Raw genomic sequence first — 96093 nt, 5'->3', positions numbered from 1 at the left:
AAAAAAACAAAATGTATATAGCACCGCTAATTTTTTCAATAATTCAATCACATAACCTTATTCTTATATCGAGCTGAGGTTAAAAAAGAAACGCAGGCCACTTTGGTTGGAGCTGTGATTTTTCCAACTGGTTCCAACAGCAAAATCCCGCCTACCGGCAATGGTTCCCCCGGCATCTTCGCCGGTGCGACTTTTAACCAAACATTTGTGAACTGGCTTTGGTTTGCCTCTCCCGCCCTGATTTATGTTGTCCCTAAAGGCAATAACCAGGTTGGAACGCAGTACCTTTATCAGATGGGTATTGGCCGGATTATTTCCGCGAAAAGCGGGCAGTACATCTTTTCAAGCTTGCTGGAGTGCAATGGAGAATATACCGAAAAAGATAAAATTGGCGGCGTTCCTGACCCTAATTCCGGGGGCAATATAATATTGCTTACGCCTTCTTTATGGTATTCAAATACCCATTTGACATTGCAACTCGGCGTTTCCTTGCCGGTTAGCCAACGTTTGAATGGCGAACAAAACCAAAATGACTACACCCTCACGGCCACGGTTGCCTGGTTATTTTCATGAAAGCCTGCTGACAAATGCCGTACCTATATTGCTATAGGCGCCTTGATAGCGGGGTGAGATTGATAATTTTCTATCTCGATGTCGTCAAACTGATATGCAAACAAGGATTCAGGCTTGCGTTTAAAGCGAAGGCGGGGCAAAGGTAATGGCTCGCGCGCAAGCTGTGTCTTCGCTTGCTCTATGTGATTGAGGTATAAATGGCAATCGCCGCCTGTCCAGATAAATTCCCCCACATCCAGGTCGCATTGCTCGGCTATCATGTGAGTCAGCAGAGCGTAAGAGGCAATATTAAACGGGACGCCGAGGAAAACGTCAGCCGAGCGTTGATAAAGCTGGCAGGACAATCTATTGTTTGCTACATAAAATTGGAACAGGGCATGGCAGGGAGCCAGTGCCATATTGTCCAATTCCCCTACATTCCAGGCGCTGACCAGGATTCGGCGCGAATCGGGGTTCGTTTTAATTTGCTGCAGAACAATCGACAATTGATCAATGGTTCTGCCGTCCGCTGTGGGCCAACTGCGCCACTGCCTGCCGTAAACCGGGCCAAGATCGCCATTTTTATCTGCCCACTCATCCCAAATGGTCACGCCGTTCTCATTTAAATAGGCGATATTGGTATCGCCTTTTAAAAACCACAGCAGTTCATGAATAATGCTGCGTGTATGCATTTTCTTGGTGGTCAGCAAGGGAAAGCCGCAAGCCAGATTAAAGCGCATCTGATAACCAAATACTGATAAGGTCCCCGTACCGGTGCGGTCGCTTTTTTCCACGCCATTTTTCAATATATATTCAATCAGTTGCAGGTATGTTTTCATTTCTTTTGATCCACCATAAGATAATCCCCAAAAGCAGCATGGGAATAGATAATAATTGCCCCATAGTTAACCAGCCAAAAGCCAGATAGCCGATTTGCGCATCAGGCTCGCGGTAAAATTCCACAATCAGGCGTGACAGGGCATATCCGATTAAAAAAACAGCAGACACACAGCCAGTCGGACGGGGCTTGGAGGCATACCACCATACCAGAATAAACAAGGCAATTCCTTCAAGACCTAACTCATATAGCTGGGAAGGGTGCCTTGGCTGGTTATCCACATGAGGAAAAACCATGGCCCAGGGAACATCAGTCGGTCGGCCCCACAGTTCTCCATTAATAAAATTGCCTGCGCGTCCGGCTGCCAAGCCGAGAGGGACGAGGGGGGCTGCAAAATCGGTAACCTCCAGCAAGGATTTAGCGGTTTTCCAGGCAAAAAGCCAAAAAGCAACCACTACGCCTATCAATCCTCCATGAAACGACATCCCGCCTTGCCATATTTTAAAAACCATCCAGGGCTCTTGGATAAACTCCGGGAAGTTATAAAAAAGCATATAACCCAAACGGCCGCCGATAATCACGCCGAGGGCGCCAAAAAAAATCAAATCGCCAATTTGTTCTTTGCTCCAAGCGAGCTTATACCGCCTAACCCGCCAAAGCGCCAATATCCAGGCGGCAATAAACCCTAGTAGGTACATCAAGCCGTACCAGTGCACCCGCACGGGGCCAAGGGAAAAAACAACCGGGTCAATATGAGGAAAAGCTAATACAGGCATTTTTTACCAATCCTTGTCAATTACGCATCATGATTCAGTTAATATACCATGTTATGACTTGCCGGCACGGATCAATCCGCCAAGCCCCTCATCAGTAAGCACTTTTTGCAAATGCAGCCTGATTTCATCCGCATGTTCAAATTCAAGAACTTCGGCAAGAATCTTGCGCGCATTAGCCAGCGAAAAATTGCGAATCACCCATTTGATGCGGGGCAGGCTAAACGAGTTCATGCTGAGTGTATCAAATCCCATAGCGAGTAACAAAATGACTGCCAGAGGATCGCTTGCCATTTCTCCGCAAATGCTGACCTCAACTCCTGCCGCATGCGCTCCTTCGACTACTTTCATCAAAGACTGCAGCATGGCAGGATGCAATGGATCATACAGGGAGGCAACTCTCGCGTTGTTGCGATCCACAGCCAGCAAATACTGGGTTAAATCATTGCTGCCAACAGATAGGAAATCAACCCGCTTAGCCAATTCTCGGGCCTGATATACCGCAGATGGCACTTCAATCATTACGCCGATTTGTGGCTTTTCAATGATGCACCCTTCTTCAAGCAGTTCTGTATAGGCCTGGTTTATCAATAAAGACGCTTCATCCACCTCGCACAAGGAGGAAACCATAGGCAGCATGATCCGTAAGTTGTTTAATTCTTCATTAGCGCGCATCATTGCCCTGACTTGCAGCAAAAAAACATCGGGGTGATCAAGCGTGATACGTATGCCGCGCCAGCCGAGATAAGGATTCTCTTCCTCAATGGGGAAATAAGACAAAGTCTTGTCCCCGCCAATATCCAGGGTGCGCATGGTAACCCGATGCGGCGCAAAGGCTTTAAGAATCTGGCGATAAATAATGTATTGCTCATCTTCAGAAGGAAAGCGGTCACGGCTCATGAAAGGTACTTCCGAGCGATACAGGCCGACACCTTCCGCGCCAACGCTCATCGATAAACCGGCATCCATGGCAAGTCCTGTGTTGACTTGCAAGGAAATGCGGTGGTTATCCAATGTTTCCGCCGGTTTATCCCGGAGATTAACGAGGCTTTGATTGAGTTCATCTTCTTCCTGAGCCAGTTTTTTATACTCGGCCAGCAAGGGTTTGGATGGAGAAATAAATACATGGCCGTAATACCCGTCTACGATCACCGCTCGGCGCGATAATTGATCGATATTCAATCCCCGCACACCCATAACGGTTGGGATGCCCATGGCACGAGCAAGGATTGCGACATGGGAATTGTTAGACCCTTTTCCTGATACAATGCCTGAGAGCTGACCTTCCGGGACTTCGGCAAGCTGGGCTGCGGTAATTTCATCGCCAATTAAAATGGTGCGTTGCGGATAGATGATTTCTTCCTGCTCTGAGCTTTGCAGTTCAGCAAGCACCCGCCTGCCGAGATCGCGAAAATCGCTTGCGCGTTCGCTGAGGTAATCATCTTTCATGTTTTCAAATTGAAAAACATGCTTTTTAATCACTAAAGACAAGGCTGTCTGCGCGCTGAGATGCTCAAGCCTTATCACTTCCTCCACTTCAGCGCCAAGACTATCTTTTTCCAATAAACGTAAATAAACATCAAATAGTGCCCGTTCATTTTCAGCCACGGTATTTTTCATGCGGCGGCTTAAACGCAGCATGTCATCCCTTGCGGCTTGCAAGGCATCGTAGAATAAGGCAATTTCTCTTTCGACATTATCTGTGCTGCGCCTTGGCACGGCATCGATATCAGCCGGTGGATAGATAACAACCGCAGTGCCAATCCCAACGCCTGGAACACTGCCGATTCCGGTCAAAGCAATTTGTGTCACTTCAGGCCGTGCAAGCCCAATGGATTGCGGCTGGGTCAACTGGGCAAGCTCACCTGTTGCTTCCGCATGAGCCAGGATGCCGCCTAACTGGGCAGCCAGAGTAATTAAAAAAGCTTCTTCCGCATCGTCAAAAAAGCGCTGTTCGGTACGCTGGGCTGCCAATACCCCATATAGCTTGCGATGCTGAATGATGGGCACCCCAAGAAACGATTTGTATTCTTCTTCTCCCAGCAACGGATTTTGATGAAATTCCGGGTGAGCGGGGGCATTATCAATATTGAAGGGTTCTTCTCTTCTGCCAACCAATCCAATCAAACCGCTGTTTAGAGGCACACGAACTCTTGATTCCGCCTTTTTGTTTAACCCTTCTGTCGCGATTAATACATATTCAGCATGTTTAATATCAATTAAAAAAACGGACACAGCATCAGCCACAACAGCTTTACGAACCTGGTGCACAAGAATGCCCAGGGCATCTGCAAGCCGATTGGCAGTGGTTACATCCTGTACGATGCGCTTGAGTACTTTCAACATCTAAAAACTATGATTACCTCGCTTGCGGCGTTTACCAAAGGGGGTGCGGCGCTTTTTCAGAAATTGCTCTAATTCCTTAAGTGCCTGCATATATACCTGTCGCTTAAAAAAAATAACCTGATTTTGCGGCTCGTAGTAATCTATCCAGCGCCAACTATCAAACTCCGGCGAATCGCTTAAATCCAGGCGGACTTTTTGTTCACTGGTCAAGAGCCTTAACAAAAACCATTTCTGCTTCTGGCCGATGACCAAAGGGTCGCTGCCCTGGCGCAAATACTGCTTGGGTAGCCGGTATTTAAGCCAACGGCGGGTTACGCCCAATATTTCTATGTCTGTGCGCTCCAAGCCAACTTCTTCCCGCAGTTCACGGTACATCGCTTCAAGCGCCGTTTCTCCCGTACTTAACCCGCCCTGGGGGAATTGCCAGGCATCATGACCATGCCTTCGCCCCCAAAACACACGGCCAGACTCATTGATCAAAATAATGCCGACGTTTAAACGATAGCCGGCGCGATCAATCACCATATTTTTACTGCTTACACTAACCATTCATGCTCTGATTTTTTCATAAAAGGCAAGAGTTTGGCAAATAAAACTCCTCTTTAAGTATACTATATTGAAATCTTGTCTGGCTTGCGTCAATATTTAAACTCTTTGCTTGTATTTTTTGCATATCAATAGAGCAAAACCTGAAATATTCCTGAGGCAGGCATAGCATGTAATAATATTCATGCCTTGAAAAAATGTTTTGAAAACTATGAAAAAAAAAATTTTAATCATCAATACCGGCGGCACGATAAGCAGTATTAAAAGCGATCACGGCTATCAGCCGGCAGTAGGCTATGTAGAGTCTGCATTGGCGAAAATACCCGCACTGTCTCACGAAGCGATGCCCGATTATGTCATCAAGGAATATAAACCGCTTCTTGATTCTTCCAATATGACTGTTCATGAATGGAATAGAATTGGCGAAGATATTGCCGCCGAATACCAGCATTATGACGGTTTTGTGATTTTTCATGGTACCGATACCATGGCTTATACCGCATCTGCCTTATCCTTTATGCTGGAGCATCTCGACAAGCCCGTGATTTTGACTGGTTCACAGATACCTTTGTCTGAAGTTCGCAATGACGCACTCGAAAATATCATTACCTCATTATGGCTTTGTGCCCATCAGCCGATTAAGGAAGTGTGCATTTATTTTAACCAGCGTTTGCTGCGCGGTAACCGCGCTCAGAAAGTGAGCGCGCAAAGTTTTAATGCGTTTGACTCGCCGAATTTTCCCCATTTGGCCACAGTGGGCATTGATATCGAGCTTCATCGGGAACTGTTATTGCAAGAAACGCAAAAGTCATTCCGCCTGCAAACCATCAGCCCGCATTTCATTGCCAATTTTCGTCTTTTTCCTGGATTTGCAACGGATGTTTTGGCATTTATTTTAGAGCAGCCTCTTCGCGGCCTGGTTCTTGAAACCTATGGCAGCGGCAATGCACAAAACAATGATCCACGCTTTTTGCAATTGCTTGCAAATGCCTGCAATCGCGGAATAGTGATCGTGAATTGCAGCCAGTGCCAGCATGGACGGGTCGAAATGGCCCAATATGCCACAGGCTATACGTTAAAAGAGGCGGGATTAATCAGCGGCCAGGATATGACCCCTGAAGCTGCCCATTGCAAGCTGCTGTATTTGTTCAGCAAATATTCTGATATCTCTCAAGTCAAGTCGCTTATGGAAGAAAATCTATTTGGTGAGCTGACTCCCTAATTCGTGCTGTTCGTTCATGGCGCTCTTAATGATCTTGGATGCCTGGGACATAAGCTCATATAATAGGCCAAGCCCCGGTTTATAAAACAGCGATTTTTTTTCATAACAAAATTGCTGATTTGACTTTAAAAGCTCCTCAATCGAGCGCAGGACGCATTTCCTGACATTCAAGTCATACTCTTCGTGTTTTTTATCCAGGGTATTTAATTCCTTTTTGCAGGATTTGATTTTTTCCCACAACAAACTTTCTTTTAGATGGGCTAACTCATTCACGCGTGAGATATTAGGATTGCTCACCAGGGACTTAACAACACCCGTTGTGTTTTTTTCTGAAATTTTCTTCGCAATGTACAATGCGGCAAAAAAATAAAACACATTCAATGGTTGGTTGTCGTGCGGAATATTGAGCAACTCCTGTTCCTCCAGCGTTTTATATATGGTGTCTATGCTCTGGATCATCAGCAGTAACGCAAAGCCCGTGTTGCCTCCATTGTATCCCTTTTTGGTGCTTTCTTCTTTTGCCTGTTTAAGTGTATTTTCAATGCATTTTTTGATGGTCTGGAGGGCTGTCGCATCATTCTTATCATGAATCGATTCAATCTCTTTTTTTAGCACCTCAAGCAAGGTGCGTTTGGTATTTGATAATTCAGGATTTCTACCCAGGCCAAATGTGGTTAAAGAAAGATTCATCACGGATTGATCCTGGTCAAGAGAATTCTTGATTATTGTGTTAACTTCTTCAACAATAATGGTTTTGGCAATATCCAGAAAAATTGTCATTATATGACTCCTTAAAATTCACTTTCTTAACTATTTTCAAAATACTTCAACATATTTTTATACAGGGGACTATTTATACCATGTCATTACATATTGTCATTCTTGCCGCGGGTCAAGGCAAACGCATGCGTTCCAAAACGCCCAAAGTGCTGCATTCCCTTGGTGGAAAACCTATGCTGATGCGGGTCGTCGAAACCGCCTTACTGTTAAATCCGCAAAAAATTCATGTCATCATCGGCCATGAAAGCGAGGCCATCAAAAAATCCCTGCCCATGTTGCCAGTAAACTGGGTCTATCAGGAACAGCAAGCCGGAACGGGCCACGCCGTTCTTCAGGCCCTTCCCCATATACCGGATGACAGCTTTGTTTTAATCCTGTCTGCTGATGTTCCTTTAATTCAGGCGGATACCTTGCAATTGTTAATTGACCGCTGCCAAGCCTCAAGGACGCAAGCCAAGGCTTTGGGCTTGTTGCTTGCCCTCGTTCCTGACCCTACAGGACTTGGACGGATCATCCGCAATCACCGCCATGAAATTCAAGCCATCGTTGAAGAAAAAGATGCCACGGAAATGGAACGGCAAATCAATGAAATATATAGCGGCATTTGCTATGTGGCAGTCAATGATCTTAAGCGGTGGCTTCCCAAATTAAATGGCGATAATGCCCAGCAAGAATATTATTTAACAGAAATTATTTCCATGGCTGTAAGAGAAAAAAAAGAAATTATTGCTGTCCATGCGAAAGATTTTGTTGAAGTGCTGGGCATCAATAACCGCCTGCAACTTGAAGAGCTTGAGCGCGCCTTGCAAACCCGGCTTGCCGAGAGTCTCATGCTGTCCGGCGTAACAGTCGCTGATGCCGCAAGGCTTGATATTCGCGGGGAATTGATTTGCGGAATCGATGTTTTTATTGACGTCAATAATGTTTTTATGGGAAAGGTCATGATAGGAGATGGCAGCTCCATAGCGCCTAACTGTTTGTTAAATAATGTCATTATTGGTGAAAACTGTGAGATTTTAGCCAACAGCGTTCTTGAAAACTGTCAAATTGGCGATAACTGCCAAGTGGGGCCTTTTGCTCGAATAAGGCCAGGTACCCAATTAGGCCGGGGCTGCAAAATCGGCAATTTTGTCGAAACGAAAAATGCCATTCTTGACGAAGGCAGCAAAGCCAGCCATTTAAGTTACCTTGGTGATGTCACTATTGGCAAGCACGTCAATATTGGTGCCGGAACCATCACTTGCAACTATGATGGAGCCAATAAGCATCACACCGTGATAGAAGATGAAGCGTTTATCGGCTCAGATACCCAGCTTGTCGCGCCTGTAGTGGTCGGGCGCCGCGCCACCATCGGCGCCGGCAGTACCATTCGTAAAAATGTACCGCCCGATGAGCTTACCTTATCTGAATCAAAACAAAAAACAATCACAGGCTGGAAAAGGCCACAAAAAAAAGAGCAGTGAGTTCAATCCTGCACCCTGCATCCTGGCTTATTGCCTGGGTTAGGCGCTGCCTGATCCAGGATTTCCAGGATCCTGACTGCGGGTCAGAATCATCAATGTAACGGTTTTATTGAGCCTTGGTTTTATCTGGGTATTCGCATAAATCATTAATGAGGCATTGAGGGCAGTGGGGCTTTCGGGCGGTACATACATAGCGGCCGTGTAAAACCAGCCAATGATGGATGTTTGGTAAAAATTCTTCATCCACAGCGTTTAGCAGCTTTTTTTCTACTTCAAGAGGGGTTTTTCCCTTGGCGAGGCCCGTGCGGTTGGCCACACGAAACACATGGGTATCTACCGGTATTGTGGGTTGGCCAAAGGCAGTATTCAGCACCACATTAGCCGTTTTGCGCCCAACTCCGGGCAGTTTTTCCAAGGCTTCGCGTGTTTCAGGAACTTGACCCCCATGTTCTTTGATAAGAATTTCACAGGTTTTAATGATGTTTTGGGCTTTGCTGTTATATAAGCCAATGGTTTTAATATAAGCTTTTAATTTTTCTTCACCAAGATTAAGTACTTTTTCCGGCGTATTGGCTTTGGCAAACAATTTTTCTGTGGCTTTATTGACGCTGACGTCTGTTGCCTGCGCCGAGAGGATGACTGCGATCAGCAATTCAAAAGGAGTATGATAATTGAGCTCAGTGGTTGGATTTGGATTTTGTTGGCAAAACCGCTTGAAAATTTCATGCCTTTTCTGCTTATTCATTTGCATTCGCCTGAGCTGATTGGGCTATCCCTTTTTTTGCCTTCACTCTTGCCAGGGCTTGCTCTATATAATTCTGTTTCGCCAACCTGTCTGCCGCCGCATCAGAATGGTTCTGAGCCAGTTGCTTTTTTTTCCGGTAGGCTTGCTGCTTGTCCTGGGCTTCGCGTAAAAGCCGTACTTGCTTGGCCTTAAAGCGCTCGCGGGCTTTATCTTTATCGTACCGTAATTCAGGCAGTTCAACCATTTCGATGCAATCAACGGGGCAAGGCTCAACGCAGAGTCCGCACCCTGTACATTCCTGGTTAATAATATGGTGCATGGCTTTGGCAGCGCCGACGATGGCATCCACAGGGCAGGCCTTAATGCACTTGGTACATCCTATGCATTCTGTCTCCTGAATGACCGCCAAAGCGGGTTTTCGGGTTTTGGCTTGCATTTCTTTGAGGAAGGGGGCTACATCCTGATTCAGGATGTTACCCAGAGCCTTAAGCGTATCTACCCCGCCTGGCAGGCAGCGATCAATTGGTGCTTTTTTTTGTGTCAGCGCTTCTGCATATGGCCTGCAGCCAGGGTAGCCGCACTCGCCACATTGCGTTTGTGGCAGCAAGGCATCGATTTCATGAACCCCTGCCATCAGCTTGTCCCTTTAAGCATGGCCTCAATGCTGCTTTTCTCCACCCGCAGCATCAACGGGGTAAATGGGTTGATCCGATGATTGAGTAAAGGCGTTTTCATATTGTCCCAAGTGAGAGGCGCGCAATTTAAAAAGGTTTCAACGGCCTTGGCCATTGCTGGCAAAACCGGCTTCAAATAAGTCATTAAAAGGCGAAAAAGATTTAATCCCATGGTGCAGATTGCCTGCACTTGCGACAGTTTTGCTTCTTCCTTGGCTAACGTCCAGGGCTTATGGGCATCAATATACTGATTCACCCTGTCTGCCTGTTCCATGATGATGCGGATTGCGAGGGCATAATCGCGGGACATGTAAGCATCAACAATCTCCTGACGCTTGCCCAGTACTTCGGCAAATAAGGAGGCATCATGCAATTCATCTGATAGCCGGTTTTCAAAGCGCTTATTGATAAATCCTGCACAGCGGCTTGCGATATTGACTATCTTGCCTACCAAATCTGCATTGATGCGGTTTTGAAAATCTTCAAAATTCAAATCAAGATCATCTACCCTGCCGTTGAGTTTGGCAGCAAAATAATAGCGCAGGTATTCGGGGTTTAAATGCTCAAGATAGGTACGGGCTTCGATAAATGTGCCGCGTGATTTGGACATTTTTTGTCCATTGACAGTCAAAAATCCATGGGTAAATACAGCGGTTGGCATGCGATGATCGCTGGCAGCCAGCAATGCGGGCCAGAAAAGCGCATGGAAATAAACAATATCCTTACCCACAAAATGATAAAGCTCGGCACTTGAATCCTTATCCCAGTATTCGGAAAAGGATAAACCCTGTTCCTCACAGTACTTTTTGAAACTGGCCATGTAGCCTATAGGGGCATCAAGCCAGACATAAAAATATTTATCTTGTGTGCCTGGGATGAGAAAACCAAAATAGGGTGCATCGCGGGAGATATCCCACTGTTTTAAGCCGGAAGCAAACCATTCATCCAGTTTGTTCGCCACTTCTGGCTGTAGGTGCCCCTCTTTAATCCAGTTTTTTAAAAGATCAGCATAGCGCGGCAAATCAAAAAAATAATGCACTGACTCCTTTTCTATTGGTTTTGCCCCGCTGATGGCAGAGACGGCATCCAGTAAATCCGTGGGCGAGTAAGTCGCGCCGCAAGCCTCACAGTTATCGCCATATTGATCAGGTGTTTTACACCTGGGGCAGGTACCCTTCACATAGCGGTCAGGTAAAAACATTTCCCTGGCCGGATCATAAGCCTGGGAAATGGTTTTTTTGATGATATCCCCATTTCGCTCAAGCGCCTGGAAAATATTCTCCGCCAAAGCTTGATTTTCCTTAGAGTGGGTCGTGTGATAACAGTCATAGTCAATATAGAAAGCTTTAAAATCGCGCTCATGGCTTTCTTTCATGCGGGCAGTTAACTCTTCAGGGGTGATGCCAAGCTGCTCGGCCTTCAGCATGATTGGGGTGCCGTGAGCATCATCGCCGCATACGCTGATGCATTGATGTCCTGCCATTTTATGGGTACGTACCCAAATGTCGGTCTGGACATGTTCAACAAGATGGCCAAGATGCAGATGGCCATTGGCATAAGGCAAAGCGCTGGTTACCAAAAGTCTACGAACCATAGTCATGAATACTTACCGAAATAAAAAATGATAAATTATAACTCATTTGCAATGAATGACACACCCCGATAATTCTATTTTCTTCCGGCATCTCATCGTTTCCGCTGACCGGTACAAAATATATTTTAATCATATAATGCAATCGCCGCATCGTTTAACTGGCTTTGGGCTTGGTTGCCAATGGGCAGGTATTCATGTGCTTGGCACCCAGATGCTCAGCAAGTTTTGCCAGGGCTTGTTCATTATTTTTATAAAAATGATGTTCACCCAGCTGTTCATAAAGCCCGCCACTTTTTAACGCAGCAAGCACGGGGTGGCGAAGTCTTGTAAACCATAATTCGATCCCGGCATCTTCCAGTCGTGAACATATGCTGCGCAAAGTTTCCAGGCCGCTGGCATCCAGTTTATTGATGCTGACGCAATCGAGAATGATATAGTGCAATTTCTGTTTGGCAGAAATCAGCTTCAATATTTTTTCCTCAAAATAGGCGGCATTGGCAAAATAAAGCGAACCGTTGAAGCGAACAAGGCTTATCAGGTAACAAGTGTCCAGCTCACTGTCCTCTGTTACTTCAACCAGCTCCCCGTCTGGATTCCGTGTTAGTTCAGTAAAACGAGGCCGCATGGTTTCATAAAGATAAACTCCCAGTGATAATGCTATTCCTAATAAAACGGCAATGGCGAGGCTTGGCGCGAGAGCCAGGGTTAAGATAAAAGTCGCGAGCGATACCAGCCCTTCCTGGCGGCTAATTGTCCAAATATTCCACATTTTTTTAAAATCCACCAAACTTAAAACCCCAACCATAATCAATGCCGCAAGCGTTGAATAAGGCAAATGATAAAATAGCGGAGTCAACCAGAGCAAAACCGCCATCACCACAAGTCCCGTGATGATTGAGGAAAACCCCGTTTTTGCGCCGGCATAGAAATTAACCGCAGTACGGCTGATTCCGCCTGAAACGGGCATCGATTGAAAAAAACTGCCCACCGTTTTGGCTAATCCCTGGCCAAATAATTCCTGGTTGATTTTTAGGTCCTGTCGGCTTTCGGTGGCAATGCGTTTTGCTATCGTGATGGCTTCTGTAAAACCAATCAGGGCGATCACCAAGGCAGCAGTGAATAATTTGGATATTGCATTCCAGCTGAAGGTGATGCTTTGGAAGGAAGGCAAACCGCGTGGCACCTCACCGACTACTTCTCCGCCTGCTTGCAAAATGAGCCGTCCATTTTCCGGAAAGCGCTTAATCCTCCATTCATATCGGCCTACCTCGCCAATCGGCGTCATTTGTTCGCCTACAAAGAAGACGATGTTATTGTCGCGGGTCTTCAGGCGGTGAAAGCGCAGACGGTTTAGCTCCCCAACTTCAAAGTTATGCCTTGTGATGAGCCGTTCAAGTTCCCACTGTGCCTGTGTGGCTTCGCGGATAGCAGCATCAGTTTTCTGGGCATTGACTCCCGCTTGATTAATCGTTTTTTTGACAATGTCATTCTTTTGCTCTACTTCACTTATCAGTTTTTTTAACTCTGCCGGATAGCGTTGATAATTGGCAAGCATTTGCTGTACCGGCAAATTGATAATTTGCTCAACGTGTATGGTGACGAGTTTTTGATAGCCGATAAGCCAGGATAATATTGTGGTAATAACCACAGCAATAATGGTATGAGGCAAATTTGGCCATAACCATCTGCCCCCGAGAATGATGGTAAAAGTCAGCGATGCCATGGCGACTGACGGCCAATGGGTATTGATCACGGCATCTTGGATTAACTGGGATATAGTCTCATAATAATGAGGGGCGGGGGCAGCATATACCCCAAGTAAATTGCCCAGCTGCATTGTGGCAATGATGATGGCAATTGCGTTAATGAAACCTAAAATCACAGGTTGCGAAATGAAATTAACCACAACGCCAAAGCGTAGAAAACTCAAGGTGAGTTGGATGATGCCGGCAAGAAAAGTTAACAATAAAACAAATTGGATATACTCAGGCGTACCAATGGCAGCCAAAGGCTGCATGGCCACAGCGGTCAACAAGGCGGCCACTGGCACAGGGCCGGTGGATAAAATACGTGAGGAGCCGAATAGGACTGCAATGATAGGCGGAATAAAAGCAGCATACAAACCCATATGCACCGGAAGCCCTGCAAGGTGTGCATAAGCCATGGATTGAGGGATCATCAGCATGGCAACGGTTATTCCTGCGATGATGTCCGCGCGCAAAATACTCATCCGGCGCAGTTCAGGCAGCCATTCCAGAAAAGGAAAAAAACGCGCGATATCCACGCGATAATTTAGCAAAGCCCGCATTATGGCATACATTTAATCTTTTTCCCCTTTTACAAAGCGCTCTCATTTGTCCGGATGTCTGCATATCAAGGTGACATAAAAAAGTGCATTCCATAAAAATTTATTCTAAAAATCTTTTATAATTAAATTAAAAGACATATGGAGGAGTCTATGTTAAAGCGAGTTGGTTTGTTTTTGCTGACGAATCTCGGCATCATTATTGTTATCTCCATTATCTTGAGTTTATTGAATGTAGGTCCTTATCTCAATCAGTATGGTTTAAATTACCAGGCTTTGTTGATTTATGCGCTTGTGATTGGATTTACCGGATCGTTTATTTCCCTGTTTATTTCCAAATGGATGGCCATTCATGCATTTGGTGTGCAATTAATTGACAAGCCCGGCAATGAGCTCGAATCCTGGCTTTTTAACAAAGTGAGCACTTTGGCCAGGCAACGCAATATCGCAATGCCTGATATCGGTATTTATGAAAGCCCCGAACCCAATGCTTTCGCAACTGGATGGAATAAAAATAAGGCACTGCTTGCGGTTTCCACAGCGCTTTTGCAAAGCATGGATGAAGAGGAAGTCGAGGGAGTGCTGGGTCATGAAGTCTCGCATATTGCCAATGGGGATATGGTGACGCTGACTCTGATTCAAGGTGTGGTTAACACGTTTGTTATCTTCTTTGCCAGAGTGGCTGCATTTATCGTGATGCAATTTTTAAGAAAAGACGATACGCCTGTTGAAGGTGGATTTGTGTATTATGGAGTGGCCATTATTTTTGAGTTGCTGTTTGGCATTTTGGCTTCGCTGGTTGTCATGTGGTTTTCAAGGCAGCGGGAATTTCGCGCCGACGCGGGGTCTGCACGTATTGTAGGCAAAGATAAAATGATTAAAGCGTTACAACGTCTGCAACAATTGGAAAACCAAACTCCGGAAGATGATCGTGCGCCTGCATTTAACAATATGAAGATATCCGAGAGAAGCCGTTGGCTGGCGCTATTTTCAAGCCATCCCCCGCTTGAGGCCAGGATTAAAGCCTTGCAGGGGCAGCGTTAAGAGGGTTAAAGAGGCGGTGATATTCGCTAAAAACATGCCGCGGCAAGGCATGGGATTCACAATTGCTTCGGTGTGATCGCTTGAGTGAAGTCCGGGAGCATGCGCTCTAATTCCAATGCCAGTTGTAATAACTGGGCATCATGGCCCTGGGCTGCGGCAATCTGCACAGAGACGGGCAGATGATGATGAAACTGTACCGGCACAGTCATTGCCGGCAGGCCCGCCTGGTTGAAAAGAGAGGTAAATGGCGAGAATTCAACATTTTTTTGTAAATAGCTTGAAAACTCATCATCTGTACGCAGGCTGCCGATGGGCAGCGGTAATTGCGCCAGTGCCGGCGTCAAGATCATATCGGCTTCTTTTAACAATTGGTGTACCGGCCAGGTTAACTGGAAGAGTTTGTTTCTTGCCGCTATCAATTCGGAAGCGCGCAGCGTTTTGCCGCGCTGATAAAATTCCAAGGTGACAGGTTCCAGTTCATTTTCTTCAACCGTACGGCCAACCATCTGCTCTCCGCGTTCAATTTCAGCGCAGGTGTTGGCTGCGATGAGCGTCAACGTACAATCGCCAATCGCTTCCAAATCAAGAGATAAAGTCCGCGGGATTATTCGGTGCCCGGCTTGCTTTAGCAAATCAACCATGATTGCCATGGCTTCAATATAGGCTTTATCCACAGGTACAGGCGCAAAAGCCCCTTGCAACTGAGCGAAGGTTAGGTTTTTTTTGGCCAAGGGCTGAAGTTGGCCGTGAAACCTGTCCTTTGTAAATTGAGAAAAAATCTGTGCTGAATCCCGAACACTGCGGGTTAAAACATGCGCCGTGGCCAACCCGGACCATGATTCTCCCGCCCAGGGTCCGGAAGGAGTAAGTCCAGGCGTTGGTTTGAAACCAAATAAGCCGCAGCAAGCCGCTGGGATGCGAATAGATCCGCCGCCGTCACTGGCTGTGGCAACAGGGGCAATGCCAGATGCAACACCTGCTGCCGAACCGCCGGAAGAACCGCCCGCAGTGCGCCCTAAATCATAAGGGTTGCGGCAAGGCCCAAATAAAACGGGCTCTGTGACATAGGATAATCCAAGTTCAGGGGTATTGGTTTTTGCAAATGGCACAAAACCGAGTTTAAGGAGCTTGTCAATAAACTCTGAATTTTGCGGGGTGCGTGAGCGCGCAAAAAAACGCGATCCCGAGCTGTCGCGAACTTCAGCCAGGGCAAACCCCAGGTCTTTAACGAGTAAAGGCACCCCATAAAACGGTTCATCGCCACGCATTTGGCTCAGGCAACGATAGGCAAAATCCCGGCAATCGGTCACTACGGCATTCAGTAATGGGTTTACTTCTTCCAGGCGGGCTATGGCACAGTCCAGGGCTTCTTTGGCCGTTATCTGGCGAGATTGAATCAGATGAGCCAGGCTATGGGCATCGTGTTGAATATATTCGTTAGTGTTCATAATAGATCGTTACGTACTCCTGACAATATAAACGAGAAGCGTTACAAAACCGATGAGCAATAAAGCCAAAACGCCGAGGGTAGAAAAGCTTTTGGATAAATTCTCACGGCTTAACTCTTCGGGTTTCGATTTTATATAACGGTAGAGCACCCCAACAAGCAGGCCTGCTGCTATTATAGCCATAATCTGATAAAAAATTTCCATGTAACCTCCGGAAATTAACAGTCAATCAATTTCTTCAAAACTGAAGGCATCGGAAAATAAATTTTCCTTTTTTGCACCTGCAGCAACCAAGGCATCCCGTGTGGCATAAACCATATCAAATGGACCGCCAAGAACAATTTGCCAATCCGCCAGATCAAGAAAATGTTGCGACCGAACCATTGCTGGGAGGGTTTCTTCCTTGGCAACAGAAGAAAGGCGGGAAAAAAAGCGAAAGTGTGAAACGTGCTTCTGCCAGTTCATCACGAGCTCATCAAGGTATAGATCACTTTGCGAGCGCGCGCCCCAATAGAGTTCAAAAACACGGGGGTCGCCGTCGGCAAGCAATTGTTCAATCATAGCTTTTATTGGTGCAAATCCTGTCCCTGCGGCGATGAATATTATTGGCTTGTTTTTATGCAAGCGGTTGATGTGACAGTCGCCCTGGGGGAGACGAAGAATGACTTCTCCCTTTTTTTTTATTTCCTCTAACATGGTTTTGGTTGCAGGATTATCCAGGCTGTGGCGAATGTGCAATTCATATTTATGCGATCCGAGCGGGGCGTTAGCAATGGAATATGAGAAGGCTGCGCCACTAGAGAGAATCTGCAAATATTGCCCTGCCGTATAATCAATATAAACTTCAGGTGTGAGGATGATTTGTAAAATACTGTCAGTTAAGGGTATGGCGCTTTCAACCCAAGCCTTGATTTCTTTCATCTTCATGCATTAAGTCCCAGGTTTTCCCAATACCCTTCAACGCGTTTTAATATATCCTCATCCATGGCAATCGCTTTTCCCCATTCACGCCGGGTTTCGCCTGGCCACTTGCTGGTGGCATCCAGGCCCATTTTAGAACCAAGCCCTGATACCGGGGAAGCAAAGTCAAGATAATCAATGGGGGTGTTGTCAATCATGACCGTATCGCGCAACGGATCCATACGCGTGGTCATAGCCCATATCACATCCTGCCAGTTGCGTGCATCAATATCCTCATCACATACAATGACAAATTTGGTATACATGAACTGCCTTAAAAAAGACCATACCGCCATCATGATGCGTTTTGCATGTCCCGGATATTGCTTTTTGATGGTGACTACAGCCAGACGGTATGAACAGCCTTCTGGCGGAAGATAAAAATCGACAATTTCTGGAAACTGTTTTTGCAATATGGGAATAAATACTTCATTTAAGGCGACGCCAAGAATGGCCGGCTCATCAGGAGGCCGGCCTGTATAGGTGCTGTGGTAAATCGGCGCATCGCGGTGGGTAATGCGCTCGACGGTAAACACTGGAAAGTTCTGTACCTCATTGTAATAACCGGTATGATCCCCGAATGGGCCCTCCGGCGCCTCCAAACCAGGCTCAAGATACCCTTCGAGAATAATTTCTGCATTATGGGGCACGTGCAGCTCATTACCTATGCAACGCACCAGTGAGGTACGTTCACCACGCAGCAAGCCTGCAAAGGCATACTCTGATAAAGTATCCGGAATTGGCGTAACAGCGGCCAGTATGGTGGCAGGATCTGCTCCCAAGGTCACCGCAATAGGAAAACGTTCGCCAGGATATGTTTTTTGCCATGCCTGATAATCAAGGGCCCCGCCACGGTGAGATAGCCAGCGCATGATAAGCTGGTTTTTATTAAGGACTTGCTGGCGGTAAATGCCGATATTTTCCCTGGGTTGCGAGGGACCTTTGGTGGTAACCAATCCCCAGGTAATTAAAGGGGCAGCGTCTTGAGGCCAGCAGGTTTGAATAGGCAAGGCTGTTAAATCCACCTTTTCTTTTTCCAGAATATGGGTTTGGCAGCTTGCTGAATTGACATATTTGGGTGCCATTTTAAGCGCCTGCTTTAACAGCGGCAGCTTGCTGAAGGCGTCCTTAAAGCCTTTCGGCGGCTCTGGCTCTTTTAGCGCAGCAAGCAGCCGCCCTACTTCCCGAAGCGCCTTGACCGAGTTTTCCCCCATGCCGAGAGCCACCCGTTCAGCCGTGCCAAACAGGTTTGTCAATACGGGAATATCATACCCTTTAGGATGAGTGAACAATAAAGCAGGCCCCTGGGCACGGAGTACTTTATCGCTGACAGCGGTCATTTCCAGATAGGGTGAAACCGGATAGTCAATGCGCTTTAGCAAATTCCGTGCTTCAAGCTGGTCGATAAAATCGCGGAGATCGCCATATTTCATGCCAATTTATTCCTGCCGTTTCATGGCCTCGAAAAATTCCGCATTGGTTTTATGGTTTTTCATGCGTTCGAGTAAAAATTCGATTGCATCACATTCATCCATGGATTGCAAAATTTTACGGAGAATCCAGGTGCGATGCAGCTCTTCCGGACTCAGTAACAAATCTTCGCGGCGGGTGCCGGAACGATTGATGTTAATGGCAGGGAATACCCGGCGCTCGGCAATGCTGCGGCTTAAGTGGATTTCCATGTTGCCTGTGCCTTTGAACTCCTCGTAAATCACTTCATCCATTTTGGAGCCGGTATCCACCAAGGCAGTGGCGATGATGGTCAGGCTGCCGCCTTCTTCAATATTGCGGGCAGCGCCGTACAAGCGCTTGGGGCGTTGCAGGGCATTGGCATCCACGCCTCCGGTTAATACTTTCCCAGAGGATGGAATCACTGTGTTATAGGCACGTGCCAGGCGGGTGATCGAGTCTAACAAGATGACGACATCCCGTTTATGTTCAACAAGCCTTTTTGCTTTTTCAATGACCATTTCTGCAACCTGCACATGGCGGTTGGCCGGCTCATCAAAAGTACTGGCAACCACTTCTCCTTTCACAGAGCGCTGCATTTCTGTGACTTCTTCCGGACGTTCGTCAATCAGCAGCACAATGAGGTAACAGTCGGGATAGTTTTTTTCGATGGAGTGAGCAATATTTTGCAGCATTAAGGTTTTGCCTGCTTTGGGCGGGGACACGATCAAGCCACGCTGACCACGGCCAAATGGGGCGCATAAATCTACCACACGGGCTGTCAAATCTTCTGTGCTGCCATTGCCTTGCTCCATGATCAGGCGCTCGGTGGCAAAGAGAGGGGTCAAGTTCTCAAAGAGAATTTTTCGCTTGGCGCTGTCTGGCGTTTCATAATTGATTTTATCTACCTTTAATAAGGCAAAATACCGCTCATTGTCTTTAGGCGGGCGGATTTTGCCGGAAACAGTATCGCCTGTACGCAAGCCAAACCGCCTGATTTGACTTGGCGATACATAAATATCATCAGGCCCTGCCAGATAAGAGCCGTCAGCTGAGCGTAAAAATCCAAATCCATCAGACAGGACTTCAACCACACCGTCGCCATGAATATCTTCGCCTTTAAGCGCGTGGGCTTTTAAAATGGCGAAAATAATATCTTGCTTGCGCATGCGGGAGGTGTTTTCAACGCCCATTTCCTGAGCAATATTGACGAGATCAGCAATAGGTAACTGCTTAAGTTCACTAAAATTCATACGTCTCACTTGATGTGTTAGTTAAATGAAATGAATATCCAGGATAGTTTCATGGGAAGGACAGCCGAGAAGCTGCTGCCTAATGGCCACCCCCAAGCTGTTCAGGCGTTGAGTAATGATGCCATGGTGATTTTAGCTTACCATAAGTTCCCTATGAAATCCATCTATATTTTGGGGCAAAAGTTTTAACCCGAGGTGAAAGAAAGCTTGCCAAGTTGCAGCCTGGCGCCGCTTTCATGCCTACGAAGTGACGCACTCATGCCCTGCCAAAGAATCCAAATTAAAATACTGTGAAGAATTAATTACAATAATGACCAAAGAAATTAAAAAAGACAAAAGTTCTATTTTTGTGATGTCTTATTAAAACAACGAGCAATATATATTAATTATAATCTATTTTTTTCAGAGCCTGGCTGTTTTTAATCAAGTTGACAGGCTCACCCGGCATGGCTCAGTATATTTTAATTGTCTGCCTAGACATTACTGTCAACAAATGCACTCAGCTGGGATTTAGATAATAATCCCATTTTTACCGCTTCAACCTGGCCATTTTTAAATAAAATCAGGGTTGGAATACTCATGACGCCATATTTGGAAGGGGCTTGCGGATTCTCATCAATATTAATTTTGGCAAAGATCACCTTGTCACTGTGATTGGCTGCAACTTCTTCAAGAATGGGACTTAATGCGCGGCATGGTCCGCACCATTCGGCCCAAAAATCCACTAAAACTGGTTTTCCTGCCTGTAAAACATCCTGCTCAAAACTATCATCAGTTACTGTTTTAATGTGTGCGCTCATGAATATAACCTCTATTGTTTAAATGAATTGACAGGTGCCATTATAGATCACCACCCACAGCTTGCAACACGCTGAGTGCTGTAATTGCAGCTGTTTCCGTACGTAAAATTCTAGGTCCAAGGCTTAATGACTGGAATTGGTGTTGTTCGGCAAGTGCAATTTCCGAGTCGCTTAAACCGCCTTCAGGGCCAATCAATACAGCAATATCGCCTGGAGGAAAATCATAGTCGCGCCAGGATTTGGACGCCTGAGGATACAATACAAACTTTAGTACAGCCTGGCATTGTTGTAAATACGTGGGTAATGAACAAGGCGGGTGGATCGCGGGGATCACATTTCTACCGGATTGTTCACAGGCTGAAATGGCAATGGCTTGCCATTGGTTTTGCTTTTTGGCCAGCCGCTCGGCATCAAGCCGCACGACAGAACGTTCCGTTAACAAAGGAGTAATGCTTGCCGTTCCCAGTTCGACCGCTTTTTGAATGACCATCTCCATGCGCTCCCCCTTGGAAACAGCTTGTGCGAGATGTATGGCGCGAGGGGATTCCCGGTTGATGAGTTCGACCGAGCTTATCTTAACCTGTACTTTTTTCTTATCGCAAGAACAGATGACGGCGTTATATTCATGGTTATCGCCACAAAACAATCGGATCTCTTGTCCTGGTTGCATGCGAAGCACCAAGGCAACATGGCGGCTGGCTTCAGGGGAAAGATCAATAAACTGGTTCAGGGTATATTCGCCCGGTTGGTAGATTCGTACGCTTCGCACAATTGATGAATGAAACTGCAAAATAGACAAAGTATATCGTTTTGTACAAACCTCGGCAATCGAGATTTGCCCCGGCAGGGCGAGATCATACCATTTTGACCAGTAATTATCATTTAGTATGATTTTTCAGTAATTTGTGATCAAATACTCATTTTTGGGATGACAAGAAATGAGCTTTGTAGAAAATTTTTCCATGCTTAAAGATCCTCGTAGCGAAATAAATCAGCGCCATAATCTGCTAGATATCTTATTTTTAGCAGGTACTGCAGTGATGTCTGGGGCTGAGGGATGGAAAGACATAAAGGATTTTGGAGAAGAAAAGCTTGATTGAACCTAGAAAAATTATTCGTTAAGTATGATAAAGATCCTACCGTAGAAACAGCATAGTCACGAGCCCAAAACTTTTTCGCGATTAAAGTTCCTTTTTCCGACCAAATAGGTTTAATCATTTAATTCCACTTTGCCTGATGTTTAATGACTGGTTCTGTCGAGGATGATTGTTGATCTTTTTTCAATCGAATGACTTGATAGCTGCCAATAAACGTTAGGAGGATACCAATCATTTGTAATCCATCCAGGGTACGATAACAAAATAGAATATCAGTGATAATTGCAACGATCGGATCAATATAACTTAACACCGCGATCAAAGTCAGATTTACCTGATTGAGTGACTGATAATAAAGCAAGTAAGCTAATGCTGTATGAACCATACCAATAATCAGAATATTACCCACGGCCTGAGAGTTCAGATGGGTGATATCCGATAAATTCATCATGGGCAATAGTATGAGACACCCAGCACACATCTGAATCAATGTAATGAGCGCTGGCGGCATATCTTTGATAAATTTGACAAAAATAGTTGCGAAGGCATAAAGCAAGCCTGCACTAATTGCAAAACAGGTGCCTGCAATCAGTTGCTGGTCCGGTTCTAACGTACCCAAGTGGAGATTACTGGTTAGCATGACTCCTATCGTGGTTAACAGAATGTAAAACCATTGCTTTCTTTTTACCGACTCACGGAAAAACAAAATACCAAGCATCACCAGAAATACCGGCTGTAAGTAATAGGAAACATTCCCGATGGTGATGGATGCCAGCTGAAAGGATTTAAATAAAAATATCCAGTTTAATACAATAAAAAGACCGCCCGCAAATGAATAGAACAGATTGTTCATATTAATACTAGGATGGTTGAAATATTGTTTTTTCCAACAATAGCCACTGAGAGCAACTGAGCCAATAAGACAACGATAAAATGTAAGCTCAAAAGCCGATAATCCGGACCAAAGAGCAAAAATACCCAGAGTGCCCCAGATTGTCATGGCTAAAACTAATTGAATCATGATAATTTCCTTGCATTCACTGTAATATCCATCTTACTTCCTGCTGATGTTGCCATTTTTTCTTATCAACTAAAATTTTTTTAGGATTGTGCTGCATTTTCTGCAACCATATTGCCTGTGTTTAGTGCATCATGTTGTGGCAATTTTTGCACAATTATACTTGATATCATGTAACAAAGAGGCAGTAAGATTAATCCTGATTGATAGTTTGCTAATGAAAACTCATGCGCACCATGTGTTTTAACCAAATCGAGAATGAGGCCTATACCAGGCTCCAGTATAATACCCACCAAACCCTCACCAGAGTTAATTAATGCTGTTGCAATGCCCATCATAGCAATACCGTTGATTTGCCGACAAATTTCAAAACTGAGCATAAAGCAACCAACTGCAAAACCAAAAAGAAACAGCAAGACCAGAGCCTCTGTATAAGAGACCGGCATATATAAAACGAGGCTGATACTTGAAAAAGCAACCGCATTTGCTATAAGCATCAATCTTTTGCGGTTATTAATGCTGGCATTTATTAAAGCCCATACTGGCGAACCCACTGCATGACCAATAAACATGGCTGAAATTAATGATGCCGCAGAACTTGCTGTGGTATGATATTTCAACTCCAAAAAAGGAATACCCCATAACCCGCCCATAATGATAATCGGTGAAAAAGTGATGCCACTATAAACCAGTAACCATATATTGGACGGATTAATGGCAATCTGTTTCATACGACTGATGCTTATATTCTGGGCGTCAGATTGTGTCTGCTCCACTCTTATAAAAAACACACTCATAAGACAAAGACAAAAGCCTGCATAAGCAATGTAAGCCAATCCATCATGCCAACCCGTTTTTTCAAAAATCATTGCTATTGGCGCTGCGCCAATAGCAGCACCAAGCATTGTAGCCGTTGCGAGTAAAGAACTGACAAAACCAAAGGTTCGATCAGATGTATAAGTTGCAGCGCATTTTAAATACAATGTTGTTGCGAAAGAACATCCTATTCCCATTAATGCTCGATAGACACACATTAGAAAAAAGCTATCAGCCCTGGCAAAACCCAGAATAGCAATAGACGTTATCAAAATGGCTAGAGAAGCAGACGCTTTGATCGAATACTTATCCAGCATAATTCCCGCAAAAATTTGCATTATGGAATAAGAATAATAGTAACTAGACGCCAAAATGCCGACCTGTATTCCGCTTAACTTGAATTGTTCAAGCAGAGCATCGCTAATCAGGCTTGGAAAAAGTTGTGAAATGTATTTATAAAAAAGAAATAATCCACAAATACTGAGTAACCCGATCGCCTGATATTTTTTTTTCATAATTCCTTTCCTGTAGTCCAGCCGCCATCACATACCATGATGGCGCCATTTATATAATCATTTTGCAAACAAAGATCTAAAACCGGCATGATATGCTCTGGTTTCCCCCAATATCCTACTGGCGTTGATTTTCGGATTAATGCCGCTTTGACTTCATCCTTGAAATAGTCCATGGTAAGTGGTGTTTCAATAATGCCGGGAGCGATGGCGTTTATGCGAATTTGTTCAGGACCATACTGCATGGCTAGTTGTTTGGTTAAGCCATGCAAAGCAAATTTACTGCTGACATAAGCAGCCCTCTCAGGCTCAGCTTGCAGTCCGGATATACTGCTTACAAACACAATATTAAGCTTCCGCTTATTTATTCGGGCATCTTGGATACAGGACTGAGCCAGTAAAAACGCTGCCGTAAGATTTACATTTAAAGTGCGCTGCCAAGTGTGTAATGGCAAATTAACCGGCTCACATATTTCTCGAGTACCTGCTGCATAAAACATCGCATCAAAATTAAATCGGAAGGTTTCCATAAACTTTGCCAACGCATCAAGATCACTCAAATCGATTTGGTGCCAATCAAAATCACCTTGAGGAGGCCGATAGTCAAGGCCGGTTACCTCCCAGCCTTTTCCCTGTAAATGATATGCCGCTTTTTCACCAATTCCAGAGCTTATTCCAGTTATTAAAATTTTCATTTAAATGACTCTCAAGATTAAGCAGCCATGACTTGGGTAACTTCAGGCTCTACTGTAAACAAGATAATATCGCGTGTAGCCAGATATCCTCTTGAGCCCAAAGGTGTGACTGCATGATAACAGTTGTTATTTAAAACAATCGTATCCATTGGTTGTTCCAATCTTATAACATGTATAATTTCTTGATCGTCCAATCGTGCAATCAGGTTATCTCCACAGTGAGCAGGGTTTTAAAAAAAACGAATTGAAACCATGGCAAAAACGGGAATGGTGTATTCCACCAGCATCAAACGCAGAGTTTGTATGTAAAATGGAAGATATTTTAGACGTTTATAAACAACCCTATGATGAGAAACGACCGGTTGTTTGCATGGATGAAACAAATAAGCAGTTGATTAAGGAAACGCGAAGCCCTATACCAATAAACCCCGGGGAGTCGGTGCGCTATGATGCAGAATATGAAAGAAATGGTGTGTGTAATATTTTTTTAAGTTATGAACCACTGAAAGGGAAACGAACAACAAAGGTAACTGACCGACGGGAAAAAACAGACTGGGCGTATTTTATCCAGGGATTAGTAGATAATGATTATCCTGATGCTGAAAAAATCGTGTTAGTAATGGATAACTTAAACACTCATTCTGGCTCTTCCTTATATGAGACATTTGAGCCAGCAGTGGCTAAAAGAATTTTAGATAAACTGGAGATTCATTATACGCCCAAGCATGGCAGTTGGTTAAATATGGCAGAGATTGAACTAAGTCATTTGAGTAGGCAATGCTTAGATCGCCGTATTCCAGATAAAGAGACTTTTATACATGAAGTTTCCAAATGGAATGAAGAAAGAGATCGAGAAAATGCGACTGTGGATTGGCAGCTTACAACTACAGATGCTCGAATTAAATTGAAAAAATTGTATCCGTCCTGCAGCCAACAGGACAGAATCAGTGAAACGTTGTACTAGGTTCAATCACCACCTAAATTGAGTAAAATGAAAAAATCCGCACACTGGTTTTTTCACAATTTCAACGGAATGATGGTCAAATGACAGCGCGGTATGAATTAACAACGGAGCAGTGGCGTAAATTAGAGCCATTGCTTCCAGGGGAAGTGACAGATAGGGGTCGAACAGGGACAGATAACCGTTTATTTGAAATGGCTGTTTATGGGTGATCCGCAGTGGAGCAATGTGGCATCATTTGCCGGAAAGATATGGGCCATGGAAGCGGACGTACAATCGTTTTCGGCGCTGGGCACATGAATGCAATCACTGGGTGTTGGATGTGACCTATAAAGAAGATGACTCAAGAATATGCAGAGACAATTCAGCAGAAAATCTAGCCTTGCTTCGTAGGTTTGCCCTCAATCTGGCTCGGCTTCATCTCCAGAAAAATAGCATGAAGGGAAAATTAAAAAAGGCTATTTGGTCTGATAAATCTAGAAGTGAACTCTTGTCTGGGCAAATTTAGTGCAAAATATGATTTTGCCCTGTTGACCCGGCAGAAACGGTCAATCCAGATTTTTGGAGACTTCTTCTCTGTGCTAAACTATGGCGGGCCGAGCATAAAAGTCATTGCTGCTTTTATGGCGCGAACGAACCTTATCAGATAAAGCTTGTTGCTATAAGAAATGCTTATAACCAACGCACACTCAACCAACGTTTAAAAAAGAGAATATAATGAATAAAACTCGGACAGAAACAGACAGCATGGGGGAGATTCAAGTCCCTGCCGATAAATATTGGGGTGCTCAGACCGAGCGTTCTTTGCACCATTTTAATATTGGGGGCGATATTATTCCCCGCGAGGTGACCCATGCCTTCGGCATCCTAAAAAAAGCAGCGGCGCTGACCAATTGCGAACTTGGGAAACTGCCTGAAGAAAAAGCAGTTCTGATTTGCAAGGCCGCAGAGGAAGTCAGCCAGGGCAAGCTTGATAATCATTTCCCTTTGCACGTCTGGCAGACCGGCAGCGGCACCCAATCCAATATGAATGCAAATGAAGTCATTGCCAACAGGGCTATAGAGCTGGCTCAAGGCAAACTCGGCAGCAAGACTCCCATTCATCCGAATGATCATGTCAATATGTCCCAATCATCCAATGATACTTTCCCTACTGCCATGCATATTGCGGCGGCCGTAGCTTTTAAGAAAAAACTGTTGCCCGCCGTGCAGGCGCTCCGTGATAGTCTTGCGGCTAAAATGGAGGAGTTTAAGGGCATTGTTAAAATTGGCCGGACTCACTTGCAAGATGCCGTGCCATTAACGTTGGAGCAGGAATTTTCAGGCTATGTTGCACAGCTTGATGCCTGCATCGCTCGCATTGACCTCATCCTGCCGGAACTTTATGAACTGGCTTTGGGAGGCACGGCTGTGGGTACAGGTTTAAATACCCACCCTGAATTTGCCGAAAAGGCGGCCGCACATATTGCAAGCCTGACTGGCCTGCCTTTTGTGTCAGCGCCCAACAAGTTTGCAGCCCTTGCATCGCATGATGCGTTGGTCATGGCTCATGCAGTATTAAAGACCCTCGCTTGTGCATTAATGAAAATAGCAAATGATGTCCGCTGGTTGGGATCAGGGCCGCGCTGCGGCATTGGCGAGCTTGTTTTGCCAGAAAACGAGCCTGGTTCTTCCATCATGCCCGGCAAGGTTAACCCTACCCAATCTGAAGCAATGACCATGGTTTGCGTACAGGTTATGGGAAATGATACTGCGGTTACTGTTGCCGGCAGCCAGGGAAATTTTGAGCTTAATGTATTCAAGCCGGTTATTATTTTTAATGTTATTCATTCGCTTAATCTGCTTTCTGATACCTGTCGTTCGTTTAGAGAATTCTGCGTTGAAGGATTAAAAGCGAACAAGAAGCAAATTGAATACTATCTGCATCATTCTTTAATGCTGGTGACAGCGCTGAATCAGCATATTGGCTATGACAAAGCAGCAAAAATCGCCAAGACTGCCCACCATGAAGACATTTCCCTTAAGGAAGCAGCGGTAAAGCTTGGGTATCTTACAGCTGAGCAATTTGATGAATATGTGAAACCAGAAAAAATGGTGTCGCCTGAATAATATCAAAATGGCCAAAACCAAGGCATTGTTGCTAACAGCAATAATGCCTTGTCATCATGCCTTGCATAATTGCTGTAAAGAATGACTCACGGTCCCTGCATCATCGGTAAAAAGATAAGTCAAACCGCGATTGAGCTCCCGGTATAAGCTGTATTTTGAATTGATGAACCCAACGCCTGCGATTTGTTTTTCCTTTCTTAGTGCGTTAATTAATGAATTGGACAGCAGGAAATAATGACCCAGCACCCCTCCATAGCCTTTTTGAATGCTCAGATTGCAAAATTCACGGACATTGTGCTCAACCGGCACTAATAGAAACGATTCCCGTGGGAAATGGGTTAAGGAGGAAAAAATCTCTTGCTCAAGGCTCAATAGATGATAATCTTCACATGGATTTAAGGGTTTCAATACTTCTGCCAGCTCATCTACGGCATAAAAAGGCGCTTTTAATTCAATAAATAAATGCATGGATTTGCCATAAGCTGCAATGACCGAAGCAAGGGTTGGGATTTGTGGCGCCAAAAGCTCAATGGTTGTGTAATCGCATTCCGAAATCGTTGCATTCTTGTTCCAGAGGCGTTTTAGGGTTGGGTCGTGATTGACAATGAGCACACCGTCTTTCGAAGCGTGAATGTCAAGTTCTATGCCCCAGCACTGAAGTGCTTGCGCTCTTTTGAAAGCCGCATGGGTATTTTCTATTATCTGTAACTTTTTGTTGTGCGCGCCGCGATGGGCGATGAGCCGCGCGTTTCGCGCGATTTCACAAGCAGGTTTTGGCTGCGGAAGCAGAGCAAACCAGGCATCAAGTGATTTTTCCAGAAAACGAATCAGCGACATAAGCAATACCGTAGGGTTAGGTAGAGTAAGTGTACCCGATATTTCGTGCCGGTGTACTATTTGTTAAAAAACAGGACAACTGACTCATAAATATATTGAGAATCCCATAAAAAGCGCGCAGACTAAATTTTTTCAATCTTTATCTAGAATGCTGCACTGTGCAAGATTGTATATTCCCAAAAAACTAAAAGAATTGAATACTTTTGAAATTTACATAGCCAAAGTTTAAATAATGATTGACAGTTTAACTATTCTTGAGTAATTTAGCGTCACATGCCGAGATGGTGGAATTGGTAGACACGCTAGCTTCAGGTGCTAGTGGGGGCGACCCCGTGGAGGTTCGAGTCCTCTTCTCGGTACCACTCAAATTCAGCAACCCATCAGTTTCACTGGATTGCTAACGGGTTTTTTCCTTTGCCATTTCGTAATAGCTTTGCAGTTCAAAGTCGATATAATTTTCAAGCATTTTTTTGATTTCATGCTCTGCGCCCGAATACGACTCATATTCTGTATGAAATTTAACGGGGGCAAAGGATTTGGGTTTGTGAAGCAGGTAGGTAACGCTTCCGTCCGCCTTATAGAGGTTTCCTCCGCCTGCAAGTTCGAGTGATTCAACGTTGTATGAAATTTTAAAACCTTTATAAATGTATTCCGTCACTTTACGCTCCTGGCAATATAAGTGGATTATGAAAAAATTACCGAAGCATGATGCTAAAATCAACCAGCAATTTTTGGCATCATTCGTCTATTCTTAATTTATAGTATAGAAGCCTTGATTTGCTTGTCCATGTCCAATTGCAGGGATCCTAATGCTTGCCCAAGACGAATTTTTTCTCCTGCCTTAAGATCTTCTTGCCAGCGGACTGCGTTGCTGTTTGCGAATAAAACGATGACCGTAGAACCGAGTTTAAAGTATCCGAGCTCTTCACCTTTAGATAGGTTAATGGCCTTCTCATCTTGTGGATAATCAAAGGTAACTTTCTTTCGCCCGCGCACGATATCGCCGTGCCAGCTGGTTCCAATTCCGCCAACAATCGTGGCGCCAACCAACACCATGGCCATTAAGCCTGCATCTGTCGCAAAAAAAACCACCAGGCGTTCATTACGGGCAAACAGGCGGGGAATAACACGGGTGGTTGCGGGCTGGACAGAAAAGAGCTTGCCCGGCACATAAATCATCTCGATGAGCTTTGCGGAAATTGGCATATGCACGCGGTGATAATCTTTGGGAGACAGATAAAGCGTAGCAAACAATCCTTCAGCAAATTGTGCCGAGATGTCTTGCTGGCTTGCCAACAGTTCATGGATAGAGTAATACCAGCCTTTTGCCTGTAGCAGTTTGCCTTGGCTGGCTTGGCCGATTTCACTGATAAACCCGTCTACTGGCGAAATAATGTCCGCTGAAGAGAAAGGGCGGCACTCAGGTTTAAGGCGGCGGATAAAAAAATCATTAAAGGAGGCATAATTTTCCGGGTTTTCTTCCAGCGCTTCACTCATATCAACCCCGAAGCGGCGAATAAAATGGCGAATCAGGCGGTTCTTAACGGAGGGATTTTTGCTATTGGCTAAAAATCCTGCAAATGTGGTTAAAGTTGTTTTGGGAATAACATATTGTGGGAATGTCTTTAAATAATCTGAAAACATTTCTGGTTAATAAAAATCAAGGTTAGAGCATCATACCGGGGAAAAGAAACATCTGCCAGTAAAAATAGAAGCTTGAAAGGAGCTTCCTGTGCCAATTTCTGAGGATCTTTTGCTTAATCCAGCTGTTTCCGGTTCAGGCTGATGATGGTGAAGGTAACAAGCGCTACCGTGCTCACCATAAAACCAGGCAGCCAGTAGAGGTGAAACTGTTTGACTACATGCTCTGCAACAGGAAGAAAAAGTGCGCCAAGGCTTGCGGCCAATGCCCAGATGGTAGAGACTCCCTGACAACGAAACTCAACCGGCAGTTGCTGATAAAGAAAAAAGAACAAGGCAGCGCAGATAAAGCCATTTCCGAGAATATAGCCCATGAGCGCAAGATAAACGTAAAATTCGGCGTGAATGGCTGTTGTGTAAAACAGTACAGGAGCGCTTATGAACAGAAACAGCATGCTAAGCTGGAGCAAGCGCCGTGTAGATTGGGGGTTACTGTAACAAGCAATCGGCAGAGCAATCAAGGCGGAAGCGAGCTGTGCCAGCGAACCAGACCATGCAACACGTACATTGCTCCATAGATGGCTATCGATAGCATAAGACAGCCAGTATACATTACACAGATAAACCATCACGCTGACATATGCGCCTATTGCCGCAATATTCACTAACCCTCGCCAGTGGCGTTTGAGCAACTGACGGGTTAATCTTTCTGACGCAGGACGGAATTCCGGAGATTCGCGCAATTGTTTGCGAAGGCCGCAGACCAATAAGGATATGACGCCGACTAACGCAAACAACAAACGCCATGCCCAGGTCATGGCGGCATATTGTAACATTGCGGCAATGGCGCCTCCCAGGAATAATCCTGCAGCGCCGCTGGCTGCAACGAGACTTCCTGCCAGCAGGGGTTTTTGCGGGTGATGTTCGATTAAAAACATGCCTGAGGTGTTGATTTCCCCGCCCAGAGCCAAGCCTTGGCCGATGCGCATTGCCAATAACAGCCAGGCTGCAAGCGAACCTATCTCGGCATAACCTGGCAGAATGCATATGCCAAGAGTCGATATGCCCATGAGCAAAGCAGAAAAAACCATGGGTTTTCGCCTGCCATTTAAATCAGCTTCGCGGCCAAAAAGCCACCCGCCTACTGGCCGAGCCAGGTATGCAGCAGCAAATATGGCAAAAGTGAGGGTAAGGCCAAGATTCGATTCAGGAAAAAATTCTTTTGAAAATATCGGCTTGGCTAAATATAAATACAGGCTGAAATCCAGCCATTCAATAAAAATCAGGGCAAGAACAATCAATAAAGCGCTGAGTTTCATATGCATGCACAGTACAACCCAATGGGGTTTTTAATGGGGTAAACAAGGTATTTTAACTGACGAAGAGAAATTATGTAATAAAAATTTACTTTCTGTAAGTTGCGCTGTCAATTAAATGCATACCGCATCGGCTCTTTAAGTCAGAAATTTGGTTCGCAAGCATCAGGGGAAGTGGTAGGATAGTTCGCGTGAACTTCCAAGAGGTTAATCATTCATGCTGAATCTTCTTTATGCCATTCTCCTGCTTGAAGGATTTATTACCATTTCCATAGAAGTTCTTACTATTCGTCAGTTGCTGCCTTTCTTTGGGGGAAGTGTACTCATAACCAGTATCATCATTGGCTTTTTTTTGCTTTTTCTGGCTCTGGGATACTGGAGAGGCGGGGTGTATCAGGACAAGTTTTTTCAGCAGCTCTGCCGCAATTTCTCACTCAGCATGATCTGGATTGGCATCGGCTTAAGTTACAGCTTTATAGCCCTGTTTTATTATTTAACCGCCTTTCAGGCCAATATGCCTTTCTTATTGAGCCTTGGGCTTTATCTCTTGCTGGTTTTGGCTCCCATCGTTTACTGGCTTGGCCAGACAGTGCCGATCACCACGAATCTCTTCAGCCGGGAGCAGCGTGTCAGCCGGATCAGCGGCAGCGCTTTATTTTTAAGCACCATCGGTTCGTTTCTGGGCGCCATCCTCACGTCTTTATTGCTGTTCCATTACCTGGGTGTGGCATGGACTGTGGCTGTCAATTGTATTTTGCTATTTTTACTGGTGTTGCTCTTGTACCGCAAGGAGACTTTCTCTTTTATGCGGCTGGCTTTGCTGTTTGTGGGACTTGTGTTTATTTTATTTTTAAATGTGGATATTGAGCGTCATACCTTTATCCGCACGAATAACTATGGCAACTATCGAATTATTGAGTCTTCGGTCTTAAGCCGTGTATTACAAATTAATCAATCCAGCAGTTCCTTGATTACTCCCGATAAAATGGCCTATCCCTATATTGAGATGATCCGTAAGATTTTGTTTGAGGATTTGAAATTCCGCCATAAAAAAATTCTCGTCATAGGGGCTGGCGGATTTACCTTTACCGCGGCCGGAACCTATAACAATGCCGTAACATATGTGGATATCGACCCTGATATCAAAAAACTTGCGGAACAATATTTTCTATTAGAGCCGGTGAGAGGCCAATTTATTGGCCAGGATGCGCGGCGCTATTTGCAACAGACCAGTGAGCGCTATGACGCGATTGTTTCTGATGTTTACAGCCACCAGGCAACAATTCCCCAGGCTCTGCTTACGGTTGAATATTTTCAATCATTGGCAAGCCATCTGAGCGAGGGCGGTTTGTTAATCGTCAATATCATTGCGGATCCATTATTTCAGGACGAATATAGCCAAAGGGTTTACAATACCATTCATGCGGCATTCCCATTTTGCGCAGTATCTCCATTAAACTGGTCCTATCCATTGGCAAATATTCTCTATATCTGTCCAAACCTTGCAAAAGAACCCACCCTTTACCGAGATGATTTAACTACCTCTACAATCGATTTTTTCAAGCGTTCACATTTGCGATGATGAGCAACTGCGCTTCTGGAAGGTTTGCGCATCTATTTTGCTTTTTACAATGAAATGTTTTACCGCATATTCAGCCTAAGCATTCACCTTCGCATTCCAGAAAAGAATATGCTCAGGCTTTACTGTTTTATTCAAATGTTCCAGAGCCACTTCCACTTTATCTTTTTGATCAAAAAATTCAATTGTCAAGGGCAAATCAAGGGATAAATCTATTAGTGATGCTACATGATTACCTGTTTCTCCAAATCCACTAACAGCCCGAAATACGCTAACCCCTCTAATTTTAGCCTCAGTTTTCAAGTAACTGACAAGTTTATTGAGCAAATTTGATGATTCTGTAATATAAATTCGAACAACAATAACATCCAATGTCCTCATAATTGCCTTCCCAAAACCATTCCTAACCACGTCAGAACAATACACATAGTGATACTGAGCAGTATATTTAAACTTGCACCAAGCCAATCCCCGCTTTCATATAAATTGATTGTTTCTATCGAAAAGGAAGAAAAAGTAGTATATCCACCCAGAAAACCAATTAATAATAGTGCGCGTAATTGCTGCCCTATATCATTAAACCTATCTAAAATAAGAGTAAACAATAACCCCATTAAAAAACAACCAGTTGAATTAACAATCAGAGTTCCATAAGGAAACTTGCGCCCTAAAAGCCAATAGAATCCACTGGACATCCAATAGCGACATACACCACCAAACCCTGCGCCAAAGAAAATCAACAATGCATTGCTCAATTTATCCTCTCAAACTTTTAACTCATGCTCTAGCGCCTGCTTAACAAACTCATTGAGTTTAATCCCTCTTTCGGTAGCTGCAATAGCGGCTCTTTCGTGTAGCGATTCCCCGACACGAACATTGAATGTGCCCTTGAAGGGTTTCTCAGGCTTGATTCCTTCCTGTTTGCACATGGCCAAATAATCATCAATAGCTTCTTCAAATGCCTTTTTTATCTCAGCAGCACTTTCACCTTCGTAACTGATCAAAGCCTTTATAAACTCAACTTTTCCATAAAAAATAAGATCATCCTCATCAAGATGAATTGAGCCATAGTAACCTTTGTATTTCAGCATATTTTTCATAACAGATCTTCCTTTTTTGTCATTATCCATGCCAGATGTTTTTAAATTAGCATAGCGATAAAATTAAATATTAGCAACTACTTTTAGTTGCATTAAGTTTGGATGGCATGCATTAACTAAATTTTTTCTAACAAGAAACTGAACCCATAAACTCTATTTAACTAAGACATCCTATAATTTTTAAAAAAGAGGAACTCATTAATGCTGGTAAGAGTTGTAGACGATACCGGTTTTTTTGGCTTTGGAAACAGCCATTTTTTATATAATAATTAGGCACTAATAGGAACATTGATGCCGCGAGAAGGCAAAGCGAATGTCTTAACGGAGGTGAATTCAAACGACTGCCAATTGTTGCAAAAAACTCACAACTTCCGGAAAGAAATATGGCGCTTATTTATTGCTCATTTGGTTTGGGGTTAAGAGCGAAAGAAATTGCGTCTTTGAAAACTTCAGATGTCAGTCAGCCTCAAGCGGCTCGCAGTTTATCGATTAATCCGAATATGCTTAGTCTCGGGATAAAAGAACATGAAGCAGATGAAAGTCATTGGGCGTGGTTTAAATTATTAGGCTGCTCTGCAACCTGATTATGCACAGAAAGTGTTAAACGGCTTTTTTGAACACCCATGCGCTTGTCCTGACTTGCGATGATATGAATTAGTTTTGATATAAGGCATAAACATGATGAAATTTAATATTATAGGCGCCGGCAAATTAGGCATCAATCTCGCCTATGCGCTGCAAGCCAATCGACTGGCCCAAATCAATGCCATCTATAGCCGAAGCTTCAAGAGCGCTGAAAAAGCGATCGCAGCGCTTGGCGCAGGCCAGGCTGTTTCAGCGTTAAGGGAGCTCCCGCAAGCAGAGCTGACTTTGATTACCACTTCCGATGATGCTATAGCGTCTACTGCGGCAATGCTTGCTGAAAATAATCAACTCCCTGTCAATTCTATCGTTGCCCATTGCAGCGGCGTTTTAAGCGCCGAGGCGTTAAAGCCGCTCAAAAACCAGGGCTGCCATATTGCAAGCATTCATCCGTTAAAAGCATTTCTAATCAATGCGCTTTGCAAAGATGTTTTTAAAAACTGCTATTGTGCGGCAGAGGGCGATGCCCGGGCAGTTGCTTGTCTCACCGCTTTATTATCCAGTTTGGGCGCAAGGGTCGTGACGGTTTTTCCTGATAAAAAAGCGGCGTATCATGCAGCTGCTGTCATGGCTTCCAACTATCTTGCGACACTGGCCCAGAACGCCATGGAATTGCTGATAGGCTCGGGGTTAACTCATAAGGCCGCACAGGAAATGACGACCCAATTGATGCACAGCAGCCTTACAAACCTGCTCAATAACCCAAATCCCCGGGAAGTGCTAACCGGTCCCTTGGCACGCGGTGATTTCAATACCATTAAAATGCATCTTGATGCAATCAAATCCCCGGATGCCAATCATCTCTACAGAGCTGCGGCATTGGCGACTCTGGGCTTAACTTCCCTTGATTCAGACATGATAGCGTCGCTTAGGTCTCTTCTTGAAACCTAACCAGCCGGCTTTTGACGCGAAAATCGTTCTGTTTATAAAATTGGGCAAGCTGAATCCGGTCTTGTGCTTGCCTTGCCTTCTTGCTCGCGGGAAAAAAAACCATGCTGATTAGAAGCCATGTGCAATGAGGATCCTATTCGGGGCAAATGAATGACTTCGGCATTTTTGTCGTGAAGGGCAGCTTCCAGCAGAATATCCGACCAGCCCAAAACTGGCGGGAATTGCAGGCTTTCTGGTATAGGCTTGTCATACTCCATCAAGGCTGAATGAATAATGGCCAAAACAAATTCATGACAGCTGATTTCAGTTATTGCCGGAGGCGTCGGGTTAAAAATTTGCGCCTTAAACGCCGCCATCTTATTTTGCTTGCATCGTGAGAATGGATCCCGGCTGCTTAGGGATTTGTTGTATTGCCGTTCAAGAAAAGCCGGGCTGATGGTTAGTTTTTGCGCTTCATGCGCGGCAACCGCCATGTCAGCTATTTTTTGACGAACTTTATCATCAAAGGGATAACGTACCAAATGCCAATCCTTGCCATGCTTTATGGCTTCTATTTTCAAACCGGGAGGATGAAAGGTCATGTGGGCAACAATCGGACATTTGTTCTGCGGCTGCGTATCAATCACCACCATGGCATGATGACGGGTATCAAAAATTGTCCCTCTCGCAAATATCGCCCTCGTATCCACTTTCAACAAGATATCGCCTTTTTGATAAATCATCATCTATCCCTGATTAAATTTTCTGAGCTACATGGGTTTATTAAGATAGCCATTATGCATCATTTGACAAGTGTTAAACTGCCTTTGCCAGGGCCTACGCATGAAAATCAAACTTGAATCAGATGAGGTCAACTTGACTCCTATTTCTGTGTCCCGCGACTTGTTCGCGGATCCAGCATTTGATTCAGAATCACTGGATTTCGCGGATAAACTGCGGAACGTGGAAGTCAATAGTTTTCCATGCGTAAGCCCTGCTGCCTTTGAGAGCTTCTCTTGGCAGAAGCAACAATTCCAGTTAGGATACTATTTTTTGCATAGGGCATGATGAATGGAACAGCTTGACCTTTCTTCCTCTAACGAAGTGCAACAAGATGTATTGCGATTAAGCCAATATTTGAATTCACGGATCCTTGGGCAAAAGGATTTGATTTCAAGATTGCTGATTGCGTTGCTCGCAGATGGGCATTTGCTGGTCGAAGGTGCCCCGGGCCTGGCCAAAACACGTGCCGTAAAGGAATTGTCCCATGGGGTTGAAGGGAATTTTCACCGGATTCAATTCACTCCAGACTTGCTGCCCGGTGATTTAACCGGTACGGATGTTTACCGCCCTGAGGATGGTTCATTTATCTTTCAACCCGGCCCCATTTTCCACCATATGGTATTGGCTGATGAAATTAACCGCGCGCCAGCAAAAGTCCAATCTGCCCTGCTGGAAGCGATGGCTGAGCGGCAAGTGACCATTGGCAGCAAAACTTATCCTCTGCCCGAGTTGTTTTTGGTGATGGCAACGCAAAATCCAATTGAACAGGAAGGGACTTATCCTTTGCCGGAAGCCCAGCTGGATCGCTTTTTAATGTATGTAAAAATTGATTATCCAGATATTGCTGTGGAACATGACATTCTGAAATTGGCAAGGCGTGAGGCAGAGGCGGGTACGGTGACTGAAATTTCAGCAAAAAAACCGGAGAACAACATCCATCCTCTGAGTCAAAGCCGGTTGTTTGCCGCACGCAAACAAGTCCTTCAGGTTCACACCAGTGAGGCTTTGGAAAATTATCTGGTGCAATTGGTCGTGGCAACAAGAAATCCTGGTGTTTTCAGCAAAGAACTTCAGCGCTGGTTACGTTACGGCGCAAGTCCCCGCGCTACCATCGCCCTGGATCGTTGTGCCAAGGCCCATGCGTGGCTAGCTGGCCGGGATTATGTGGTACCTGAGGATATCCATCTTATTGCCCATGATGTCTTGCGCCATCGAATTTTGTTGACTTTCGAAGCAGAGGCAGAAGGAATCGATAGCGATGACTTTCTTGATGAATTGTTAAAACTGGTTGCTCTTCCATAAGAGGAATCCCCTGATGCTCTGGAGTGCTCATGAGTGATGGCATTGAGGCTGGGCTGGATGAACTGATTGCGCTTCGGCGATATGCGAGAAATGCAACGTATCGTCCTGAATCCCGCGTCTTGCGTGCAGGTAATCACTTGTCCAAATTACGCGGCAGAGGCATGGATTTTTCCGAAGTACGAAACTATCAGCCAGGCGATGAAGTCAGGCATATGGAATGGCGGGTGACTGCGCGAACAGGCCGTCCCCATGTCAAGCTGTATCAGGAGGAACGCGAAAGGCCGGCAATCATTGTGGTTGATTTCAGCCCCTCAATGTTTTTTGGTACGCGCCTTGCGTTTAAATCGGTTATAGCAGCGCGCTTGGCAGCAATCATTGCCTGGACTGTGGTTGCTGACGATGACCGCGTAGGCGGGTTGATTTTTTCTGAAAGCGAACACCATGAATTTAATCCTCGTGCGCGCAATGCCGGCGTGTTGCCTTTGCTTGCCGCTTTAAGTGATTACACCAAAGCCCGAAAAACCGGGCATTCAGAAAAAAATCATCTGCTGGCTCAGGCTCTGTTACGCTTAAGAAGAGTGGCAAGGCCTGGCAATATTTTAATTTTGATTAGTGACTTTTACGGTTTTGATGAAGATTGCGTGCAGCATTTGAACCGTTTGCGCATGCATAATGATATTTTAGCGTACCATATTTGCGACCCATTGGAGCTTGAGCCGCCAAAACCGCAAAAATATCCGGTGACCGATGGTGTTCGGGAACTGCTGCTTGATACAACCGATCCTGCAGTGGCGAAGGCTTACCGGCAGTATTTTGCGGCGCGTACTGCCAAACTTCAGGAGCAACTCAAGCAATTACAAATTCAGTATGTGCAAGTTACACCAGATATGGATTTACCTTTGCTGATACGCCGAACTTACCCGCGAAGGACAGCCCATGGCTAATTCTGAAGCACTAACTCACTTGCGTGACATTCATTTGCCTCCTCCGGTCGGCTGGTGGCCGCTGGCTCCGGGCTGGTATGTGCTTGCCTTAATTTTACTGCTGATGCTGTTTTTCTTTTTAATATGCCTTTATCGCGCATACTGCTATGGCCAGGCGAAACGGCAGGCCTTAAAACTGCTTGCAAAGTACAAGAAGCTGCATCAGGAAGAGCAAAACAGCCAGTTAACTTCTGCGCGAATTTCCGAATTACTGCGCCGCGTCGCATTGGTTTATTATCCGCGGTCACAGGTGGCAAGTCTTAAGGGCGACGACTGGCTTTCTTTTTTACAAAGCACCGCAAAGCAGGTGGATTTTAACGAAGTCAGGGAAGAGTTGCTTATCCTCCCTTATCAAGCCCGGCAAGAGCGGGATTTGGAAGGCCTGTTTAAAGCAGCAGAAATTTGGATCCGGCAACGGAGAAAACCATGTTTGAACTAGCCGTACCCTGGGCCTTTGTTTTTTTACCCTTACCGTTTTTAATCTGGTATTTTCTGCCGCGTGCCTCATCGCAATTTCCATCGGCTTTGAAAGTGCCTTTTTACGAGCCCCTCACAAAGATTGCAGAAGGAGAAAAGACAAGGTTTGGCAGCTCTAAAAAAGCCAGTTTTTTGTTTGCAATTTGGGCATTGATATTACTGGCATTCGCAGGTCCGCGCTGGGTCGGGGAGCCTTTGCCTGTTGAAAGGGAAGGCTATAATATCATGCTGGTTCTCGACATTTCAGGCAGCATGGAATTAACCGACATGATGTTCCATGGGCGGCCGGTCAGCCGCTTGACTGCAGTTAAGCAAGCAGCCATGCAATTTGTAAAAGATAGAATTGGGGATCAGATTGGGCTTATTTTGTTTGGCAGCCGTGCTTACCTTCAGACACCTTTAACCTATGATCGGCAAAACATCCTCATGCGGCTTGCTGATGCGACGGTAGGCCTTGCCGGCAAAACCACTTCTATTGGCGATGCCCTGGGGCTTGCTGTCAAACGGTTCAAGGCTGCCCCCAAAAAGGGCCGTGTTATTATTCTGTTGACTGATGGCGTTAACAACTCAGGCGTGTTGACTCCCATGAAGGCTGCTGAACTGGCCAAGGCAGAAGACATCAAGGTATACACCATAGGCCTGGGTTCCGATGCCGATCCCCAAGGCCTTGGGGGCATATTTTTAAACCTCTCTGGCGATTTGGATGAAGAAACATTAAAAGAAATAGCGAAACTTACCGGCGGCCGATATTTTCGCGCGACTGATTTACGGTCACTGCAAGCAATATATGAAACCATTAACCAGATAGAAAAAGTCACACAAAAAAAGACAACAGTAAGGCCTCGTCATGAATATTATCCCTGGCCTCTGGCTTTGGCTTTGATTCTGCTATTAGGTTGGCTCGCAAATGAGAATGGTTTGTTTTCAGTATTCAAAACTCGTCAATTTAAGGAGGCTTGAGAGGGATGATTGAATTTCACCTGCTTCGTCCCTGGTGGCTTCTGGCTTTACTGCCACTGGCATTCATGGCCTGGTTTTTGTCGCAAAAAACATCAAGGCTCTTATCCTGGAGAGAAGTCTGTGATGAACATCTTTTAAACCATTTAGTACAGCAACAAAGGCAAGACAGGCGAAATTATGCGCTATCCATGCTCCTGGGAAGCGCTTGCCTGATGATTATCAGCTTGTCAGGCCCAAGCTGGTCGCGCCTTCCCGTACCCACCTACAAGGAAATTCAACCAAGAGTTATCATACTGGATATGTCGGAAGCAATGCAGGCCACTGATCTTTCGCCCACTCGTTTAAGCCGCGCAAAATTTAAATTACGCGATATCTTTAATCGCCGGGAAGCAGGGCAGTTTGGATTAGTGGTTTACAGCGGCGAGCCTTTTGTTGTCTCGCCGCTCACAGACGATGCCAATACCATTGGCGCCCTGCTGCCCGCATTAACACATGATGTTTTGCCCGTAGATGGGCAAAGGCTCGATTGGGCATTGGAAGAGGCAGGAAAACTGATCACTCAAGCAGGCTACAGGCAGGGAGAATTACTCGTACTGACATCCGAGCCACCCTCCACGGACGCCATTGAGGCAGCGCGTTCTTTGGCAATACAGGGTATTTATACCTCAATTATTCCCTTAAAAAAAGGATCTTTGAGCCCGTTATTTCAGAGCTTGGCAACCGCGGGCCAGGGACGAATGATACCTTTTACCGATTCTTCCGCTGATATTGAACAATGGCTGAAATCATACAACCGAAAACCTGGTTATCATGCTAGTGCTGATAATGAGATTCCTGTATGGCGTGATGACGGGCGCTGGTTTTTAATTCCTGCTTTATTACTGCTGTTGCCTGCATTTCAACGCGGATGGTTACAGAGGGTTGGGACATGAGGAAACATAATATAAATAACCAATCCAATCCTTTCTATTTTTTATTGTTATCAATTTCAGGCATTTGTTTGTTTTTTAATGTGCAGTTTGCTTTTGCGTTGAGCTGGCAGGATTTGTGGACTACCCCTGATCAACAGGCACGGAATTTAATGCAAAAGGGACAATATGCCAAGGCACAAGAAAAATTCACGCGCCCGGATTGGCATGCCGCTGCCGCTTATCGGGCAGGCAATTATGAACAGGCCGCAAAACTTTATCAATCTTTCAACACAGCAGAAGGCTATTACAACCAAGGCAATGCTCTGGCGCATATGGGCGATTATGAAGCCGCCATAAATGCTTATGATAAAGCGCTATCTATCAAACCAAACTTTGAGGATGCATTATATAACCGCAAATTGTTGCAAGATTTACGCAAAAAAGAACAGCAGGATAAAGAACAGCAGGATAAAGAACAGCAGGATAAAGAACAGCAGGATAAAGAACAGCAGGATAAAGAACAGCGGGACAAAGAACAGCGGGATAAAGAACAGCGGGACAAAGAACAGCGGGATAAAGAACAGCAGGACAAAGAACAGCAGGATAAAGAACAGCGGGTTAAAGAACAGCGGGATAAAGAACAGCGGGATAAAGAACAGCGGGATCAAAAAAAGAATAATCATGGCCAACCCTCAGCCAAACAATCATCTCGCGAGAGGGAAAAGCAACAGGCAAGGGAACAATGGCTGCGTTTGATCCCGGATGATCCAGGCGGTTTATTGCGGGAAAAGTTTTTACGCGATCACTTGCGCAGGCAACATGGGTGGTAAAATGAATAAATATTGGCTAAAAATATTTTTTTTGGGTTTTTTCGCTTTTTTTCCGATCTTTTCAGTTCATGCAGAAATCACAGCCCAAGTTGAGCCGCCTAAAGTTTCTGTCGGAGAAACTTTCCGTTTGATTTTAACCGCAGAAGGCGAACAATCCGATAAATTACCTGATTTAACTGCGTTGCAGGAGCATTTTATCATTGTCGGTACGGAACGGAGCATGTCTTATACCATCGTTAACGGCAAAGCACATTCAATGCAGCAATGGGTCATCTTGTTACAAGCGAAAGAGGCAGGCGTGATAACCATTCCTGCAATTCAGTTCGGCCAGGAAAAAAGCCAGGAAATCCGTATAGAGGTGAGGGGAGAGCAGGAGGCAACACAACCCGTTGAAGAGCCTGCGCATGATGAGAAAGTCATGCTGAAAACAGAGGTAAGCCAAAAAAATCCGTTCATCAATCAGCAAGTGATTTATACCGTTAAATTATATAACAGCGGCCGTTTGCTGGATGCGGAGTATCATCCTCCCCACGTTGAAAATGCATTAATAATCACCTTGGGCGACGCTAAACATTATCAAACAGTAGAAAACGGCATTCATTATGTGGTTGAAGAACAGCAATACGCCATTTTTCCCCAAAAAAGCGGCAAATTAACAATAACCGGGCCTGCATTTAATGCGCTAGTGTATGATGGCGTCCCAAGACAGGTCAATATCCGCCCCAAGCAGACAAATTTAGCGGTTAAACCCATTCCGTCCAATTTTCAGGGCCAATATTGGTTACCCGCCAAAAAAGTTACCTTACACGATACCTATGCAAGTCAAGATGATAAAATTGAAGAAGGCTCAACATTAATCCGTACTGTCAATATCGAGACTGTGGGCCTGCCGGCACAGCTCGTGCCAAAATTAGAATTCATTGCCGGCCAATCCTACAGCGCTTATCCTGAGCCTTCAATAGAACAGAATGTAATCCGCCAGGGTGAATTGGTTGGTAAAACGTCGATTAAAGTAACCTATATTTTCAATCAGGCCGGAGAAGTGACAATCCCCGAACTGAAATTGACCTGGTTCAATACGGATACCCGGCAAGAAGAAACTGCAGTCCTGCCAGCCAAAATAATTCATGTTGCCCAAGGCGCGACAGCGAAACAGGATGTCAATCAGAATAAGCTTACAGCGACAAATGGACATAGAGCAGATATGCGGGAAGAGCCGCCTGAAAAGGAACAAAAACCTTTGCAAGTCCCCGCAAATTCCTCATATTGGGCATGGATTTTGGCTATATTATTTGCGCTTGCCTGGCTATTGACTTTGTTGCTCTGGTTGTTTCGGCCTTATTTATTTCCAAGCAGAGCGAAATCACGGGCTCTCAAACGTTTAAAAATAGCATGTTTTAGTAATAATCCGGCACTTGCCCGCGATGCCCTCCTGGCCTGGGCTGCATTACAATGGCCTGATGCAGAAATTCTTAATTTAAATGATTTGCAAAAGCTGATACATGATCAAAAGCTTAAAAAGCAATGCCATTTTCTCTCGCAGGCATTATACAGCAGAGAAAAGGGAATTCAGTGGCATGGACCGGAGCTGTGGCAGGCAGTCAGCGCTTATGATATCCGACGATTCAAGGTACGATCCGGCACTGGAAACCTTCCTCCCATTAATCCCATCCATTAATTGACATAGTTCCGCTCATATGGCTAAAAAAATTCAAATGCCGAAGGCGGATTTAAGGGCAGTTTAGTGGCTTTGCATAATTCTTGTGTAGCGGCCATTTTGTTGTTTCAGATAAGCGCCAACATTAGGATTATTAATCAAACTCCCTGTGCCCACCGGCTCTTTTTCGAGCAAGCACTCCTCGACATAAGTTATGAGCGTGCTGTTATCCACAAGCAACCGGTACCAGGGGTTGCGTTGACAAAAATCATATTTCAGCGCTTGCGGGTTGTAGCGCCCTGAGGCTTGAAACAGCGGGTCAACATCAGCTATCACTGCGCGATAGCCTTGTTTTGTATGGACAACCACATCGCCTATATTAAATTTTGCTTTTTTTGTCATAGCCTGCCTCCAAAGGGATAGCTGACCGCTAGGATAAGCATTTAATTATCAATGCGGCTTATTCAAAGGCATTTTTCTTGATATCGGTTCAAGAGGAGATTACTTAATGGTTCAATCAAATCGTGAAATGATGCGATGACAGTAAGGCGTCTTATGATGTCTGCCATAATAATTTTGATGATATTCTTCAGCCGGCCAGAAAGGTTGTACCTCAAACAGTTTGGTGGCGACATCATATCCTTTGGAGCAAAGCAGATGAATCAGTTTCCTGGCTTGCTCATGCTGTGATTGGTTGTAATAAAAGATGGCGCTTTGATATTGCAGGCCAATATCGGGGCCCTGGCCATTCTTTTGGGTGGGATCGTGTATCTCAAAAAAATGCTTGATGACGGTACGGTAATCGGTTTTGTCCACATCAAACAGGACTCTGACCGCTTCATAATGCCCAGTGTTGCCGCGGCATACTGCCTGATAATCAGGATTTTGGATATGGCCTCCGGTATATCCTGATTCCACTTTGAGCACGCCAGGCAATTGTTTAAGATAATATTCCACCCCCCAAAAACAGCCGCCGGCTACAATAGCCTCTTCGCTGTCTGCGACGGAGCTATCCTCGACAAAATCAAGCGATGCGGAATTAACGCAATGCCTAATGTTTTTTGCAGTAAATTGCTCGCCTGTAAAAACATGGCCCAGGTGCGCGGCGCAGCGGCTGCATAGAATTTCTGTGCGAATCCCATCAGGATCAGGCTGGCGCTTGACCGCTCCTGCAATTTCTTGATCAAAGCTCGGCCAGCCGCACCCGCTGCTGAACTGGCTTTCGGCACGAAACAATGCAAGGCCGCAGCGGCGACATAGATAGGTTCCAGTAGTTTTGAGTTGATTATAGGCGCCGCTGCCTGGATATTCTGTGGCCTTATCACAGACTATGCGCCGTACAGTTGGGGTCAGACTTGCGGTTTTATCAATAAAAGATGCCATGGCCATGCTTTATGGTGATTATCAATTGCTGGCTGTAGGATTATAGACAGTGCCAATAGGTCTATTGCAAATTTTGTCAGCCAGATACCCAATTGCCCCTGCGTAATAAATTGAATTATTGTAACGCAATATCATTTTATAATTTGGATAAGCAAGGAATACCGGGCCGCCATAAGGCTTAATGATGCTTGCTTCCAAATGTTGATAAGGAAGCGGTTTGCCATCTTCAGTGCGTACTCCCATGGCGTTCCATTCGCTGACCGGTTTCACAGTGGCTTTGCCTTCGAGTTGCATATCGAAATTGGCAGGCAATTTAACCTGAACGGCCCATGGCTCCCCGCTTTGCCAGCCGTTTTGTTTCATATAATTGGCAATAGAAGCAAATACATCAGGTTTGGAATCCCAGATATCCTTGCGGCCATCGCCGTCATAATCGACGGCATATTTCATCCAGCTTGATGGCAGGAACTGGGGCTGCCCGGATGCGCCTGCCCATTCGCCCTTGAAACGGTCTAATGATACATGGCCATCATTGACAATGTGCAAGGCGTAAAACAGTTGCTTTCGGAAAAAATCACGGCGGTTTGAATCATAAGCCAGTGTTGCTAAAGATTTGATGACCGGAAAATTTCCCATGTAACTGCCATAGCTCGTTTCCATCCCCCAGAATGACATCATAAAACAGGGATCCACGCCATATTCACGGGCAATTGTATCAGCAAGCGCCTGGTTTTTCTGGTAGGATTTTCGCCCCATCACAATTCGATAATTGTCAACTCTGGAATTGCGGTATTTGAGGTAAGTCAGGCGATGCTCCGGTTGCGAACGGGCAAGGCTTTTGACTTTCCGGCTGGGTTCATGAATATCGGCAAATGCCTGGTCGAAGATGGCAGCAGAAATGCCTTGGCTTAGGGCTTCTTCACGAACTTCGGCCACCCATTCGTTCCAGGATCTTGAATCAGCAAAAAGCAATTGCGGCAGAAAAAATGCAGTCCATGCAGAAATCAGAAGCCCCCATTTTTTTATCATCGTTTTCCCCTTGTTTACTCAAGAAAGGCTGGTTCTGCAAAATAGATTCAAAACAGATCCTGAACGCCTTTTATGTTTTTGAATTAATCAATACGAATTAAGCATCGGCCAGCCTATACAAAACTTTAGGTGCAGTTTAGCCGTATTCCTAAAGTTATTTGCAAATTAACCGTTATAGTTTATGAATTAAAGCACTATAAAATAAGGACAAATATGATCAAGGTTTTGTATGGCTTTTTTTAGCTCTCTAAGCATTAATACTGCTTATCGGACTGCTATTGCGGCCGCAATCGTCTTTTTTCTGATACTGAACATCATTGTGCTGTATGCCAATTATCTTCAGCATCAAATTTTCGCCAGTGAACAAAGACGCTACGATTCCTTAAAAACAGTCAATGAATTATTGCACACCAGCGATGATCTGACAAAGCTGGCCAGATTATATATTGCGACCGGCAAGGAAAAGTACAAGCAGTATTTTTACGATATCTTGGCCATACGCGAAGGCAACATGCCTCGGCCTGACAATTATTCAGCATTCTATTGGGATTATGTCCTGGCCGACAAAATGCCGCATGCGCCGGCGGGCAAGGCTTTAAGCTTGTACGAGCAGTTTACGGATCTTAATTTTAATGACTATGAATGGTCGCTGTTAAATCAAGCCAGCCAACAGATGAATCAATTGATAAGCATGGAAGAAAAAGCGTTTGAGTTGCTAGAGAGCGTAAAGCCAAACGGCATTGAATTGCAAGCCAATCAAGGCATTATTGCCCGCGCCCGAAATATCTTGCATAGCAATGAGTTTTTGCGGGCGAGAGCCAATGCAATGGAACCTCTGGAGCAGATACAAATTGCTGTAGAAACGCGAACAGCGCAAAATTTTTCCTATTTGCAAGAAAGGCTGCAATATCTTTTGTATTTTTTTCAAGGCATTGTCTTATTGGCTTTATTGTTTTGCATCATGGCTTACCGCTATGTCAGCCGGCGTGTTATGGAACCTATCAGGCAACTTCATTACCAGGCAAAACAGGTCGGCATGGGGCTATACCATGTACGCAACCACATTTCTTCCCATAACGAGCTTGAGAAACTGGGCAATGCATTAAACGACATGTGTGATTTTGTAGAGGCGGATATAAAAGAACGTGAACGTTTAAATAATCTGTTAGGAGAAAGCGAGGAACGGTTTCGTAACATGATTGAAAGTGCGCCTATCGGTATGATTGTTAACTCTTTGGATGGCAAATGCGTGCATGTTAATCAGGCTTTATGCGACATGCTTGGCTATCAAAAACACGAATTGACCGTGAAAGATTATGAACATCTGGTGCATCCGGACGATTTAGGTGAAGAAAAAGCTTTGCAGAACAAACTGGCGCAAGGATTAATTAAAAACTATCAACATGAACTGCGTTTTTTAAATAAAAAAGGTGAAATCATATGGGTGCTCTTGAGCGCTTCAGCAATACCTGATGGTTCAGGGAACCCTCTGCATTCCATTGTTCAAGTCCATAATATTACCTCAAGGAAGCGCAATGAAAAGGAAATGGAAAGGCTGAATGAACAAATGTCATCAACTTTGCTGCAACTGCAAAGGCGCGAGCATGAAAATTATTTATTAAATAAAATGAATGAAATGCTTCTGACCAGCCAGGATGCCGAAGAAGCTTATGCCATCATTTGCCTAACCGCTAAAGAATTATTTCCAGCATTAAGCGGATCCCTTGCCGTTATTAATTCCAAAACAGGTAAATTGGAAACCGCTCGGCAATGGGGAGAACAACAATTATTCAGCGCCGCTTTTTTGCCTAAAGATTGCTGGGCTTTGCGCAGTGGCAAGCTTTATCAGGTTAATGATCCAAAGCAGGCTATTGTTTGCGCGCATTATGAATCAGAGCCCGCCGGGGGATATATAGACTTGCCTTTGATCGTTCGAGGTGAAACCATTGGCCTTTTAAGTTTAACTGCCCTAAAAGATCAGGTGATTGATAGTAAAGGCAAGGGGCTTGCGGTGACATTCAGTGAAAATATCAAGCTTGCGTTGGCTAATATTAATTTGCGAGATGCGTTGCGCGAACAAGCCATGCACGATGCCCTGACGAATTTGTATAATCGACGCTATCTTGAGGAGACGTTGCCAAGAGAAATCAAGCATACAAAACGCAATAAGCAAACGCTGTCTGTGGTTATGCTGGATATTGACAAGTTTAAGGAAATCAATGACGTTTATGGCCATGATGCAGGCGATGAAATTCTTAAGTTTGTCGGTTCAGTTTTACGCATGATGACCCGCGGGGGAGATATCCCTTGCCGTTTGGGCGGAGATGAGTTTGTGCTTGTTCTTTTGGATTCCGATGCTGAAAATGCACATAAAAGAGTGGCAGACATGATGGCAACAATCAAAAATACCCAACTTCGTTTTGAGGGCAACCTGTTGCCAAGCCCATCTCTTTCCGCAGGCATAGCCACCGCCCCTCGGGACGGCGGAAGCCAGGAGGAAATTCTAAGTGCAGCGGATGAGGCTTTATATGCCGCAAAAAATTCAGGGAAAGATAAGATAAAGATATATCAGGCGGCAATCAATAAAGAAATCTCAAGCTGATCCCGGCCGGTCAAACCCCGGCGCGCAATGAAACAATAGGCTCGAGAAGAGCGGCCCGGCGCGCAGGATAAAAACCAAAGAAAATTCCAGAAGCAACCGACACCAAAAATCCGCAATAAAGCGGCAGGAAAAAAATTGTAAAAGGCCAGTGGCTGAAGCAGGCTATGATCCAGGTGATGAAGAGCCCAACGATCACTCCTGATATTCCGCCGAGCATGGAGAGGATGACAGCTTCTGCCAAAAAGAGCATTTGAATGTCCCGATTTTTAGCGCCGACAGCCTTACGAATACCAATTTCTTTTTTACGTTCGCTGACTGAAACCAGCATGACATTCATAATGCCGATTCCTCCCACCAGCAATGAGATACTGCCAATGACAGCGAGCAGCAGGGTAAAAATTTGTCCCTGATTTTCCATGCTCGCAATGATCTGTTTGGCGCTTCGGACAAAAATGCCCAGTTTGGGCGCCTGCCGGTTAAGGTGTTGCCTGATGCCCGCAGTCACCTTGTCGATATTCGCTTCCGGTTTAATGAGCATAACGGCATTATTGATCTTGGCATCCTTATTAACCATGGCAAGGCCCGAAATCGGGATGATAACCGCCTGGTTGATATCTTCATTAAAAAAACTGTTTTCTTTCCATGGCTTGGCAATGCCAATGATGGTATACAGGGTTTGCCCCAAATGAAGTTGCTTGCCGATGGGGTTTTCAAGGCTGATTTGTTTTAACTGTTCAGCAAGCCCTGCTCCTATGACACAAAAATGTTCAAAAGAATCAACAAAGGAGACGAAATGGCCTGCAACCAGTTCAATTTTAATGATCTTGGCCAAACTTTCATCCGCCGCGACAATCGCGCCTTCAATCGTTTTGCCTTGAAAGCTCATTTGTTGATAGGCAGTGCCGTAAGGCGCGATTTGCAAGATCCCGTCTATTTGCTCAGGCAATTCACGCCAGGTTTCAACTGAAATTTTATCCTGTCCTCCCAAACCCGCGTTATTGCTTTGCTGATAAACGCTGACGGCGAGCAAATCCGTACCTAAAGCCTTAAATTGCGCCAGTGCTTTTTCCGTAGCCAGCCGGCCACAGCTTAATAAGGCAACGATGGCAGCCGTACCGACTAAAATGCCGAGGACAGCCAAAAATGAACGCAGCTTCGCAGCCATTAAATTGATCAGAGCCTGCTGGCATAAATGATATGGTTTCATGATTCTTTTACAATTTGTCCGTCAGCCAGGGTAATGCATCTTGAGCAAAGGTCGGCAATTTTCCCATCATGGGTGACAAGGATAATCGTCCGCCCTTCCTGGTTAAGTTCAATAAATAGATTCATAATCTCTTTTCCGGTACGGGAGTCCAGCGCGCCTGTAGGTTCATCCGCGAGAATGACTTGAGGCTCAGTCACCAAAGCGCGGGCAATGGCAACGCGTTGTTGCTGTCCACCCGAAAGTTCAGTGGGGCGATGTTCTATAAATTCCCCCATGCCAACGCGCTCCAGCGCAGCATGTGCTTTTTCTTTTAACGTTTTCTGTGCTATATCGCGGTAAGTGAGCGGCAAAGAAACATTTTGCCAGGCATTAAAGCGCGGTAATAAATTAAATTGCTGAAACACAAAGCCTATCTGCTGATTGCGCACGGCTGCAAGTTCATCCTGATTTAAGCAGGCTACATTGCGGTCGCTTAAAAAATAATCGCCAGTGTCAGGTTTATCCAAAAGTCCAATGATATTCATCAAGGTGGATTTGCCAGATCCTGATGCACCAACTATGGCCAATAGATCACCGGCATGGATGTTCAACGATATCTGTTTCAAAACAGTGCTTTCAAGCGAACCAATCCGATACTTTTTTACAATATTGTGTAAGGCAATAAGGGGCATAAAATACCTAATGATACGCGATGATTTCCCCGGGTTTTAGCCCGGAGTCAATGACCACCTTATCCGCTTGGGCAACACTTGTCGTGACCACGCGCGGTTCAAATTGGCCGTTTTGGGTTTTGACCCGCACTATTTTTTGGCCATGCTGCTGTTCGATGGCTGATATGGGAACCAGCAGCTTATCCGGGCTGTCAAGGATAAGTTCTATTTCGGCGCTCATACCGACTTTGATCCAGGCTTGTTGGCTCGGATTTAAATGTTTGACTTCAACTGTCGCTGTAAAAGAAGGTAAAGCGCTGCCGCTGGCGATTGATGCTTGCGCATTAATGGCGACTAGCTCGCCTTTTAAGGTTTCTTTGGGATTGGCGATGCTATGGATAATGGCGGGCATACCTGGTTTGATCTTATAAATATCAACTTCAGGGATGTTAATTTCAACGCGTATCCCGCTTAAATCGCCAATCAGGGCAAGCACCTCCCCTGTTTTGACGCTTTTGCCAACGGTAAGGTATTCTTTTTTATCCTCGCCCGATTTAGGCGGATAAAGGAGTACACCATCGCCTGGAGATTTTAAACGGATTAAGTTATGTTTGGAATTTAAGGCGAGGCGAACCTTGTCAAATTCAGCAAAACTCAATGCGGAGAGATTTTGATAAGTGCTGTCTTCCATTTTCTCAAGCATTTCTGTTAATTTGCGCGTAGCCTGAACCAGGGCGATACGGGCGGAATTTAAAGCGGATTTTTCACTTAAAAAATTGTTTTTAGATATCAATCCCGCAGCCCATAATTCCTTGGTGCCTGAAAACCTAGTGCACGCCATGGTGTAATTATCTTTGGACTTTAAATATTCTGTTAAAGTGTCATTGTACTGCCTTTGCAGTTCTGAAGAATTCAACGTAAACACCACATCATTTTTTTTTACTTTTTGGCCATAATGGATATGGATGTCTTCTATCACGGCTTCCATTGGATTCGTGAGAGAGCTTTCACGTATGGGCTGGATGATGCCGGTAAAGTGCAAGGATTTATGTAATCGTTCAGACTGTACTTGATATGTTTTTACTGTTTTTGTTTTATTGTCATCGCCATTGCAGGCATTCAGCATGCTGAGAACGAAAATCATGGCCAGCATTTTATAGGCCCTGTTTTTTACAGGGGTAGAAATTGTGTTCATCCGCAGCACCTAAGTTTGATTTGCCAGTGTTCCAAAGTGGTACCTAAAATGCGCTGTAGCGCTGATATTTGGTTTAAATAAGCTATTTTGGCGTTAATAAGGCCCATCTGGGCAAGCAAAAGCTGATTTTGGGTATTGCTGACATCCAATGCAGAAGCGATGCCGGCTTGCTGTTTTTTCTTTTCCAACGCATAGGATTGCTCTGCAAGATAGACCTGGCGTTTGGCCAATTCATAGCGTTTCGCCTGGCTTTCAATGGAATTGATCGTGTTTTTGATGGTGGTAATTAATGCCCGTCTTCCCGCAATTAGATTCAGGCGGCTTTTTTCAAGCCGCACTTTGGCCGCGATCAACTGGCTGCGGCGGCTGATATCACGAATTGGGATGGTCAGGGTAACGCCTGCTGATTCTGTAATGTTTCGTCCATTATAAATGCCGCTGATGCCCGGGCTTGGGTTGTTCACATCCGTGATGGATCCGGTTTGGACATTGGCTCTGAGATCAAGCTGCCATAATTGTTTATTTTTCGCAACCACATAAGCCCGTTCGTTAGCGCGAACTGCCATCTTCAAAGCAAGATACTGAGTGTTATGCGCCAAAGCCTGTTTGATGGCCTCATCAACATCAGGGATGAATGTTTTTTCCAATTGCACATCGCTTGGAACAGCAAGTTTCATGTCGGGGTCAAGCCCGATTGTCAATAACAAATCCTGTGCTGTATTTCTGAATTCATTTTCCGCCTGTTCAACCATCAGGCTGAGCGACTCGATTTGATAGGACTGCTGGATGTTGGCTGTCGGCTCAAGTTGGCCTGCTTTTATTTTTTTTTCATTAATTTCATAAGTTTTTTGCGCTTCTTTTAATTGTCTTTTCTGATTTTGTAAATTATTGCCGCTTAAAATTAGGGCGCGGTAGGCACTAATCACCTGGGTTATCTGATCCATAACCGCTTGCTGCAGATTTAATTTATTCAACCATTCATTATCTTCGGCATCTCTTAAACTGGCTTCATTGACCTCACGGCCAAAGCCGTTTAGCAGAGGCTGGGTAAAGGAAAAATTCAGCAAAGGATTGTAATTCCCTTCGACGGCTACGTTATTGTCCATCCTTAATGACAATTGTCCGCCAAGCCTTGTTTTTAAACTTAACTCGGGTGTTATTAAATTTTGTTCAGTTGTTGTATTGCCTACACCCTGGTAGCGGCTTTTTTGAATGAGAGAAGTACCGGCCAGAGCATACTGCAGTTCAAATTCATTATTCGCCAAGCGTAACTGATACCGCTGGATAATACGATCCAATTCGGCATTTAAAATATTAGGGTTATAGCGCAATGCCAGTAAAATTGCTTCGCGAAGGCTCAAGTACAGCAATCTGTCGGTGCGGGATTTTGGGGAAGCCGGCAATTCTATCCAGTGGTTTAGCATATACTCTGGGTTCTTAATGGCTGCGCACAATTGTTCTTGGGCTTTATCGACAATTTTTTTTTCAATTTCAGGATTGTCTGCCCAATGATACCTGGGTATTTCTGTGCGCTTGGCGAAATCATGCCCATTGGCGGCTTGCAGGGAGAAACTCGTTAAAATCATGCCGAGGAGCAGGTGCATCATCAAGGTATATGATATTTGGGTTTTTCCTGTCATAAAAAGTGCTGAATCGAAACTCAATGGACCACCCCCGGCACCGCAAAACGTTTTTTATCCTGCAGGCGCAATGCGGTTAACTGGCCGCCCCAAAAGCAGCCTGTATCGATGGCATAGATACGGGACGCATGGCTTTTGCCGGATAAAGCAGCCCAGTGACCAAAGACAATATCAGCCGGAATCTCAATTCTTCCAGGGACTTCATACCAGGGGAGCAAGCCGGGCGGCGAATTTTCAAGTGTGCCTTTATAACCAAATGCCAAGCGTCCTTGAATATCGCAAAAGCGCATGCGGGTAAAGTAATTACAGATGCTGCGTAACCTGTCCATGCCGCGCAATTCATCAGACCAGTAATTCGGCATATTGCCATACATATTTGCCAAAAAATTTCGAAACCCATTGCCTCTTAGGACATCTTCCAATTCCCGGGCATGGGTTTTGGCTTCTTTCAGGCTCCACATTGGCGCTATTCCAGCATGGGACATAACCACATTAAGCGTTTCATCGTGATAGAGGATAGATTGATGGCGAAGCCAGCATCCTATCTCTTCTGCATCAGGCGCTTCTAATAGTTCATGTAAGGTATCGTCGGGACTTTGACGCTGATTATCGACAAACAGCCTGCCCAGCAAGTGGAAATCATGGTTGCCAAGGGTGATTCGCGGGGTGAGGGGCAGGCTTTTCACAAAGCGCACCACGGCCAGAGATTTAGGGCCCCTGTTAACTAAGTCGCCGACAAACCAAAGCCTGTCCGTGCGTTCATTAAACTGAATATGGTCCAGCAAATTCATGAGTTGGTCATAGCACCCCTGGACATCCCCAATTGCGTAATCAGCCACGGGTTCTTACTCCGGGTTGCGCGGTATTGCCCGCAGAAGCTTCAATGGTTTCCCACTGGCCGTCCGCAGATAATTTTTGTACGGGAGAAGCTTGGGCTCTGTGCTGCTGAAGGACAAAGTTTTGGTGGTGTTGCGCTTGATGGATGAGTTCCACGGCTGATATGGGGGAGATTTTGCCGGTATTTAAATGATGTATCTGCATTTTTTCAGGCAAGCCCAGGGCAAAATCAGCAAAAACCACGCCGCTCACCATTTGCTGGGTTTGCGCTTGCTCAAAACGGGAAATGACGCCGCCTTCCGGATTGGTTTGGTGCAGGCCCAATGATAAAAAACTGTTTTGGATTGCCTGCCAGTTTTTAAACTCAGGATGTTCGCGGATAAAGAGTTTAAATATGTCTGCGCACATCAAAAGTCCTCCGGGCACCATATAAAGCGGAGCTTTGTTGATCATGATGGTACCGCGTTCCAGAGCATTGATCATCCATTGTATAAATTGAGCGCCTGTCAGACGTTCTTTATCAGCAGCCGCATCAGGGGTGGAATCGATGAACGTGCTGATACGGCCAAAACGGCCTCCTTTTGCCCCCGCCTGTTTCAGCACTAATTCACTAAAATACCGTTGAATGGCAATGGCATTGGCTCTGACCAATAAGGCGCCTAGGGTACCCGCAGACTCCCAATCTTCATTCAAAAGGGCAAGCCATACGGCGAGGGCGTCCGCATGAGACGCTATCCAGGTGAAACCTGCAGACGGCATAGCATGCCTTGCAAGCAGTAAATTCAAGCGAGAACGTAAGTCATCATCGGCCTCATCCTGGAATTTATAGTGATAATAACGACCAGAGGCAGACATGTTTTCAAGAAGCGGGTTCCATTTTTTCAGCCATTGGCCATTTTGATCAAACAAATCGACATGATACTCGATCTGCAACTTGCCGATGCCTTGTAATATACTCGCTGACAGCAAAACATATGACCACAGCTTTTGCTCTTCAGACAGCGCTTCTCCATCCAGGATGACATACTCGCGGAAAAGGGTTAACGCGGCATCAGTGCGGTTGAGCGCATGATCAAGCATCCCGCCAGGCAAAGCATAGTAGCTGTTGGAAGTTTGGGGCAAGCTTTGGCAACAAGCCGCAAAGTTCTTGGCGAGCGCCTCTACAAATTGGGTAAAACGCGCAGCATCCAAGTCGCTGTTTTCTTTAATTTTTTGTAATAAGTCTTGCCGCTTGCTATCTGCCAGTAATTGCTCAGGCAATGCAATTGCGGTCAGATCCTTTAGCGGTTTTGCATGACTTGGCTTGGTTTTTTTTCCAGGTCGATGAAACAAGACAACCTCCATAAAATTCGAGAAACTTATTCAAAACCGCCAGTGAAGAGCCTCATTTAATTGCTCAAAATACCCGGCTGCCTAGCGGCGGTCAAAATAACTGTACATCTTATTCGAACGAAGTATACACTATTTGGTAACAAATTTCGCTATTTGCGCATACTCGTTGATCGAAATTTGCTCTGGCCTCTTTTGTGGGTCAATGCCTAATGTTATGAACATATTCGCGTCTAAAAGAGATTTTAGATTATTGAACAGCGTCTTGCGTCGCATGGAAAATGCCTTCGCTACAACTTGCTCCAGGGTTTGAAAAGGAATATCAGGATGCGGCATGGGATGATGCGGAACAAGGCGAATCACTGCGGATTCAACTTTCGGTCGGGGGTAAAAAGCAGAAGGCGGTACGTCAAAGAGGTGATCTGCCCGGCAATAAAACTGGACCATGACGCTTAGCCTGCCATAATCTTTACTGCAGGGCTTTGCTGTGATGCGCTTGACCACTTCTTTCTGCAACATAAAATGCATATCTTCTATGAGTGCGGTATTTTGCAGCATGCGGATTATAAGAGGGGTTGAAATGTTATAGGGAAGATTTCCTACAATGCGCAATTGCCGGCCCAATTTGCTGTAATCGACAGTTAGCGCATCTGCATCAATCAGATTCAATTTCCCTTGGGCTTCCGGCATTGTGCGCAATTTTTCCTGTAAATCGCGGTCAATTTCAATTGCGGTCAGTATATTGACCTTCTGCAAGAGCGGTTTGGTCAAAGCGCCCAAGCCTGGCCCGATTTCAATTAGATTGTCGCCCGGCTTTGGGTGAAGCGCCTGCAAGATGGCGTGGATGACGGTTGGGTTTTGTAAAAAATTTTGGCCAAAACGTTTGCGCGGTTGATGCTGCATGTGAGTACCAGGTAAAAATTACTGTTGATTTTATCGCGGTCCTGTTAACAAAGTAAACGTTCTTGTCATTCCTTTAGGTTTTTAAATATGTATTTAACACCCGTCCTTCGGGATTTTGAAACAAAGTTTGCGATGACGGTGTTTTAGCTGGATATCCCGGGCTGCTCGGCCAACTGTCTTTCTGCCATGGATTTAAATAGTCCTGGCTCAGCCATTAATTGTTGATAAGTGCCTTTTTGGACAATTTCTCCCTGGTCCATGACAAGAATTAAATCGGCTTTTTGTATCGTGGTCAGGCGATGAGCAATCACAATGCGGGTGATGGCCAACTCTTCAAGGCTTTTCATCACTATACTTTGGGTGCGGTTATCCAGTGCGCTGGTCGCCTCATCAAAAAACAAAATCCTTGGGTTTTTAGCCAGGGCTCGCGCAATCAGCGTGCGTTGCCTCTGTCCTCCTGATAAAGTCCCGCCACGCTCGGAAACGAGCGTATGCATGCCCATGGGCATGGCTTCTATGTCTTCTTTCATGCCGGCACGCTCTGCAGCACGCCAGGCTTCTTCTTGAGATAAAAGAGCAGAACCTACGATATTTTCATAAAGGCTTCCTGGCATTAGCATGCTGTTTTGCAAAACCACGCCGCACTGCTTGCGCACTTGCTGGGGATTCAGTTTGTCGAGCTCATGTTCATCGAAAAAAATACTGCCGCTCAACGCTTTCTCAAAACCTAACAACAGCCGAAAGAGGGTGGATTTTCCAGATCCTGATGGGCCTGTGACGGCTAAATATTTTCCTTCTTCTATGGTGAAAGAAACCCCCTTCAATATCATTGGCCCTTTGGGGGCATAGCGGAACTTTAAATTATCGACTTCAATTTTTCCGCGTAAGGGCCCAGGGTCTATTTTGCCGGAGTGGATTTCCGGTAAAGTTTCAATGATTGGTTTGGTTTGTTTGAGCATAGGGAGGCTATGGATGATTGATCCCAGTACGGAAATTAACCCAACCATGCCTGAGGTGAACTGGCCAAGAGCAGCATTAAATGCCAAAAAAGCGCCCACGCTCAGCTGGTCAGGCCTGCTGCTGATATAAGCGAATATGATAAGGGTTAAGAATGGCAGCCAGAATGCATTGAACGTGGATAAAATTGCCTGCAGCCAATTGGCATTATAGTTATTGGCTTTAAGCTCAGTATTGGTACGAGCCCATTGCGCAAAAGCTATTTTTTCTTTGCCGGATGCCTGTATTTTGGCAATTCCCGTTAATAATTGCACCACAATACCGGATAACTTTGCCAGTTTATCCTGGGTAATTTTGTAGTAATAAAACTGGCGGAAGCTGATAATTGCTGTAAAAGCAGCCAAAATTACAGTGCTTGCCGTGGCGATTAAGGCAAGGCGCGCATCATAATAAAACAGCAGCAAAAAACTCGTGATTGAAAAAATGCCGCTCAATAGAGAGGTAATGGTGGCACCTGCCAGCAAGTGGCGCATCCCGCTTGCTGCCGTAGCACGTATTGTGAGCTCTCCTGTGGTGAAGTCTTTAAAAAAAATTGCCGGCAGGCGGATCAATCGATCCCAGATGGCGACTTCAAGATTTAAATTCAATTTACTGCTTAGGCGTAATACCGCAATAGCGCGCACCAGCTGAAAAAGGCCCGCAGCCGCTCCAGCGACGATCAAGGCCAATATGACCTGTAGCAATTGATTGATTTCGCCATTGGGAACAATGTAATCAAAAATAAAGGCAGTAAACCAAGGGGTTGCAAGGCTGAGCAAGGCGGCAAGCGCGCCAACCAGAAGCAAACGCAGCAAGTCATGCTCTGTGCCCCAAAAAGAAAAACGGGCCACATCCCAAAGAGATAATTTTTTTTGCGGCAAAGGACGATAAGCCTGCCATGCGGCAGATTTAAATGTTTGAGCCAGCTCATGGCCCAGTTGCATTTTCTTATGTTGCAGGGGATCAATGAGCTCATAGCCGCCTGCGGGTTTCGGAACCGCAAGGCAAAAATGATTAGCCTCTGTCATTAAAAGCATGGGGTTTGTTCCTTTTTGCCACCATTGTCCTGACAAGGTGATTTCGCGAAATTGTACGCCGGTGGCGATGGTCGCATCCTCGATGGTTTTGATGTCAAGTTTTTCAGGAAGCTTAATCTTAAATAAATCGGCAATATGCCAAATGCAAGGCGTTAAACTGTCTTCTTCTGATGTAACCTGATGCACGGCAGGTATCTCGTGCAGTATGGAAAGCATGTCTTCATAACTGCGTTTGAGCCTTTGCTGTTCTATCTGCTTGAGGTTTTGGGCATGCTCTAACGCACACAGTTCTTCCAGATGAACTGTTTTTACACAGAGGGGGAAAATGTTTTGATAAAATGTGAATATTTGGGTTCTCAAGGCATCCTTGGTGACTGGCGTGAGCTGCACATCCTGTTCATGAGCTCTGGCATAAGTCAATAATGTACGTTCCCATGCTCGTGCGGCGTTTAAAATAGCTTCCTGCGGGCCAATCTGCTCCAGGGCATCTTCTATTTCTTGCCAGCTCCATTGCTCCAGCATCGTATCAGGCGTTGCAGTGGCCAATAGTTGCCAGGGTGGGTTTTTCAGGGCGGATTTTAAACCCCAGATAATCTGATTGGATGAAAAACGGCCTATATGATAGCGTTTGCCTTTTTCTTTGCCTGTTGTTGGCGATAAAAATAAATCGACAGTACCACGCAGGATGCGGTAATTCCCGCTTGTTTCATGACAATCAAATTCACCTAATTCTAAAATGCTGATGGGTTCTTTATCGCTGCTGCTAAGCGCCATTTTACGCCTCACTTGCCAGTAATTGGCTATACATGCCTTTCTTGTCCAGAAGTTGCTGGTGCGTCCCGCGTTCTACGACATGGCCTCGATCCAGCACAATGATTTCATCGCTGTCACGGATAGTGCTTAATCGATGCGAAATGACGAGCACGGTGCATCCCAAATAGCGGATATTGGCGTCAATAGCCTGCTCCATTTTAGGATCTAACGCTGAAGTTGCCTCATCGAGAATCAGGATGCTTGGCTTTTGTAACAATGCCCGGGCAATTTCCAGTCGTTGACGCTGCCCGCCGCTGAAATTGTTCCCTCCTTCCTTGATGATTGCGTCATAGCCTTCCGCACGCTGTTCAGCAATGGTTTCATGGATTAAAGCCAGCCGGCAGGCTTGATGAATTTCTTCATCACTCCAGGTGGGATCCCATAAAGTCAGGTTATCTTTAAGGCTTGCTTCAAAAAAATGAATTTCCTGATCTACTGCCGCAATGGAGCGGGTTCTGACCTCATTAGGAATGTCCTCCAGGGAAACGCCATCGATGAGAATTTTTCCCGACCAGACAGGATAATGGCTGGCGAGTAATTTAGCGATAGTCGATTTTCCGCTGCCCGAACCCCCGACTAGTGCAACACGTTTTCCTGGTTTGATTTCAAGGCTGAAATCAGTCAGCAAGGGTTCTGCTAAAGGGCTATAGCCAAAAGTTACAGACTCAAAAACCACATGTCCTGTTAATTTTTCATGAGGAGGTATTAGAGGTTTTTTTATCGCTTCATACCGAGGTGCCAGCTTATGGTTCATCACATCATCGATGCGGAATAAATCAGCAATAATTTCCTGTAATGTGCCGGCCATCATGACCAGTCCGGAAATTGGCTGGCTAAAATTTGCATAGAGCATTTGAAAGCCGATAACACTTCCAATAGTCATATGCCCCTTAATGACCAGCCAGCCGCCCAGTCCAAGAATCAGCGCATTGCCTAAAAGGTTTAGAGTGCTTGGTATCACCCCTATCCCATCCCGGATGATGCCTAATTGTTGTTCAGCTTGTAGATAATTGGCATGCTGGCCCGAAAATTTGCGGAAAAAATCGGCTTCTGCACCCGATGCTTTATAGGTTTCAATCATTTGTAATCCGCTGATGGCAGTGCTTAACATTTTATTCATGCTTTTGCTTTGCCGATGGCTCTCGTCTGCCCTTTTTTTGTTCAGAAGGAGAAGAACCAGGGCATTGAGGGATGTGAGCAACAGCGCAACAAGGGTTAAGGGAATGCTAAGAAGCAGGAGAATAACAAGATAAATCAGCATTAATAAAATATTGACTACATTGGTGCCAAACTGCTGGGAAACCAGTTTGGCTACGGCATCACTGGATTGCAGCCGCTGCTGAATGTCACCGATATAGCGCTGCGAATAAAAAGACATGGGGAGCCTCAGTACTTGCCAGAAAAAGTCAGAGGCGTTCACCAACGCCAATTTAACTTCAAGCCGCATCAGCATGGCCTGCTGAAACCAGGTGAGGATCGCTTGAAACAAGCCCGCAATCAATAATCCTGCCAATACCGGGCGTAGCCAACCCTGCATTTGCTCAACAAGCACATTATCAATAAATACTTTGGTAATGCCAGGGATAGCCACACCAGGGACGGCCAAGGCAAGCGTAGTTAAAATGATAAAAATTACGGCAGGTTTTGAATGCCTAAGACGGCGGACCAAACCCGGCAAAATGCGTGGCTTTTGACCGCAAGGCTTGAATGCCTTGGTTGGCTTGAGCTCGAGAAAAATGCCGGTAAATCCTTCATCGAATTCTTCCCAGGTTAGTTTTCTTGGGCCGTTTGCTGGGTCGTTAATGAAAACAGCTTTCTCATTAACATGCTCGAGAACCACGAAATGATTAAATTCCCAGTGAATGATCGCAGGCACGTGGTAGCTTTTCACTTCCAGAGGCTCAAGGCTGTAGGCGTTGACTTCCATGCCGTGTTTCTCGGCAGCGCGGTAAATATTGTCAGCACGGCTGCCGTCGCGGGAAACGCCGCAATCACTGCGCAGAACATCAAGCGGCAACCAGCGTCCGTAATAGGCTAAAATAATCCCCAAGGCCACAGCGCCACATTCAACTGCTTCCATTTGCAATATGGTTGGGGTTTTAACCCGTGAAGCAAATATCTTTTTTAACATCTTTTTCTACTCATAGCCAATTAGCTTTTTTAATGCTGGAATAATGAGCGTGATGGGCGCTTGTGTTTTGACTGTGATTTCAACGGTACATAAAGTTCCGTTACTGATCTCAAGCTCGGGTCCCTGAGAGGAGGTCCATTTATATCCGCTGACGGTTGGCGCTTCGTGAAGATCAACCCTCACAAATAGCTGTGGCCCGGATTTGGTAAAATCCTCAACCAGTTTTTGGTTTTCGAGCACGCCCATCATTCCCTCGACGCTGCTTGGGAAGCGGGCGACTTGTGTGACTTCGCCGATGATGCTGCCAAATTCCTGTTTTTTTACAGTAGAGGGAACAATATGCGCTTGCATGCCGGGCTTAATGTTTTTTCCTTCTGCTGCCGGAACATAGACTGCCGCATCTACAACTTCGGCATGCCCCTCGATATCCAATACTGTTTCGCCGTGTTTGACAATGGCGCCGGGTTTGCCAATCACTTCAATGACGCGGCCATCGACTGGACTGTCGACTGTGCTTGTTTCTTCAAATTGGCGTTTTGCCGCGGTATAGTCTTGTGTGGCCTGAAGAAGTTTATGATGCAATTCACGTAAACGCGCCTGATTTTGTTCCAAACGCCTTTCTGCTTCGATTTTGTTTTCCGCCATCTTGCTGGCAATGGCGTCTCTTTCCTGCAGTTCTTTATAATAGCGGCTTTTTAAATCAGCAAGCTCTTGCTTGCTGATAGCGCCGCCTCCGACCAGTTTTTCGCGTGCTTCTATCGCATCTTTTAAAAATTTAATATGTAAGTTGGCGTTTTTTAAATCCTTTTTCCAATTTTCTTGCAGTTCCAGGTTATGCTTGCTCTCAAGCAATAGATCCCTTGCTAAAAATGCTTTTAATTCTTCATATTGTTTTTTGATTGCGAGCATTTGTTGGCGTTTGTTGGATACCTCAAGGCGTAATATCGGCATGTCAAGCTGGGCAACAACCTGTCCTTGCTTTACATGATCGCCAATTTGGGCATAAATCTGGCTGATTCTCCCTTCAGCTTCTGCGACTGCATCATAAATTTGCTGCCCGCGGCTCACCAGGATGCCATTGCCATGTATTCTGGTAGCAATAGTGCCGAAAAACCCCCACCCTAAAGCCACAAGCAATAAACTCAGCAATACTGCAAGAACCAGCCAATTCAGCGGAGACACAATGCGAAAGAGTTGATCCAGCCTTTCAGGGTCATTGAGTCGCTCCAAACTTTTTTGCCGAAAGAGTGCCATTTTTAAATCAATTTTTTGTATTTATTATGTTTAGTATTGTAAACCTATTATGAAATAGCAACTAAAATGCATTGATGAGAGGCAGGAAATATGCAATGGTTTTAAAAAGCGCTGGCATAGGGCGGAAGGTGCGTGATAAGTTATTTTAAGGTTTCCTGATTGCGTTCACTTGCATGCTCATCTATTTCATGGAGCTTCGCCGCAGAATTTTGTCTATTTTTGCCGCATTCTTTATTGCTTTTATGATTTATTTTTGGAAAGCAAACGAGCTTTTTCAGTTTGTCATCATGCCCTTGTTAAAAACATTGCCTCTGCAAAGTGAATTGATTGCCACAAGCATCACATCGCCCTTATTTATTCCCTTGAAACTTGCGGCCAATGCCGCCTTATTCACGGTTGCCCCACTGGTTTTGTACCATATATGGCAGTTTGCCCATTCTGCTTTATATCGCAATGAGCGTATTTATTTGTTTTTTCTGACAGGCATCAGCTTATTGCTCTTTTGCCTTGGGGGATTATTTTGTTTTTATATTGTTTTGCCGTTCATGCTGCAATTTTTCGTCAATGCGCTTCCTGATGGTGTTCGTTTGCTGCCGGAAATGGCTTCTTCTGTCGATTTCATTACGCGCATGATATTGGTGTTTGGATTTTCTTTTGAGATTCCTTTGCTTTGTTTATTTGTCGTACGCATGGGGATATGCGGGGTGGATGCCTTAAAAACGATTCGCCCTTATGTCATCGTTGCGGCATTTACCTTGGGCATGCTGTTAACACCGCCTGATGTTTTTTCGCAAGTCATCCTGGCTGTGCCCTTGTGTATTTTGTATGAATTAGGTCTCTTATTGTCGGTTATTATGGACAAAATTGACCTGAAAAGGATTAATTCTTTGGATTAAGATCTTTTTTTCCTTCGTCCGCCTCATAGGCTTTATCAGCGATTGCTGCTTTTTTTAAATTATCCTCTAGCTGCTGCTTGTTGAGTTCTTCCTGCCATGCTTTGCCTAATTGCTGTTGCAGCCGATTAATCCATGCGATAAATTGGCCAATATGCCTGGCAAGCATGGGTAGTTTTTTGGGACCGAATGCCAGCAAAGCCACTGCAAGGATGATGAATAATTCACTGCTGCTCATTTTTGTGGTCATCATCATTTAACGCGCGGCGAAAATTTTTGATTGCCGAGCCTAGATCTGAGCCGATGGTTTTGATTTTATTGGCTCCGAATAACGCAATTATAATCAGTAAAATCAACAGTAAAGATAATGGGCTGACGCCGCTTAATCCCATGATGCCTCCTTGTGTTTGTTGTTAACTACCATGAATATCGATTAACTGCCATTATGATTTTTACGCTGCAAAAGCGCAATCATGCCTCCAGCCAGTGCGCTGCTCACCGCGAAGACAATGAGTTTTTCATGTGTCAGTAAATCCAAATAGGCAATGCCCGCAAAGGTCATTAAAGCCCAAAAAATCCCAAAGCCCAGGCCACGATACCAGCTGTTCTTCATGGAACGGGTTAAATTGTTGTTGTCCATTCTTTCCAGGCGGCGGATTTTTTCTTCTTTGCTCAAAGCTAACACTTCATTAACCAGCCGGGGGAGATGGGGAAGTTCGTCAATGAAAAAGGGCAGGTTTTCACGAAGATTTTTGAGAAATTTCTTAGGCCCCATCTGTGCACGAAGCCAGTCTTCAAGAAACGGTTTGGCAGTCGTCCAGAGGTCGAGCTCCGGGTAAAGCTGGCGGCCCAAGCCTTCCACGGCTAACAATGTTTTTTGCAAGAGGACAAGTTGGGGCTGAACTTCCATATGAAAGCGCCTTGCCACCTGAAATAACTGCACGACGACCAATGCAAAAGAAATGTCTTTCAGGGGTTTTTCAAAAATTGGTTCACAGACTGTGCGGATTGCCATTTCAAAATCCTCAACCCGGGTATCCCGCGCCACCCAGCCTGATTCAATGTGTAGTTTGGCAACCCGGTGATAATCCCGGTTAAAGAAAGCGACCAGGTTTTCGGCAAGATACCGCTTGTCCCTATCGCTTAACGTCCCGATAATGCCAAAATCAATACAAATATATTGCGGATTTTCGGGATGCTCATACGAAACAAAAATATTCCCAGGATGCATGTCGGCATGGAAGAAACAATCACGAAACACCTGGGTGAAAAAAATTTCAATGCCTCTTTCGGCCAATTTTTTGATATCGATATTGTAAGCCTTAAGCGTGCTGACATCTGTCACCGGGATGCCGTAAATCCGCTCCATGACCAGCACATTTTCCCGCACATAATCCCAATATACTTCAGGAATATAAAGTAACGGCGAATCCGTAAAATTACGCCGCAATTGGCCGGCATTTGCTGCTTCGCGCTGTAAATCGAGTTCATCAAGCAGGCTGTTTTCAAATTCTCTGACAATTTCTTTGGGCTTGAAGCGTTTGCTTTCCGGCCAGTAGCGGTCCGCAAGTACGGCTATAGTATGCAAAATGCCCAAATCCTGCTTGATAACTTTATGGATATTAGGGCGAAGTACCTTAACCACGACATCTTCGCCGCTTTTAAGGGTTGCCGCATGGACTTGGGCGATAGAAGCGGAAGCCAATACTGCCGTATCAAATGATTCAAATATGTCGCTGACCGGGCGGCCAAAAGCCGACTCGACTATTTCCAGCATTTTTGCACTCGGAAAAGGCGGCACCTTATCCTGCAGTTTGCAAAGTTCCATGGCAATATCAGGAGGTAAAATATCAGGACGGGTGGATAATGCCTGACCAAACTTGACAAAAATAGGACCCAACTCTTCGAGCGATATTCGTAATGCGGCTCCTCGACTGAGTTGATTGCGGCGAAACCAATTCCATGGGTTGAGAAAAACAACAAAACGAAACCAGCTGAATAAGCCGATAGTAACAATCAGCTGATCAAGGCCGTTTTTAGCCAGGATATAGTTAATGTAAATTAAGCGGATGAGTTGCCTAAAAGATTTCATCGTTAACCGTTAGTTGATTAATATGCGCTGCCAAACGTTCAACTTGTAATGCCAATTCATCAACATCGGCAAAGAAATCTTCTATTTCTTCCCGAGGCGGGAAAAGGCGTAGTTCTTCTTGCAGGTATTCAATTAAATTTTGCTGCATCGACTTGCTGACCTGATTTTTAAATGCCAACCCGCGGCGCACAAAAGAACCCAGTTGATGAGCCACAACATCTCCTGTAAATTGCGCAAGATGCCCTTCCCAGTCGATATCAATTTCATCGAAGAGTTTTTTTACTTCCCGTCCAAGCTCTGCGTCACCTATGATGGTGATTTGATCGTTGAATAATGAGCGGACTTTTGAAGCCGGTAATAAACTTAAACGGATCAACCCAAGGGGGCTGCTTAGAATGGTTGTATCAACTGATCCTTCATAATCGGCCAGTAACTGAATTTCATAATCTGCAAAATGGATAAAAAAATGAACATTTAAAGGTGCAATGACTATTTTGATAACTTTACCATGCAGCGCCCGAATCCGCTCTGGTCTTGTTTCGTCAAAAAGCAGAATCTGGTTAATCGCTTTTTGTAAGGCATTCAGGGTGTATTTCTTGATCATAACCTTCTCAATATTTATAAGCTGTATGCAATGCAACGATACCGCCGGTTAAATTATAGTATTGGCAATCCTCAAACCCTGCCTGTTCAATCATGGTTTTTAGCGTTTCCTGTGGCGGATGCATGCGGATAGATTCGGCAAGGTATTGATAACTTTGCGCATCGTTTGCTACAAGCTGGCCTATTTTGGGTAAAATTTGAAAAGAATACCAGTCATAGATAGGTCTTAACCCGGGAAAATTGGGCGTTGAAAACTCAAGGACAAGCAGTTTGCCGCCTGGCCTGCAAACCCGGAACATGGAGCGCAGCGCTTGATTTTTATCGGTGACATTACGCAAACCAAAAGCCATGGTAATGCAATGGAAAGTGTTGTCTTGAAAGGGAAGGGATTGCGCGTTGGCCTGGACATACTCGATGTTGGTGAATAATCCTTCATCAAGAAGCCTGTCCCGCCCGACAGCCAGCATTGCTGAATTGATGTCAGCAAGGACAACTTGTCCTGAATCGCCAATTTTTTGACTCAACAAACGGGTTAAATCCCCGCTGCCGCCAGCCAGGTCAAGAACCTTGTCGCCTGGTTTAACGCGGCTTAGCTCTACGGTAAAACGTTTCCATAAACGATGGATCCCAAGAGACATGAGATCATTCATGAGGTCGTAGTTTTTTGCAACAGATTGGAAAACACTGCGCACTTTTTTTTCTTTTTCCTCCCAATCAACGGTTTGGAAACCAAAATGCGTCGTTTTTTGCTCTCTGGCCATAAGTCGTATACCCTTGGATTATGTTTGATGACCTGGATCATCTCAACGATAGGGCTAATCTTAACCGATATGCGCCGGTAAACCCAATTAATTTAATGAAATTGCATGCTCATTTTTTCAATGAACGGGCAGTTGAATATCAAACTTCCCGACCCCAATTAAAGTCTGGTTTGTTCATGAATTTGGCATATAATTTTATTTTTATTCGAGATCACCATGTGGCTAGTCATCACTGAAACCATAGCTCCTTTAGTCAGCCTGTTTGTTTTTGTATTGGGCACCGGATATTTTGCCACGCTCCTGGCTTTAATTATGACCTTGAATCAGGCGCCAACGCTGGCCGTTGGCGCTATGACGGGGATTTTTTATGCGGGCCTTGTGTTTGGTTCATTTCGGATAGAACGGTTTATTTTCCGCGTTGGCCACATTCGGGCATATGCCGCATTCTCTTCTACTCTCGCAGCAATTTGCTTGCTGCATGGCATGATATACAGCTTGTGGTTTTGGATGATCCTCAGGTTTATTGCCGGTTTTGTCACGGCTGGATTATTTGTGGTTATTGAAAGTTGGCTGCTGTGCAAAAGCACAAGAATTAACCGCGGGCAGGTACTATCTCTTTACATGATAGTGTTTTATGCCGCCCAGAGCCTTGGTCAGTTTTTTTTGACTTTTGGCGATCCTGCAACGTTGTATTTGTTTGCGGTCTCTTCAATTTTATGCTCCTTATCCATTCTTCCCCTGGCCATGACCCATGTTCGTTCGCCGCAATATGAGGAGCCTTCAACATTAAGCTTGACCAAACTTCTTGATTATTCTGCATCCGGATTGTTGGGCTGCTTTAGCGCAGGGTTAATCATGGGGGCAATCTATGGTTTATTGCCTTTATTTTTAAATAATGTCTTTCATAACAAGGCGCATGTGGCTCAGCATATGTTTGCTGTGATTATGGGAGGTATGTTGCTCCAGTATCCGGTGGGAAAACTGTCTGACATTATCGAGCGGCGCCTGGTATTGATTATGATTGCCATGGCGACAATTTTGACTTCAACCGCAGTCTTTTTTCTGCCCAAGGATACCTGGCTGTTTTTTGCTGTAATAGCCTTATTCGGCGGGTTGACCTTTACCATTTATCCCATCAGCATCGCTCATGCCTGCGATACGCTGGATACGGCGGATATTGTCGCCGGCACACAAAGTCTGTTGCTTGCATACAGCATCGGCGCCATGGTTGGCCCCTTTGTTGCGCCTTTATTCATGCACCTAATGGATGGGTATGGGTTATTTATTTATTTCATTGGCATCTGCTTATTGACAATTCCCGTATTTATCATGCGTAAAGTTCATAAAGCTGATACACCGCAAGAGGATCCAATCCTGTTGATTCCACAAACATCGCCTATCTTGCTGGAACTTGATCCGAGAAGCGGAACAGAATGAAACGAACATGGAGCCTTGCTCACGCGGACGGGGCTAACCTCCAGGTCGATTACAGTTCCTGGGCGCGCGGAGTCCCTGAGTCTATCACATCTGCTTCAGGGTCAGGGTCTAGCATGGGATCGGATTCATCAGCATCTTCTTCATCGTCTTCGTCGTCGCCATTATTGTCCTGTATGGCTGGATGGTCGCTATTATCAGGAATTGCCAAGGGCGCGGCATCATTTTCCGGGCTTTCCATGGATTTGATATCGGCTTGCAAGCCATAGGCATAAGCAGCGGGCAGGGTATAAAAGAAAGCAAGACCGGCCAATGCCAGAAAAAAGGCAATGATTTTTTTCATATCGGCTCCTCTAGAAAGTAATGTGTTTCAGGCTATTTCTATTCCGGCCAAGCGCCAGGCTAAAGCGCTGAACATGCTTGCAGAAAGGCAATTTCATCAGGCATTTGCTGTAAGCGCTGTGCCTGCCAGAGACATTCTGCCAGAAGCTCCATGAGCTTGTGTTCAAGATCATGGAAATCAGTATAGCGTATCTGCAGTTTTTGGAATATATCCTTTATGCCTTGCGGCCTGTCTGTGGCTATTTGGTCGCGAATTGCAAGATGAAGCCCCAGGTGCAAAAAAGGATTGCTTTGCCCAAGCTCGGGAAAAAAAGGCATATCTCCGGGTTTTTTTTCCAGTAAGGCGTGGTATTCGGGATGTTCAAGAATAACGGCAGCTATCTGCTCTTCCAAAGGCAGCAACGGTTTCTTTTGCAAATACTTTAACCAGCTGGTGTAAAACATTTGCCGCGTATCTTCAATAGTATTGCCATAAAACATAGTTGAATTCACTTCTTTAAATTATTAAATATCAAGTTTGTAAGCGGCGCTGCTTCTTACCGGCTTAACATTGACAAATGGCCATAAGTTATGCGATAGTATCATTGCGAGGTTGGACTTGCTATGTGTCATTCCACTGGGTCAATTGGCGACACACTGATTGGCCCTTTCTTTTTTATGAGCATTCAAATCTGAGTGCATATCAATTTAATCCCCAAAGCAATCATTAACAGGCCGCTTAGCAGCTCTACGCATCGCCATACAATGGTTTTGCTCAGCCACTTGGCGCATAGCCGCGTTAAAATGGTCAAGGCAGCAAACCACAAAAAGCTGGACGAGAGCACACCCAGTAAGAAAGCCTGCTGATGACCAGGAAACTGGCTGCTGCTTCCGCCAATTAAGATTAAAGTATCGATAATGGCGTGAGGATTAAGCAGGCTAAAGCCCAGAGCCAGAAGAATGATTTTACCGCGGCTTACTGTTTGCTGCTGGATCTGCTGATGGGTTTTCCCCTGTGATTTCCATAGGGCGTGCTTTAAATTCAAAATCGCGTAATAAAAAAGGAAAATACTGCCTGCCCATGCCATCCACGAGCGTAAAGCCGGGTAATGCTCCAAAATGTGATGCAATCCCGCAATACTCGCAGTAACCAGGATAGCATCACAAATAAAACATACTGCAGCCGATAATATGGCGTGCTTTCGCAATGCGCCCTGGCGAATCAAAAAAATATTTTGCGGACCAAGGGTCGTAATCAAAGAAAGGCCTAATATCAATCCACTCAAGTAAACATGCATGTTGTTTAGCCGCGCTGCCAGTTAAAATAGCTCAATTATCGCACAGTATGGGTGGTTTTCAAATGATTTAGGCTGTCTATCGGATAAATTCTTCCATATAAAAAAACAACATTGCAGACCAAGGCTTAGCGGTATAAAATGCGTACCTTCTGTCCTGCCAAAGATTACCCAATGATTTTCAAGTTTAAGGAGGGAGCGTGGGCTCTTTGTTAATTAACAATACAATTGCCTTGTATTTTTTGACATTTATATTGGCAATTTTTGCGCCGCTGCAAGCTGCTGATGCTGAAAAGAAAGATGAGTTTCGCTGGGTGGATCCGCTGGTGGATGGATTTTACCCTGAATATCCGCCAACCAAGCCTGCGTCGGGTGAAGAAGAAAAGCTAATCAAGCGTGGAGAATATCTCGCCAAACTGGGCGATTGCATTGCCTGCCATACTGATGTGAAAGGCGGCACTCCGGCTTTTGCGGGCAGGCTGCCCATTAATACGCCTTTTGGTACAATTTACAGTCCTAATATCACCCCTGATAAAAAAACTGGCATTGGCAACTGGACGGAAAAAGATTTTATTCGCGCGGTTAAAGAAGGCCGCGATCCTAAAGGGCGCAATTACTTTCCTGTTTTCCCTTATGTTTTTTTCTCGAATATCACCGATGATGACGCCCGCGCATTGTATGCGTATTTCATGAGCATCCCCCCTGTGGAGCTGGAAAATAAACCTCAGCCATTTCCCTTCAATGTTCCAGGTTCCCGTTTGGGGATGTGGGGCTGGAATCTCTTATTCTTTTATCCGCGGGATGAATTAAAGTACAATCCTGAGCGTTCAGCCGAATGGAACCGCGGCAAGTATATTGTTGATGGCCTGGGTCATTGCAGTATGTGCCACACGCCATTAAACATTTTGGGCGCTCCTAAAGACCGCTATTACCTGACTGGCTCATTCGTGGATGGATACTGGGCGCCCAACATTACGAAGTTCGGCCTTGAGTCAGCGAGCCGCTATGATGTAGCCGATGTCTTTATCAAAGGGGAGCTTATCAATCTCGCGGGCCCTGTAGCAGGCCCTATGGCGGAAGTGAATCACAACAGTTTAAGTTACCTGACCCGTGAAGATCAGCTGGCGATCGCCACTTATTTAAAAACAGTAGTCAGTGAAGAACCGCTGGGTATTTCCCCTTCTGAAAAGCAACCAACCTTGAAGCGCGGCAAGCAAGTCTATGTGAATACCTGCATCATTTGCCATCAAGATGGCAAAATGGGAGCCCCTGTAATTGGCAACGGTCCCGGTTGGTTCATGCGCCTTAAGGACAGCGGTTTGACTGGCCTCTATCGGCATGCCATTCATGGTTACAACAGCATGCCGGTGCGCGGAGCCTGCGTTACCTGTTCAGATAACGATATCATTGCTGCGGTAGATTATTTGCTGAATAAATCACTGTCTCGCTCGCAATGGCTGGATTTAAAAGCCGGCGGGGCACAAAAGTTTCCTGCCAGCGGCAAGGATATATACCATGAAAATTGCGCTGTATGTCACGACGCAGGTAAATTGGGTGCGCCAAAAATTGGCGATAAGGAAGTCTGGAAACCGTTAATCGCTAAAAATATGGACGTTTTAATTGAAAACACCATAAAAGGCGCGCATCATCCGCACAATGGCGGCTGCAAGCAATGTTCTACGGGAGAGATCATTGAGGCGGTCAAATATATGGTCAGCCAATCCAAAACAGAAGGTAACTATACCTTATGGTAAAGCGGCAAATAGCTCAATTTAGCCTGGAAATTTGGCCAATTTGGCAGATCAAATGATTAAAATGATAAAAAATTAAAAAATATTGCGAGGGCGGGAATGTTAAAGAGGTTAAACATCTGCAAACAAATGATCTTGATTGGCGTGTTTGTCTTTGCAAAGCCATTGTTTGCTGCAGCTGATAACTGGCAGATGAATATGTACAGAGGCGTGACTCCGCTCAGCCATGATATGTATGATTTGCATATGATTGCCATTGTTATTTGCGCAATTATCGGCATTGTTGTATTTAGCGTGATGATTTATTCTTTGATTCATCACCGTAAGTCCAAAGATTATCAACCGGCTTCATTTCATGATAATACCAGGCTGGAAATCGTCTGGACCGTCATTCCTTTTCTCATCCTGGTAGGTCTTGCTATCCCCGCCACCCGTGTCCTGATAAAGCTTGAAGACAGCAGTGAATCCGATGTCACAATTAAAGTGGTTGGTTATCAATGGAAATGGCAATATCAATATTTGGATCAGGGCATCAGCTTTTTCAGCAATCTCTCAACGCCCTACGCGCAAATCCAAAATCAGCAGCCCAAGGGGCAATGGTATCTTCTGGAAGTTGATAAGCCGCTGGTTGTGCCGGTTCATCAAAAAATCCGTTTTCTCGTGACTTCAAACGATGTTATTCATTCCTGGTGGGTGCCGGAACTCGGCGTAAAACGCGATGCAATCCCCGGTTTTATGCATGAAGCCTGGGCACGAATTGAAAAACCGGGTGTTTACCGCGGGCAATGTGCAGAGCTTTGCGGTATCAACCATGCCTACATGCCTATAGTGGTACAGGCGGTCAGTGAAGAGGAGTTTGAGCAATGGGTGGCAAATCAAACCAAGGTTGCTGACCGGTATGCACAAACAGAAGCCACGCCTGCAGCACAAAAAGTCATGAGCCGTGCGGAGCTGATGAAAGAAGGAAAAGAAAAATATGATTTGTTATGCGCTGCATGTCATAAGGCTGATGGCACTGGAATTCCCCCTATGTTTCCCCCGTTAAAGGGCAGCTCGGTTGCTGTGGGCAAGCCGATTTCGCGGCATATCAATATTGTGCTCCACGGCGTTCCTGGCACGGCCATGCAGGCATTTAAAGATCAATTGAGCGATGAAGAAATTGCCGCAATTGTTACCTACGAACGCAATGCCTGGGAAAACAATACCGATGATGAAATTCAGCCAGCCGATGTCGCCAAGTTAAGAGAAGGAGACGGTCAGCAGCCAAAAATGGTTAAAAAAGCTCAAGTTGGAGGTTTGCGATGAGCCAGGGTTTAGTGCACGAAGTAGAACATGAAGATCATGGCCCGGAACAGGGCAAAGGGGTGATTGGCTTTGCCAAACGTTGGTTGTTTACCACCAACCATAAGGATATAGGCACCTTGTATTTGTGGCTCGCAATGTTGAGCTTTTTTGTCGGCGGCGGCATGGCTTTAATTATCCGCGCCGAGCTTTTCCAGCCAGGTCACTTACTGGTGGATCCAAACTTTTTCAACCAAATGACGACCCTGCATGGGCTTATCATGCTGTTTGGCGTTGTCATGCCTGCATTTACAGGCTTGGCAAACTGGCAGATCCCCATGATGATCGGTGCGCCGGATATGGCATTGCCGCGCTTGAACAACTGGAGTTTCTGGATTTTGCCTTTTGCATTTTTACTGTTGGCATCCACGATGTTTCACAGCGGCGGCGGTCCGAATTTCGGCTGGACAATGTATGCGCCATTGTCTACCAAATATGCGCCGCCCAGCACTGACTATATGATTTTTGCCATTCATATGATGGGACTTTCCTCCATTATGGGTTCAATCAATATTATCGCAACCATCTTAAACATGCGTGCTCCTGGCATGACCTTAATGCGAATGCCAATGTTTGTGTGGACCTGGTTGATTACGGCGTTTTTATTGATAGCCATCATGCCGGTGCTTGCCGGCGCTGTGACCATGATGCTGGCGGATCGCCATTTCGGAACCAGTTTTTTTGAGGCTGGCGGAGGCGGTGATCCTGTGCTGTTCCAGCATGTGTTTTGGTTTTTTGGCCACCCGGAAGTATATGTCCTTGTTTTGCCTGCGTTCGGGGTTGTGTCTGAAATCATTCCTACGTTCAGCCGCAAACCATTATTCGGTTATCACTTTATGGTTTATGCGACCATCAGTATTGCGCTGTTGTCGTTTATCGTCTGGGCTCACCATATGTTCACCACCGGCATTCCGCTTGGGGCAGAGCTCTTTTTTATGTATGCGACCATGCTGATTGCGGTCCCCACCGGCATTAAGGTATTCAACTGGGTCGGTACCATGTATAAAGGCTCCATGACATTTGAAACGCCCATGCTGTTTGCCGTTGCTTTTGTGTTTTTGTTTACCATTGGCGGCTTTACAGGCCTGATGCTTGCCCTGGTTCCTGCTGATTATCAATATCAGGATACCTATTTTGTTGTGGGACATTTCCACTATGTATTGGTGCCAGGCGTTGTTTTTGCCTTATTGGGCGCTATCTATTATTGGCTGCCAAAATGGACAGGGCGCATGTATAGCGAGCGGCTCGGCAAATGGCATTTCTGGTTGTCGGCTATTTCGGTAAATCTGCTGTTTTTCCCAATGCACTTTTTGGGGTTAGCGGGGATGCCGCGTAGAATTCCTGACTATGCCTTGCAGTTTACCAATTTTAATGTCATTGCCACAATCGGTGCATTTATTTTTGGTTTTTCGCAGTTACTGTTTTTAATCAATGTCATACGCACAGTTCGTGGCCGTGGTGAAAAAGTTGGCAATAAGGTTTGGGAAGGTGCGTACGGCCTGGAGTGGACACTGTCCTCGCCGCCACCCTACCACAGCTTCACAACGCCGCCTAAAATACATTAAGAGCAGCCATGCCGCATAAGAGTCATACCAAGTTGATATCTGTTTTAGCCGTTGTTGTGGTTGGGATGTTTGCTTTTGGATTTGCATTGGTTCCCATCTATAACAGCCTTTGCAAGGCACTAAATATAAACGGCAAAACAAACCCAGAAGCAGCAGCGTATGATCCGAACACTAAAATTGCCACAAGCAGGAAGGTTACGGTTGAGTTCGTTGCTACAAACCACGGCAGTGTCCCTTGGGCGTTTTATCCTAAAACGAAAAAAATAAAAGTCCATCCTGGAGAAATAGCGAAATTGTCCTTTTATGCTGAAAACAAAAGCGGCCATACAATGACCGTGCAAGCAATTCCAAGCGTGACTCCAGGTGTGGCAGCAAAATACTTAAAAAAGACAGAGTGTTTTTGTTTTGCCCAGCAAACATTAAATGGCCATGAGGCTATGGACATGCCGTTGCTGTTTCACCTGGATCCGGATTTGCCGGAGCACGTGAAAACGATTACTCTGGCCTATACGCTGTTTGATGTAACAGACAAAGCCAAACGATAGCATTTATCCAGCATTTAAAACCATAAACAGGATTCAATTTTAAAAGAGATAAAACAGGAGAAAGATGAATTATGGGAGACCATGGCACTTATTATGTTCCGAAGCCCAGTCATTGGCCATTGGTTGGATCCATTGGTTTAACCACCACACTTGTAGGCGCAGCCTCCTGGCTGCACGCCGACTGGTACGGTCCTTATATTTTCACCCTGGGCTTGCTGATCATGGCATTTATGATGTTTGGCTGGTTCGGCCAAGTCATTTATGAAAATGAAAAAGGCTTATATGATTTGCAGGTTGACCGTTCTTTCCGCTGGGCGATGGGCTGGTTCATTTTCTCTGAAGTATGTTTTTTTGGCGCTTTTTTCGGCGCATTATTCTTTGCCAGGTTTTGGTCAGTGCCGGTATTGGGCGGAGAAATGCATCCCATCACTCATATTACGCTTTGGTCTGATTTTAAAGCGAATTGGCCTTTACTAATCAACCCGGACAACCAGGAATTTGTCGGCGCTCATGAAGGCATGGGCGCATGGGGATTGGCCGCAATCAACACTTTAATTTTGTTGACTTCCGGCGCAACCATAACCTGGGCACACTGGGCATTGAAACTAAATAAGCGCCGCCAGCTGGTTATTGGATTAGGGCTTACCATAGCGCTTGGAGTTCTCTTTTTATTCTTGCAGGCACATGAATATTATGAAGCTTATACAGAAATGAATTTAACACTGGATGCCGGCATCTATGGAACTACTTTTTTTATGCTAACCGGGTTTCATGGTTTGCACGTGACTATTGGCACCATCATGCTGATCGTGATTTTGGGGCGCGCCTTACGGGGTCATTTTACCCCTGAGCGGCATTTTGCTTTTGAAGCTGCAGCCTGGTATTGGCATTTTGTGGATGTGGTCTGGTTATTTTTATTTGTTTTTGTGTACTGGCTATAATAAACGGCAAGCCAGGAAGCTGCTTTGCCAAGAAGCAGCTTCCCTTATTTTAGGCAATATGAAAAAGCACTGTTGGCAGCAAATAGAATTGTCCGGTTTTTCTAATATCTTCTTGTAAACAAGGAGGTATAGATGAGTCGGACAATTCACGTGCTACAGATCCGGACAATTTATTTGTCACCTACAGTAATATGAAAAAGCACTCGCTATTTTCTTGACCTTGGTATATAATATAATTACTTGTCATCCTTCCGCATAATTGGTTAAGCCTTGTTTTTTCGTGATCTCCCTCCTTTGAAGTTTAAAGCAGCGTTTGGTTCGCGTTCCCTACATGTGTTTTCTATTTGTGCTGCAAGATGCAAGTGTGTTATTTAATTTAATTTTGGAAAGTAGAAATGTCTGTTAAAGAAACCGGCCACGTAAAGTGGTTTAATGATGATAAAGGCTACGGCTTCATCAGCCGTGATAATGGTGAAGATGATGTATTTGTTCATTTTCGCTCAATTGTCAGTTCAGCTTCGCGCAAAACCCTGTCAGAAGGCCAAAGGGTAGAATTCGTAGTAACCAAGGGACCGAAAGGTCTGCAGGCTGAAGAAGTAACTGCCGCCTGATTATCTTTTTTATTGCCCATTCTTTCTTGAAAACATGCAGGACGACTGATAGTTCAAGAGAGGATGGGATTATCGTTCCTATTGCGTCAATGCCCGCACCATAAACCTTGTAAGATTTCCACGGTTCTTAATATAACTTACTGGTAAATTCACTTCATCCCGGTATAATGATTGTATCTTACATAAGTGCCAGGATGCAGGATGCTAAGATTCCTTTTTTTTGTGCTTGCCTTTCTGCTGCTAAGCAACACGGCCTTTAGCAATGATCCATATCCTTCATACCCCTTAACGTCCTGCGATAAAACGCCAGGCATGGCAGATTCCCATGTCCTGGCATTAAGCTGGCTGCCAGCTTTTTGTGACGCACACGGATACGAGGCAGGATATGCCGAATGTCTTGACCTGCCGCCTGAATCTTTTCACGCAAAAAATTTAGTGTTACATGGGTTATGGCCTAATGAGGCGAGTTGCGGGATGGATTATAATTTTTGCGATGCAGAGATTAAGGCAAACCATTGTGATTATCCATCGCTTTCTTTGCCGTCTTCCATATCCAAAGAGTTGCAAATGCTGATGCCTAGTTATGCATACGGCGGCTGCCTTGAGCGGCACGAGTGGCATAAACATGGCAGTTGCCAGTTGCTGCCTGTCAGTCAATATTTTGCGCTTGCCTTGCGCCTGACACGTGAAGCAGTCAATTCTCCCTTTGGGAATTATCTTAGTCGCCACTCTGGAAAAAAGGTTAAGAAAGATGATTTGCTAAAGATTCTGGAACAATCATTTGGAAAGAATACAACGCAAAAAATATATTTAGGCTGTAGAAACGGGATGCTGGTTGATGTTTATATTAATTTACCAGCGCTGATACCCTATGACGCAGATCTAAAATCTCTGGTACAAAAAGCGGATAAATATAAAAAAACGGGCCAGTGTCCAAAGACCATACTGATTTCAGATTTTACGGCCAAGACTTTGCGGGGCATTGCCTCTTAGAGCCTCCCTGCAGCCGAAGGCTTCGGGATTTTACCCGTGTGCTTGCACAGCGACAGGACTTCCTCTAATGTAATGAAGTGATGACAACAGGATAAATGGTATGCGGCGACAGATTTTCATCTTTTTATGCCTTGGATTTTTATTTCTGCAAGGCTGTACTCACCGGACACCGCAAGTTACGCCAGAGGGAAAGAGAATTGAGCAGATAAAATCGGTGCCTTCATTTGCGCACGTCAATATTAAAGGATTGTTCGATGTCAATTTGAAGGGAGGCTATGCCAGGCCACAGGTGATTTTACGCGGAGATCCACGCGATTTGGCAGGTACTACCGTATCGGTCAGGAATCAGACTTTGCTGGTTCATCTGGGCGAAGGTTATCCTGATTTTGGCCGGATTACAGTTGAAATTCATGCGAAAAATATTCAGTCATTTTCTTATCAGGGCACAGGTGTTATCAATATCAGCCGAATCAATACGCCCTCACTTGATTTATTCATTGACAACAAGGGAAAAACAACAATCAAAGGCGGCATTGGCTTACGTAAAGTGGATATTAAAGGGGGAGGATATACTCAAATTGATACCATTTACGGCAACCAAATTGAATTAAGCCTTGCTGGAAATTCTAAAATGCAGTTAACTGGCAAGGCTGATATCCGCAAAATTGAATTGAGTGAGGGCGCATTTTTAAGTTTTTATTGGGTAAACAGTAAAAATCTTTGTATTCGCGCCAAAGGAGAGTCATTTTTGCAGCTTGCCGGGATTGCCGAGCGAATGAATGTTGAACTTTTTGACAAGGCTCATTTTAACGGCCGTTATTTGCGCGCAAAGCGTGCCTTTGTCAAAACCTTTGGCCAATCAAGGGCTGAAATTTCGGCGGTCAACCGCCAGCGCACACTGGCTAGTGATGGCAGCGATATTTATTTTTATAACATTCCTGAGATGCGTGCTGATTTTATGGCCTTCAACGGCTCTGTACTTGATATGCGCGATTGGCGCATGCCTTTTTTACAGGAATATGACCGCTACAATAAGTGAGCAAGGCATTCAGGCATTTTCCCTGACTCTGGCTATGATGGTATCGATATCGCCATCCAGAGGCAATACGTGGGCCGAATGGTTAAGCCAGTGGATGCGCGCATTCCCCAGGTCGCTAAATATTTTTTCTATCTGTCGTGAATTGATGACTTTGTCAAATTTGCCTAAAAATACATCCACCGGGCAGGATGGCTTGTTAAACCTGAACTCCTGAATCAGGTTGAGCACTTCTATGATGGAAGTCAGTGGCAGCTGGCGGTAAGCAAGCTCCGCAAATCGGTGGCTAAAAAGGTTGCCGGCTCGATTGCGCAGGTACTGAAATCCCAGGCGATGTAAAATGCGCGCAAGCCTAAGGTAAGGCGGAATATTTAATTGCAGCGCAAGAGCCGGAGCCAGTAAATACAAACGTCTGACAGGAAAAAGCGTGCTTAAATGACAGGCCAGTAACCCACCTAAAGAGAGCCCCATAACATCGATTTCTTCGTACTCATTCTGCAAGCTAGAGAGTGCGTTTTCTGAAGCCCGCAGCCAGTCCTTCGCTTCTGCCCTGGCAAAAGCCTCTAGCGTCTCGCCATGTCCCGGCAGAACGGGGCAAACCACGGCGTCATACATGCCGATTAAGGCCGGTGAGAGTTCGCGGAATACAGCAGGCGATGAAGAAAAGCCATGCAACAGGAGTAATGCCCGCTCTCTGCCAGCCAGACGCTGATCGATGCTCTTTAACAGATGCGCATCATCCGGGCTTAATATCCCAATTGTTTTTCCGCGCCACAGATATCGAAAATCATGTATGTTCATCCAAGCTCTCTATTGGCAAAAAATTTTGCAAAGAAAATGAAAAAATATGCGCCCACTTATTATCTTTGAAGCATTAAAGGTTATAGTATACATTAATGATGCACCTAAATTGTACGATTAACATGCAACTGCGTATGCCTCTGTCTATAATTAATTATAAATGATTTGAATCCAAGCCGGAGATTTTTCCTATGCCTAACGGTGATCAAGACCCTAAAAACAACCCAAGCCAGGAGAACCAGAATATTGCTCCAAATAAAGACGCGCAAAATGAACAGACGGTAAGCGATGTGCCAAAGGATGAGGCTGTCAAAGAACAACAAAACAAGGATGAGCAATCGAAACAGGAAGAAGCGAAGAAAGAAGAAGAAAAAAAGAAAAGCACGCCTTTATATACCCCAGAATCAAAAGATAATACAGAAGACGTCAATAAAAAAGCAAAAAAGGATGAGGAAGAAGAGAAGAAAAGTGAGACCCTTGGTGCTTTAGCCTCAGCAGCCCAAGGCCTTAGTCCTGATGTAAAAGCGCTGCTTGAAACAATGGATATGGTAGCAAAGGCATTTGAGGAGTTGGGCGATGTAATTGCCGAGAAAACAGGCATTAAGCAAAAACTAAAATCACTTCAAGATCAGATTGTACAAAAAATTGTAGATGGCGTTAAAAGTATATTTCAAAAAAATGATAAAGGAATGGAAAACGCCGAGATGAAAGAGGAGGAAAAACAAATAAAAAAAGAAGAAAAAGAACAACAACAAGAGCAGGAAGAAGAAACCCAGGACGAAGTAAAAAAGAAAACGCCTGAAGCCAACGACGGACCAGGAGGTGTAGTGGAAGAGCAGGATGAGGTTGCCAACAAGACCCCAGGGGAATCACAACAACAGCAAACTGTGGAAATGGAAAGCAATCCAGACCTTTCACAGTCGAAAACCGCAAGCACTATAGAAAATAGCGACATAGCCGGTGAAGAAGTTAATCTGAGTCAAGATAAAAAAAGTTCTCAGCAATTGGATAACATGACTCCCTTGTCCAGTACAGAGGGAGTTCCGGGCAAAAATAACGGCCAAACTCAAGAGGTGATGGCTAAAAATGATGAAACGGTCAATGAACAAAAACAAGCCCAGCAACAACAGCAGCAACCCCAGCAGCAACAAACCAGCGAGGTTTCCAACTCTCCAAACGCACCTGTCGGGTGAGGGATGATATCTCTATTTGGATCAATCAGTGCTCCAGGAGTTTGTGCGGCATGCTTTCGAGCTTGCCGGCCTGGGTGATCAGGACATAGTTCAGCTTGCGCTGCAGCTCGCTGATGGAGTCTGCGCCGGCGTAGGTTAAACCGGAACGTAAACCGCCGATGATATCGGCGATGATGTGATCCGCTTCGGCACGATAGGGAACCTCAGTTGCAACGCCTTCTGCTGTTTTCCATTCATGCATTTGTCCTAAAAAATCTTCCTGTGCTTCGCGCGATGCCATGCCGCGATAATATTTAACTTGCGTGCCGTCATCGCGGGTAATGACTTTCCCAGGCGTCGGATCAGTGCCTGCCAGCATGCCGCCAATCATTACAAAATCTGCGCCGAATGCTAAAGCCTTGACGATATCTCCCGAAGTGCGGATGCCGCCGTCAGCTACAATGGAGCGGTCAGTTCGCGCGCAATCCTGGATGCAGGTCAGCATGGGGACGCCAAAGCCTGTTTTAATGCGGGTGCTGCAGACTGAGCCGCCGCCAATGCCTGCCTTGATGATATCAGCGCCACATGAGGCGAGATAATCAGCTCCTGCATAGGTGGCCACATTTCCGGCCATGATGCAGCGGCTGCCTAATAGTTGACGAAGATTTTTTAATGTTTTTCCAACGTATTTGGCATGGGCATGCGCCACATCCACGCAAAAATAGTCAGCGCCCGCATCACGTAAGGCTTCCGCGCGCTCCAGTTCGGCATCACTGCAACCGATAGATACAAACACCGGTCCCACGCATGCCTTAAATTCGCGGATGTTATCCTCAATGCTTAAAAAACGATGCAAAGCGCCAATACCGCCTTTGGAATACATGAAATTGGCCATTTTGCTTTCAGTGATGGTATCCATGTTGGAACTGATGACAGGAAGCTCTAAGGTAAGCTTGCCTCGACGGTCTGTCATGCTGATATTGACCACACGTCTTGATTCATGGTGGTTGTAAGAGGGCACGAGTAATACGTCATCGAAGGTAATGGCATGACTTGACATGATGATTCCTAAAGCATTGATACTGTAAAAAATGGCAAAAAATTATAACATATCCTTCTGAGGTAAAGAAACTGCCTGTTTTTTTGATGGCAGGCTGCTCATATACTTACAAATTCTCGGCGGCAAAATAGGCAAGCCTTGAACGTTCACCGCGGGTCAAATTCATATGGGCGCTGTGTTGCCAATGTTTAAATCGATCCACTGCGAAAGTCAGCCCCGAAGTGGTCTCGCTCAGATAGGGTGTGTCAATTTGTTTGATGTCACCCAGGCATACAATTTTACTGCCGGGACCTGCGCGGGTTACCAAGGTTTTAATCTGTTTTGACGTGAGGTTTTGAGCTTCATCTATGATGATGAAGCGATTTAAAAAGGTGCGGCCTCTCATATAGTTTAAAGAGCGGATCTTGATTTTACTCTGCAGCAAGTCCTGGGTTGCGTTTCGGCCAAAGCTTCCTCCTTCCTGCGCGCTATGCAAAACTTCAAGATTATCCATCAAGGCCCCCATCCATGGGGTCATTTTTTCTTCTTCCGTTCCCGGCAGAAAACCAATATCTTCACCGACGGGAATCGTCACTCTGGTCATAATGATTTCAGTGTAACGCTTTAAATCCATGACCTGGACCAAGCCTGCCGCGATGGTTAGCAGGGTTTTGCCGGTTCCTGCAGAACCCTGCAGGGTTACAAAATCAATATCCGGGTCAAGCAGCAAATTAAAGGCAAAATTCTGTTCGAGATTTCGGGCTGTTATCCCCCATACGGCATGCTTTTCCTGGGTATAATCCCGAGCCACCTCGACAACTGCCTGCCCTTCTTTGATATCACGCACAATGGCTTGAAATTCATCATTGGCCGTACTCAGGCAGTCATTGGGGTTCTCCAGTGATGGGTTAAAGGGCCGCTGATGCGATAAAAGGTTTTGCCGCTTTCCTGCCAGGCTTCCATATTTTTGCCATGGCTTTCCCAGAAGTCATTTTCAAGAATATGCAAGCCGCTATGCAAAAGATTAACATCATCAAGAACCTTGTCATTGTAATAATCTTCCGCGCGAATTCCGATGATGCCTGCCTTGATGCGAAGGTTAATATCTTTGGAAATAATAATGATTTGCCTGTCAGGGTATTTTTTCTGTAAGCCGACAGCTGTCGCCAAAAGGGTGTTGTCCACTTTATGCCCCGGCAGGGATGTCGGGCGCAAGGGCTCAAAGTCATCTGTTTGAAAAAAAAGCCTGCCGCTGCTTTTTACCTTTTCGGAATCAAGAAAATTGGGAATGGGTAACCCTGCGACTATTTGCTCATGGTTAGCCTTGCTCATGATTTCCACGAGCATGCGGTTGGTTTGGCGGACATTTCGAGCAAGTTCCGACAGGCCTGTTTTGTGATTGTCTAATTCTTCAAGGACAACCATCGGTAGATAAATATCATGTTCTTCAAACCGGAAAATAGCAGTGGGGTCATGCATTAAGATATTCGTATCCAGAACAAAAAGTTTTTTTCCCTGCGGTGATTGTTCCATGCGTCTACCTGTTTACGGCTGAAAATATCATTTTGATTAGGCTTCTGATCCCAGTCAAGTGCAGATTAAAGTTTAAATGTCCGAAGCTGTTATTCCAGATTGCTGCTGAAGGTTTTTAAGCGTTTGCAACACTTCCTGCGCATGCCCCTCCACTTTGACCTTGCGCCAGATGTGGCGAATAACCCCTTCAGGGTCAATGAGAAAGGTACTGCGCTCAATGCCGCGCACTTGCTTTCCGTACATGTTTTTCATTTTAATCACATCAAGCATCTGGCAAAGTGTTTCATCAGCATCACTGATTAATTCAAAAGGAAACTGCTGCTTGCGCTTAAAGTTTTCATGGGCTTGCAAACTGTCCCGGGAAATGCCAAAAATCACTGTATTCAAGGCGGAAAACTCAGGCCCTAAATCACGGAAATTCTGGCCTTCTGTCGTGCATCCTGGGGTGGCGTCTTTGGGATAAAAATATAAAATGAGCCATTGCCCGCGGTAGTCGGCAAGATTTCCCTGCAGATTGCCGGTGGCTGTAAAATGATAATTTGGTAATTTTTGACCTGTATCCATCTAAATATCTCCTGCATTGCCCGCACTTCATGCTATCCTACCTGGTTTGTAGCTGCAATAAAAACTGCAGCGGTATAAAAAATGAGTTGTCAGGTAAGTTATGACCAGCAAAAAACAAGATAGCGGCACCATAGTCGTTAATAAAAAAGCAAGGTTTGACTATTTTATTGAGGATGAATATGAAGCTGGCATCGCACTTGAAGGCTGGGAAGTGAAAAGCTTGCGGGCCGGGAAAGTCAATATTGCCGATGCGCATGTCATCATCAAGCATGGCGAGGCCTGGCTTTTAGGCGCCCAAATTCAACCGTTGCCTACAGCGTCCACTCATGTTCCAGCTGATCCCTCGCGCACCCGAAAGTTGCTGTTGAACCGGCGGGAGCTGAGCAAGTTAATTGGCCATGTTGAGCGTCAGGGATATACTTTGGTTCCTTTGTCGCTATACTGGAAAAAAAGCCTTATTAAAATCAAGATAGCTTTGGCCAAGGGCAAGAAAAGCCATGATAAACGCGATACAATCAAAGAGCGGGACTGGCAGCGAACAAGAGCGCGCGTTTTGAAAAGCCGTTGAGTTCAGAAACAATGAGGGCCCGCGCATGAAAATCAAACTTAAATTAGATGAGGTCAACTTGGCTCCTATCCCTGCGTCCCGCGACTTGTTCCTGTGGGATGTAGAAGCCAAGAGTTTTTTCATGCATAGGCTCTGCAGAAACAATGTGTAAACCTAACTAATTCAGGATAATTATGGCATAATTCGTGCTTTTTATTGCAATTCTTTTGCCAATTTGAGGAGTAAACATATATGTGCGGGATAATGGGGGCGGTGTCGCATAGGGAAATCAGCAAAATCTTGCTGGAAGGTTTGCGCCGGCTAGAATACAGAGGCTATGATTCCGCAGGCTTGGCAATTATTAATTCTGATAAGCAGCTCATGCGCCTTCGTATGTTGGGGAAAGTGCAATCGCTTGCCGATGCTTTGGATTCCAAAGCCTTGAATGGAAATACCGGTATCGCTCATACCCGTTGGGCCACCCATGGCAAACCCTGCGAATTAAACGCCCATCCGCATACCTCTCACGAAGAAATTGCTGTGGTGCACAATGGCATTATAGAAAATCATGAGGAATTACGCCGCGAATTACAGGCATTAGGATACGTGTTTACTTCCGAAACCGATACTGAAGTTGCAGCCCACCTTATTCATTATCATTATCAAATGATGCGATCCCTCCTTGCTGCCGTGCAAAAAACAGCAGCAAGGATGCAGGGCGCTTTTTCCCTGGGTGTTATCCATCGCGACTATCCTCATGAATTGGTTGCGGTGCGCAAGGGCAGCCCTTTGGTGATTGGTCTCGGCATTGATGAAACCTTTATTGCATCCGATGCCTTGGCCTTGCGCTCTTTTGCGCAAAAGGTCATTTATCTTGAAGAAGGCGACAGCGCACGGCTTACGGCAGAAGGTGTTGAGATATTCAATGCCGATAATCAATCCGTAGGGCGGAAAGCGCATCATTTAAAGGACGATATCTATGCCGTGAATAAAGACGGCTATCGCCACTTCATGTTGAAAGAGATTTTTGAACAAAATAAAGTGCTTGGCGACACCCTTGAAGGCAGAGTAACAAGCCTTGAAGTGCTCAAGGCTAGCTTCGGTGATAGCGCCAATTCAATTTTTAAGCAGGTTAAACAGATTCAAATTGTTGCTTGCGGAACAAGTTATCACGCGGGGTTGATTGCCAAATACTGGCTGGAATCCCTGGCTTCCTTGCCTACGCAGGTCGAAATCGCCAGCGAATACCGCTATCGCGACGTGGTCGTAAGCGACAATACGCTTTTCATCACCATTTCCCAATCCGGAGAAACGGCAGATACTTTGGCGGCCTTGCAGAAAGCAAAAAAGCTTGGCTATCTGGCAACTTTTGCGATTTGTAATGTAGCGGCGAGCACCCTCGTTCGTGAATCTGATTTTATCTTTCTGACAAGGGCTGGGGTTGAAATCGGGGTTGCTTCAACCAAGGCCTTCACCACCCAGCTTGCAGCACTCCTGATGCTGGCTGCCGCCTTGTGCCGCGACAGCCGCGCTAAGGAAGTATTACATCAATTACAGCAATTACCGGCTTGCTGCGAGCAAACATTAAAAATCAATGATGAAATAGAATCACTGGCCGCAGAATTTGTGAATAAGGCGCATGCATTGTTTCTTGGGCGCGGGGTGCAATATCCTGTGGCTTTGGAAGGCGCATTAAAATTAAAGGAAATTTCCTATATTCATGCTGAAGCCTACCCTGCCGGAGAATTAAAACATGGCCCATTAGCTCTGGTAGATAGCAACATGCCGGTCATTGCAGTGGCGCCGAATGATGAATTGCTGGACAAGCTAAAATCCAATTTACATGAAGTCAGCGCGCGCGGCGGGCAATTATATGTTTTTGTGGACGATTCACAGTCCTGGCTTGCGGACGGTGCGCGTTTGATTAAGGTCCCTGCTTGTGGCCAGTGGATCGCGCCAATTATTTATACTCTTCCCTTGCAATTGCTTGCTTATCATGTCGCAGTCGCTAAAGGTACGGATGTAGATCAGCCGCGCAATCTGGCAAAATCAGTGACGGTGGAATGAGAACATAATCTGGTATCCGGTGAGGACAAACTCCGTCTGAGTTGTCGTGTAAAAACGCGCAAAACATCCCGCCGGTTTTGAAAGCAAGCCTCGGCTTTCGAAAGTTTTGCACGAAATTGAGGCGTCTTGTTTCGCCGGAATCTGGAGTAAGTAGAGGAATTTTGAAAAATAACCTCGTTTTTTGTCTATCGCAAAAAGAGCACCAAACAGTATATAATAAGCCCACATTTTAATACGCATGTTTCATTTAAAAATACAGGCGCATTGGGGTTTTCATGATTATGGGGAGGTCAATGACTCAACAGATAAAGCCGGTTGCGGCCATAATTGCGCAAGAATTAAAAGTAAAACTTGCCCAGGTAGAAGCTGCCATTCGTTTGCTGGATGAAGGCGCAACTGTGCCTTTTATTGCGCGATACCGCAAGGAGGCAACAGAGGGGCTTGACGACACCCAGCTGCGCCTGCTTGCCGAACGCTTGCGCTATCTGCGAGAGCTGGATGAACGCCGCAGTGTGGTGTTGCAATCTATCCGCGAGCAGGAAAAACTGACCCCTGAGCTGGAATCTGCCATTCTGGCAGCTGATACCAAAACCCGGTTAGAGGATTTATATTTGCCCTACCGGCCCAAACGACGGACTAAAGCCAGTATTGCAAAAGAAGCAGGACTTGAGCCTTTGGCTCTGGCATTATGGCAAGATCCGACGCTCATTCCTGAAGCGGAAGCCTCGTCTTTTGTGAACCCTGAATTGGGAATTGCTGATATTGCTTCTGCTTTGGATGGCGCAAAACAAATTCTGATGGAGAAATTTGCTGAAGAAGCAGATTTGTTGGCCATATTGCGCAAGCGCTTATGGGCTCATGGCATTCTTAAAGCAAATTGCATGGAAGGCAAACAATCTGCCGGGCAAAAATTTGCCGATTATTTCAATTATGCAGAACCTATCTCTAAAATTCCTTCGCACCGCGCCTTGGCCTTGTTTCGTGGCCGACGGGAAAGCATTTTACAATTAACCCTGACATTGCCTGCAGAACAGGATTCAGGCGAGGTTCTTGTTGCCAGATACTTTAATTTTAAGAATGAGGGGAGGGCTTCAGATCCCTGGTTGCAGGATGTGCTCTCCGATACCTGGAAAATCAAGCTGTCGACCAAGCTTGAGCTTGAGCTCATGACCCAGCTTCGTGAATTGGCGGATGAAGAAGCTATTACGGTATTTGCCCGTAATTTACGCGATTTGCTGTTGGCCGCTCCGGCCGGTGCGCGGGTAACCATGGGGCTTGACCCAGGCATCCGCACTGGCGTTAAGGCGGTAGTTGTTGATGCAACTGGAAAGTTACTGGATTACTGTACAATTTTTCCCTTCGCGCCCCAGAATGAGTGGCATGAATCGATTGTCGCTTTGGCTAAGCTTGCCGCCCGACATCAAGTCAGCCTAATCAGTATCGGCAATGGCACGGCTTCCAGAGAAACAGAACGCCTGGTTGCTGAAATGATTAAAACTTATCCTGATCTACGCTTGACCAAAGTTGTGGTCAATGAAGCAGGCGCTTCAGTCTATTCAGCATCAAAGCTTGCGGCAGAAGAATTTCCGGACTTGGATGTTACGCTTCGTGGCGCAGTATCAATTGCCAGACGCCTGCAGGATCCATTAGCCGAGCTTGTAAAAATTGAGCCGCGCTCAATTGGCGTTGGGCAATATCAACATGATGTCAACCAACAGCGTCTGGCCCGGAGCCTTGAAGCCGTGGTTGAAGATTGCGTCAATGCAGTCGGCGTGGATGTCAATACAGCGTCTGTTTCTTTGCTAACTCGTGTTTCAGGGTTCAACGAAACTCTGGCAAAAAACCTGGTGGCCTATCGCGATGAATTCGGGGCGTTTAAAAACCGTGAAGCTTTAAGGCAAGTTGCCCGCATGGGTGAGAAAACCTTCCAGCAAGCTGCGGGGTTTTTGCGTATTGTCAATGGGGAAAATCCGCTTGACGCGTCTGCGGTGCATCCAGAAGCCTATCCTTTGGTAGAGCAGATTTTAGCCAATAATCAAGTGACAATAAAAGAACTCATTGGCAATCAGAAATTGCTGTCAAGCATCAATGCTGAGGATTATGTTACTGATTCCTATGGGGTGCCGACCATTCGCGATGTTTTGCGCGAACTTGAAAAACCCGGCAGAGATCCCCGCCCTGAGTTTAAAACAGCCCAGTTTAAAGAGGGGATAGAAGACATCAGTCATTTGCAAGAAGGCATGATTCTTGAGGGAGTGGTGAGCAATGTTACCAATTTTGGCGCTTTTGTCGATATTGGCGTACACCAGGATGGTTTGGTGCATATCTCTTTGATGACCAATCGCTTCATTTCAGATCCGCGATCAGTGGTTAAGGCAGGGGACGTGGTGCGGGTTAAGGTGATAGAGGTTGACCATCAACGCCGCCGCATTGGCCTCAGCATGAAACTTGAAGAGCAAACTCTGCAAGCATCCAGGGTTCCTGTCAAGCAGCCGAAAGATTCCACATCTCCCGAAAAAAAGAAAAGCCAAAAAAGAAACAGCGCGGCCAAAAAGCCGGAAAAAGGCAGTAAGGACGGGAAAAAAGCGGTGTTTAATACGGCTATGGCTGATGCTCTGGCGAAATTAAAGCGTGGTTCCCAATGAGCACTAAACCCAGGGGCGAAATCACTATTCAAACCTTGGCTATGCCCGCCGATACAAACGCTAACGGCGACATATTCGGTGGTTGGCTGGTTTCCCAGATGGATTTGGCAGCAGGTGTGCTGGCAAAAAAATTTGCGCATGGCCGTGTGGCAACAGTTGCTATCCATTCCATGACTTTTTTAAGGCCTGTCCACGTCGGGGATGTGATAAGCTGCCATGTGGAGTTGATTAAATTGGGCAATACTTCGATGACCATTGCGGTTGAAGTGTGGACAGAATTACTGGCCACCGGAGAACGTTATCGCGTGACCGAAGGCACTTTTGTTTTTGTGGCCATTGATGAACATGGCCGACCGCGGCCAGTACCGAAACTTTCATGACTATTGATATTGATTTACATGCGCTTATTAGCGAAATGGCGGCTCTGTTGCAGCATGGAGCTCCCCCTGAATCCAGGTATTACGCTGATTTTCTCCAGCGGCCTGAGTTGAGTGTGCAGATCATTGATGTGATTGCAGCCCTAAATGAAAGGGAAATTGATGAAGAGCCGGCTTTTTATTCCGCTTGTATTTTTGCGCTGGAAGTCTGCATCAGCCAGCTGCAGGCAGAAACGGAAGCTGGAAACAAAGCCTCCATCAGAGCTTTAAATCATTTAATGTCCCATTTTGCCTTTGTAATCCGAAACAGTGCCCACTCCCTAAGTTTCTGGCTACCAGTGTTGAATACCTTTTATGAAGTGCATGTCGACTTATCTGCAGAATTAAAAGAAGCTTATCTTAATCTGATTGATAAGGAATCAAGTCCTGCAACCACCGATGAAACAGCCAATCTCAATGCCATAAAAAATTTAATTCAGGAATTATCGGATTTATCCATATTTGATATCGCCGAGAATTTTTTTGCGCAAAGTTATGCTCTGCCTGCTGATCTGTATGCTGATCTGGTCATCGATTTGTTTCATGTGGAAAACGGCCAGGAGATTGCTGTTTTAAGCTTGCTTCATCCGGACAAGGAAGTGCGGGATGTTGTTGCTGATACCATTGCTGAAATGATAGATGACGTCCAATTAAACCCGATTTCGCTATCGCGCCTTAATGCGATTAAGGCATGGTATCCAGCGGAATATCATGACATGTTTAATCAATGGATTAAAAAACAACGTAAAAAAGGAGTTGTTTTTTCCTGTTCAGGCAAGCTCAATGAATCCATTCAAATTAAAGCCAGTGAGATCGATGGCAGCGGCGCGCAGGGAATTTTTATTGAATTTAAAACAGAACGAGTCAATCGCCTTGGGAGTTTGCTGTTTAAGCAGGAAACCGGCATAAAAGACGTATGGATTACTCCCCCTATTACAGCAAAAGAGCTCAAGCGTTATTATCATGAGTCTTTTGAGGATAACGTGATGCTACGCAAGGTGGATATATCCTATTTGTGCCTGATGGTGAACCACTTCCTGGTGCTCACCATTGAACAAGGGAATGTCCCTGATTTACATTTGCTGGAAATCCAGGAAGAACTTGGCTTGCATTTTATCCCGCAACGGCTTGATACCGCACAGGCCATGGAAGAGCTTGCAGTGCAAATTACGCCATTTACTGAAGAAGCCCTGGAAGAATCCTTGCAGCGCTCGAAGATGTGGCCCAAAAATAAACGGTTTACTGAATCCTGGTTTATGGAAAATGCAAAAATTGATAAACTCGTTAATCGTTTCTGCAGTTTTGTTGAAGGGGTGAAGGTCTGTCGGATTGAAGACGCCATGCGGGATGTATTTGCAGAAGAGATGGAATCAAATCGCAAGCAATGGGTTTTTCATTTCCTCTGGGTTGCATTATGGCTAAAATCAGGTGCGCGCAAGAGAGAAAAATTATGGCAAGACAGCTTTTTTATTGCCTATGCTATTTACCAAGGCAGGCCTTTGCATACCATTCCCATCATGTGGGAAATCTGCTACCAGAGCGTCATTAACAGCATGGAAACCATGCATGAGCGCAGAACCCATCTTGCCAAAGAATAGCTCCGGTCACTCCCCCGGCATTTAAAGTTGACAAAGGTACAAGGCTCTCTTAGGAAAACTTGGCAGGGCCTAGAACATGTCAGCGCTTTGCAATAACTCACGCGCATGCGAACGGGTTTGCTCGGTAATGGTCAATCCGCCAAGCATGCGCGCAATTTCATCCACTTTCCTGTCAGCCGAGAGCGGCACGATCCGCGAAAAAGTCTGCGCCTCATCGGTATATTTCTCCACCACGAAATGATGGTGTGCCGCGGATGCCACCTGGGGCTGATGCGTGACACAAAACACCTGCAAGCGTTGCCCGAGTTTACGCAGTAACTGGCCAACCAGCGCAGCCGTAGGGCCGCCAATGCCTACGTCAACCTCATCAAACAGCAGGGTCGGGGTACTTGCGCGCTGGGCGGTGATCATCTGGATGGCAAGGCTGATTCGGGATAACTCTCCCCCGGATGCAACCTTGGCCAGGGAATCGGGAACCATGCCCGGATTGGTACATACTTTATACTCCACTTTGTCCATGCCATGGGGATGCATTTTTTCAAGCGGCGTAATCTCAAGTTGGATATACCCCTTCGGCATGCCCAGCTGGCGTATGCTGCGGGTTATCTCCTCTGCCAGGGCCTCAGAGTGCAAAAGCCGAGACTCCCGAAGCTTCAATGCAGCCTGTTCATACTCGTTTTGTTTTTCAACAAGTTTTTTTTGCAGCTCAAGGAACTTTGATTCTCTGGCCTTGACTTGTTGCAGTTCTGCCTGCAGCGTATCTTGATAAGTACAGAGCGCATTGACATCGATATTAAACTTGCGTGCCGCAGCATGCAAGAGGCTGATACGCTCCTCCACTTCAAATAACCTTTCTGGATCAAGCTGGACCTCTTCAGAGAAACTGGCGATTTCCGCTTCCGCTTCTTGGCATTGGATCAGCGCGTTGTTGATCAGTTCGACCGCATTTTGAATCAGGGGATTGGCTTGAGGAAGGCGCATCAGGGACTGCATAATCTGATGCAATAGCTGATGTACATTCGGTTCGTCATCCGCATTTAAAAGGCGCATGATGCAATGGGCTTCACTCAGATAATCCTTTGCATGGTGCAGCAACTGGTGTTCCTGATAAAGCTTTTGAAACTCATTTTCTTTTACATGAAGTTCAGTTATTTCTTGCAGCTGATATTGCAACAATGCAGCCCGCTCATCAGATGCATCCTGCGTGACCAGTGATGTCAGCTCATGTTCAAGGCGCTGGCATTCGCGGTATAAGCCCGCGACCTCTTGAAGCAGGTGCAGATGGCCGGCATATTGATCCAGTTGCAGGCGGTGGGTATTCGGTTGCAGCAATGTCTGATGCTGGTGCTGGCCGTGGATATCGACCAGCATTTCACTTAATTCCTTGATTTTGTGGAGCGGGAAGGGCTGGCCGTTAATGTAGGATTTGGAGCGGCCTTCTGCATAAATAGCGCGGCGCAGAATAATGAGTTCATCTGTCCATTCCAGGTCATGCTCTTTAAGCCAGAGCTCAGGAGGAGATCCTCGATCAAAATGAAAACTTGCGCTGATTTCACATTTTTCAGCTCCTGGCCGAACAACAGAGTTGTCTGCGCGGTCACCCAGCGCAAGCATCAGGGCATCAATCATAATCGATTTCCCGGCTCCTGTTTCCCCGGTAAATGCAGTCATTCCCGCTGAAAAATCAAGCTCCAGCAATTGAACAATGGTAAAGTTTTCAATGCGCAGGGAGATAAGCATAGGCGGCTCCTAACCCCAACCCAGTTTGATTCGTAACGTATCATAATAGTGATAATCGAGTGGATGCAACAATCTTAACTGCTGCGCGTTCTTTTCTATCGATACCTGCTGTCCCGGCTTGACCAGGCGCGACTCATGGCCATCGCAACTGATTTGCAGGTTGCATTCATTCTTTTCGCTGATGCTAATATCGATGACATCCCGCCCGTCAATGACAAGCGGCCGTGAACTTAAGCTGTGGGAAAACATGGGCACCATAACCATGGCGTTTAGCTGCGGATGCATAATTGGACCCCCGGCTGACAAAGCATAAGCCGTGGAACCGGTAGGAGTCGCAACAATGAGCCCGTCAGCACGGTAGTGGCCGACAAATTGTCGATTGATATGGACTTCAAATTCAATTAAATGGGTGCCGGTTCCACGGCTTAAAACCACATCGTTTAAAGCGTCGCCTTGAAAGTATGTCGTTTCTTCATCGTAAATTTGTGTCTGCAGCAAAAATCGCCGCTCCTCAGTGTATTCCCCCTTAAGAATGGCGCCAAGTTGGGTTTCAATGTCTTTGGGGGAAATATCGGTCAAAAATCCAAGCCGCCCTCGATTAATCCCGATGACCGGGACATTGACCTTAATCGCCATGCGCGCGGCAGATAAAAGGCTTCCGTCGCCGCCCACCACAATGATTAAATCCTGATTTTGGCCCATATGCTCACGTTCCAAGACTGGAAGCTTAAGAGTAAAGCTTGAGGCGGTATCGGAATCCTGATAGGCGTCGATTTGTTGGCTTTCTAAAAAATCTTTTACCCGTTCAAGCGTTTCATTAACGCCCTGGTTGGCTCGGTATTGCCGGGCGTACAAGACAGCGCGCTTGAATTTCTGTTTGCTCATGCTCAAATCCTTTTCTATTCGTCACGATGTTCAGCTCGCGCCGTTCTTTTGCGCTCATGTTCCTTTAATTCTTTTTTGCGCAAACGAATAGATACTGGCGTCACTTCCACCAATTCATCATCATCAATGAACTCCAGGGCTTGTTCAAGCGAGAATTTAATCGGTGGCGTAAGAATAATATTTTCATCACTGCCCGAGGCACGGATATTGGTTAATTGCTTTTCGCGAGTCACATTCACCACGAGATCATTATCACGGGCGTGAATGCCGACGATCATTCCTTCATAGCAGGGGGTTTGCGGTTCAATGAAGAGACGTCCACGCTCCTGCAGGTTAAACAGGGCAAAAGCCCTCGCTGCACCCTGGCAATTGGCTATCAATACGCCATTCGTCCGTTTGCCTATGCGTCCGCGGACGGCGAGACCATAATGATCATAGACATGATACATTAAGCCGGTGCCTGAGGTTGAAGATAAAAATTCGGTATGAAAACCGATTAAACCGCGTGTGGGAATGATGTAATCCAGCCGGACTCTTCCTTTGCCGTCAGGGATGATGTTTTGCAAATCTCCGCGACGCTCGCCAAGTTTTTCCATAATACTGCCCTGATGGCATTCTTCAACATCCAAAGTCAGGCGCTCATACGGTTCGAGTTGTACTCCGTTTTCCTCACGCATGATTACCTCTGGCTTGGATATAGCCAGTTCATAGCCTTCACGGCGCATATTCTCCAGCAAAATCGACAAGTGCAATTCACCACGGCCTGATACTCGGAACTTATCGGGATCGTCGGTATCGGCAACACGCAAGGCTACGTTGTGCAGCAATTCTGTTTGCAGGCGTTCCCGAATTTTTCGGCTGGTTACAAATTTGCCCTCTTGTCCCGCAAAAGGAGAATCATTAACCTGGAAAGTCATGCTGATAGTGGGCTCATCAACAGTCAAGGGCGGTAAAGCTTCAATATGGGCCGGATCGCAGATTGTGTCGGAAATTTTTAATTCATCAATGCCTGTAACCGCAATAATATCGCCTGCGCGGGCTTGCTCAATTTCGACGCGCTCCAACCCTTTAAAGCCCAGCAATTGCAGGAGGCGCCCGTTGCGGATGGTGCCATCCGCACCAATGATTTTAACCGGGGATTTGGCGTGGATCTGCCCGCGGCTAATGCGGCCGATGCCAATGGTACCCACGTATGAGGAGTAATCCAGGGAGCTGATTTGCATTTGAAACGGACCTGCAGGATCGACATCCGGCGGATTAACGCGCTCAATAATAGTTTGCAACAAGGGTTGCATGTCTTTGGTTTCATCGTCCAAATCAAGCTTTGCATAGCCATTTAAAGCTGAGGCATAGACTACGGGAAAATCGAGTTGGGCATCGGTTGCCCCAAGGTTGTCAAATAAATCAAACACCTGATCCATGACCCAATGTGGGCGAGCGCCGGGGCGATCGATTTTGTTAATGACGACAATTGGATCTAAGCCACGGGCAAACGCTTTCTGAGTCACAAAACGGGTTTGCGGCATGGGGCCGTCTACTGCGTCCACCAGGAGCAATACGCTGTCGACCATGGAAAGAATGCGCTCGACTTCACCGCCGAAATCAGCATGTCCCGGCGTGTCGACAATATTGATTTGATACCCTTGCCAGTAGACCGAGGTATTTTTGGCAAGAATGGTGATGCCGCGCTCTTTCTCCAGGGCGTTGCTGTCCATAATGCGCTCTATTTGCGGAGAGCGCTCATTGAGCGTACCTGTTTGCTGCAGTAATTTATCTACTAACGTTGTTTTGCCATGATCCACATGCGCGATGATGGCTATATTGCGAATTTGATTGATCATAAAAACCTTAATTATTCCTGGATGTTGACAATTTTTTCTTAAGTTGGGACAAGTGTTTACTGTTCGGTATTGTCATCCTGCGAAGCCTGGAAACCATGCTGGAAGCAACTTGCGCTGCGCCAAATATGGATGCGCGCATTGCGCGGGAAAGACAAGATCAATTTGCCCC

At 45.5% G+C, this 96093-nt stretch carries 89 protein-coding genes, 1 tRNA gene and 4 pseudogenes; 38 read left to right on the top strand and 56 right to left on the bottom strand.

From position 1 onward, the window contains the following. Positions 1-114 precede the first annotated feature (114 nt). Entirely contained in the window at positions 115-573 is a 459-nt protein-coding gene (locus Llon_RS10365; protein ID WP_131754631.1) for a hypothetical protein, read from the top strand. Between the two features lie 23 nt (positions 574-596). Here the strand turns inward: Llon_RS10365 and thyA are convergent, their stop codons facing one another. The 4 genes from thyA to Llon_RS10345 are packed head-to-tail and all read right to left on the bottom strand — an operon-like array spanning position 597 to position 5034. Continuing rightward, positions 597-1391 carry a thymidylate synthase gene (gene thyA / locus Llon_RS10360; RefSeq protein WP_058529979.1) on the bottom strand — a complete coding sequence of 265 codons (795 nt, stop codon included), beginning with the start codon at positions 1389-1391 and terminating at the stop codon, positions 597-599. Continuing rightward, positions 1366-2166, bottom strand: a complete 801-nt coding sequence (lgt, locus tag Llon_RS10355; RefSeq protein WP_058529978.1) for a prolipoprotein diacylglyceryl transferase — start codon at positions 2164-2166, stop codon at positions 1366-1368. Before lgt ends, thyA begins: the two co-directional genes overlap by 26 nt. A 51-nt stretch (positions 2167-2217) precedes the next feature. Continuing rightward, positions 2218-4509, bottom strand: coding sequence for a phosphoenolpyruvate--protein phosphotransferase (gene ptsP, locus Llon_RS10350; protein WP_058529977.1), 2292 nt, complete (start codon positions 4507-4509; stop codon positions 2218-2220). Next, positions 4510-5034, bottom strand: coding sequence for an RNA pyrophosphohydrolase (locus tag Llon_RS10345; RefSeq protein WP_058529976.1), 525 nt, complete (start codon positions 5032-5034; stop codon positions 4510-4512). It lies immediately after the preceding gene. A 232-nt stretch (positions 5035-5266) separates the two neighbouring features. On the opposite strand from Llon_RS10345, the gene ansA reads away from it, so the two are divergent. Then, a complete protein-coding gene (ansA, locus tag Llon_RS10340; RefSeq protein WP_058529975.1) occupies positions 5267-6277 on the top strand; it encodes an asparaginase in 1011 nt (336 codons plus the stop codon). On the opposite strand, the gene Llon_RS10335 is transcribed toward ansA, so the two are convergent. Next, positions 6254-7057: a hypothetical protein gene (locus tag Llon_RS10335; protein ID WP_058529974.1), complete on the bottom strand. Its 804-nt coding sequence runs from the start codon at positions 7055-7057 to the stop codon at positions 6254-6256. The two genes, ansA and Llon_RS10335, sit on opposite strands and share 24 nt — an antisense overlap. A gap of 80 nt (positions 7058-7137) precedes the next feature. On the opposite strand from Llon_RS10335, the gene glmU reads away from it, so the two are divergent. Next, positions 7138-8520 (top strand): bifunctional UDP-N-acetylglucosamine diphosphorylase/glucosamine-1-phosphate N-acetyltransferase GlmU, encoded by a 1383-nt coding sequence (gene glmU / locus Llon_RS10330; protein WP_058529973.1) that lies wholly within the window; start codon positions 7138-7140, stop codon positions 8518-8520. Between the two features lie 106 nt (positions 8521-8626). Here glmU and nth read toward each other — a convergent pair whose 3' ends face one another. The 4 genes from nth to Llon_RS10310 all read right to left on the bottom strand — a co-directional run bounded on the left by nth (position 8627) and on the right by Llon_RS10310 (position 13853). Further along, entirely contained in the window at positions 8627-9265 is a 639-nt protein-coding gene (gene nth, locus Llon_RS10325) for an endonuclease III (RefSeq protein WP_058529972.1), read from the bottom strand. Further along, on the bottom strand, positions 9258-9899 hold the full coding sequence (locus Llon_RS10320; RefSeq protein WP_058529971.1) for an RnfABCDGE type electron transport complex subunit B: 642 nt from the start codon (positions 9897-9899) through the stop codon (positions 9258-9260). Before Llon_RS10320 ends, nth begins: the two co-directional genes overlap by 8 nt. Next, positions 9899-11539, bottom strand: coding sequence for a methionine--tRNA ligase (metG, locus tag Llon_RS10315; protein ID WP_058529970.1), 1641 nt, complete (start codon positions 11537-11539; stop codon positions 9899-9901). Before metG ends, Llon_RS10320 begins: the two co-directional genes overlap by 1 nt. Before the next feature lie 148 nt (positions 11540-11687). Beyond that, positions 11688-13853, bottom strand: coding sequence for a SulP family inorganic anion transporter (locus Llon_RS10310; protein ID WP_083503321.1), 2166 nt, complete (start codon positions 13851-13853; stop codon positions 11688-11690). A gap of 138 nt (positions 13854-13991) precedes the next feature. Between Llon_RS10310 and htpX the strand changes: the two genes are divergently transcribed. Further along, complete coding sequence (gene htpX / locus Llon_RS10305; RefSeq protein ID WP_058529969.1) at positions 13992-14882, top strand: protease HtpX; 891 nt, start codon at positions 13992-13994, stop codon at positions 14880-14882. A gap of 56 nt (positions 14883-14938) precedes the next feature. On the opposite strand, the gene Llon_RS10300 is transcribed toward htpX, so the two are convergent. Genes Llon_RS10300 through rho form a run of 5 tightly spaced genes read right to left on the bottom strand, consistent with a single transcriptional unit; the run spans position 14939 to position 19992 of the window. Beyond that, on the bottom strand, positions 14939-16330 hold the full coding sequence (locus Llon_RS10300; RefSeq protein WP_058529968.1) for an amidase: 1392 nt from the start codon (positions 16328-16330) through the stop codon (positions 14939-14941). A 9-nt stretch (positions 16331-16339) separates the two neighbouring features. Then, on the bottom strand, positions 16340-16534 hold the full coding sequence (locus Llon_RS10295) for a hypothetical protein (RefSeq protein ID WP_058529967.1): 195 nt from the start codon (positions 16532-16534) through the stop codon (positions 16340-16342). Positions 16535-16555: 21 nt separating this feature from the next. Further along, positions 16556-17257 carry an NAD(P)H-flavin reductase gene (locus tag Llon_RS10290; protein ID WP_058529966.1) on the bottom strand — a complete coding sequence of 234 codons (702 nt, stop codon included), beginning with the start codon at positions 17255-17257 and terminating at the stop codon, positions 16556-16558. Then, entirely contained in the window at positions 17254-18723 is a 1470-nt protein-coding gene (gene ubiD, locus Llon_RS10285; RefSeq protein ID WP_058529965.1) for a 4-hydroxy-3-polyprenylbenzoate decarboxylase, read from the bottom strand. Before ubiD ends, Llon_RS10290 begins: the two co-directional genes overlap by 4 nt. A 6-nt stretch (positions 18724-18729) precedes the next feature. Next, the gene (gene rho / locus Llon_RS10280; protein ID WP_058529964.1) at positions 18730-19992 is read right to left on the bottom strand and encodes a transcription termination factor Rho; all 1263 of its coding nucleotides are present in this window, start codon (positions 19990-19992) and stop codon (positions 18730-18732) included. 51 nt (positions 19993-20043) lie between these two features. Between rho and Llon_RS11490 the strand changes: the two genes are divergently transcribed. After that, complete coding sequence (locus Llon_RS11490) at positions 20044-20181, top strand: hypothetical protein (RefSeq protein WP_157079324.1); 138 nt, start codon at positions 20044-20046, stop codon at positions 20179-20181. A 284-nt stretch (positions 20182-20465) separates the two neighbouring features. Here the strand turns inward: Llon_RS11490 and trxA are convergent, their stop codons facing one another. Then, positions 20466-20792, bottom strand: coding sequence for a thioredoxin TrxA (gene trxA, locus Llon_RS10275; protein WP_058529963.1), 327 nt, complete (start codon positions 20790-20792; stop codon positions 20466-20468). A gap of 40 nt (positions 20793-20832) precedes the next feature. After that, on the bottom strand, positions 20833-21561 hold the full coding sequence (locus Llon_RS10270) for a 16S rRNA (uracil(1498)-N(3))-methyltransferase (RefSeq protein WP_058530085.1): 729 nt from the start codon (positions 21559-21561) through the stop codon (positions 20833-20835). A 169-nt stretch (positions 21562-21730) separates the two neighbouring features. Here Llon_RS10270 and Llon_RS11345 point away from each other — a divergent pair. Further along, positions 21731-21889 (top strand): annotated as a pseudogene (locus Llon_RS11345) (transposase family protein); the annotation flags it as partial. A gap of 121 nt (positions 21890-22010) precedes the next feature. Here Llon_RS11345 and Llon_RS10265 read toward each other — a convergent pair. The 4 genes from Llon_RS10265 to Llon_RS11850 form a co-directional block, all read right to left on the bottom strand. Then, positions 22011-22910: a DMT family transporter gene (locus tag Llon_RS10265; RefSeq protein WP_058529962.1), complete on the bottom strand. Its 900-nt coding sequence runs from the start codon at positions 22908-22910 to the stop codon at positions 22011-22013. An 80-nt stretch (positions 22911-22990) separates the two neighbouring features. Next, positions 22991-24238, bottom strand: coding sequence for an MFS transporter (locus Llon_RS10260; protein WP_058529961.1), 1248 nt, complete (start codon positions 24236-24238; stop codon positions 22991-22993). Further along, positions 24235-24930: an SDR family NAD(P)-dependent oxidoreductase gene (locus Llon_RS10255; RefSeq protein ID WP_058529960.1), complete on the bottom strand. Its 696-nt coding sequence runs from the start codon at positions 24928-24930 to the stop codon at positions 24235-24237. The genes Llon_RS10260 and Llon_RS10255 overlap by 4 nt, the downstream gene beginning before the upstream one ends. Before the next feature lie 17 nt (positions 24931-24947). After that, the gene (locus tag Llon_RS11850) at positions 24948-25079 is read right to left on the bottom strand and encodes a hypothetical protein (protein WP_272946915.1); all 132 of its coding nucleotides are present in this window, start codon (positions 25077-25079) and stop codon (positions 24948-24950) included. 83 nt (positions 25080-25162) lie between these two features. Here Llon_RS11850 and Llon_RS10250 point away from each other — a divergent pair. The 4 genes and pseudogenes from Llon_RS10250 to fumC form a co-directional block, all read left to right on the top strand. Then, positions 25163-25894: pseudogene (locus tag Llon_RS10250) on the top strand (IS630 family transposase); the annotation flags it as partial. Positions 25895-25974: 80 nt separating this feature from the next. Further along, on the top strand, positions 25975-26103 hold the full coding sequence (locus Llon_RS11845; protein ID WP_147286407.1) for a transposase: 129 nt from the start codon (positions 25975-25977) through the stop codon (positions 26101-26103). 77 nt (positions 26104-26180) lie between these two features. Further along, positions 26181-26399, top strand: a pseudogene (locus tag Llon_RS10245) (transposase); the annotation flags it as partial. A gap of 209 nt (positions 26400-26608) precedes the next feature. Beyond that, the gene (gene fumC, locus Llon_RS10240) at positions 26609-28000 is read left to right on the top strand and encodes a class II fumarate hydratase (RefSeq protein WP_058529958.1); all 1392 of its coding nucleotides are present in this window, start codon (positions 26609-26611) and stop codon (positions 27998-28000) included. Positions 28001-28054: 54 nt separating this feature from the next. On the opposite strand, the gene Llon_RS10235 is transcribed toward fumC, so the two are convergent. After that, entirely contained in the window at positions 28055-28837 is a 783-nt protein-coding gene (locus tag Llon_RS10235; RefSeq protein ID WP_058529957.1) for a glycerophosphodiester phosphodiesterase, read from the bottom strand. Positions 28838-29112: 275 nt separating this feature from the next. Here Llon_RS10235 and Llon_RS10230 point away from each other — a divergent pair. Beyond that, a tRNA-Leu gene (locus Llon_RS10230) sits at positions 29113-29199 on the top strand. Positions 29200-29234: 35 nt separating this feature from the next. Here the strand turns inward: Llon_RS10230 and Llon_RS10225 are convergent. The 3 genes from Llon_RS10225 to Llon_RS10215 all read right to left on the bottom strand — a co-directional run bounded on the left by Llon_RS10225 (position 29235) and on the right by Llon_RS10215 (position 31797). After that, positions 29235-29495, bottom strand: coding sequence for a hypothetical protein (locus tag Llon_RS10225; RefSeq protein ID WP_058529956.1), 261 nt, complete (start codon positions 29493-29495; stop codon positions 29235-29237). A 98-nt stretch (positions 29496-29593) separates the two neighbouring features. Then, the gene (gene asd / locus Llon_RS10220; RefSeq protein ID WP_058529955.1) at positions 29594-30481 is read right to left on the bottom strand and encodes an archaetidylserine decarboxylase; all 888 of its coding nucleotides are present in this window, start codon (positions 30479-30481) and stop codon (positions 29594-29596) included. 113 nt (positions 30482-30594) lie between these two features. Then, complete coding sequence (locus Llon_RS10215; protein ID WP_160149072.1) at positions 30595-31797, bottom strand: MFS transporter; 1203 nt, start codon at positions 31795-31797, stop codon at positions 30595-30597. Positions 31798-32011: 214 nt separating this feature from the next. Between Llon_RS10215 and Llon_RS10210 the strand changes: the two genes are divergently transcribed. Then, positions 32012-33376, top strand: coding sequence for a fused MFS/spermidine synthase (locus Llon_RS10210; RefSeq protein ID WP_058529953.1), 1365 nt, complete (start codon positions 32012-32014; stop codon positions 33374-33376). Positions 33377-33451: 75 nt separating this feature from the next. Here the strand turns inward: Llon_RS10210 and Llon_RS10205 are convergent, their stop codons facing one another. The 3 genes from Llon_RS10205 to Llon_RS10195 are packed head-to-tail and all read right to left on the bottom strand — an operon-like array spanning position 33452 to position 34473. Next, positions 33452-33754: a DUF190 domain-containing protein gene (locus Llon_RS10205; protein WP_058529952.1), complete on the bottom strand. Its 303-nt coding sequence runs from the start codon at positions 33752-33754 to the stop codon at positions 33452-33454. Further along, positions 33751-34128: a fluoride efflux transporter CrcB gene (crcB, locus tag Llon_RS10200; RefSeq protein WP_083503319.1), complete on the bottom strand. Its 378-nt coding sequence runs from the start codon at positions 34126-34128 to the stop codon at positions 33751-33753. The genes Llon_RS10205 and crcB overlap by 4 nt, the downstream gene beginning before the upstream one ends. 9 nt (positions 34129-34137) lie before the next feature. Beyond that, positions 34138-34473: a type II toxin-antitoxin system HicB family antitoxin gene (locus Llon_RS10195; protein WP_058529950.1), complete on the bottom strand. Its 336-nt coding sequence runs from the start codon at positions 34471-34473 to the stop codon at positions 34138-34140. A 383-nt stretch (positions 34474-34856) separates the two neighbouring features. Here Llon_RS10195 and Llon_RS11815 point away from each other — a divergent pair, with 383 nt between their 5' ends. After that, positions 34857-35057, top strand: coding sequence for a hypothetical protein (locus Llon_RS11815; protein WP_058529949.1), 201 nt, complete (start codon positions 34857-34859; stop codon positions 35055-35057). A gap of 94 nt (positions 35058-35151) precedes the next feature. Then, positions 35152-36006, top strand: a complete 855-nt coding sequence (locus tag Llon_RS10185; protein ID WP_058529948.1) for a Rossmann-like and DUF2520 domain-containing protein — start codon at positions 35152-35154, stop codon at positions 36004-36006. Positions 36007-36038: 32 nt separating this feature from the next. Here the strand turns inward: Llon_RS10185 and Llon_RS10180 are convergent, their stop codons facing one another. Then, on the bottom strand, positions 36039-36728 hold the full coding sequence (locus Llon_RS10180; protein ID WP_058529947.1) for a hypothetical protein: 690 nt from the start codon (positions 36726-36728) through the stop codon (positions 36039-36041). A gap of 328 nt (positions 36729-37056) precedes the next feature. Between Llon_RS10180 and Llon_RS10170 the strand changes: the two genes are divergently transcribed. Genes Llon_RS10170 through Llon_RS10140 form a run of 7 tightly spaced genes read left to right on the top strand, consistent with a single transcriptional unit; the run spans position 37057 to position 43909 of the window. Beyond that, on the top strand, positions 37057-38070 hold the full coding sequence (locus Llon_RS10170) for an AAA family ATPase (RefSeq protein WP_058529945.1): 1014 nt from the start codon (positions 37057-37059) through the stop codon (positions 38068-38070). Positions 38071-38099: 29 nt separating this feature from the next. Continuing rightward, positions 38100-39014, top strand: coding sequence for a DUF58 domain-containing protein (locus tag Llon_RS10165; protein WP_058529944.1), 915 nt, complete (start codon positions 38100-38102; stop codon positions 39012-39014). Further along, complete coding sequence (locus Llon_RS10160) at positions 39007-39492, top strand: DUF4381 domain-containing protein (protein ID WP_058529943.1); 486 nt, start codon at positions 39007-39009, stop codon at positions 39490-39492. The genes Llon_RS10165 and Llon_RS10160 overlap by 8 nt, the downstream gene beginning before the upstream one ends. Next, positions 39480-40490 (top strand): vWA domain-containing protein, encoded by a 1011-nt coding sequence (locus Llon_RS10155; protein WP_058529942.1) that lies wholly within the window; start codon positions 39480-39482, stop codon positions 40488-40490. Before Llon_RS10160 ends, Llon_RS10155 begins: the two co-directional genes overlap by 13 nt. A 5-nt stretch (positions 40491-40495) precedes the next feature. Beyond that, a complete protein-coding gene (locus Llon_RS10150) occupies positions 40496-41422 on the top strand; it encodes a vWA domain-containing protein (RefSeq protein ID WP_058529941.1) in 927 nt (308 codons plus the stop codon). Beyond that, entirely contained in the window at positions 41419-42231 is an 813-nt protein-coding gene (locus tag Llon_RS11930; protein ID WP_058529940.1) for a tetratricopeptide repeat protein, read from the top strand. The genes Llon_RS10150 and Llon_RS11930 overlap by 4 nt, the downstream gene beginning before the upstream one ends. Position 42232: 1 nt before the next feature. Further along, entirely contained in the window at positions 42233-43909 is a 1677-nt protein-coding gene (locus Llon_RS10140; protein WP_058529939.1) for a BatD family protein, read from the top strand. A gap of 63 nt (positions 43910-43972) precedes the next feature. Here the strand turns inward: Llon_RS10140 and hspQ are convergent, their stop codons facing one another. The 3 genes from hspQ to Llon_RS10125 all read right to left on the bottom strand — a co-directional run bounded on the left by hspQ (position 43973) and on the right by Llon_RS10125 (position 46297). Continuing rightward, complete coding sequence (hspQ, locus tag Llon_RS10135) at positions 43973-44290, bottom strand: heat shock protein HspQ (RefSeq protein WP_058529938.1); 318 nt, start codon at positions 44288-44290, stop codon at positions 43973-43975. Between the two features lie 111 nt (positions 44291-44401). Further along, complete coding sequence (locus Llon_RS10130; protein ID WP_058530083.1) at positions 44402-45271, bottom strand: bifunctional methionine sulfoxide reductase B/A protein; 870 nt, start codon at positions 45269-45271, stop codon at positions 44402-44404. A 21-nt stretch (positions 45272-45292) separates the two neighbouring features. Continuing rightward, positions 45293-46297 (bottom strand): lytic murein transglycosylase, encoded by a 1005-nt coding sequence (locus Llon_RS10125; RefSeq protein WP_058530082.1) that lies wholly within the window; start codon positions 46295-46297, stop codon positions 45293-45295. A 232-nt stretch (positions 46298-46529) separates the two neighbouring features. On the opposite strand from Llon_RS10125, the gene Llon_RS11840 reads away from it, so the two are divergent. After that, positions 46530-48902: a diguanylate cyclase gene (locus tag Llon_RS11840; RefSeq protein WP_058529937.1), complete on the top strand. Its 2373-nt coding sequence runs from the start codon at positions 46530-46532 to the stop codon at positions 48900-48902. Positions 48903-48912: 10 nt separating this feature from the next. Here the strand turns inward: Llon_RS11840 and Llon_RS10115 are convergent, their stop codons facing one another. From Llon_RS10115 to Llon_RS10070, 10 genes are all read right to left on the bottom strand, one after another. Continuing rightward, positions 48913-50109 (bottom strand): ABC transporter permease, encoded by a 1197-nt coding sequence (locus Llon_RS10115; protein WP_058529936.1) that lies wholly within the window; start codon positions 50107-50109, stop codon positions 48913-48915. Further along, entirely contained in the window at positions 50106-50780 is a 675-nt protein-coding gene (locus Llon_RS10110; RefSeq protein WP_115336815.1) for an ABC transporter ATP-binding protein, read from the bottom strand. Before Llon_RS10110 ends, Llon_RS10115 begins: the two co-directional genes overlap by 4 nt. Before the next feature lie 7 nt (positions 50781-50787). Then, on the bottom strand, positions 50788-51954 hold the full coding sequence (locus Llon_RS10105) for an efflux RND transporter periplasmic adaptor subunit (RefSeq protein WP_083503317.1): 1167 nt from the start codon (positions 51952-51954) through the stop codon (positions 50788-50790). Beyond that, entirely contained in the window at positions 51951-53594 is a 1644-nt protein-coding gene (locus Llon_RS10100; protein WP_237758314.1) for a TolC family protein, read from the bottom strand. The genes Llon_RS10105 and Llon_RS10100 overlap by 4 nt, the downstream gene beginning before the upstream one ends. A 20-nt stretch (positions 53595-53614) precedes the next feature. Next, entirely contained in the window at positions 53615-54433 is an 819-nt protein-coding gene (locus Llon_RS10095; RefSeq protein ID WP_058529935.1) for a symmetrical bis(5'-nucleosyl)-tetraphosphatase, read from the bottom strand. After that, complete coding sequence (locus Llon_RS10090; RefSeq protein ID WP_058529934.1) at positions 54426-55775, bottom strand: TraI domain-containing protein; 1350 nt, start codon at positions 55773-55775, stop codon at positions 54426-54428. The genes Llon_RS10095 and Llon_RS10090 overlap by 8 nt, the downstream gene beginning before the upstream one ends. 117 nt (positions 55776-55892) lie before the next feature. Continuing rightward, a complete protein-coding gene (gene rsmA / locus Llon_RS10085) occupies positions 55893-56663 on the bottom strand; it encodes a 16S rRNA (adenine(1518)-N(6)/adenine(1519)-N(6))-dimethyltransferase RsmA (RefSeq protein ID WP_058529933.1) in 771 nt (256 codons plus the stop codon). 143 nt (positions 56664-56806) lie between these two features. Then, a complete protein-coding gene (locus Llon_RS10080; RefSeq protein ID WP_058529932.1) occupies positions 56807-59470 on the bottom strand; it encodes an NHLP bacteriocin export ABC transporter permease/ATPase subunit in 2664 nt (887 codons plus the stop codon). Position 59471: 1 nt separating this feature from the next. Next, positions 59472-61640, bottom strand: coding sequence for an NHLP family bacteriocin export ABC transporter peptidase/permease/ATPase subunit (locus Llon_RS10075; RefSeq protein ID WP_058529931.1), 2169 nt, complete (start codon positions 61638-61640; stop codon positions 59472-59474). Between the two features lie 6 nt (positions 61641-61646). After that, the gene (locus Llon_RS10070) at positions 61647-62894 is read right to left on the bottom strand and encodes an NHLP bacteriocin system secretion protein (protein WP_058529930.1); all 1248 of its coding nucleotides are present in this window, start codon (positions 62892-62894) and stop codon (positions 61647-61649) included. A gap of 173 nt (positions 62895-63067) precedes the next feature. On the opposite strand from Llon_RS10070, the gene tatC reads away from it, so the two are divergent. After that, entirely contained in the window at positions 63068-63790 is a 723-nt protein-coding gene (gene tatC, locus Llon_RS10065; RefSeq protein WP_058529929.1) for a twin-arginine translocase subunit TatC, read from the top strand. On the opposite strand, the gene Llon_RS10060 is transcribed toward tatC, so the two are convergent. From Llon_RS10060 to ubiE, 5 genes are read right to left on the bottom strand one after another with little or no spacing between them, the layout of a single operon-like run. Next, entirely contained in the window at positions 63774-64025 is a 252-nt protein-coding gene (locus Llon_RS10060; protein WP_058529928.1) for a Sec-independent protein translocase subunit TatA/TatB, read from the bottom strand. The genes tatC and Llon_RS10060 overlap by 17 nt on opposite strands. Then, positions 64012-64179, bottom strand: coding sequence for a twin-arginine translocase TatA/TatE family subunit (tatA, locus tag Llon_RS10055; RefSeq protein ID WP_058529927.1), 168 nt, complete (start codon positions 64177-64179; stop codon positions 64012-64014). Before tatA ends, Llon_RS10060 begins: the two co-directional genes overlap by 14 nt. A gap of 41 nt (positions 64180-64220) precedes the next feature. Continuing rightward, positions 64221-65879: a ubiquinone biosynthesis regulatory protein kinase UbiB gene (gene ubiB / locus Llon_RS10050; protein WP_058529926.1), complete on the bottom strand. Its 1659-nt coding sequence runs from the start codon at positions 65877-65879 to the stop codon at positions 64221-64223. After that, on the bottom strand, positions 65866-66483 hold the full coding sequence (locus Llon_RS10045; protein ID WP_058529925.1) for a ubiquinone biosynthesis accessory factor UbiJ: 618 nt from the start codon (positions 66481-66483) through the stop codon (positions 65866-65868). The genes ubiB and Llon_RS10045 overlap by 14 nt, the downstream gene beginning before the upstream one ends. A 7-nt stretch (positions 66484-66490) precedes the next feature. Further along, positions 66491-67243 (bottom strand): bifunctional demethylmenaquinone methyltransferase/2-methoxy-6-polyprenyl-1,4-benzoquinol methylase UbiE, encoded by a 753-nt coding sequence (gene ubiE / locus Llon_RS10040; protein WP_058529924.1) that lies wholly within the window; start codon positions 67241-67243, stop codon positions 66491-66493. Between the two features lie 216 nt (positions 67244-67459). Between ubiE and Llon_RS10030 the strand changes: the two genes are divergently transcribed. Further along, on the top strand, positions 67460-68680 hold the full coding sequence (locus Llon_RS10030; RefSeq protein WP_058529922.1) for an MFS transporter: 1221 nt from the start codon (positions 67460-67462) through the stop codon (positions 68678-68680). 49 nt (positions 68681-68729) lie between these two features. Here Llon_RS10030 and Llon_RS10025 read toward each other — a convergent pair whose 3' ends face one another. From Llon_RS10025 to Llon_RS10015, 3 genes are all read right to left on the bottom strand, one after another. Beyond that, positions 68730-69020 carry a hypothetical protein gene (locus Llon_RS10025; RefSeq protein ID WP_058529921.1) on the bottom strand — a complete coding sequence of 97 codons (291 nt, stop codon included), beginning with the start codon at positions 69018-69020 and terminating at the stop codon, positions 68730-68732. Between the two features lie 59 nt (positions 69021-69079). Next, complete coding sequence (locus Llon_RS10020) at positions 69080-69499, bottom strand: DUF1841 family protein (RefSeq protein ID WP_058529920.1); 420 nt, start codon at positions 69497-69499, stop codon at positions 69080-69082. Positions 69500-69684: 185 nt separating this feature from the next. Continuing rightward, positions 69685-70296, bottom strand: a complete 612-nt coding sequence (locus tag Llon_RS10015) for a LysE/ArgO family amino acid transporter (RefSeq protein WP_058529919.1) — start codon at positions 70294-70296, stop codon at positions 69685-69687. A 269-nt stretch (positions 70297-70565) separates the two neighbouring features. On the opposite strand from Llon_RS10015, the gene Llon_RS10010 reads away from it, so the two are divergent. The 8 genes from Llon_RS10010 (at position 70566) to Llon_RS09975 (ending at position 79079) form a co-directional block, all read left to right on the top strand. Continuing rightward, on the top strand, positions 70566-72047 hold the full coding sequence (locus Llon_RS10010; protein WP_237758319.1) for a c-type cytochrome: 1482 nt from the start codon (positions 70566-70568) through the stop codon (positions 72045-72047). A gap of 96 nt (positions 72048-72143) precedes the next feature. Continuing rightward, a complete protein-coding gene (coxB, locus tag Llon_RS10005) occupies positions 72144-73349 on the top strand; it encodes a cytochrome c oxidase subunit II (RefSeq protein WP_058529917.1) in 1206 nt (401 codons plus the stop codon). Then, positions 73346-74950, top strand: a complete 1605-nt coding sequence (gene ctaD / locus Llon_RS10000; RefSeq protein ID WP_058529916.1) for a cytochrome c oxidase subunit I — start codon at positions 73346-73348, stop codon at positions 74948-74950. Before coxB ends, ctaD begins: the two co-directional genes overlap by 4 nt. Before the next feature lie 8 nt (positions 74951-74958). Further along, entirely contained in the window at positions 74959-75495 is a 537-nt protein-coding gene (locus Llon_RS09995) for a cytochrome c oxidase assembly protein (protein WP_058529915.1), read from the top strand. 71 nt (positions 75496-75566) lie between these two features. Then, on the top strand, positions 75567-76436 hold the full coding sequence (locus Llon_RS09990; protein ID WP_058529914.1) for a cytochrome c oxidase subunit 3: 870 nt from the start codon (positions 75567-75569) through the stop codon (positions 76434-76436). 395 nt (positions 76437-76831) lie between these two features. Next, positions 76832-77047, top strand: coding sequence for a cold-shock protein (locus Llon_RS09985; RefSeq protein ID WP_058529913.1), 216 nt, complete (start codon positions 76832-76834; stop codon positions 77045-77047). A 201-nt stretch (positions 77048-77248) separates the two neighbouring features. Further along, positions 77249-78040, top strand: coding sequence for a ribonuclease T2 family protein (locus Llon_RS09980; RefSeq protein ID WP_058529912.1), 792 nt, complete (start codon positions 77249-77251; stop codon positions 78038-78040). Between the two features lie 100 nt (positions 78041-78140). After that, positions 78141-79079, top strand: a complete 939-nt coding sequence (locus Llon_RS09975) for a GIN domain-containing protein (protein WP_058529911.1) — start codon at positions 78141-78143, stop codon at positions 79077-79079. Positions 79080-79088: 9 nt separating this feature from the next. Here the strand turns inward: Llon_RS09975 and Llon_RS09970 are convergent, their stop codons facing one another. Beyond that, entirely contained in the window at positions 79089-79877 is a 789-nt protein-coding gene (locus Llon_RS09970) for an alpha/beta hydrolase (protein WP_058529910.1), read from the bottom strand. 191 nt (positions 79878-80068) lie between these two features. Between Llon_RS09970 and Llon_RS09965 the strand changes: the two genes are divergently transcribed. Beyond that, a complete protein-coding gene (locus tag Llon_RS09965; protein WP_058529909.1) occupies positions 80069-81070 on the top strand; it encodes a hypothetical protein in 1002 nt (333 codons plus the stop codon). 25 nt (positions 81071-81095) lie between these two features. On the opposite strand, the gene Llon_RS09960 is transcribed toward Llon_RS09965, so the two are convergent. The 3 genes and pseudogenes from Llon_RS09960 to Llon_RS09950 all read right to left on the bottom strand — a co-directional run bounded on the left by Llon_RS09960 (position 81096) and on the right by Llon_RS09950 (position 84185). Beyond that, positions 81096-82109, bottom strand: coding sequence for a guanosine monophosphate reductase (locus Llon_RS09960; protein WP_058529908.1), 1014 nt, complete (start codon positions 82107-82109; stop codon positions 81096-81098). Positions 82110-82215: 106 nt separating this feature from the next. After that, positions 82216-83621 (bottom strand): annotated as a pseudogene (locus Llon_RS11875) (PhoH family protein). Between the two features lie 72 nt (positions 83622-83693). Continuing rightward, positions 83694-84185: a peroxiredoxin gene (locus Llon_RS09950; RefSeq protein ID WP_058529907.1), complete on the bottom strand. Its 492-nt coding sequence runs from the start codon at positions 84183-84185 to the stop codon at positions 83694-83696. Between the two features lie 100 nt (positions 84186-84285). Here Llon_RS09950 and smpB point away from each other — a divergent pair, with 100 nt between their 5' ends. The 5 genes from smpB (at position 84286) to Llon_RS09920 (ending at position 91458) form a co-directional block, all read left to right on the top strand. Continuing rightward, positions 84286-84753: an SsrA-binding protein SmpB gene (smpB, locus tag Llon_RS09945; RefSeq protein ID WP_058529906.1), complete on the top strand. Its 468-nt coding sequence runs from the start codon at positions 84286-84288 to the stop codon at positions 84751-84753. Positions 84754-84984: 231 nt separating this feature from the next. Next, positions 84985-86799, top strand: coding sequence for a glutamine--fructose-6-phosphate transaminase (isomerizing) (gene glmS / locus Llon_RS09940; protein ID WP_058529905.1), 1815 nt, complete (start codon positions 84985-84987; stop codon positions 86797-86799). Between the two features lie 293 nt (positions 86800-87092). After that, positions 87093-89444, top strand: a complete 2352-nt coding sequence (locus Llon_RS09930; RefSeq protein WP_058529903.1) for a Tex family protein — start codon at positions 87093-87095, stop codon at positions 89442-89444. Beyond that, entirely contained in the window at positions 89441-89824 is a 384-nt protein-coding gene (gene yciA / locus Llon_RS09925) for an acyl-CoA thioester hydrolase YciA (RefSeq protein WP_058529902.1), read from the top strand. The genes Llon_RS09930 and yciA overlap by 4 nt, the downstream gene beginning before the upstream one ends. After that, complete coding sequence (locus Llon_RS09920; RefSeq protein ID WP_058529901.1) at positions 89821-91458, top strand: hypothetical protein; 1638 nt, start codon at positions 89821-89823, stop codon at positions 91456-91458. The genes yciA and Llon_RS09920 overlap by 4 nt, the downstream gene beginning before the upstream one ends. A gap of 69 nt (positions 91459-91527) precedes the next feature. Here Llon_RS09920 and recN read toward each other — a convergent pair whose 3' ends face one another. The 3 genes from recN to typA are packed head-to-tail and all read right to left on the bottom strand — an operon-like array spanning position 91528 to position 95924. Continuing rightward, positions 91528-93198 (bottom strand): DNA repair protein RecN, encoded by a 1671-nt coding sequence (recN, locus tag Llon_RS09915; RefSeq protein ID WP_058529900.1) that lies wholly within the window; start codon positions 93196-93198, stop codon positions 91528-91530. 9 nt (positions 93199-93207) lie between these two features. Further along, the gene (locus Llon_RS09910; RefSeq protein ID WP_058529899.1) at positions 93208-94083 is read right to left on the bottom strand and encodes an NAD(+) kinase; all 876 of its coding nucleotides are present in this window, start codon (positions 94081-94083) and stop codon (positions 93208-93210) included. A 14-nt stretch (positions 94084-94097) separates the two neighbouring features. Beyond that, a complete protein-coding gene (gene typA / locus Llon_RS09905; RefSeq protein WP_058529898.1) occupies positions 94098-95924 on the bottom strand; it encodes a translational GTPase TypA in 1827 nt (608 codons plus the stop codon). Positions 95925-96093: the final 169 nt, after the last annotated feature.

Source organism: Legionella londiniensis, from assembly GCF_001467825.1.
In the GTDB taxonomy this organism is placed as follows: Bacteria; Pseudomonadota; Gammaproteobacteria; order Legionellales; family Legionellaceae; genus Legionella_A; species Legionella_A londiniensis.
This window is presented reverse-complemented; position numbering and strand designations above follow the sequence as displayed.

Coding starts and splice junctions, on each gene's coding strand:
- thyA (WP_058529979.1), bottom strand. CDS start 1,391: ATGAAAACATACCTGCAACTGATTGAATATATATTGAAAAATGGCGTG.
- lgt (WP_058529978.1), bottom strand. CDS start 2,166: ATGCCTGTATTAGCTTTTCCTCATATTGACCCGGTTGTTTTTTCCCTT.
- ptsP (WP_058529977.1), bottom strand. CDS start 4,509: ATGTTGAAAGTACTCAAGCGCATCGTACAGGATGTAACCACTGCCAAT.
- Llon_RS10345 (WP_058529976.1), bottom strand. CDS start 5,034: ATGGTGATTGATCGCGCCGGCTATCGTTTAAACGTCGGCATTATTTTG.
- ansA (WP_058529975.1), top strand. CDS start 5,267: ATGAAAAAAAAAATTTTAATCATCAATACCGGCGGCACGATAAGCAGT.
- Llon_RS10335 (WP_058529974.1), bottom strand. CDS start 7,057: ATGACAATTTTTCTGGATATTGCCAAAACCATTATTGTTGAAGAAGTT.
- glmU (WP_058529973.1), top strand. CDS start 7,138: ATGTCATTACATATTGTCATTCTTGCCGCGGGTCAAGGCAAACGCATG.
- nth (WP_058529972.1), bottom strand. CDS start 9,265: ATGAATAAGCAGAAAAGGCATGAAATTTTCAAGCGGTTTTGCCAACAA.
- Llon_RS10320 (WP_058529971.1), bottom strand. CDS start 9,899: ATGGCAGGGGTTCATGAAATCGATGCCTTGCTGCCACAAACGCAATGT.
- metG (WP_058529970.1), bottom strand. CDS start 11,539: ATGACTATGGTTCGTAGACTTTTGGTAACCAGCGCTTTGCCTTATGCC.
- Llon_RS10310 (WP_083503321.1), bottom strand. CDS start 13,853: ATGTATGCCATAATGCGGGCTTTGCTAAATTATCGCGTGGATATCGCG.
- htpX (WP_058529969.1), top strand. CDS start 13,992: ATGTTAAAGCGAGTTGGTTTGTTTTTGCTGACGAATCTCGGCATCATT.
- Llon_RS10300 (WP_058529968.1), bottom strand. CDS start 16,330: ATGAACACTAACGAATATATTCAACACGATGCCCATAGCCTGGCTCAT.
- Llon_RS10295 (WP_058529967.1), bottom strand. CDS start 16,534: ATGGAAATTTTTTATCAGATTATGGCTATAATAGCAGCAGGCCTGCTT.
- Llon_RS10290 (WP_058529966.1), bottom strand. CDS start 17,257: ATGAAGATGAAAGAAATCAAGGCTTGGGTTGAAAGCGCCATACCCTTA.
- ubiD (WP_058529965.1), bottom strand. CDS start 18,723: ATGAAATATGGCGATCTCCGCGATTTTATCGACCAGCTTGAAGCACGG.
- rho (WP_058529964.1), bottom strand. CDS start 19,992: ATGAATTTTAGTGAACTTAAGCAGTTACCTATTGCTGATCTCGTCAAT.
- Llon_RS11490 (WP_157079324.1), top strand. CDS start 20,044: ATGGGAAGGACAGCCGAGAAGCTGCTGCCTAATGGCCACCCCCAAGCT.
- trxA (WP_058529963.1), bottom strand. CDS start 20,792: ATGAGCGCACACATTAAAACAGTAACTGATGATAGTTTTGAGCAGGAT.
- Llon_RS10265 (WP_058529962.1), bottom strand. CDS start 22,910: ATGATTCAATTAGTTTTAGCCATGACAATCTGGGGCACTCTGGGTATT.
- Llon_RS10260 (WP_058529961.1), bottom strand. CDS start 24,238: ATGAAAAAAAAATATCAGGCGATCGGGTTACTCAGTATTTGTGGATTA.
- Llon_RS10255 (WP_058529960.1), bottom strand. CDS start 24,930: ATGAAAATTTTAATAACTGGAATAAGCTCTGGAATTGGTGAAAAAGCG.
- Llon_RS11850 (WP_272946915.1), bottom strand. CDS start 25,079: ATGGATACGATTGTTTTAAATAACAACTGTTATCATGCAGTCACACCT.
- Llon_RS11845 (WP_147286407.1), top strand. CDS start 25,975: ATGACAGCGCGGTATGAATTAACAACGGAGCAGTGGCGTAAATTAGAG.
- fumC (WP_058529958.1), top strand. CDS start 26,609: ATGAATAAAACTCGGACAGAAACAGACAGCATGGGGGAGATTCAAGTC.
- Llon_RS10235 (WP_058529957.1), bottom strand. CDS start 28,837: ATGTCGCTGATTCGTTTTCTGGAAAAATCACTTGATGCCTGGTTTGCT.
- asd (WP_058529955.1), bottom strand. CDS start 30,481: ATGTTTTCAGATTATTTAAAGACATTCCCACAATATGTTATTCCCAAA.
- Llon_RS10215 (WP_160149072.1), bottom strand. CDS start 31,797: ATGAAACTCAGCGCTTTATTGATTGTTCTTGCCCTGATTTTTATTGAA.
- Llon_RS10210 (WP_058529953.1), top strand. CDS start 32,012: ATGCTGAATCTTCTTTATGCCATTCTCCTGCTTGAAGGATTTATTACC.
- Llon_RS10205 (WP_058529952.1), bottom strand. CDS start 33,754: ATGAGGACATTGGATGTTATTGTTGTTCGAATTTATATTACAGAATCA.
- Llon_RS10195 (WP_058529950.1), bottom strand. CDS start 34,473: ATGAAAAATATGCTGAAATACAAAGGTTACTATGGCTCAATTCATCTT.
- Llon_RS11815 (WP_058529949.1), top strand. CDS start 34,857: ATGGCGCTTATTTATTGCTCATTTGGTTTGGGGTTAAGAGCGAAAGAA.
- Llon_RS10185 (WP_058529948.1), top strand. CDS start 35,152: ATGATGAAATTTAATATTATAGGCGCCGGCAAATTAGGCATCAATCTC.
- Llon_RS10180 (WP_058529947.1), bottom strand. CDS start 36,728: ATGATTTATCAAAAAGGCGATATCTTGTTGAAAGTGGATACGAGGGCG.
- Llon_RS10170 (WP_058529945.1), top strand. CDS start 37,057: ATGGAACAGCTTGACCTTTCTTCCTCTAACGAAGTGCAACAAGATGTA.
- Llon_RS10165 (WP_058529944.1), top strand. CDS start 38,100: ATGAGTGATGGCATTGAGGCTGGGCTGGATGAACTGATTGCGCTTCGG.
- Llon_RS10160 (WP_058529943.1), top strand. CDS start 39,007: ATGGCTAATTCTGAAGCACTAACTCACTTGCGTGACATTCATTTGCCT.
- Llon_RS10155 (WP_058529942.1), top strand. CDS start 39,480: ATGTTTGAACTAGCCGTACCCTGGGCCTTTGTTTTTTTACCCTTACCG.
- Llon_RS10150 (WP_058529941.1), top strand. CDS start 40,496: ATGATTGAATTTCACCTGCTTCGTCCCTGGTGGCTTCTGGCTTTACTG.
- Llon_RS11930 (WP_058529940.1), top strand. CDS start 41,419: ATGAGGAAACATAATATAAATAACCAATCCAATCCTTTCTATTTTTTA.
- Llon_RS10140 (WP_058529939.1), top strand. CDS start 42,233: ATGAATAAATATTGGCTAAAAATATTTTTTTTGGGTTTTTTCGCTTTT.
- hspQ (WP_058529938.1), bottom strand. CDS start 44,290: ATGACAAAAAAAGCAAAATTTAATATAGGCGATGTGGTTGTCCATACA.
- Llon_RS10130 (WP_058530083.1), bottom strand. CDS start 45,271: ATGGCATCTTTTATTGATAAAACCGCAAGTCTGACCCCAACTGTACGG.
- Llon_RS11840 (WP_058529937.1), top strand. CDS start 46,530: ATGGCTTTTTTTAGCTCTCTAAGCATTAATACTGCTTATCGGACTGCT.
- Llon_RS10115 (WP_058529936.1), bottom strand. CDS start 50,109: ATGAAACCATATCATTTATGCCAGCAGGCTCTGATCAATTTAATGGCT.
- Llon_RS10110 (WP_115336815.1), bottom strand. CDS start 50,780: ATGCCCCTTATTGCCTTACACAATATTGTAAAAAAGTATCGGATTGGT.
- Llon_RS10105 (WP_083503317.1), bottom strand. CDS start 51,954: ATGAACACAATTTCTACCCCTGTAAAAAACAGGGCCTATAAAATGCTG.
- Llon_RS10100 (WP_237758314.1), bottom strand. CDS start 53,594: ATGACAGGAAAAACCCAAATATCATATACCTTGATGATGCACCTGCTC.
- Llon_RS10090 (WP_058529934.1), bottom strand. CDS start 55,775: ATGGAGGTTGTCTTGTTTCATCGACCTGGAAAAAAAACCAAGCCAAGT.
- rsmA (WP_058529933.1), bottom strand. CDS start 56,663: ATGCAGCATCAACCGCGCAAACGTTTTGGCCAAAATTTTTTACAAAAC.
- Llon_RS10080 (WP_058529932.1), bottom strand. CDS start 59,470: ATGGCGCTTAGCAGCAGCGATAAAGAACCCATCAGCATTTTAGAATTA.
- Llon_RS10075 (WP_058529931.1), bottom strand. CDS start 61,640: ATGTTAAAAAAGATATTTGCTTCACGGGTTAAAACCCCAACCATATTG.
- Llon_RS10070 (WP_058529930.1), bottom strand. CDS start 62,894: ATGGCACTCTTTCGGCAAAAAAGTTTGGAGCGACTCAATGACCCTGAA.
- tatC (WP_058529929.1), top strand. CDS start 63,068: ATGCTCATCTATTTCATGGAGCTTCGCCGCAGAATTTTGTCTATTTTT.
- Llon_RS10060 (WP_058529928.1), bottom strand. CDS start 64,025: ATGAGCAGCAGTGAATTATTCATCATCCTTGCAGTGGCTTTGCTGGCA.
- tatA (WP_058529927.1), bottom strand. CDS start 64,179: ATGGGATTAAGCGGCGTCAGCCCATTATCTTTACTGTTGATTTTACTG.
- ubiB (WP_058529926.1), bottom strand. CDS start 65,879: ATGAAATCTTTTAGGCAACTCATCCGCTTAATTTACATTAACTATATC.
- Llon_RS10045 (WP_058529925.1), bottom strand. CDS start 66,483: ATGATCAAGAAATACACCCTGAATGCCTTACAAAAAGCGATTAACCAG.
- ubiE (WP_058529924.1), bottom strand. CDS start 67,243: ATGGCCAGAGAGCAAAAAACGACGCATTTTGGTTTCCAAACCGTTGAT.
- Llon_RS10030 (WP_058529922.1), top strand. CDS start 67,460: ATGTGGCTAGTCATCACTGAAACCATAGCTCCTTTAGTCAGCCTGTTT.
- Llon_RS10025 (WP_058529921.1), bottom strand. CDS start 69,020: ATGAAAAAAATCATTGCCTTTTTTCTGGCATTGGCCGGTCTTGCTTTC.
- Llon_RS10020 (WP_058529920.1), bottom strand. CDS start 69,499: ATGTTTTATGGCAATACTATTGAAGATACGCGGCAAATGTTTTACACC.
- Llon_RS10015 (WP_058529919.1), bottom strand. CDS start 70,296: ATGCATGTTTACTTGAGTGGATTGATATTAGGCCTTTCTTTGATTACG.
- coxB (WP_058529917.1), top strand. CDS start 72,144: ATGTTAAAGAGGTTAAACATCTGCAAACAAATGATCTTGATTGGCGTG.
- ctaD (WP_058529916.1), top strand. CDS start 73,346: ATGAGCCAGGGTTTAGTGCACGAAGTAGAACATGAAGATCATGGCCCG.
- Llon_RS09995 (WP_058529915.1), top strand. CDS start 74,959: ATGCCGCATAAGAGTCATACCAAGTTGATATCTGTTTTAGCCGTTGTT.
- Llon_RS09990 (WP_058529914.1), top strand. CDS start 75,567: ATGGGAGACCATGGCACTTATTATGTTCCGAAGCCCAGTCATTGGCCA.
- Llon_RS09985 (WP_058529913.1), top strand. CDS start 76,832: ATGTCTGTTAAAGAAACCGGCCACGTAAAGTGGTTTAATGATGATAAA.
- Llon_RS09980 (WP_058529912.1), top strand. CDS start 77,249: ATGCTAAGATTCCTTTTTTTTGTGCTTGCCTTTCTGCTGCTAAGCAAC.
- Llon_RS09975 (WP_058529911.1), top strand. CDS start 78,141: ATGCGGCGACAGATTTTCATCTTTTTATGCCTTGGATTTTTATTTCTG.
- Llon_RS09970 (WP_058529910.1), bottom strand. CDS start 79,877: ATGAACATACATGATTTTCGATATCTGTGGCGCGGAAAAACAATTGGG.
- Llon_RS09965 (WP_058529909.1), top strand. CDS start 80,069: ATGCCTAACGGTGATCAAGACCCTAAAAACAACCCAAGCCAGGAGAAC.
- Llon_RS09960 (WP_058529908.1), bottom strand. CDS start 82,109: ATGTCAAGTCATGCCATTACCTTCGATGACGTATTACTCGTGCCCTCT.
- Llon_RS09950 (WP_058529907.1), bottom strand. CDS start 84,185: ATGGATACAGGTCAAAAATTACCAAATTATCATTTTACAGCCACCGGC.
- smpB (WP_058529906.1), top strand. CDS start 84,286: ATGACCAGCAAAAAACAAGATAGCGGCACCATAGTCGTTAATAAAAAA.
- glmS (WP_058529905.1), top strand. CDS start 84,985: ATGTGCGGGATAATGGGGGCGGTGTCGCATAGGGAAATCAGCAAAATC.
- Llon_RS09930 (WP_058529903.1), top strand. CDS start 87,093: ATGACTCAACAGATAAAGCCGGTTGCGGCCATAATTGCGCAAGAATTA.
- yciA (WP_058529902.1), top strand. CDS start 89,441: ATGAGCACTAAACCCAGGGGCGAAATCACTATTCAAACCTTGGCTATG.
- Llon_RS09920 (WP_058529901.1), top strand. CDS start 89,821: ATGACTATTGATATTGATTTACATGCGCTTATTAGCGAAATGGCGGCT.
- recN (WP_058529900.1), bottom strand. CDS start 93,198: ATGCTTATCTCCCTGCGCATTGAAAACTTTACCATTGTTCAATTGCTG.
- Llon_RS09910 (WP_058529899.1), bottom strand. CDS start 94,083: ATGAGCAAACAGAAATTCAAGCGCGCTGTCTTGTACGCCCGGCAATAC.
- typA (WP_058529898.1), bottom strand. CDS start 95,924: ATGATCAATCAAATTCGCAATATAGCCATCATCGCGCATGTGGATCAT.